The 115,343-nt window shown below is 35.4% G+C and carries 103 protein-coding genes (2 of these 103 running past the window's edge); 55 read left to right on the top strand and 48 right to left on the bottom strand.

All coding sequences use genetic code 11. From position 1 onward, the window contains the following. From CSC80_RS07890 to CSC80_RS07865, 6 genes are all read left to right on the top strand, one after another. Positions 1-2,375, top strand: the 3' portion of a protein-coding gene (locus tag CSC80_RS07890; protein WP_099190886.1) for a PAS domain S-box protein. 280 nt of this gene lie to the left of the window's left edge; 2,375 of the gene's 2,655 nt are visible here — the last part of the coding sequence; its start codon lies beyond the left edge, outside the window; the stop codon is at positions 2,373-2,375. Next, positions 2,372-2,782 (top strand): response regulator, encoded by a 411-nt coding sequence (locus tag CSC80_RS07885; protein WP_074670377.1) that lies wholly within the window; start codon positions 2,372-2,374, stop codon positions 2,780-2,782. The genes CSC80_RS07890 and CSC80_RS07885 overlap by 4 nt, the downstream gene beginning before the upstream one ends. 94 nt (positions 2,783-2,876) lie before the next feature. Next, positions 2,877-4,676 (top strand): PDZ domain-containing protein, encoded by a 1,800-nt coding sequence (locus tag CSC80_RS07880; RefSeq protein ID WP_099190884.1) that lies wholly within the window; start codon positions 2,877-2,879, stop codon positions 4,674-4,676. Then, positions 4,677-5,210, top strand: a complete 534-nt coding sequence (locus CSC80_RS07875; protein WP_099190882.1) for a GNAT family N-acetyltransferase — start codon at positions 4,677-4,679, stop codon at positions 5,208-5,210. It begins immediately after the preceding gene. A gap of 78 nt (positions 5,211-5,288) precedes the next feature. Further along, complete coding sequence (locus CSC80_RS07870) at positions 5,289-5,801, top strand: DUF2975 domain-containing protein (protein WP_099190880.1); 513 nt, start codon at positions 5,289-5,291, stop codon at positions 5,799-5,801. Between the two features lie 2 nt (positions 5,802-5,803). Next, the gene (locus CSC80_RS07865) at positions 5,804-6,010 is read left to right on the top strand and encodes a helix-turn-helix transcriptional regulator (protein WP_058104853.1); all 207 of its coding nucleotides are present in this window, start codon (positions 5,804-5,806) and stop codon (positions 6,008-6,010) included. Positions 6,011-6,064: 54 nt separating this feature from the next. Here CSC80_RS07865 and CSC80_RS07860 read toward each other — a convergent pair whose 3' ends face one another. The 7 genes from CSC80_RS07860 to CSC80_RS07830 form a co-directional block, all read right to left on the bottom strand. Continuing rightward, positions 6,065-6,343 carry a F0F1 ATP synthase subunit epsilon gene (locus CSC80_RS07860; RefSeq protein ID WP_099190878.1) on the bottom strand — a complete coding sequence of 93 codons (279 nt, stop codon included), beginning with the start codon at positions 6,341-6,343 and terminating at the stop codon, positions 6,065-6,067. Between the two features lie 64 nt (positions 6,344-6,407). Further along, positions 6,408-7,916, bottom strand: a complete 1,509-nt coding sequence (atpD, locus tag CSC80_RS07855) for a F0F1 ATP synthase subunit beta (protein ID WP_058104851.1) — start codon at positions 7,914-7,916, stop codon at positions 6,408-6,410. Between the two features lie 169 nt (positions 7,917-8,085). After that, positions 8,086-9,720 carry a G-D-S-L family lipolytic protein gene (locus CSC80_RS07850; RefSeq protein ID WP_099190876.1) on the bottom strand — a complete coding sequence of 545 codons (1,635 nt, stop codon included), beginning with the start codon at positions 9,718-9,720 and terminating at the stop codon, positions 8,086-8,088. A gap of 18 nt (positions 9,721-9,738) precedes the next feature. Then, the gene (locus CSC80_RS07845; RefSeq protein ID WP_074670387.1) at positions 9,739-12,528 is read right to left on the bottom strand and encodes a TonB-dependent receptor; all 2,790 of its coding nucleotides are present in this window, start codon (positions 12,526-12,528) and stop codon (positions 9,739-9,741) included. A gap of 256 nt (positions 12,529-12,784) precedes the next feature. After that, positions 12,785-14,629: a glutamine--fructose-6-phosphate transaminase (isomerizing) gene (glmS, locus tag CSC80_RS07840; RefSeq protein ID WP_074670389.1), complete on the bottom strand. Its 1,845-nt coding sequence runs from the start codon at positions 14,627-14,629 to the stop codon at positions 12,785-12,787. A 157-nt stretch (positions 14,630-14,786) separates the two neighbouring features. Further along, entirely contained in the window at positions 14,787-16,706 is a 1,920-nt protein-coding gene (locus CSC80_RS07835) for a DUF4270 domain-containing protein (RefSeq protein ID WP_099190874.1), read from the bottom strand. A gap of 5 nt (positions 16,707-16,711) precedes the next feature. Then, positions 16,712-17,521: a glycogen/starch synthase gene (locus CSC80_RS07830; RefSeq protein WP_058104846.1), complete on the bottom strand. Its 810-nt coding sequence runs from the start codon at positions 17,519-17,521 to the stop codon at positions 16,712-16,714. 102 nt (positions 17,522-17,623) lie between these two features. Between CSC80_RS07830 and panC the strand changes: the two genes are divergently transcribed. From panC to radA, 6 genes are all read left to right on the top strand, one after another. Then, positions 17,624-18,469, top strand: a complete 846-nt coding sequence (panC, locus tag CSC80_RS07825) for a pantoate--beta-alanine ligase (protein ID WP_099190872.1) — start codon at positions 17,624-17,626, stop codon at positions 18,467-18,469. 8 nt (positions 18,470-18,477) lie between these two features. Further along, positions 18,478-18,828, top strand: coding sequence for an aspartate 1-decarboxylase (gene panD / locus CSC80_RS07820; RefSeq protein WP_058104844.1), 351 nt, complete (start codon positions 18,478-18,480; stop codon positions 18,826-18,828). A 3-nt stretch (positions 18,829-18,831) separates the two neighbouring features. Next, positions 18,832-19,797 (top strand): lysylphosphatidylglycerol synthase transmembrane domain-containing protein, encoded by a 966-nt coding sequence (locus CSC80_RS07815; RefSeq protein ID WP_099190870.1) that lies wholly within the window; start codon positions 18,832-18,834, stop codon positions 19,795-19,797. A 29-nt stretch (positions 19,798-19,826) separates the two neighbouring features. Next, complete coding sequence (locus tag CSC80_RS07810) at positions 19,827-20,969, top strand: alpha/beta hydrolase-fold protein (RefSeq protein ID WP_099190868.1); 1,143 nt, start codon at positions 19,827-19,829, stop codon at positions 20,967-20,969. Positions 20,970-21,017: 48 nt separating this feature from the next. Further along, complete coding sequence (locus tag CSC80_RS19450) at positions 21,018-21,188, top strand: hypothetical protein (protein ID WP_157490896.1); 171 nt, start codon at positions 21,018-21,020, stop codon at positions 21,186-21,188. Between the two features lie 72 nt (positions 21,189-21,260). Further along, positions 21,261-22,622, top strand: a complete 1,362-nt coding sequence (radA, locus tag CSC80_RS07805; protein WP_099190866.1) for a DNA repair protein RadA — start codon at positions 21,261-21,263, stop codon at positions 22,620-22,622. Between the two features lie 105 nt (positions 22,623-22,727). Here the strand turns inward: radA and CSC80_RS07800 are convergent, their stop codons facing one another. Together CSC80_RS07800 and CSC80_RS07795 are read right to left on the bottom strand one after the other, a co-directional pair. Continuing rightward, a complete protein-coding gene (locus tag CSC80_RS07800) occupies positions 22,728-23,768 on the bottom strand; it encodes an aldo/keto reductase (RefSeq protein ID WP_099190864.1) in 1,041 nt (346 codons plus the stop codon). 70 nt (positions 23,769-23,838) lie between these two features. Further along, positions 23,839-24,603 carry an exodeoxyribonuclease III gene (locus tag CSC80_RS07795; RefSeq protein ID WP_099190862.1) on the bottom strand — a complete coding sequence of 255 codons (765 nt, stop codon included), beginning with the start codon at positions 24,601-24,603 and terminating at the stop codon, positions 23,839-23,841. A gap of 127 nt (positions 24,604-24,730) precedes the next feature. On the opposite strand from CSC80_RS07795, the gene CSC80_RS07790 reads away from it, so the two are divergent. Then, a complete protein-coding gene (locus CSC80_RS07790; protein WP_058104838.1) occupies positions 24,731-25,252 on the top strand; it encodes a DUF3575 domain-containing protein in 522 nt (173 codons plus the stop codon). Between the two features lie 27 nt (positions 25,253-25,279). Continuing rightward, a complete protein-coding gene (locus tag CSC80_RS07785) occupies positions 25,280-27,370 on the top strand; it encodes a TonB-dependent receptor (RefSeq protein WP_099190860.1) in 2,091 nt (696 codons plus the stop codon). 1 nt (position 27,371) lies between these two features. Here the strand turns inward: CSC80_RS07785 and CSC80_RS07780 are convergent, their stop codons facing one another. Both CSC80_RS07780 and CSC80_RS07775 read right to left on the bottom strand, forming a co-directional pair. Beyond that, entirely contained in the window at positions 27,372-28,916 is a 1,545-nt protein-coding gene (locus CSC80_RS07780) for a glycine--tRNA ligase (RefSeq protein ID WP_074670407.1), read from the bottom strand. A gap of 36 nt (positions 28,917-28,952) precedes the next feature. Then, positions 28,953-29,852: a hypothetical protein gene (locus CSC80_RS07775; RefSeq protein WP_058104835.1), complete on the bottom strand. Its 900-nt coding sequence runs from the start codon at positions 29,850-29,852 to the stop codon at positions 28,953-28,955. 40 nt (positions 29,853-29,892) lie between these two features. Between CSC80_RS07775 and CSC80_RS07770 the strand changes: the two genes are divergently transcribed. Together CSC80_RS07770 and CSC80_RS07765 are read left to right on the top strand one after the other, a co-directional pair. Continuing rightward, entirely contained in the window at positions 29,893-30,594 is a 702-nt protein-coding gene (locus CSC80_RS07770; RefSeq protein WP_099190858.1) for a ComF family protein, read from the top strand. Between the two features lie 51 nt (positions 30,595-30,645). Then, complete coding sequence (locus CSC80_RS07765; RefSeq protein ID WP_099190856.1) at positions 30,646-32,262, top strand: Ig-like domain-containing protein; 1,617 nt, start codon at positions 30,646-30,648, stop codon at positions 32,260-32,262. Here CSC80_RS07765 and CSC80_RS07760 read toward each other — a convergent pair. After that, on the bottom strand, positions 32,246-33,031 hold the full coding sequence (locus CSC80_RS07760) for an amidohydrolase (RefSeq protein WP_099190854.1): 786 nt from the start codon (positions 33,029-33,031) through the stop codon (positions 32,246-32,248). The genes CSC80_RS07765 and CSC80_RS07760 overlap by 17 nt on opposite strands. A 3-nt stretch (positions 33,032-33,034) precedes the next feature. Then, complete coding sequence (locus CSC80_RS07755) at positions 33,035-33,499, bottom strand: ankyrin repeat domain-containing protein (RefSeq protein ID WP_071340584.1); 465 nt, start codon at positions 33,497-33,499, stop codon at positions 33,035-33,037. 125 nt (positions 33,500-33,624) lie between these two features. Between CSC80_RS07755 and CSC80_RS07750 the strand changes: the two genes are divergently transcribed. The 3 genes from CSC80_RS07750 (at position 33,625) to CSC80_RS07740 (ending at position 36,804) form a co-directional block, all read left to right on the top strand. Beyond that, positions 33,625-35,820: a HAMP domain-containing sensor histidine kinase gene (locus CSC80_RS07750; RefSeq protein WP_099190852.1), complete on the top strand. Its 2,196-nt coding sequence runs from the start codon at positions 33,625-33,627 to the stop codon at positions 35,818-35,820. Positions 35,821-35,830: 10 nt separating this feature from the next. After that, positions 35,831-36,238 carry a response regulator gene (locus tag CSC80_RS07745; protein ID WP_071340586.1) on the top strand — a complete coding sequence of 136 codons (408 nt, stop codon included), beginning with the start codon at positions 35,831-35,833 and terminating at the stop codon, positions 36,236-36,238. A 158-nt stretch (positions 36,239-36,396) separates the two neighbouring features. Continuing rightward, a complete protein-coding gene (locus tag CSC80_RS07740; RefSeq protein WP_099190850.1) occupies positions 36,397-36,804 on the top strand; it encodes a response regulator in 408 nt (135 codons plus the stop codon). 2 nt (positions 36,805-36,806) lie between these two features. On the opposite strand, the gene CSC80_RS07735 is transcribed toward CSC80_RS07740, so the two are convergent. Together CSC80_RS07735 and CSC80_RS07730 are read right to left on the bottom strand one after the other, a co-directional pair. After that, positions 36,807-38,117, bottom strand: a complete 1,311-nt coding sequence (locus CSC80_RS07735; RefSeq protein ID WP_236973342.1) for a DUF5689 domain-containing protein — start codon at positions 38,115-38,117, stop codon at positions 36,807-36,809. Positions 38,118-38,187: 70 nt separating this feature from the next. After that, positions 38,188-40,929, bottom strand: a complete 2,742-nt coding sequence (locus CSC80_RS07730; protein WP_099190846.1) for a TonB-dependent receptor — start codon at positions 40,927-40,929, stop codon at positions 38,188-38,190. Positions 40,930-41,036: 107 nt separating this feature from the next. Between CSC80_RS07730 and CSC80_RS07725 the strand changes: the two genes are divergently transcribed. Beyond that, positions 41,037-42,080, top strand: a complete 1,044-nt coding sequence (locus tag CSC80_RS07725; RefSeq protein ID WP_099190844.1) for an endonuclease — start codon at positions 41,037-41,039, stop codon at positions 42,078-42,080. Positions 42,081-42,140: 60 nt separating this feature from the next. Here the strand turns inward: CSC80_RS07725 and CSC80_RS07720 are convergent, their stop codons facing one another. From CSC80_RS07720 to uvrC, 8 genes are all read right to left on the bottom strand, one after another. Then, the gene (locus tag CSC80_RS07720) at positions 42,141-42,581 is read right to left on the bottom strand and encodes a hypothetical protein (RefSeq protein ID WP_058104825.1); all 441 of its coding nucleotides are present in this window, start codon (positions 42,579-42,581) and stop codon (positions 42,141-42,143) included. A 92-nt stretch (positions 42,582-42,673) separates the two neighbouring features. Further along, entirely contained in the window at positions 42,674-45,355 is a 2,682-nt protein-coding gene (locus CSC80_RS07715; protein ID WP_074670437.1) for a TonB-dependent receptor, read from the bottom strand. A 171-nt stretch (positions 45,356-45,526) separates the two neighbouring features. After that, on the bottom strand, positions 45,527-47,164 hold the full coding sequence (pgi, locus tag CSC80_RS07710; protein ID WP_099190842.1) for a glucose-6-phosphate isomerase: 1,638 nt from the start codon (positions 47,162-47,164) through the stop codon (positions 45,527-45,529). After that, on the bottom strand, positions 47,151-48,446 hold the full coding sequence (locus CSC80_RS07705) for a peptidoglycan DD-metalloendopeptidase family protein (RefSeq protein ID WP_099190840.1): 1,296 nt from the start codon (positions 48,444-48,446) through the stop codon (positions 47,151-47,153). Before CSC80_RS07705 ends, pgi begins: the two co-directional genes overlap by 14 nt. Further along, complete coding sequence (locus CSC80_RS07700; RefSeq protein WP_099190838.1) at positions 48,446-49,417, bottom strand: tryptophan 2,3-dioxygenase family protein; 972 nt, start codon at positions 49,415-49,417, stop codon at positions 48,446-48,448. Before CSC80_RS07700 ends, CSC80_RS07705 begins: the two co-directional genes overlap by 1 nt. A 7-nt stretch (positions 49,418-49,424) precedes the next feature. After that, complete coding sequence (locus CSC80_RS07695) at positions 49,425-50,204, bottom strand: DUF3108 domain-containing protein (protein ID WP_058104820.1); 780 nt, start codon at positions 50,202-50,204, stop codon at positions 49,425-49,427. Positions 50,205-50,565: 361 nt separating this feature from the next. Beyond that, positions 50,566-52,833 carry a patatin-like phospholipase family protein gene (locus CSC80_RS07690; RefSeq protein WP_099190836.1) on the bottom strand — a complete coding sequence of 756 codons (2,268 nt, stop codon included), beginning with the start codon at positions 52,831-52,833 and terminating at the stop codon, positions 50,566-50,568. Position 52,834: 1 nt separating this feature from the next. After that, positions 52,835-54,628: an excinuclease ABC subunit UvrC gene (uvrC, locus tag CSC80_RS07685; protein WP_099190834.1), complete on the bottom strand. Its 1,794-nt coding sequence runs from the start codon at positions 54,626-54,628 to the stop codon at positions 52,835-52,837. Positions 54,629-55,119: 491 nt separating this feature from the next. Here uvrC and CSC80_RS07680 point away from each other — a divergent pair, with 491 nt between their 5' ends. Beyond that, a complete protein-coding gene (locus tag CSC80_RS07680; protein ID WP_099190833.1) occupies positions 55,120-55,689 on the top strand; it encodes a 5-formyltetrahydrofolate cyclo-ligase in 570 nt (189 codons plus the stop codon). Here the strand turns inward: CSC80_RS07680 and CSC80_RS07675 are convergent. Genes CSC80_RS07675 through ileS form a run of 4 tightly spaced genes read right to left on the bottom strand, consistent with a single transcriptional unit; the run spans position 55,668 to position 60,824 of the window. Next, positions 55,668-56,345 (bottom strand): lipoprotein signal peptidase, encoded by a 678-nt coding sequence (locus CSC80_RS07675; RefSeq protein WP_099190831.1) that lies wholly within the window; start codon positions 56,343-56,345, stop codon positions 55,668-55,670. The genes CSC80_RS07680 and CSC80_RS07675 overlap by 22 nt on opposite strands. 33 nt (positions 56,346-56,378) lie before the next feature. Beyond that, positions 56,379-56,999, bottom strand: coding sequence for a hypothetical protein (locus CSC80_RS07670; protein ID WP_143751729.1), 621 nt, complete (start codon positions 56,997-56,999; stop codon positions 56,379-56,381). Between the two features lie 39 nt (positions 57,000-57,038). Next, positions 57,039-57,422 (bottom strand): TraR/DksA C4-type zinc finger protein, encoded by a 384-nt coding sequence (locus tag CSC80_RS07665; RefSeq protein WP_058104814.1) that lies wholly within the window; start codon positions 57,420-57,422, stop codon positions 57,039-57,041. Positions 57,423-57,425: 3 nt separating this feature from the next. Then, the gene (ileS, locus tag CSC80_RS07660) at positions 57,426-60,824 is read right to left on the bottom strand and encodes an isoleucine--tRNA ligase (protein WP_099190827.1); all 3,399 of its coding nucleotides are present in this window, start codon (positions 60,822-60,824) and stop codon (positions 57,426-57,428) included. 188 nt (positions 60,825-61,012) lie between these two features. Between ileS and CSC80_RS07655 the strand changes: the two genes are divergently transcribed. Then, positions 61,013-61,417 carry a hypothetical protein gene (locus tag CSC80_RS07655; protein ID WP_099190825.1) on the top strand — a complete coding sequence of 135 codons (405 nt, stop codon included), beginning with the start codon at positions 61,013-61,015 and terminating at the stop codon, positions 61,415-61,417. Positions 61,418-61,472: 55 nt separating this feature from the next. Here CSC80_RS07655 and CSC80_RS07650 read toward each other — a convergent pair whose 3' ends face one another. From CSC80_RS07650 to CSC80_RS07635, 4 genes are all read right to left on the bottom strand, one after another. Then, complete coding sequence (locus CSC80_RS07650) at positions 61,473-63,884, bottom strand: TonB-dependent receptor (RefSeq protein WP_236973341.1); 2,412 nt, start codon at positions 63,882-63,884, stop codon at positions 61,473-61,475. Next, entirely contained in the window at positions 63,877-64,605 is a 729-nt protein-coding gene (gene recO / locus CSC80_RS07645; protein ID WP_099190821.1) for a DNA repair protein RecO, read from the bottom strand. Before recO ends, CSC80_RS07650 begins: the two co-directional genes overlap by 8 nt. Positions 64,606-64,724: 119 nt before the next feature. Then, entirely contained in the window at positions 64,725-66,068 is a 1,344-nt protein-coding gene (gene gdhA / locus CSC80_RS07640; RefSeq protein ID WP_091608353.1) for an NADP-specific glutamate dehydrogenase, read from the bottom strand. Positions 66,069-66,228: 160 nt separating this feature from the next. Then, on the bottom strand, positions 66,229-67,383 hold the full coding sequence (locus tag CSC80_RS07635; RefSeq protein WP_099190819.1) for a cystathionine gamma-synthase: 1,155 nt from the start codon (positions 67,381-67,383) through the stop codon (positions 66,229-66,231). Positions 67,384-67,467: 84 nt separating this feature from the next. Between CSC80_RS07635 and CSC80_RS07630 the strand changes: the two genes are divergently transcribed. Then, positions 67,468-68,205, top strand: coding sequence for a DUF3298 and DUF4163 domain-containing protein (locus tag CSC80_RS07630; RefSeq protein ID WP_099191458.1), 738 nt, complete (start codon positions 67,468-67,470; stop codon positions 68,203-68,205). Between the two features lie 2 nt (positions 68,206-68,207). Here the strand turns inward: CSC80_RS07630 and CSC80_RS07625 are convergent, their stop codons facing one another. Beyond that, positions 68,208-68,672: a DinB family protein gene (locus CSC80_RS07625; protein ID WP_236973340.1), complete on the bottom strand. Its 465-nt coding sequence runs from the start codon at positions 68,670-68,672 to the stop codon at positions 68,208-68,210. Positions 68,673-68,790: 118 nt separating this feature from the next. Between CSC80_RS07625 and CSC80_RS07620 the strand changes: the two genes are divergently transcribed. Together CSC80_RS07620 and CSC80_RS07615 are read left to right on the top strand one after the other, a co-directional pair. Next, positions 68,791-69,144, top strand: coding sequence for an ArsC/Spx/MgsR family protein (locus CSC80_RS07620; protein ID WP_099190817.1), 354 nt, complete (start codon positions 68,791-68,793; stop codon positions 69,142-69,144). After that, positions 69,141-70,046 carry a DMT family transporter gene (locus tag CSC80_RS07615; protein WP_074670470.1) on the top strand — a complete coding sequence of 302 codons (906 nt, stop codon included), beginning with the start codon at positions 69,141-69,143 and terminating at the stop codon, positions 70,044-70,046. Before CSC80_RS07620 ends, CSC80_RS07615 begins: the two co-directional genes overlap by 4 nt. Here the strand turns inward: CSC80_RS07615 and CSC80_RS07610 are convergent. Beyond that, on the bottom strand, positions 70,043-70,660 hold the full coding sequence (locus CSC80_RS07610) for a GntR family transcriptional regulator (RefSeq protein ID WP_099190815.1): 618 nt from the start codon (positions 70,658-70,660) through the stop codon (positions 70,043-70,045). The genes CSC80_RS07615 and CSC80_RS07610 overlap by 4 nt on opposite strands. 108 nt (positions 70,661-70,768) lie before the next feature. Next, on the bottom strand, positions 70,769-71,242 hold the full coding sequence (locus tag CSC80_RS07605) for an acyl-CoA thioesterase (RefSeq protein ID WP_099190813.1): 474 nt from the start codon (positions 71,240-71,242) through the stop codon (positions 70,769-70,771). 122 nt (positions 71,243-71,364) lie between these two features. On the opposite strand from CSC80_RS07605, the gene CSC80_RS07600 reads away from it, so the two are divergent. The 5 genes from CSC80_RS07600 (at position 71,365) to trxA (ending at position 75,121) form a co-directional block, all read left to right on the top strand. Further along, positions 71,365-72,339 (top strand): nitronate monooxygenase, encoded by a 975-nt coding sequence (locus CSC80_RS07600; RefSeq protein ID WP_071340610.1) that lies wholly within the window; start codon positions 71,365-71,367, stop codon positions 72,337-72,339. 9 nt (positions 72,340-72,348) lie between these two features. Continuing rightward, positions 72,349-73,311, top strand: a complete 963-nt coding sequence (locus CSC80_RS07595) for an alpha/beta fold hydrolase (RefSeq protein ID WP_099190811.1) — start codon at positions 72,349-72,351, stop codon at positions 73,309-73,311. A 170-nt stretch (positions 73,312-73,481) separates the two neighbouring features. After that, positions 73,482-73,961: a cytochrome c gene (locus CSC80_RS07590; protein ID WP_058104799.1), complete on the top strand. Its 480-nt coding sequence runs from the start codon at positions 73,482-73,484 to the stop codon at positions 73,959-73,961. 138 nt (positions 73,962-74,099) lie between these two features. Next, the gene (locus CSC80_RS07585) at positions 74,100-74,789 is read left to right on the top strand and encodes a DsbA family oxidoreductase (protein ID WP_099190809.1); all 690 of its coding nucleotides are present in this window, start codon (positions 74,100-74,102) and stop codon (positions 74,787-74,789) included. Between the two features lie 35 nt (positions 74,790-74,824). Beyond that, complete coding sequence (gene trxA / locus CSC80_RS07580) at positions 74,825-75,121, top strand: thioredoxin (RefSeq protein ID WP_074670481.1); 297 nt, start codon at positions 74,825-74,827, stop codon at positions 75,119-75,121. Here trxA and CSC80_RS07575 read toward each other — a convergent pair. Beyond that, a complete protein-coding gene (locus CSC80_RS07575; protein WP_099190807.1) occupies positions 75,118-76,221 on the bottom strand; it encodes a lactonase family protein in 1,104 nt (367 codons plus the stop codon). The genes trxA and CSC80_RS07575 overlap by 4 nt on opposite strands. 160 nt (positions 76,222-76,381) lie before the next feature. Between CSC80_RS07575 and CSC80_RS07570 the strand changes: the two genes are divergently transcribed. Continuing rightward, a complete protein-coding gene (locus CSC80_RS07570) occupies positions 76,382-76,633 on the top strand; it encodes a hypothetical protein (RefSeq protein ID WP_143751728.1) in 252 nt (83 codons plus the stop codon). Positions 76,634-76,656: 23 nt separating this feature from the next. On the opposite strand, the gene CSC80_RS07565 is transcribed toward CSC80_RS07570, so the two are convergent. Together CSC80_RS07565 and CSC80_RS07560 are read right to left on the bottom strand one after the other, a co-directional pair. After that, positions 76,657-78,288, bottom strand: a complete 1,632-nt coding sequence (locus CSC80_RS07565; RefSeq protein ID WP_232231345.1) for a SulP family inorganic anion transporter — start codon at positions 78,286-78,288, stop codon at positions 76,657-76,659. 82 nt (positions 78,289-78,370) lie between these two features. Beyond that, on the bottom strand, positions 78,371-79,345 hold the full coding sequence (locus CSC80_RS07560; protein ID WP_099190803.1) for a phytanoyl-CoA dioxygenase family protein: 975 nt from the start codon (positions 79,343-79,345) through the stop codon (positions 78,371-78,373). 144 nt (positions 79,346-79,489) lie between these two features. Here CSC80_RS07560 and CSC80_RS07555 point away from each other — a divergent pair, with 144 nt between their 5' ends. Then, entirely contained in the window at positions 79,490-80,338 is an 849-nt protein-coding gene (locus tag CSC80_RS07555; protein ID WP_099190801.1) for an AraC family transcriptional regulator, read from the top strand. Positions 80,339-80,420: 82 nt separating this feature from the next. Beyond that, positions 80,421-80,948 (top strand): YetF domain-containing protein, encoded by a 528-nt coding sequence (locus CSC80_RS07550; RefSeq protein WP_091609137.1) that lies wholly within the window; start codon positions 80,421-80,423, stop codon positions 80,946-80,948. A gap of 55 nt (positions 80,949-81,003) precedes the next feature. Here CSC80_RS07550 and CSC80_RS07545 read toward each other — a convergent pair whose 3' ends face one another. After that, positions 81,004-81,921, bottom strand: coding sequence for a nicotinic acid mononucleotide adenyltransferase (locus CSC80_RS07545; RefSeq protein ID WP_091608323.1), 918 nt, complete (start codon positions 81,919-81,921; stop codon positions 81,004-81,006). 110 nt (positions 81,922-82,031) lie between these two features. Between CSC80_RS07545 and CSC80_RS07540 the strand changes: the two genes are divergently transcribed. Continuing rightward, positions 82,032-83,033, top strand: coding sequence for an NAD(P)H-dependent glycerol-3-phosphate dehydrogenase (locus CSC80_RS07540; RefSeq protein ID WP_058104791.1), 1,002 nt, complete (start codon positions 82,032-82,034; stop codon positions 83,031-83,033). Here the strand turns inward: CSC80_RS07540 and CSC80_RS07535 are convergent. The 3 genes from CSC80_RS07535 to CSC80_RS07525 all read right to left on the bottom strand — a co-directional run bounded on the left by CSC80_RS07535 (position 83,030) and on the right by CSC80_RS07525 (position 86,831). Beyond that, positions 83,030-84,697: a glycerol-3-phosphate dehydrogenase/oxidase gene (locus CSC80_RS07535; RefSeq protein WP_058104790.1), complete on the bottom strand. Its 1,668-nt coding sequence runs from the start codon at positions 84,695-84,697 to the stop codon at positions 83,030-83,032. The two genes, CSC80_RS07540 and CSC80_RS07535, sit on opposite strands and share 4 nt — an antisense overlap. A gap of 138 nt (positions 84,698-84,835) precedes the next feature. Then, positions 84,836-86,326: a glycerol kinase GlpK gene (gene glpK, locus CSC80_RS07530; protein WP_099190799.1), complete on the bottom strand. Its 1,491-nt coding sequence runs from the start codon at positions 86,324-86,326 to the stop codon at positions 84,836-84,838. 148 nt (positions 86,327-86,474) lie between these two features. Continuing rightward, on the bottom strand, positions 86,475-86,831 hold the full coding sequence (locus tag CSC80_RS07525; protein ID WP_058104788.1) for a hypothetical protein: 357 nt from the start codon (positions 86,829-86,831) through the stop codon (positions 86,475-86,477). 78 nt (positions 86,832-86,909) lie between these two features. Between CSC80_RS07525 and CSC80_RS07520 the strand changes: the two genes are divergently transcribed. From CSC80_RS07520 to CSC80_RS07485, 8 genes are all read left to right on the top strand, one after another. After that, entirely contained in the window at positions 86,910-87,434 is a 525-nt protein-coding gene (locus CSC80_RS07520; protein ID WP_099190797.1) for a CvpA family protein, read from the top strand. A gap of 185 nt (positions 87,435-87,619) precedes the next feature. Beyond that, positions 87,620-88,099 (top strand): CAP domain-containing protein, encoded by a 480-nt coding sequence (locus CSC80_RS07515; RefSeq protein ID WP_071340623.1) that lies wholly within the window; start codon positions 87,620-87,622, stop codon positions 88,097-88,099. 267 nt (positions 88,100-88,366) lie between these two features. Next, positions 88,367-88,873 (top strand): CAP domain-containing protein, encoded by a 507-nt coding sequence (locus CSC80_RS07510; protein ID WP_099190795.1) that lies wholly within the window; start codon positions 88,367-88,369, stop codon positions 88,871-88,873. Positions 88,874-88,984: 111 nt separating this feature from the next. After that, positions 88,985-89,527 carry a 3-hydroxyanthranilate 3,4-dioxygenase gene (locus CSC80_RS07505; RefSeq protein WP_074670503.1) on the top strand — a complete coding sequence of 181 codons (543 nt, stop codon included), beginning with the start codon at positions 88,985-88,987 and terminating at the stop codon, positions 89,525-89,527. Further along, positions 89,524-89,895 carry a DUF1304 domain-containing protein gene (locus CSC80_RS07500; protein WP_071340626.1) on the top strand — a complete coding sequence of 124 codons (372 nt, stop codon included), beginning with the start codon at positions 89,524-89,526 and terminating at the stop codon, positions 89,893-89,895. The genes CSC80_RS07505 and CSC80_RS07500 overlap by 4 nt, the downstream gene beginning before the upstream one ends. 80 nt (positions 89,896-89,975) lie before the next feature. Then, complete coding sequence (locus CSC80_RS07495; protein WP_074670505.1) at positions 89,976-91,529, top strand: aldehyde dehydrogenase family protein; 1,554 nt, start codon at positions 89,976-89,978, stop codon at positions 91,527-91,529. Between the two features lie 579 nt (positions 91,530-92,108). Beyond that, positions 92,109-93,017 carry an OmpA family protein gene (locus CSC80_RS07490; RefSeq protein WP_058104781.1) on the top strand — a complete coding sequence of 303 codons (909 nt, stop codon included), beginning with the start codon at positions 92,109-92,111 and terminating at the stop codon, positions 93,015-93,017. A gap of 32 nt (positions 93,018-93,049) precedes the next feature. Next, entirely contained in the window at positions 93,050-93,691 is a 642-nt protein-coding gene (locus CSC80_RS07485; protein ID WP_058104780.1) for a hypothetical protein, read from the top strand. A 52-nt stretch (positions 93,692-93,743) separates the two neighbouring features. Here CSC80_RS07485 and CSC80_RS07480 read toward each other — a convergent pair whose 3' ends face one another. The 4 genes from CSC80_RS07480 to CSC80_RS07465 all read right to left on the bottom strand — a co-directional run bounded on the left by CSC80_RS07480 (position 93,744) and on the right by CSC80_RS07465 (position 97,810). After that, positions 93,744-94,742, bottom strand: coding sequence for an acyl-ACP desaturase (locus CSC80_RS07480; RefSeq protein WP_058104779.1), 999 nt, complete (start codon positions 94,740-94,742; stop codon positions 93,744-93,746). A 62-nt stretch (positions 94,743-94,804) separates the two neighbouring features. Next, positions 94,805-95,539 (bottom strand): metallophosphoesterase family protein, encoded by a 735-nt coding sequence (locus CSC80_RS07475; protein ID WP_099190793.1) that lies wholly within the window; start codon positions 95,537-95,539, stop codon positions 94,805-94,807. Next, positions 95,536-96,618: a DNA helicase PriA gene (locus tag CSC80_RS07470; RefSeq protein ID WP_099190791.1), complete on the bottom strand. Its 1,083-nt coding sequence runs from the start codon at positions 96,616-96,618 to the stop codon at positions 95,536-95,538. Before CSC80_RS07470 ends, CSC80_RS07475 begins: the two co-directional genes overlap by 4 nt. Positions 96,619-96,673: 55 nt before the next feature. Further along, positions 96,674-97,810 (bottom strand): SPFH domain-containing protein, encoded by a 1,137-nt coding sequence (locus CSC80_RS07465; protein WP_099190789.1) that lies wholly within the window; start codon positions 97,808-97,810, stop codon positions 96,674-96,676. A 185-nt stretch (positions 97,811-97,995) separates the two neighbouring features. Here CSC80_RS07465 and CSC80_RS07460 point away from each other — a divergent pair, with 185 nt between their 5' ends. Then, entirely contained in the window at positions 97,996-98,940 is a 945-nt protein-coding gene (locus CSC80_RS07460; RefSeq protein ID WP_074670517.1) for a carbohydrate kinase, read from the top strand. Between the two features lies 1 nt (position 98,941). Continuing rightward, complete coding sequence (locus CSC80_RS07455; protein ID WP_099190787.1) at positions 98,942-100,873, top strand: amylosucrase; 1,932 nt, start codon at positions 98,942-98,944, stop codon at positions 100,871-100,873. Here the strand turns inward: CSC80_RS07455 and CSC80_RS07450 are convergent. The 3 genes from CSC80_RS07450 to CSC80_RS07440 are packed head-to-tail and all read right to left on the bottom strand — an operon-like array spanning position 100,860 to position 103,668. Further along, positions 100,860-101,996, bottom strand: a complete 1,137-nt coding sequence (locus CSC80_RS07450) for an ATP-binding protein (RefSeq protein ID WP_058104773.1) — start codon at positions 101,994-101,996, stop codon at positions 100,860-100,862. The two genes, CSC80_RS07455 and CSC80_RS07450, sit on opposite strands and share 14 nt — an antisense overlap. A gap of 44 nt (positions 101,997-102,040) precedes the next feature. Then, the gene (locus CSC80_RS07445) at positions 102,041-102,793 is read right to left on the bottom strand and encodes an SDR family NAD(P)-dependent oxidoreductase (protein ID WP_099190785.1); all 753 of its coding nucleotides are present in this window, start codon (positions 102,791-102,793) and stop codon (positions 102,041-102,043) included. An 11-nt stretch (positions 102,794-102,804) separates the two neighbouring features. After that, a complete protein-coding gene (locus CSC80_RS07440; RefSeq protein ID WP_099190783.1) occupies positions 102,805-103,668 on the bottom strand; it encodes an aldo/keto reductase in 864 nt (287 codons plus the stop codon). Between the two features lie 171 nt (positions 103,669-103,839). Between CSC80_RS07440 and CSC80_RS07435 the strand changes: the two genes are divergently transcribed. The 11 genes from CSC80_RS07435 to CSC80_RS07385 all read left to right on the top strand — a co-directional run. Beyond that, positions 103,840-104,841, top strand: a complete 1,002-nt coding sequence (locus CSC80_RS07435) for a MoxR family ATPase (RefSeq protein ID WP_058104770.1) — start codon at positions 103,840-103,842, stop codon at positions 104,839-104,841. Between the two features lie 102 nt (positions 104,842-104,943). After that, positions 104,944-105,810, top strand: a complete 867-nt coding sequence (locus CSC80_RS07430) for a DUF58 domain-containing protein (protein WP_058104769.1) — start codon at positions 104,944-104,946, stop codon at positions 105,808-105,810. A gap of 5 nt (positions 105,811-105,815) precedes the next feature. Continuing rightward, the gene (locus CSC80_RS07425) at positions 105,816-107,477 is read left to right on the top strand and encodes a hypothetical protein (RefSeq protein ID WP_099190781.1); all 1,662 of its coding nucleotides are present in this window, start codon (positions 105,816-105,818) and stop codon (positions 107,475-107,477) included. Beyond that, entirely contained in the window at positions 107,478-108,476 is a 999-nt protein-coding gene (locus CSC80_RS07420; RefSeq protein ID WP_091608277.1) for a VWA domain-containing protein, read from the top strand. It begins immediately after the preceding gene. Between the two features lies 1 nt (position 108,477). Continuing rightward, positions 108,478-109,524: a VWA domain-containing protein gene (locus tag CSC80_RS07415; RefSeq protein ID WP_058104766.1), complete on the top strand. Its 1,047-nt coding sequence runs from the start codon at positions 108,478-108,480 to the stop codon at positions 109,522-109,524. Then, complete coding sequence (locus CSC80_RS07410) at positions 109,505-110,377, top strand: tetratricopeptide repeat protein (protein ID WP_099190779.1); 873 nt, start codon at positions 109,505-109,507, stop codon at positions 110,375-110,377. Before CSC80_RS07415 ends, CSC80_RS07410 begins: the two co-directional genes overlap by 20 nt. 59 nt (positions 110,378-110,436) lie before the next feature. After that, positions 110,437-112,161 carry a BatD family protein gene (locus CSC80_RS07405; protein WP_074670535.1) on the top strand — a complete coding sequence of 575 codons (1,725 nt, stop codon included), beginning with the start codon at positions 110,437-110,439 and terminating at the stop codon, positions 112,159-112,161. Positions 112,162-112,163: 2 nt separating this feature from the next. After that, positions 112,164-112,925, top strand: coding sequence for a tetratricopeptide repeat protein (locus CSC80_RS07400; protein ID WP_099190777.1), 762 nt, complete (start codon positions 112,164-112,166; stop codon positions 112,923-112,925). Between the two features lie 59 nt (positions 112,926-112,984). Beyond that, entirely contained in the window at positions 112,985-113,278 is a 294-nt protein-coding gene (locus tag CSC80_RS07395; protein WP_058104762.1) for a hypothetical protein, read from the top strand. A gap of 61 nt (positions 113,279-113,339) precedes the next feature. Next, a complete protein-coding gene (locus CSC80_RS07390; RefSeq protein ID WP_099190775.1) occupies positions 113,340-114,932 on the top strand; it encodes a SulP family inorganic anion transporter in 1,593 nt (530 codons plus the stop codon). Positions 114,933-115,066: 134 nt separating this feature from the next. Then, positions 115,067-115,343, top strand: the start of a protein-coding gene (locus CSC80_RS07385; protein ID WP_058104760.1) for a carbonic anhydrase family protein. It continues 353 nt past the right edge of the window; only the first 277 of its 630 coding nucleotides appear in the window; it begins with the start codon at positions 115,067-115,069; its stop codon lies off the right edge, out of view.

The following is a 115,343-nucleotide window of genomic DNA, read 5'->3' as shown; positions in this document are numbered from 1 at the left end:
ACAAACGATTTCAAGACAATAAACTTGTTACAGAAGACCCCAATGTAGGTTTTTATGCCGGTGCCTCATTAACCACAGCCGATGGACACCGACTTGGTACATTATGTGTTATCGATTATGAATCAAGGCAACTTAATGAAACTCAAATAGACGGACTACAAACATTGGCCAAACAAGTGGTTCATCTTTTAGAATTACGAAAAGCGAAAAAAATTGAACAAGACCAAAAAATTGAACTTGAGAAAAAGGGTCGACTTTTAGATAACATTGTTTCTGCCACCGGCATAGGGTTTTGGGAACGTAATTTCGCAAACGATACCTTTACTTTAAATCCACAAGGCATTGACATTTTAGGCATAGATCCCAATACAGTAAAAAATTTTACAACCGATGACTGGTTTAAACTAATTAACCCTGAGGATGTAGCTGAAGTTGAGAAAAAAATGCTTCAATGCTTACAATACCCATCTAAAGATTGTAGCGTACAATACAGATTCCTACAAAAAAATGGGGAATTTAAATGGATACTTGAAAAAGGTAAAGTATTAAAATGGAACAAAGCTAAAGAACCGTTAGTTATGTACGGTACTTTACAAGATATAACAGAGAAAAAAAGCTTTACAACCGAGCTTCGTAGGGTCAAGAACAACCAAGAGGCTATGATCAATAGCACTAGGGACCTTATGTGGTCTATAGATTTGGATTTTAAACTAATTACAGCCAATACCGCATTTCACGAACTGGTTAAAAAAATCCAAGGTGAACCTTTCAATGAAGGAGACTCTGTTTTTTCTACAAGCGTACCTAGTAGTATTACGGAAAAATGGAAATCTTATTATACCAAGGCAATTAAAACTGGTAGTTTTTCGGTCAAACAGAAAATACAAGACCCCAGTAAATTTTGGACGACATATGGATTAACCTCCTTTGATTTAATGTATAACAAAGAGGGGGAAAAAATAGGGGTTACCTGTTTCTCAAAAGACATTACCTCAGAAATCTTATCTCAGCAAGTTTTATTAAGTGCAAAAGAGGAGATGCAAAAAATAATGGACACTTCTTTAGATATCATATGCACCCTTGATGAGGAAGGATACTTTTTAAGTATTAACAGAGCTGTAGAAGATATATGGGGGTATGCACCAAAAGATATTATTGGTACTAGATATAATGAACTGATACACGAAGAAGATATAATTTCAACAGAAGAAAATGCCGAATTTGTTTTGTCCGGAAATAAAGTAGTCAATTTTGAAAATAGATACGTTCATAGAGATGGTCATGCCGTACCTATGCTTTGGTCCTCTAACTGGGATGAAAAAGATCGTGTATATTATTGCATAGCCAGAGATAATACCGAAAAGAAAAAAGCGGAACTTCAATTAGAAAATAGCGAACGTAGATTTAAGACTTTGGTACAAGAGAGTAGTGATATCATAACTATACTAGATGCCGAAGGTAATTTCAAATATGTAAGTCCAAGTTCTACCAGGGTTATCCAAATTAGTCCAGAAGAATTTGAAGGACAAAACGCTTTCGATTACATACATCCAGATGATTTAGAGCGTGTAAAAACACAGTTCAACAAAATAACCCAAAATGGTTCTATAAAGATAGAACCGTTTAGATTTAAAAATAAACTGGGTGAATGGCGATGGTTTGTTGCCAATGTATCCAACCAAATACACGAACCTTCAATTCAAGGGGTTATTATAACCTCTAGAGATATTAATGACACCAGAATTGCAAAAGAACAACTAGAGCAAAGTGAACGCAGATATAAAACCTTAGTGCAAGAAGGCAGCGATATGATCTGTATTATGGATGAAAATGCCAACTTCACATATGCAAGTCCTACTTCCACAAAAATCTTGAATATTACGCCAGAACAATTTATGGGTACTAATGCATTCGATTATGTGCACCCAGATGATTACAATATAGTGTTTAATGAGTTTATTAAAATTCTAAAAGTTAACCAGGTAGCCATTAAGCCATTTAGATTTAAACATGGGGACGGACACTGGATCTGGTTAGAAACTATTGTTACCAACAAAATAGACGAGCCATCATTAAAAGGAATTGTGGTAAATTCTAAAGATGTTACCACCAAGGTTCAACATCTAAATGCCATTGAGGAACAAAATGCCCAATTGAAAAAAATTGCATGGACCCAATCACATATCGTTAGAGCTCCAGTAGCAAGATTAATGGGCTTGGTAGACTTATTAAGAGACGATAAAGAAAAATTAAAGCTTGAAGAAAGAGAGCAAATTCTCAATTATATAATTACATCGGCAGATGAAATTGACAATGTTATTAAAGATATTGTAGACAATACCATTAATGCCATCGATTTAGACGAAAATAAATGAATTATAAACTTATAATAATTGAGGACGATCCCATTTTTACATTTTTACTGGAAAAAGGAATTGATCATGCCGAACTACAGGGTGAAATAATAAATTTCTCAAATGGAAAGCCTGCAATAGAACATCTCAGCAATTCCTATTCGAAATCCCATAATTACATTATTTTTCTTGATTTAAATATGCCGATAATGAACGGCTGGGAGTTTATGGATAAATTAGAATCTATTGCAACTACAGATAATTGTATGGTATTTGTGCTTACTTCTTCTGCATATAGAGATGATATTGAACGTTTAAAGAAAAAGTCATTGGTATCGGATTTTGTAACCAAACCAATTACAGAATTTCATTTAAAAGGTATTAAAGATAACATTATAGAAAAATTCGAAAAAAACGGAATTGTATAAGTCCCACCTACTTATCACCCCATATTTTCATTTTAGAATCCATTTTTCCAACATTCATTTACCAGCTTCATTATCTTAGCTAAAAATCTAAGATATGCGCTATCTCACCCTTTTACTTTTTTTAGGATTACATATTTCAAGTATTACCGCACAATCTAGTACCTATGTAATATCATTTGATAATGCGGTACATCACGAAGCCGATATTTCAGCAACCTTCAACGAAATAGTTGAAGACACTTTATCACTTAGGATGAGCCGCACATCACCAGGTAGGTATGCACTTCATGAATTCGCTAAAAACGTATATAACTTAAAGGCATTTGACAGTAAGGGCGATGCACTACCCATTTCAAAAAACAACCCATATGAATGGCTTGTTCCTAAACATGATGGCACTGTAAAAATCACCTATACACTTTATGCCAATAGAGCGGACGGAACGTATTCTCAAATTGATGATACACACGCCCATTTGAATATACCGGCAACCTTTATGTACGCCCCATCCCTAAGCACAAGAAAAATCACTGTAGATTTTAAAACCAGAGATGATTTAAATTGGAAGATAGCTACACAATTACCTTTAATAAAAAACAACACCTATAGCGCTCCAAATCTGCAATATTTTATGGATAGCCCAACCGAATTAAGCAATCACAAACTAAGGGAATTCAATGTAGACGGGCAAACCATAAAATTAGCGTTACATGATCCATGTACCGAAGAAGAAGCATCCACATATTTTGAGAAAGTAAAAAAAGTGGTTCTTGCCGAAAAAGAAATATTCGGAGAGCTACCCGCATTTGATTATGGTTCTTATACTTTTATTGCTTGCTATGTACCAAATGCTTCCGGTGATGGCATGGAGCATAGAAATTCTACAATTTTGACCAGCACCAGAACATTATCAAATGGTGGTATGGATAGAAATATAGGGACCGTTTCACATGAGTTTTTTCATAGCTGGAATGTGGAACGTATTAGACCAAAATCTTTGGAACCGTTTAATTTTGAAGAAGCAAACATGAGTGGTGAATTATGGTTTGCAGAGGGCTTTACAAGTTATTATACCAACCTTATTTTATGCAGGGCAGGTTTAATTACACCTGAAAAATATGTAGAAGGATTAACAGGTACTTTTAACTATGTATGGAATTCACCTGCAAGACAATTCTATAACCCTATAGAAATGAGTTACCAAGCTCCTTTTGTAGATGCGGCAACTTCCGTAGACCCAGTTAATAGAGAAAATACCTTTATTTCATATTACTCTTACGGCAGTGTTCTTGGGTTAGCTTTAGACTTACAACTGCGCACTGAAGGTCTTAATTTAGATGATTTTATGAAGCTGGCTTGGTCAACCTACGGTAAAACCGAAAAACCTTATACCATTGAAAATTTGAACGAACTATTGAACACGTACGCTGGTAAAACATTCGGTAATAACTTCTTTAATAGTTTTGTTTATAAAAGCGAAATGCCGCAGTATAACGAACTATTTAAAACAGTTGGCATAAGTATGTCTCAAAATGCAGAAATAGCCTATTTTGGTGCCGCTGTATCTATAACAGATGATATAAACGGTAAAATTGGAAGCAATACCAAAATTGGGAGTCCGGCTTACCTTGCCGGATTAGATAAAGACGATATCATTACTTCAATAAATGGAGAATCATTCCCTAATGGAATTCAATTTAATACGTTTATCAATGAAGGATTCAAACCAGAAGACACTCTTTCAATAACTTTTTTAAGAGATGGTATGGAAAGAAAAACTGAGGTCATTTTAACCTCTGAACCAAACTATGCCATCAACTTAGTGGAGAAAAATGACAAAGCTCCTTCTAAAAAAGTATTAAAAGCCCGCCAAGCTTGGCTAAAAGTTGAATAAATGAGCTTAATATATACCACCGCCACAACCAAAGAAGAATTAATACAAATTCTTTCTTTACAACAGATGAACTTAAAATCAGCTGTTTCCGATCTAGAAATGCAACAAGAAGGATTTGTAACCGTACATCACAATTTAGATGTGCTAACTAGAATGAACAACGCCTGCCCCCATATTATCGCAAAAGATGGTGATAAAGTAGTAGGTTACGCACTTTCAATGACTGATGATTTTAAAGATGAAATTTCAGTTTTAAGACCAATGTTTACTGAACTAGAAAATGTAAACATTCAAAATTTTATTACCATGGGGCAAATCTGTGTTGCCAAGACCCATAGAAAAATGGGTATTTTCCGTGAACTCTATAACGCCATGAAAAAAGCTTCTTACCCAAAATATGATGCCATAATTACCGAAGTTGATGCTACAAACAGCAGGTCATTAGGTGCACATTACAACGTTGGTTTTGAGAAAATTTGCACTTATCATTCTTTAGGTCAAGACTGGGAATTGATTTCTTTGAAGACATCATAATCCAATAAATTTTATTTTTATTATTGTTTTTCGATAATTTTTATATATTTGTTATCGTTAAACAATACTTTTATAAGTATGAAAATATTCGGTCCAAAATCACTTTCCACCTTCTTCTATTACATTTTTAGAAGTATTTCAATTGTACTCTTAGCTTTTCTAACCTATATGGAATTTGCTTTTATTACCGATAGATTTACAATTAAAGACGGTAGATTTGATATGAAAGTTCCCTTAATAGGAAGCTCTATACAAGGTGATTATCAGTTTAGCGACATCCTAACCATTTCCCTAACTTTAATTTTTGGTATTTTACTTCTTTACCTGCTTTCTAACATATTTAAAGCATTGGAAAAGAGGATCATATTTAACAAAGGCATTATTCAAAATCTAAAATTCTTAACCATTTTAAATTTAATAATTGGTCCTATTTTATACTTTCTTATTCAATTTCCAATAATGCATCATAATAACTTTGGCAATATCCACAATCTTATTCTCCTGATTATATTTGGAATGATTTCCCTGTTTTTAACCTATGTATTTCAGAAAGGGTATACCGTACAATCAGAAAACGACCTAACCATATAACTATGAGTATCGTCGTTAACTTAAATACCGTATTAACAGACCGTAATTTAAAAAGCAAAGAACTGGCTGAAATGATTGGTATTACCGAAGCTAACCTATCCATACTTAAATCAGGTAAAGCAAAAGCCATACGCTTTTCTACACTGGATGCTATTTGTAAGGCATTAGACTGCCAACCTGCCGATATTCTTGCTTACGAAAAGGAATAAAAAAAGGCTACACTTTTAAGTGTAGCCTTTATAATTTATAATAAAATGTACTAATTAATCCGCTAGTACAATTACTTTATTATTCTTAAGTTCAATAGTACCACTAGAAATTTCTAAGACCGTATTCCCGGCAGGATCTTTAGTGAACTTAGACGCATACTCTTTATCCAGAGTTATATTGCCCGCAACTTTCACCTTTCCCTCTTGTAATAAAGAAACAATTGGAGCGTGATCTTTTAACATCTGAAACTCACCATTTATACCAGGTACTGTAACTGATGTTACTTCGCCAGCAAATAAGGTTGCTTCTGGTGATACAATTTCTAAATACATATCTCTTTTACTTATGAGTTATGAGCTATGAGTTTCAATTCTGAACTCTAAACTCTGAACTTAATTACGCTTCGGTCAACATTTTTTCACCAGCCTCAATCGCTTCTTCGATAGTACCTTTAAGGTTAAAAGCTGATTCTGGCAAGTGATCTAATTCACCATCCATAATCATATTAAATCCTTTGATAGTCTCTTTGATATCAACTAAAACACCCGGTATACCTGTAAACTGCTCTGCTACGTGGAATGGTTGAGATAAGAAACGTTGTACACGTCTTGCTCTACCTACCGCAGACTTATCTTCTTCAGATAATTCTTCCATACCTAAAATGGCGATAATATCCTGTAGTTCTTTATAACGCTGTAAAAGCTCTTTTACTCTTTGCGCACATGCGTAATGCTCTTTCCCTAAAATTTCAGCTGTAAGAATTCTTGAAGTCGAATCTAAAGGATCTACCGCAGGGTAAATACCAAGCTCGGCAATTTTACGTGACAATACAGTTGTTGCATCTAAGTGAGCAAAAGTTGTTGCCGGTGCTGGATCCGTTAAATCATCCGCAGGTACGTAAACCGCTTGTACCGAAGTAATAGAACCTCTTTTAGTTGACGTAATACGCTCTTGCATAGCACCCATTTCCGTAGCCAACGTAGGTTGGTAACCTACCGCAGATGGCATACGACCTAATAACGCCGATACCTCAGAACCTGCTTGCGTAAAACGGAAAATGTTATCTACGAAGAAAAGTACATCTTTCCCTTGACCATCACCTGCTCCATCACGGAAATATTCAGCAATTGTCAACCCTGAAAGTGCAACTCTAGCACGTGCTCCAGGTGGCTCGTTCATTTGACCAAAAACGAATGTCGCTTTTGAACCTTTCATAGCTTCTTTATCAACTTTCGTCAAATCCCATCCACCATCTTCCATAGAGTGCATGAAATCATCACCATACTTAATAATACCAGATTCCAACATCTCACGAAGCAAATCATTTCCTTCACGAGTTCTTTCTCCTACTCCTGCGAATACCGAAAGACCACCATGACCTTTAGCAATGTTGTTGATCAATTCTTGGATCAATACCGTTTTACCTACTCCGGCACCGCCAAATAATCCAATTTTACCACCTTTTGCATAAGGTTCGATCAAATCGATAACCTTAATACCAGTGAACAAAACTTCCGTAGATGTAGAAAGATCTTCGAATTTTGGAGCTTCTCTATGTATTGGAAGTCCGGCTTCACCTGCTTTAGGCAAATTACCAAGACCATCGATAGCATCTCCGATTACATTGAACAAACGACCATATACGTCATCACCTACCGGCATTTGAATCGCACTACCTGTAGCCACTACTTCAACCCCTCTACTAAGACCATCGGTAGAATCCATAGAAATAGTTCTTACCGTATTCTCGCCAACATGAGATTGAACTTCCAAAACCAATTTTGATTTGTCCTTATTGACAATTTCCAAAGAATCATAGATTTTAGGAAGATCTGCACCTGATTGAAATTCTACATCAACTACGGGGCCAATGATTTGCGAAACTTTACCTGTAACTTTTGACATTACTTATATGTTTATATATTACGTTTAATAAAACCTGAAAAATATGCTCTCATTTTCAGGCTGCAAAGATATAGTTTTCAATTTTAAAGAAAAACTGTTTTTTTTCTTTTTTACAAAAGTAAAAAGGTGCCCTAAAAGCACCTTTCCTAAATTCATATTTTACACACAATTATTGTAGTGTTGCCGGGTAATTCGTAGGATAATCCCCTACGTTCAACAAATTACCGGATTCTTCAAAATTAGAACCATACGTTGCATCTATTGCCTTCATGAATTCATTAGCCAACAATGCATATCCTCTTGCAGTTGGATGTATACCATCTAAAGAGAATGCGCTACCAGTTACCAAATTTGAGGTTAATGTAAAATCACCACTTGTTATACCTCCATTCGCCAATTGGTTCAATAGTCCATTTGCATCAACCAGAGCTAAACCTGCTTGATTAGCCGTAGCTTCTATAATTTGATTGAAAGCCGCTGTAGCCACGGCAATTTCTTCTTGCTCACTAGGAATCAACACCCATTTATCTTCTAAAGGCAATGAAATACCTTCCACTGAAAACTGACCTGCCAATGTCTGTGGTAAACCTGCAGCCATAAGAGCAGCAACGGATTCTGTATTTATCGTTCCTATAATAGAAGAGCTTGGTAATACGAACAAATCATCTGCAGTTGCTTCTCTGGTTTGCCCATAAGTACTACCCAATAACCCCGCCACTAAAGGCGCAGCTTCTACCGGCAGTCCAAAAGATTGTACAAAAGCCGGAAATGTAGGACTTGCACTAAGTACACCAGCTATTTGAGCTGACAAATCGGTCAAAGTTTCATCTCTTATTACGACTTCACTTGCCGCGGTTGTGGAAAATTCTATGGAGCGCTCTGGCACACCCAAGAAAGCATACACTTGATTCAATTGCCCAAAAATGCCATTTAAAGTAGCAATTTGATCTCCAAAATCTGGATTGGTAGGATCTAATGGGTTATGTGGCACTGTTGTAAAATGAGGCACATCTGTAACATTAGGAATGTTGGCAACGACCCCTTGAGCACCACCTGCAGTTAACGTTGCGATCAAAGCTCCATAACTACCATCAAAACCTTGACCTGGCGCACCGGAAATAGGTGTAATAGGATCTGTTCCGTCACCTCCTGTAGTGGCATATCCTAATACATCATTATTACCTATCCATAAAGAGAAAAAACTAGGGGACTGACCAACTGCCATTTCTAAAACGCTAATATCTGGCGTGGCGCCGGTCATTCTTACAAAATAAGGATTAGCAAGACCTAATTGTACGTTAGCTATATTACCATATCCCGGTGCTAACAAATGAAAACTTTTTGCACCAGGCACCCCTAGGTTATTAAAAGGTCCTGTTGGGTTATTTAAAGCAATATCCGTGGTAACGGTTACATCCCCAATTAAAGATTCTAAAGAAACGGGACCCGCTCCACCAAATACTAGTCTAGGATCTTGTATTCTAGTACCCGCAAGTGCAAGACCACCAATATTATCATTGGTTAAAGGTTGACTAAAACTACCTCCACCTGCAAGGCTAAATTTTTGCGATAACAGATTGGGCATAGACAATGTCTGACTAGCTTGAAATAAAGCTCCATCTGTAAAACCTGCCGTTAAAGAGTTACCTAATGAAACATAATTAGAGAAATCTGCAGAACCAGCAGTTAACGCAGGCAATTCCTCTACAATGACCTCTGGTTCTAAATCAACATCTTCTGGGTCGTTACAAGCCGTAAAAGCCAAGACACCTAAAGAAATATATAAATATTTTAAGTTTTTCATTTCAACTTTTGATTTTAATTAGTTGTTAATTGTCCAAGAAACATAGTACATAGACCCAATAAGACCCGTACCGAACGCAGTGTTATATTCTTTACCCGTTAGGTTTGTACCCCCTAATTTGAAAGAAGATTTTATACTTGGAACTTCATAGTTAATTTGCGCATCAACTACATGAAATTCAGGGATTACACCATTTCCAAAAGTAGCTTCCCAGAAATAATCATCGCTAAACCTATAGGACACATTAAACCCGAAATTTTCAAAAAGTTCCTTATTACCAAAAGAAGCTTTGAACTTGTGCTCTGGAGTATTGAAGTTCAGCATTACATCTGGATTGGCTTCACGATCAAAATCCAGTTTTGTAAATGTATAACTACCACCTAAATCAAAATTACCCAACACCTTAACATCAAGACCAATAGATGCTCCATAAGAATTAACATTAGCATCAGTATTGGTGTATGTACTATATGCCTGGAAATCTCCATTAGCTATTGCCGCAACTGAAAGTCCGCCATCACCAACTTCTCCATAGTAAGGAGCAACAACTACCTCTTGAGAGATGAAATCTTGATAGCTGTTATAGTAGGTACTAAAATCAATAACTAATTTATCGACCTTACCTCTATACCCGATTTCAAAAGAAGTTACTTTTTCTGGCTTCACTAAATCTGGATTTGCAACTTCAAGAACCGAAGGGTCACCTGTCTCAGCCAAAGCCGTGGCAGAAGCTGCGGAGTAAGAATTATTATATGCAGCTGCACCAGTTTGTGTAACCGACGAAGGTTGACCTAACAACTGACCTGTTGCACTAACATCAAAATCTCTTGAATATTGCTCTAAATTATCAGGTGCAGAACCAACTAAAATTGCTCTACCGGCATCCAAACCAATAAACAGATCCTGAGTAGTAGGATTTCTAAATCCTGTTTGAGCAGACGCTCTTATATTATGATTTCTGTTCAATGTATAACCTGCAGACAATCTTGGAGAATAAAAACCATCAAAAAACTCAGATTTATCATACCTGATAGACCCCGTTAGTTTTAAACTTTTTTCTCCTGCCATAGGCAAAGTCTTTTGAACCTGTGAATAAATTCCGAATTCTGAATAATCAATAGGTCCGTCTTCCTCTGAATCTGTATAAATAGTACCTAAAGAATTTAAACTATATTCTCTAAAAGAACCACCAACTTGTATTTCCGCCCAATCAATTAAATGACTAAAGTTATAATTAGCGTCAGCATGGTAGTATTTAGATTGATCATAGAATTGTGACCCTACACTTAAATCCGGATCCTTTATTACCCTATTAAATGCAGCTTCGAACTCTGGCGTACCTGGCAATAGTCTACCAGATTCAGCTTGTGCCCTTGCAGCAGCATGTGCCTGCTGATCAGTAGCACCTGCCAATGTTGCCTGTACATATGCACCCGTATATTCACCAAACCATGTATTATCATCTTTCCATGCTCTGTTAATATTAATTCCGGTAAAAACCATATCATAAGAATCACCAGCTTTATCACCAACTACATAACCCCTTACAAAAAAGTTATCATTTTTGATTTCCAATTTATGTTGTTCTTGAAAGAAACCAGCAATATTATATCTATTAGTACCTTGATAAATAGTATTACCTGTACCCACTTTACCTACATAAGAAATTTCTAAACTATTATCTTCAATGGGTCTATAATACAAGCCCCAATCCGCTTTAATACTTTCTGCATTGTAATTGGTAAGATCACTTTCATTATACCCGGTTCTACTAACAATTTCAGAAGGCACCAAAGCATTTGCCCCAGAAGGCAAAACACCTAAGCCCTCAAGCGTAAGTGCAACCTCTTTAATATTGGTAGCAACCTCATCACCATAAACGTTAATACCGTCATAGTTTAGGTTATCACGCGTACCACCAACTGTGTTTCTATCATCTGTATTATTGGCAGCCCAGTCCGTACCTTTTAAGTAACCAAAATTAACCTTAGCCGCAAACTTATCGCTGAACTTATGTGCAGCCCTAATACCAAAATCAGTATAAGAATTATCTCCAGAAGCCTGTTGAGAAGTAATACCTTGTTTAATAGATACACTGATACCTTCATAGTCAAAAGGGCTTTTACTTCGCATAAACAAAATTCCATTAAATGCATTCGCCCCATATAGTGCAGATGATGCCCCAGGCAACAATTCAACACTTAACACATCTGGCTCTATAAGACCAACTAAATTACCAATAGGGAAATTCAATGCAGGTGTAGAGTTGTCCATACCATCTACAAGTTGCATAAAACGTGTATTGGCAAAAGATGCGAAACCCCTGGTGTTAACCGATTTAAATGTTAAACTGTTTGTGTTAACGTCTACACCTTTAAGATTTTCAAGACCACCATAAAAATCGGCAGCCGTGGTATTCTTTATTTCCGAAATACCAATTCTCTCAACGGTTACCGGAGATTCAAAAATACGCTCAGGAGTCCTTGAAGCAGATATGACTACCTCATCCAAAAAGGTTTGAGATTCATTTAAAACAACGGTAATAGTTTGGTTCGCACTAGTAATATCTTCTGTACTACTCGTATAACCAATACTTGATATTTCTATTTTGAAAGGTGGCACTTCTGATGTAGCCAAATTAAAATTACCATCAAAATCTGTTACAGTCCCAATGGTTTTGCCAACAATAACAATATTGGCCCCGGGGATAGGCACGTTGTCCTGGTCAACAACATTACCACTGATATTGGTTTGGGAATACGTAAAGGTTCCCATAATCATCAATGCTAAAAGTAGTATTGCTCTCATTCTTAATTATAGTTTAAAATTAGTTGTGGGTTAAGATACAGATTATTTTATACCAATAATAGTAATTTGAAAAAAATTATGCATGCATAGTATTATTTTAATAATTATATAGCTGTTTTACTAGTAAAAACGCAATTAACTTTTCTTTTGCAATCAACTAAAAATCAACTTAATCTACCAAATTTACTATTTGACTGAACAAAAAAAGGGGTGTGATCGCAATCACACCCCTTTTTTAAATTATTATAATTCTCTTTTATTCCACCGTTACAGATTTGGCAAGGTTTCTTGGTTGATCAACATTACAACCTCTCATTACTGCAATATGATACGAAAGCAATTGCAAAGGTATCGTAGTCAATAATGGTGTTAAGCTCTCTAAAGTTTCTGGCACTTCAATTACATGATCCGCCAACTCTTTTACCTGCTCGTCACCTTCAGTAACAATAGCTATTATTTTACCTTTTCTAGATTTTATTTCCTGGATATTACTAACCACCTTTTCATAGTGACCTTTTTTGGTCGCAATTACAAAAACTGGCATATGCTCATCTATTAAGGCTATTGGACCATGTTTCATTTCAGCTGCTGGATAACCCTCCGCATGAATGTAACTGATTTCCTTTAATTTTAACGCACCTTCTAAAGCCACTGGAAAGTTATATCCCCTTCCTAAATAAAGACAATTAGTTGAGTCTTTATAAACATCGGATATTATTTCGATCAATGTATTTGATTCCAAGGATTTTTCAACCTTTGTAGGAATTGTTTCCAACTCAGTTAAATATTCGTGGTATTTAGACTCCGAAAAAACGCCTTTAGCCTTTGCCAACTTTAGGGCCATGAGTGTCAATACCGTAATTTGAGTGGTAAAAGCCTTGGTAGAAGCAACTCCTATCTCTGGTCCGGCATGAGTATAAGCACCAGCATCTGTCTCTCTTGCGATAGAGGACCCTACTACATTACATACACCGAATACAAAAGCACCACGTTCCTTCGCCAATTTAATGGCCGCTAGGGTATCTGCAGTTTCTCCAGATTGTGAAATTGCAATTAGAACATCCTTATCGGTAATTACCGGATTTCTATACCTAAATTCTGAAGCATATTCCACTTCAACAGGAATTCTTGCTAAATCCTCAAATATATATTCCGCCACTAAACCAGCATGCCAAGAAGTACCACACGCAACTATTATAATTCTATTAGCATTTAAGAATTTTTCCATATTAAGATCAATTCCCGCCATTCTAATCAGACCTTGGTCTGCTAACAAACGCCCTCTGTATGTATCCTTTATAGCTCTTGGCTGCTCATAAATCTCTTTTAGCATAAAGTGATCATAACCACCTTTCTCTATTTCTTCGAGATTCATTTGAAGTTCTAAAATTCTAGGATAGGCAACGGCATCATCCTTAATTTTTCTAAGTTTTATTTCTTTCCCAAGTCTAATAATAGCCATTTCCTCATCTTCAAGATAAACAGCATTATTAGTAAATTCTATAAATGGTGAAGCATCTGAAGCAATAAAAAATTCATCTTCACCAATACCTATTGCTAATGGACTTCCCAATTTAGCTACAACTATTTCGTCTGGTTTTCTTTTATCAAATACAGCAATAGCATATGCTCCCACTACTTGATTAAGTGCTATTTGTACAGCTTTTCCTAATTTAACATCTTCGGTTTTTTTAACCTCCTCTATTAAATTAACAAGTACCTCAGTATCAGTATCCGATTGAAAGGTATACCCACGTTTGGTCAACTCTTGTTTAATAGCCTCATAATTTTCTATGATACCATTATGTATGATGACCAAATCTCCGGAATTGGAATAATGCGGGTGCGAATTTACATCATTAGGAACACCATGTGTTGCCCAACGTGTATGACCTATACCTATTTTTCCAGCTTGAGAAATTTCTTTTGCCTTATTCTTTAAATCTTCTACTTTACCTTTCGTTTTCGAAAGGTTAATTTGACTACCATCATATAATGCAATACCAGCACTATCATAGCCACGATATTCTAATCTCTGAAGTCCTTTTATTATTATAGGAAACGCTTCCCTATGTCCTATGTAACCAACAATTCCGCACATATTAATTTTAATTTGAGTATTTTGAGTTCAAATCCTAAGGCTACAAAATTAAATAATTGCGCCAATAGACTTAAACCATTTAGTGTAGACAACGTAAATTATGTATAAGTGGTATGTCAACATCCAAAATAATGACAAAAATAACTAGAACAACGTATTAATTTGCCTTGGTGTAAATGATTTCTAATTTTAAACGCTTATCAAAATTTGGATCGGTAGTCTCTAAATTACCGCCATACAAAATTGTACCCAAAGGTGTAACCGTAGAAGTAATAGGTAATTCTTCTTCACCATTGGCAACCTTTGCATCAGATATATTCCAATTCTGAATATTGGTTGACAGTGTTAAACCAAGTGTAGCATTTGTTGAATCTCTCACTACCATATCATTGATATGATCGGTAATTTTCACAGAATAAAGCACCCCTTTCCCGTTCGTTTTTTGAATTACTCCATCATAATTTGGGTAAAAACTAAATAAATTTGGAGTACCAGCTACAGCTAAAGCCTGATCACTTGACGTATCAATTAAGGGGAATTTATTTTCGGCATTGTAGAGATAAAGTCTTGGAGGCTCTAAAGTACTACCCACAGCATCTAATTGATCTCTATCAATATAAAAAACCAAATTTGCTTCATTTATCACCCAATTCTCACTTCTAATTTGCTCTAAAATATTTTCACCACCATCCTCTTCAAATAAATTAATTTCAGCATAAGTACCGGGACCTCCTTTTAAATATATTCTTGATGCATTTTCACCGGTATCTAAACTCTCTATTATTTGAGGACCATAATTTTCTGTAATTATGGTGTTTACCGCATTTCCAGAGATAACACCTGTTGATGTATTCTGTGTTAAAAATGAAAAAGTAAAATCTCTTTCTAAAATATTATTTGGGTTATCATCACTTGTATCATCAGTTGTACCATTGGTATCATAGTTTGTATAACTATACGTCATAGTAATATTTGAGCTTCTTAAATCGAACATAAAAAGAACATCATTACCATCACTATCTACAATTGAAAAATGAAGCCCACGAATAAATTCAGTAAAATTTGATTGACTGATCAATTCTGAACTACCCTCCTTATCCAAAATATTCTCCTGAAAAAAATCATTGTCCAATGCTACCCTTATTCCTGGTGGCAACTTTGTAAAAGTTTGTGACTCATCCACATCTTCAGTAGATTCATCATCTTCATTCCGAATTAAAATCTCCTCATCAATAATTTCTACATCCCCCTGGAATAAAGGATCGCCTGTAACAAAATCCGGTGAAAACACCTGATTTGAATAATACTGTTGCGCTTCCTGAAAACTGGCATTTGGATCTAAATCTCTTAAAAAAAAGGTTGAACGCTCTACCTTTAGATTAAATTTTGGCAATGGAGACTTTGCTACATCATCATAATTTACTCCGTTAATATAAATACTATCCAATTCTACCTTTTCCGCAAAATTGTCGGCAAATATAGTGGCGCCATCCGGATCATTAAGACCATCTCGATCAGCATCTACACTTGTGTCATCTAAGGGATCTGTATTCGATGCAGTTTCTATTATATTTGAAACCCCATCACCATCATTATCATTATCACTATTTTCTGGTTCGGCATCATACTCATCGGCAACACCATCTCCATCAGTATCCAATGAATTTGTTAAAAATGGTATATATAAATAAACTTCTTCAACGGTCTCATTTTCCTGAACCGTAGTTATAGCTTCATCTGTAGTACCTGCCCTATCCTCTTTATCTTGGGAAAAACTACCGAAGGAAGGATTCGCCGTGCTAAGAAATATTTGCGATGTTACAGAAGCTTCTGTTCTACCATAAACCGGATCGTTATACGTACCCAATTGATAAACTGCTAATTTATTGGTCTGTACCGCTTCTATATTTTTATTATAAGCAAAAACATCATAAACCTCTATACCCGTAGCAAATGGCTCATTACCAACTACTCCAGAGCCTATAGTAGTTAAATCTTGCTCGCAAGACACCAATAGACCCAATATCAAAAACAATCCCAAAAACTTAGGGAAAGCGGACTTAGCAATAAAATTCATTCAGATTATTTTAAAACTTCGGTGTTATAAAAATTTGCATAAGCCTCTTCAAATTCTTGAACAGGGACATATGGCAACACTGGTTTTTCTTGGTTGGTAATGTGGCTTTCCAATTCATCTGGAATATCTTCCGAAGCTAAAATAACAGCATCGGAGTAATCAACAGCCACCTTTAACAAATTATTATAGGTAGGTTCACCTAATGAAGCAATTTCCTCTTCAGGTATACCATCAAAAGAAATTCTTTTGATCATATCCTTATCCAAGGCACCTTCAAAAGTTTTACCGTATACCGACAATACAATTTTACTGTCAGCAAAAAGTGGCTCATCAGCATAATACTTTTTCAAGTACAACGGCAATAAACTCGCCATCCAACCGTGAACATGTATAATATCTGGTGACCAATTCAATTTTTTCACGGTTTCCATAACACCTTTTGCAAAAAATATTGCACGTTGGTCGTTATCCGGAAATAAGTTTCCTTGTTTATCCGTAAAGGTTGCTTTTCGCTTAAAGTACTCTTCGTTATCAATAAAGTAAACCTGAATTCTTTCTTTTGGAATAGATGCCACTTTAATGATCAATGGCATATCCATATCATTAATGACCAAATTCATTCCAGAAAGTCTAATTACTTCATGTAACTGATGTCTTCTTTCATTGATGTTTCCATATCTAGGCATGAATATTCTAATCTGGCCACCATTGCTGTTGACCATTCTAGGTGCTTCATAAGACATTAAGGAAACTTCGTTTTCGGGTAAGTAAGGAACTAATTCAGAAGATACAAACAATATCTTTTTACCATTCATAAAGGTTATATTTTATTTTTCACTGGAACGTAACCGCAAAATTACAAAAAATATAGAGATTAGCAGTAATTATAGTAAGTTTGCTCGCTAATGCAATTTTCAATGCAGGTAATAAAGACGAAAAAAGTACTTACGGAAAAACTTAATAAACTTGGCAGCAGCCTAAATTTAGGTCTTGTACCTACCATGGGAGCGCTACATCAAGGGCATGCATCTTTAATAAGGAAAGCTGTTGAAGAGAATGATAAAGTCGTAGTCAGTATTTTTGTAAATCCTACACAGTTCAACAATTTAGAAGATTTAAAAAAGTACCCTAAGACTTTAGATGCTGATTTACATTTAATTTCCAAAATATCTGAAGACATCATTGTATTTACGCCGGAAGTCTCTGAAATATATCCTAAAACCGTTGTTCCAAAAATTTACGATTTTGAGGGTTTGGACAAAGTCATGGAAGGGGAATTTAGAGATGATCATTTTAACGGTGTAGGCACCATTGTAGAAGAATTGCTTATTGTAGTACACCCTACTAGGGCGTACTTTGGAGAAAAGGATTTTCAACAACTACGTATTATACAGAAACTTACCGAAATAAGACAAATACCGGTTGAAATAATTGGTTGTGAAATTGTTAGAGAAGATCATGGGTTGGCCATGAGTTCTAGAAACGAAAGGTTAAGCAAAAAAACACGACTAAAAGCAGCATTCATTTACGAAACCTTAAAGGCTGCCAAAATCAAATTTGGCACGGATAATGCACTGAGTATTAAAGAATGGGTAGTTAATGAGTTTAAAAGAACGAATGATTTTGAACTTGAGTATTTTGATATAACCGATGTCGAAACCCTAACACCCATAATTGAAAAAACAAATAATTTAAAATACAGGGCCTTTATTGCCGTTTACGTAGAGAACGTAAGGTTAATAGATAACATAGCCCTAAATTAATTGAAGTTATGCAAGTAGAAGTAGTTAAATCTAAAATACACCGTGTAAAAGTTACCGGTGCCGATCTTAATTATGTTGGCAGTATTACAATTGATGAAGATTTAATGGATGCCGCTAATTTTATTCGTGGTGAAAAGGTTCAGATTGTCAATAACAATAATGGTGAAAGATTAGAGACCTACATTATTCCCGGTCCAAGAAAAAGCGGTGAGATAACCTTAAATGGTGCCGCCGCAAGAAAAGTCGCCGTTGGTGATGTTTTAATTTTAATTTCCTATACTTGGATGGATATTGAAGATGCAAAGAAATTTAACCCTTCTTTAGTTTTCCCTAATGAAGAAAACAACCTATTAACTTAGAAGTTGACCGACACTCTGAAAAAAAATCTTAAAATTATACTCCCAATTGCCATGGGAGTTTTTTTGGTTTGGTACTCTTATAATTCTACTACACCTGAGAATAGAAAGGAAATTCTATTTTATATTAAAGAAGCCAATCCGCTTTATGTATTCCTTTCGGTATTATTGGGCATTCTTGGTCATGTTTCCAGAGCTATCAGATGGAATTACCTTTTAGAACCTTTAGGGTATAAGCCCAAGCTTTTAAACAATATTCTAATAATTCTTACCTCTTATTTTGCCAACCTTGGTATACCCAGAACAGGAGAAATCTTAAGGGCAACCGCATTGACCACTTACGAAAATGTTCCATTTGAAAAAGGCTTTGGCACTATCGTTACAGAAAGGGTTATAGACGTAATAATGCTGCTTTTGGTAGTTACTATAGCATTTTTTCTACAAACAGATATCATTTTAGGACTTCTACAAGAACGCGGTTTTAACGCAACCACCCTAATACTTATGGCATTGCTAGGCGCAGCCCTGTTTTTGCTGTTTATATTTTTCATTAAAAAATCCAATAGTGCCATAGCTAATAAAATTAAAACCTTTGTAAAAGGATTACTTGATGGCGTGTTCAGCATTTTTAAAATGAAAAATAAATGGCTGTTCATTCTGCATACATTTTTTATTTGGGGCTGTTATATCGGCATGCTTTGGATTATTAAATTTACCGTACCAGAAACCATTTCCCTGTCACTAAGTCAACTATTGGTAGCCTTCGTTGCTGGAGCCTTTGCAATGGCAACAACAAACGGTGGTATAGGACTTTATCCAATAGCCGTAAGTAGCGCTTTGGCCATCTTTGGAATAAGTTCTGTATCTGGAGATGCCTTTGGTTGGATCATTTGGATCGCACAGACTTTAATGATAGTTGTTTTTGGTGCAATATCTTTTCTTCTATTACCGTTATTGAACAGAAGCAAGTAAGTTTACTTAGATCTAATCAATTACCCCTTATGCGTTATCTATACTTTTTTTTCGCACTATTATTTGGTTTCACCTCTTATGCACAAGTGACCCAAGAAATTTTTGAATCTTTTAAACTGCAAGAGCGAAGAGATGTACACTACTACTTTCCAGAAAATTTAGATGAAACCAAAAAATACCCTATAATCATTGTACTTGATGGCGAGTACCTTTTTGAACAAGTTGTAGCAACATCCAAATTTTACAGTAGATTTCATGGTATGCCGCAAAGTATTGTTGTAGGTATTGACCAAAGCAAAAACGATCTAAGATATGAAGATTGCGCTTTTGACCCTGAAAACGGACTACCATCCGAAAAAGGCAAAAGCTTCTACGAATTCATAGGCATGGAGCTAATACCCTATCTAGACCTTAACTATAGTACCGCTCCCTTTAAAATGATAGTAGGATATGATATCACCGCAAATTTTATGAATTATTGGTTATTTAAAGATAATTCTATTTTTGACGGTTATGTTAGTATTTCTCCAACACTAGCACCAGAAATGGAAAGCAGGCTACCTATGAGATTAGGTACTTTTGACAATCAGATTTTTTACCAATTGATCGTTGAAGGGGAAGAGAGTAATGACAGGCAAAGAATTTTGGGCATGAACAATGATATAAAAACCATTGACAAAGAGTCTCTACATTATTTCTTTGATGAATACACCAACGCAGATCATATATCTGTAGCTACCTACGGTATAGGGAAAGCATTTGACAATATTTTTGGCATGTTTAAACCCATAAGTCCAAAAGAATACAAAACACAAATTCTTACCAGTGAAGAGCCTGTTTACAATTATCTTGAAAACAAATACCAAGGTATAGTTGATATGTTTGGTTTTAGCAAACCTGTAGAATTAAATGACATCATGGCAATTTATGCCGCTTCTAGAAAAAAAGAAGATTTTGAATCGTTAAAACCATTATCTGATCTTTGTAAAAAAGAATACCCAGAGACTATGCTAGGTTTTTATTTTGAGGCTGAGTATTATGAACAACTGGGCGAACCCAAGAAAGCATTAAGAACATTTGAGAAATCTTTTCAAATGGAAGAAATAGATTTTTTAACTAAAGAAATGGCCCTTGAGAAAATGGATGCACTGAAAGCCGATTTTGGTTTTTAAACAGAATTAATAAACGGCTAGTCCCAAATTAGCCTAACCTACTTAATTATGATTAAAATTGACGCAATGTACTTCGTGTTCTCCGGAGTGCTCTTTACTTACTTTGGATTAAAAGGAGAATTTAATCTGGCGTATAACGGAATTGCCCTTTTCATGGCATGGGCATCATTTTTTCTAGCTTTTAGCGCTTTTAAAAAAGAAAGGTCGAGTAAAAATTGATTCTAAATTTGATTTAAGAATTTACTCATCTCAAACTTCTTGCTACCTTTAGCCACTTTTTAAATACTAAAGATGGCCAAAACAAAAACTGCCTTTTTTTGTCAAAATTGCGGCACCCAATATGCAAAATGGGTAGGGCAATGTTCTGCTTGCAAACAATGGAACACTGTTGTTGAAGAGGTTGTACAAAAAGAAGAAAAATCTAGTTGGAAAACCCCTTCACAAAGCTCAAAAAGAGTTTCAAAACCTCTTTTGGTCAATGAAATTAGTATTGAAAAAGAAGTTCGTTTAAATACTTTTGATCTTGAATTCAATAGAGTTCTTGGTGGCGGATTAGTACCTGGAGCATTGGTGCTCTTAGGTGGGGAACCTGGTGTAGGAAAGAGCACACTACTGCTTCAAATTGCCTTAAAACTACCGTATAAAACGTTATATGTTTCAGGCGAAGAAAGCCAAAAACAAATTAAAATGCGTGCTGACAGAATTCACCCGAACAGTGAAACCTGTTTTATACTTACAGAAACCAAAACTCAAAATATATTTAAGCAAATTGAAGCTACAGAACCAGATATTGTAGTCATTGATTCTATACAAACGCTGCACTCCGATTATATTGAATCTGCTGCTGGAAGCATTTCTCAAATTAGGGAATGCACTGCGGAACTTATAAAATTTGCCAAAGAGACCAATACACCTATCATTTTAATTGGGCATATTACAAAAGACGGTTCTATTGCCGGACCAAAGATTTTAGAGCATATGGTTGATACCGTTCTTCAATTTGAAGGCGACCGTAATTATGTTTACAGAATTCTAAGGTCACTAAAAAATAGATTTGGATCCACAGCCGAACTTGGTATTTACGAAATGCAAGGTAGTGGCCTAAGAGAAGTCAACAATCCGTCAGAGGTTTTAATATCCAAAAATGATGATGGTTTAAGTGGTACTGCCATTGCAGCTACCGTTGAAGGCATGCGGCCACTGCTTATAGAAATTCAAGCTTTGGTAAGTACCGCGGTTTATGGAACACCTCAACGTTCAACTACGGGCTATAATGTTAAAAGACTAAACATGCTCTTGGCCGTTTTAGAAAAACGTGCTGGCTTCAAACTAGGTGCAAAAGATGTTTTCTTAAATATTACCGGTGGCATATCCGTAGACGACCCTGCTATTGATTTGGCAGTTATCGCCGCAATTTTGTCGAGCAATGAAGACATACCTATTGACAAAGGCATTTGTTTTGCTGCAGAAGTTGGGCTTGCAGGTGAAATTAGACCTGTACAAAGAGTTGAACAACGAATTCTTGAAGCAGAAAAACTAGGCTATGAAACAATTATTATTTCAAAAAATAATAAAATAGGTCTTAAATCAACCAAAATAAGAATTCTATTGGCTTCTAAAATTGAAGAAGTTGCCGGTAATTTATTTGGTTAACGTTTATCTCTCATTATTCTAGCCAAGACCATTATTATTATCACAACGGCAACAATAACCACTATTTGCCCAAAGCCGACTTTAAAGAATATTATATTGTTCATATTATGGAGCCGGATTTGGAATTGAACCATGTATGGCTTCTATTTCTTTAAGCACATCATCAGAAAGAGTAACGTCTATACTGCCAATATTTTCTTCTAGCTGCCTTAAATTTGTTGCGCCTATAATTGTACTGGTAACAAATGGTCTTGTATTCACAAAGGCCAATGCCATTTGCGCTAAAGTTAAACCGTTGGCCTGAGCAAGTCCATAATATTTTTTGGTAGCCTCAACAGCCGTATCTCCAATATATCTATTGTACTGGGGAAACAGGCTTAATCTTGACCCTTCCGGCATTCTATCACCCAAATATTTACCACTCAGAGCACCGAAACCCATTGGCGAGTACGCCAATAGTCCAACTTGCTCTCTCATAGCTATTTCCGACATTCCCACTTCAAACAATCTGTTCAACAAACTATAAGGGTTTTGTACCGTTATAGTTCTTGGCAAAGTAACATGTACCTTACTTTCTTCTAAAAAACGCATGGTTCCCCATGGCGTTTCATTTGACAAACCTACGTGCTTGATTTTTCCCTCACGAATTAAATCGCGCATAGTCTCCAAAACCTGATGAATATTATCTTCCCAATGGTCAGAAATATCATGTTTGTACCCCCTTTGCCCAAAGTAATTGGTATTTCTATCGGGCCAATGTAATTGATATAGGTCAATATAATCTGTTTGCAATCTAGTTAAACTACCTTCAACAGCTTCAATTATGGCATCTCTGGTAAATCCTGTAGTACGAATGAACTTTGTCATTTCTGCTTTTCCGGCAATTTTAGACGCAAGTACAATGTCTTCTCTGTTACCATTTTTTTTGAACCAATTACCTATGACCCTCTCGGTATCGGCATATCTATCTTTATGTGCAGGTACGGGATACAACTCTGCAGTATCCAAAAAATTAATTCCCTTATCCAGTGCATAATTTATTTGCTCATGACCTTCTTCTTCGGTATTCTGGTTTCCCCAGGTCATTGTACCTAAACAAATTTTACTTACTTCAATTTCAGTGTGCGGTAATTTGGTATAGATCATCCAACTCTTTTAATTGCTTTCGAGAATTACAAAACTACTAAATATATTAAGGGTGAACGCATCTATATGATCAACTATCTAACTCAATTAAAATTGGACAGTGATCACTATGTTTGGCTTCTGATAATATAACGGACCTCAACAACCTTTCTTTCAATGTAGAAGCCACCATGGCATAGTCTAAACGCCAACCTTTATTGTTGTTTCTGGCATTTGCCCTATAACTCCACCATGTATAATTATCTGGCTCAGAATTAAACTCCCTGAAACTATCTACAAAACCACTGTCTATAAAATCCCCTATCCATTCTCTCTCAACTGGTAAAAAACCAGAAACATTTTTAAGTCCTACAGGGTTATGTATATCCCTAGCTTCATGACATATATTATAATCTCCCAATACAATAAGATTAGGATTGGTTTTTTTAAGTCCATCAACATATTGTCTAAAATCTGCCATATACATCAACTTGTGCTCCAATCTTTCAATGTTGGTACCAGAAGGTAAATACATGCTCATAATTGATACTTCACCAAAATCCGCTCTAATATTTCTACCCTCAAAATCCATATACTCTATACCGGTACCAAATACTACAGCATCTGGTTTAGTTTTCGAAAGAATTGCCACTCCGCTATACCCTTTTTTTTGTGCACTATACCAATAATTGTATTTATACCCCGCTTCTTCAAACAATGTAAGATCCAACTGCTCTTCATTTGCCTTTATTTCCTGCAGACAAACAACATCAGGCGAAACTGCAACCAACCAATCCAAAAAACCTTTTCTTATTGCCGCCCTAATACCATTTACATTGTAGGATATGATTTTCATGTATCTAAATTTTGACCTAAAAATAAAAAAGAGTTGTAGATTAAAGGTGTATACTTTCTTTTAAAATCATAATTTCACATTTTAAAAGTATCCTTACAAGTCTGTTTTATATTATAATCATCTATTCATGAACAAGTTCATTTTTACAACCCTTCTAATATTTGCAACTACATCTTCTTTTGCACAAGCATATTATAATGACGATAATAGCCATGAGGTTAAACTGAATATTGGTCAGTTTTTAATTACTACTACGGTCGAACTTGGCTATGAATATTATATTAATGAAGATACCAGTATAGGAGGAACAATATATTTTGATGGAAAATCAACTGATTACAATGGTAACTTTGGTATAGGACCCAACTTAAGAGCTTATTTTGGTTTTGAACCAAAAAGTGGCCTCTTTGCAGAGGTCTTTGGTTTATATTACACTGGAGATGACGATGTAGACACTCAAAATATAGGCACAAGAAATTATGACTATTCTACCATTGCACTTGGTCTGGGTGGTGGTTATAAATGGGCTACTAGAAGTCAAAAATTTACCATTGAATTAAACGGAGGTTTGGGCAGAAATATTAACCCAGAAGATTTTCAAGATGACTTTATGTTTAGAGCAGGATTATCTTTAGGTTTTAGGTTTTAATGGGTACTTTTGAGTTTTAATCTTTTTATGAAAAAAACTCTCTTTAGCCTACTATTTATTCTTATAACCCCCTCAGTTCTTTTAGCGCAGGTAACAACAGAAAATGATAGTATTACCCGTTTAAACGAAGTTATTGTAATTGACACCCTAACAGCTAAAAATGCTATTGGCATTGTGCCATCTCAAATTATAGGGGAAACTACATTTTCCAATTACAGCCCTGTTGACTTTATAAGTTCTTTAAATCAAGTGTCCGGCCTATATGCCCTCTCAGGCGCTTTAAACACCAATAGAATCACCATAAGGGGAGTTGGATCCAGAACCTTATACGGCACAGATAAATTAAGATTATACTACAACAATATCCCGATTACAAATGGTACGGGATCTTCTACAATAGAAGCTTTTGATTTAGAAAACCTGACCTCTGTTGAAGTTATTAAAGGACCTAAAGGAACGGGATTTGGAACCAACCTCGGTGGCGCAATAATATTGAACACTAAACAATTAAGTGACCAACCTACAAAGTTTACAAACAATACAACTATTGGTTCTTACGGACTTTTTAAAAACAGCTTAGGATTTACCCATGCAGAAGATAATTTCTATATGACATTTCAATACGGACATATGGAAGTTGATGGATATCGTGAAAATAACAGATTTGAACGTGACGGATATTTATTAAACACCATCTTTAAACTTTCTAAAAAGAGTGAACTGGGATTATTAGTTAACCATATAGATTATTCTGCCCAAATAGCAAGCTCTATAAGTCAAGAAGATTTTAACGAAGACCCTACCCAAGCTGCATTTACATGGAGAGCATCACAAGGTTATGAAGACAACAATTATAGTCTAATAGGGTTATCGCATACTTACTACGCTAGCCCTAACCTTAAGAATACAACCAGTTTATTTTACACTTACTTGGATCATTACGAACCTGCACCCTTCAATATTTTAGACGAATTCACCAACGGTTATGGTGTTAGGACATTATTTTCTGGGAACTTGGACATATCTAAAAACGCTCTGTTTTACACTTTAGGTGGTGAGCTTTACAAAGACGAATACAATTGGCAAACTTTTCAAAATCTATATCAAGAAAATGAAGGCAATGGAAGCCTTCAAGGAGATCAACAATCAAAAAATAAAGAATTCAGAAACCAAATAAACATTTTCGCAACTGCCTCTTATTCAATTACACCCAAACTTACCACACAGTTAGGGCTGAATATCAACAAAACCCAATATGATTTTAGGGACTTGTTCAATACAGGGGAGCTAAATACCAGTGCAAATAGAAACTTTAAAGCCCTGTTGCTACCAAGTATAGATGTTAACTACGCATTTACACCTACCTACCAATTATATGGTAACATTAGTCGCGGATTTTCCAATCCTAGTTTAGAAGAAACGTTAACACCTGATGGAATAATCAATCCGGACATTGTACAAGAAACCGGCACAAACTATGAATTAGGCATAGAACACAAGAGTGAAGATGACAGGAATAGATTTGAAATTGCCTTTTATTTAATGCCGATAAACAATTTATTAGTAGCCAAACGTGTAGGCGACAATCAATATATTGGTAGAAATGCCGGGAAAACCAAACATCAAGGAATTGATCTTGACTGGAGTTACAGATTTAATGTTACCAATAAAATTACCATATCGCCATTTATCAGCTACACTTACAGCAATCATAAATTCTTAGTCTTTATAGATGAAGAAGCAAATGAAGATTATTCAGACAATGCATTAACAGGTGTACCAAAAAACAAAATAAATTCAGGGATACAAACCAATTTTGGAAATGGACTATTCTTTAATATTACGCATCAATATGTAGATGAAATTCCTTTGACGGACGCAAATACCTTGTATAGCGATTCTTTTAACTTATTGAACCTAAAAGTAGGATACAAAAATCAAATATCAGAACAACTGAGAATAGGTTTAGATTTTGGCATCAATAATTTAACCGATACTAAATACGCACAATCAGTATTGATAAATGCTAATGGATTTGGAGGAAATGCCCCAAGGTATTTCTACCCTGGGAACAATATCAATTACTATGGCGGTTTAAAATTAAACTACACCTTATAGACTATTCCATCTTTTTTAACCAGGTTTTCATGTCTACAGCATCATGAATAATACCGTTCAATGAAGATATGGCAACACGCTCTTGTTCCATAGAATCTCTATGCCTAATGGTAACCGTTTGATCTTCTAAAGTTTGATGATCTACTGTTATACAAAATGGAGTACCATTTGCATCTTGTCTTCTATAACGTCTACCTACCGCGTCTTTTTCATCATAGGTTACATTAAAGTCCCATTTAAGGTCATCCACAATTTTTTGTGCTACTTCTGGCAAACCATCTTTTTTGACCAATGGTAAAATTGCAGCTTTAACAGGTGCCAAAACAGCAGGTAATTTAAGAACAGTTCTAGTAGTATTATTTTCTAATTCTTCTTCCTGTAATGAATTTGAAAATACAGCCAAGAACATTCTGTCAAGACCAATAGAAGTTTCTAACACATAAGGAACGTAATTTTTATTAACCTCATGATCAAAGTACTGCAATTTCTTGCCTGAGAATTTCTCATGACTGCCTAAATCAAAATCTGTTCTAGAGTGTATACCCTCAAGCTCTTTAAATCCGAAAGGAAAACGGAACTCTATATCTGAAGCTGCATCTGCATAATGAGCCAATTTCTCATGATCATGAAAACGGTAATTATCTTGCCCCATACCAAGAGATAAATGCCATTTCATTCTTTTTTCTTTCCAAGTTTCATACCATTCTTTCTGAGTGCCTGGCTGAATGAAAAATTGCATTTCCATCTGTTCAAATTCACGCATTCTAAAAATGAATTGTCTTGCGACTATTTCATTTCTAAACGCTTTACCGGTCTGAGCAATACCAAAAGGCAATTTCATACGACCCGATTTTTGAACATTCAAGAAATTAACAAAGATACCTTGGGCAGTTTCCGGTCTAAGAAATAGATCCATTGCACTTTCTGCATTGGCTCCTAACTTTGTGCCGAACATTAAATTGAATTGCTTTACATCTGTCCAGTTCTTTGACCCAGACATTGGACAAGCAATATCCAATTCTTCAATAAGAGCTTTAACATCGGCTAAATCTTCGTTCTGCAAAGACCTACCCAATCTACTTAGAATTGTTTTTCCTTGCTCTTGATAGTCAACAACGCGCTGATTAGTCTTTAAAAATTGATCTTTATCAAAAGATTCTCCAAAACGTTTTTCTGCTTTTTTGACTTCTTTTTCAATTTTGGCATCAATTTTAGCTACATAATCCTCAACTAAAACATCTGCTCTATATCTCTTTTTAGAATCTTTATTATCTATCAATGGATCATTAAAGGCATCTATATGTCCAGATGCTTTCCAAGTTAACGGATGCATAAAAATCGCAGCATCTAGCCCAACTATATTGTCATTGAGCTGTACCATGGCTTTCCACCAATAGTCACGTATATTTTTCTTAAGCTCTACACCGTTTTGACCATAATCGTAAACAGCGCTTAAACCATCATAAATTTCACTAGATTGGAATACATAACCATATTCCTTTGCGTGAGATATTACACGCTTAAAATCATCTTCTTGCTTTGCCATTCTGTAAAAATAGAATATTACCTAAAAAAAAAATAGTTATTTCAATTGAAATTCTGAAGAAGTGATCAATCGTTCATCCTCGAAGACATTTAAGGTATAATTACCCTCCATTAAAGAGCCTTCGGGTATGGTTATAGATTCACATAACGCCTGGTCTATACCTTGAAAAACAAACTCTACCCTCTTACTATATACATTACCGTTTACTGTAATTGTATTGGCATTGTCTTCTATGATCTGTTTATTAGGATCTAAAAATTGTAAATAGATAATTTTTTCATTTCCAGCTTCGCTTTCATCTGCCAATACAGTAACACAACCTCTTAATTTTTCTATGATCGAAGCCTTGTTTGTTTTAGTTGGCCTTGTACCTCTTATCAATCTAAAACCACTACCTTCAGCATTTGCCATTTTTAGGTAACTTTTGGTTTTTAATTTTTGATTCAGCTCCAATATCTTTCTTCTCTGCAAAGCTTCTGCCTCTGCCAATGAATTACTGTTCGCCCTTAAGTTTTCAATTTGCTTGCGAGACTCATCATATTTATCTGTAAGCAACATGTTATTGTAACGAAGAAAATTGTTCTTTAAAATTAAACTATCATTCTTAGATTCTAGTCTACGTAGCTCTGTTTTGAATTCTCTTAATCTTTGCACCGTAAAATTTAATCTTCCCACAGAATCCAAAAGTTCTTGAACCTTGAATTTAGAGTCTTGCAACTCTATTTCATTCATTTCGCTCTTTGCGGACAAACGATCCACATCTGCTTTCATAATGGTAAGATCTCTTACCAAAATTGCTTTTTCCTGCTCTAAAAAGTCTATTTGGGCGTTAGACTGGGCGTAACTATAGTAGAATGCAATTAACAATGCTATAATTACGGCAGCAAATGCAGCAAGCATTATTTTATAATTGAATTTGTTATCTTGAGTGTCCATTTAAAAAGTGGGCTGTAGGTTAAGTAATCTGTAAGGTTTGATGCAAAACAGAATTTCAAATATACTAAAGGATGTTACCAACATACTGTTACCCATATCATGTTTTGGATGTAATGCACGATTATATAGAGGAGAGGTTCTTCTCTGTACATCTTGCCGACATCAATTACCGCTTACCGAGTATACTTTTAACGAAGAAAATGCCGTTGACCGTATTTTTTATGGACGAATTAACATAAAAAAAGCAAATTCATTCTTATTCTTTACCGAAATTGGAATTGTTAAAAACCTAATACATCTATTGAAATACAAAAACCAAGAGGGTATTGGCAGATTTTTAGGTGATTGGCATGGCCAAATCTTAAAAGAACAAGGAGATTTATTACAAATAGATTATGTAATTCCGGTACCGTTGCACCGTAAAAAATTAAAAAAACGGGGTTATAATCAAGTAGCACTTTTTGCCAAACAAATTGCTACTCATATTGGCGCTGATTATACCGACGACATGCTGATAAAAACGGCAAATACTAAAACACAGACAAAGAAAAACAGATTAAGCAGATGGTATGACAACAGATCTTTATACGAGATAAAAAATCATGAGCTTTTAATCAATAAAAATATATTATTGGTTGACGATGTAATTACAACTGGCGCAACCATGGAAATTTGTGCCAATACGTTTAGAGATATAGAAGGAGTAAATATTTATGTCACAAGTATGGCAGTTGTTCCTTAGAACTAGTTTTCTATAAAATATGTTGTTTCTTTGCGGTCGATAAATACACTAATGAGCAGAAAAATTTTAGGTTTCATATTTGTTTTCATCATCATATTGGTGTCCTACCAATGTGCGCAACGCGGAAACCCTACCGGAGGACCAAAAGATATTACAGCCCCTGAACTTACTAGAGCAGAACCGCCTAACATGACCACCAATTTCAAGGGTCAAAAAATTAGACTTTATTTTAATGAATTGGTGAAGTTGAAAGATATTCAAAAACAACTTATTATATCGCCTCCGTTAAAAAACTCACCAGTACTCTCCCCTATAGGTAATGCGAATAAATATGTAGAAATTACCATAAAAGATACCCTTGCCCCAAATACCACCTATACGTTAAATTTTGGTCAAGGTATTGTGGACAATAACGAAGAAAACCCTAAATCTTTTTTTACCTATGTTTTCTCAACTGGTGACTACATTGATTCATTAGAGCTTAAAGGAGTAGTAAAAGACGCTTTCAACAAAAAACCTGATGACTTTATTAGCGTAATGCTATACAAAATTGACACTAGTTATACTGACTCTACCATTTATAAGAGACCTCCAAACTACATTACCAATACACTTGATAGCGCTATTATTTTTAAGCTCAATAATTTAAAGGAAGGAAAGTATGCCTTATTTGGAGTAAAAGATGCTGCCAACAACAATCTATTTGATCAAAAAACAGATAAAATAGCGTTTGTAAAGGATACGATCAATTTACCTACAGATTCTATTTATTTACTAACGTTATTTAAGGAAATACCTGATTATAGTGTTGCAGTACCTACAATGGAAGCAAGTAATAAAATTAGTTTCGGGTATTATGGTGAAGGCTCTGATATTAGCATTAACACTTTAACGGAAATACCAGATACCGTTAAGACCATAATAACCAAAGAAAGGGATAAAGACACTTTAAATTTTTGGTTTACTCCTTACGAGATGGACTCCCTAATTTTTACTTTAACAAATGAAAAATTAAAGGTTAGAGACACTTTTAAAGTAAAGAGTAGAAAAGTAGCATTCGATTCTTTGAAAATTTCCATGAGCCAGAATGGTAATATAGAATTTGACAAACCTATTAACCTTTTAAGCAATACGCCATTAATACGTTTTGATAGTACCAAAATAAAATTAATGGATAAAGACTCCATTGAAATTGGCGTTAATGTAAAACTGGACTCAATAAGAAATTTGTTGAACTTTGATTTTAAAATTGATCCAGATCAAAACTATAGAATGGAATTGATACCCGGGGCAGTTACAGATTTCTTTGAAACCACAAATGACTCTGTCGCATTTTCATTTAAAACAAAGAGTCTTGCCGATTATGGCAATCTAACCCTTAATTTAAACGGTAATTCAATTGTTTACCCCATAATTGTGCAGCTTACCAATGAAAAGGGCGAATTACAGCGAGAGATTTATGCTACAGAACCACAAGTTTATACTTTTGACAACTTAAACCCTGGCAAATATCAAGCCCGTGTTATTTTCGATTTAAACGGTAATGGCAAATGGGATACGGGAAATCTATTGAAAAAAATACAGCCAGAAAAAATTAGTTATTACCCTGCATTAATTGAGCTAAGGGCTAATTGGGAGAAAATTGAGACTTTTAATTTAATAGACTAAACTCATCTCTATCATCTAAAAACCTTAGCTTATTCTTGATCCTATCAACTTTGGATTTTTCAACTTTTACTATTTTGATTTCCTCTTCTTTAGTAAAAACTTGAAGTTCACCTAATGGATCATAAATACTAGAGTGACCAGGGTATTGGTGCCCCAAACTATCAGTACCAATACGGTTAACTCCTATACAATACACCATATTCTCTATAGCTCTTGCTTTTAATAGAGCATCCCAAGCTGCAATTCGTTTACCCGGCCAATTTGCCGTATACAATAGCATATCAAAGTTTTGGGTATTTCTGCTCCAAACAGGAAAACGAAGATCATAACATATTAATGGACAAATGGAAAAACCCTTATACTCAACAATCAACCTTTCGGTACCCGCTGAATATTTTTCATTTTCACCAGCCAATGTAAACGTGTGCCTTTTGTCATAAGACTCAAAATTACCCTCTGGTTTTACAAAGAAAAGCCTGTTGTAATAGCTGCCATCTTCCTCAAAAACAATACTTCCTACAATGGCGCTATTTTTAATTGATGCCATTTCTTGCATCCAACGCACTGTTATTGAACCTTCTTCTTTTCTAATATTACCCGGAGACATGGTAAAGCCCGTTGAAAACATTTCTGGGAGGACTATAAGATCTACTTGCTCGGTAATTTGTTCTAATTTATCACTGAACATTTGTCTATTTGCAGCAGGATTTTCCCAATGTAGCAATGATTGAATCAATGCGATTTTCAAACTATCTTTTTTATCCTCCATAAATTATTCCAGCATATCAACAAAGGCGGTCAATCCTTGTGTTTTAGCATGATCTAATGCAGTATTACCTCTATTGTCCTTAATTGTTTTATCAGCTCCATTGGCTATTAACAGTTTTGCAATCTCTAACCTATTAAATTGTGCAGCGTAAATAAGACATGTTGCGCCCATTGCATTGCGTCCATTCAATTCTGCTTTCTTTTCAATTAATAATTTTGCAATATCCGTAAAACCTTTAAAACAAACACCCATTAATGCCGTATTACCAGAAGCATCTACAGCATCTATTTTCGCTCCCTTTTCCAATAGCAACTTAGCTATCTCCATTTCATCATAATAGGTAGCCAAAATTAAAGGCGTAGAACCTCTTGTATCTTTACTATTTACTAGCACCGGGTTTTTATCCAACATTGACCTCACCTCATTAATACTTCCTTCCCTTATGGCCTTAAAAAAAAACTCGTTCATAACTTTTAATTTTTTTCAATTCATTAAAACAATAGTTCATCAAAATTTGATGTAATTTCTTACCGAACAACTATTTTTTCCTACTTTAATGGAAATACGTACCTTTAAATCTAAATTAACATCTTTTGAAAACATTAGCCGTTGACTTTCTTGTAAAAGAGTCCCCCAATGCAATTGCTATCGTGGATACTAAGTTAAACTATATTAGCTATTCTAACCAATGGCTAAGTGATTTTAGTTTACATGAATCCAAATTGACCAATAAACATATTTTTGAAGACACCCAAGAAACTCCCCAATCTTTTAAAGCAGCTCTTAAAAACGCTTTAAAGGGGGAAGAAAATATCAATGAAGAAGAGAGATTTGTTTTACCCAACGGTGAAATTAAATGGTTAAAATGGAAAATTCTGCCTATTGAGAATGATGTGGGCAAGATTGACTGTGTGGTTATATTTCTAGATGATATAACCATCTATAAGAAAGAAATAGAATTATTGCATAAAGCAGAAGAGGTTGCCCGTATTGGTTGTTGGGAGCTTGATCTTAAAACCAGTATGGTTTATTGGACCAAAACAACTAAAGATATTCATGAGGTTAGTGAAGATTTTGAACCTAACCTTGAAGACGGTATCAACTTTTACAAAAAAGGAATTCATAGAGAGAATATTACCAATTTAGTCAGCACCGCTATAGCCGAAGGCAAATCTTTTGATACAGAGCTGATAATTGTAACAGCTACCGGCAAAGAAGTTTGGGTCTGCGCAAAAGGTGAGGTGGAAATGCTAAATGGAAAGGCCGTAAAACTTGTAGGTACATTTCAAGATATTGATGAGCGTAAAAAAATACAGTTGGCACATGAAGAAATAACGGAAAGACTTAAAATAACAACGGAAACTGCCCAAATTGGTATTTGGGATTATGATTTAGTAAATAATGAGTTAACCTGGGACAAGGAGATGTACCGCATTTTTGATGTTAACGAAAATGAATTTTCTGGCGTATTTGAAGCTTGGTCCAATACTATTCACCAAAATGATAAGAAAAGAATATTAATAGCCACACAAAAGGCCGTAGAAGGTACTAAAGACTTTGATGAAGAATTTAGAATTAAGCTTAATGATGGCTCGTTACGATATATAAAAGGCTTATCTAAAACCATAAAAGACATTAATGGAAAGCCTATTAAAATGACTGGTGCAAATTGGGACATTTCAGAGCTAAGGAGTGCAGAATTGAAACTTGCTAGAAGTACAAAGTCATTTTCAGAAACCTTTGAACATTCTGCAATTGGTATGGCTTTGGTTAACCCAGATCTTAGATGGTTAAAAATAAATAAAAGTTTATCTTATAGCTTAGGATACTCTGAAAGTGAGCTTTTAAAAATGAAAGCCACAGATATGACGCACCCAGAAGATTTGACCGACAGTCAACAGTTTAAAACCAAGGTATTTAATGGATCTAATAAAAATCTACACCTACAAAAAAGATATTTTCACAAAAATGGAAATATAGTACACGCCATTATAGGCGTTACACCTGTTTTTGATTACGATGATAAACCAAGTCATGCCATAGTCCAATTTTTGGATATTACCAAAAGAATTGAATCACAAAAAAAACTTGAAGGTCTTGTAGAAGTTACTAAAAGTCAAAATGAAAGTCTTACCAATTTTGCCCATATCGTTTCACACAATTTAAGGTCACATTCAACAAATATGACCATGCTTACCAAGTTCTTAAATGAAGAAAAAGATGAAGACGAGCGTAAAAACTTGAATAGAATGATTACCAGCGCCACAGAAAGCCTATCTGAAACCATTGCTCATTTAAACGACGTGGTACAGGTGAAGACCGGGGCGCTTGAAAAATTACAAAGCATTAGTGTTCTCAATACCATTAACCAAATTACAAAAAGCATAAACGGTATACTTGAAGAACATAGTGCTATATTAAAAATAGATGTTTCAAAGACCCATTTTGTAAGTGCCGTACCTGCCTACCTAGAAAGTATATTTTTAAACGTTCTTACAAATGCCCTTAAATACAGGTCTGCGGAACGCACACCGGTTATTGAAATTAAATCAAGAACTAAAAAAGACAAAGTACTCATTACCTTTACCGATAACGGTCAAGGAATAGATTTAAATAGACATGGAGATAAAATTTTTGGTATGTACAAAACCTTTCATAAGCATAAAGATGCAAAAGGAATTGGTTTGTTCATTACCAAAAACCAAATTGAATCTATGAACGGTACTATAAATATTGAAAGTGTTGTAGACAAAGGTACAACCATGTTCATTGAACTGAACCAAGGATAATTAAGATATTATGAAAAAAGTTGAGTTATGCTGTATTATAGATGATGATCCTATATTTGTATATGGCACCAAAAGAATCATAAAAGAAGTAGATTTCGCAGAAAACGTTATAGTCTACTCCAACGGTCAAGACGCTCTTGATGGTTTAAAGAAAACATGTTTGGCAGACGAACCTTTGCCAGATGTAATCTTTTTAGATTTAAATATGCCTGTTTTGAATGGATGGGAATTTTTAGATGAGTTTAAACTCTGTAAAAGTAAAAAATCAAAGAAAATCTTGATTTACATCATTAGTTCTTCAGTAGACCCTAGAGATCTTGAAAGAGTAAAAGACTACGAACAAGTAGATACTTACATATTAAAACCAATTACGCCAGATGATCTTTCTAAAATTTTAGGTGCAACAGTGGAAAGCTAATTTGTACTAATTTATTTAAATTTAATTGTTAATAATTTGGGTGAACTTTCTTTTCTCCAAAGAAAATTCACCCAGTTATTTACATAACTTAGTCATTAACAATTATTTATATTTAAAACCTTAAATCTAATATTAGATTTTTTATTGAACCATTTTAAATGAGCGTATTTTCAAGTTGTTGTATTATTGATGACGACGAGTTTTTCTCCGTAAGCACAAAGACCACTTTAAAGCACTATGATTTCTGTGATAATATCTTATACTACTCAGAAGGTCAAGAAGCTATTGATGGTTTGGTTGGCTTATTAGTGGAAAATATAACTTTGCCCGATGTTATTTTTTTAGATTTAAACATGCCAAATAGAGATGGCTGGTCGTTTTTAGAAGAATTTGAGGCACTACCAATGGATAAAATCGGCCATATCAAAATATATATTACCAGCTCTTTTATTAGCCCAAGTTTTATGGAAAAGGCCAAGAAATATAAATTAGTAAAAGATTACCTAGTTAAGCCTTTAACAGAAGACGCTATTAAAAAAATCATAGCCTCTAATGAAGACGTTTAAATTTATCTTGCACCAGGTGTAAAATCCATTGGAGCATTTTGAGGTTCATTTATTGTGCCACTTAAACCGGTGTCATTATAAATTAACCACTCATTTGCATTAAAAACCGTATTACCCATTATAACTTCTTCTTTTCTTAGGGCTCTACCGTCTTCAAATTCATGATCGGTATTACTACCATCTTCACCTATAATACCAAATATATCTATTATACTTCCAAATGGATCCACAAGTACCATATTATCATCACCATTTGAATCTGCAGGAGAGTTGGTACCTACCGCAAGATCCGGAGCAAAACCGTAAACGTTTTCAAACTCGTCTGCGTTTGGCGAGATAACCAGAAAATTGTTGCCCTCTATAGTTAAACCTGACAAGTCTATTATTGAGCTTACCTCCAAACTATTGTTCGTGTACCGTTGTAAAGTCCAACCTTTTAATGATAAACTTTCACTAGAGGAATTATAGAGTTCAATAAAACGGGCTCCAGAATTATTATCAGGATCGGCAATTTCCGAAATGAGTAAAAATTCTGAAGTAAATTCATCAACAAAATCTTCACAACGGTCTTTGTCGAATTTTACATCATTTAAATTTCTAATTATAAGCTGAAACTCATTGTCATTATAAGTTAAAACCCCAGTTACCGATCCCATTCTATCCGAAAGTATTTCAGGTTGAAAATCTGCATAACCACTATTGTTCAAAGACAATTCATTATCATTGCAATCAATTAGGGTTCTTATGGTTTCCTCTTCTTCAATAGCGAATGGCTTCCCTAATTCATTTTCTTCAAATTCAACATCATCAATCATAATTAATGTATTGATCATCGTCATATTTAGATCTTGTATCGTTGTTTTTAAAGGCTGAATACCAAAATTATCATCACACGTAGTTAGAACGTGTTCAAAAACTTGATTTTTAGGTAATCTACCTACATTTCTATTCCCAAAAGAAGTAAATACACCACCTACTTTGTAAACACCATTAGATTCACCTAGATACAGGTTTTTTAATTTGATGACTATTTTTTGCCCTACATCAAAGAACAAATGTGAATCCCTTAATTCCAATTCAATTTGCAACCCTTCAGTAGGCTCGGCAGGTTTATCTTGAAAATGTATTACATTAAAGAAATTACCTTTTTTATCTGAAGAAACTACATAGCCATATATTGCCAAATCTTCATGAATTTGAACAGTTTCCCCGGCATAAAGACTTTTTAGATCGCTTATTTCAATAGTTTCAATTTCCGTATCCAAACAATGAGTATCAAGTATTTCAAAATTTCTATCTTTTACACAAGACATAATTACCAGCAAACAACTGCAACTTATTATTATAAAAAATCGGTGTTTAATAATCATCTATAACCCTTCATTAAAAACTAAAAGCAAAATTTAAAAAATAAGTTCTACCGAATCCGTACCAATATTTTGGCGCAAAAGACGGACTACCACTTAAATTATCTTGCTTTAACTGACCAAAATTTCCATTTCTACTTTGTTCATAACCACCAGTTCTAAAACTGGTGTCAAAAACATTGTTCACACTGGCAAAAACACTTACATATTTTCCATTTTTTAACCACGACTTGCCACCTACCAAGTTCAACAAATAAAAATCATCTAAAGATTTTTGTTTTAATAACTGTTGCACATTCTCGTCTGTTGCATCAGGAAACCTAACCTGTGTTTCTGGGTCTATTAGAAAACTTTGTGTTCTGGTAATCGTAGAAATATTTGCATAATTGTTAGCCAAGTAATTAGCGGTCATAGCCACCCACCAATATTTTGGATCTCTATACTCAATACCTGCAGCCATTGCTTTTTGTGGACCTTGAGCCAATTTATATCCTTTTATTTTTGACTGCCCCAGGAACTTTGTACCAGATATATCTATAAGGTCTTCCCTTGCCCCGGCCGTATCGAAATTTATAGTTACAAATGGGTCACTAGCATACAAATGCTTAGCGACAGATCCTACCAATGATAGTTTAACCGCACTTGATAATTGATATTCTAGACCTAATTCTACACCTAAATGTAATTTATCCAAATCTGTCAATACCTCTTGCACAAAATCTGATCCCAAGCCAGAATCAACAAAGAAAAAATTAACATCTGTAGTATTTTGAAAACGGGTATAAAAACCAGTTAACCTGCCAGTTAGTTTTGGTAAACGTAGAAAGTAGTTAGCATCTATACTTGTGATTTTTTCATTTTGAATATTAGGAACCGATTCATTACTTTCCCTAGGGTTTATAAAGACATTTTGAAGTACAGGTGCCTTATTTATATATGCTGCATTTGCCGCTACCCAGTGCCTACCGGTTATACTATAAGACGCACCACTTTTAAACGCCCAGTTGGAAAATCTGATTTTCTCACTGTTACCTAAAGAGTTATTAATAAAGCGTTCATTTTTAAACAGACCTTCTCGTTGATAGTCAACAATAGTATACCTGCCAGAGATAAACGACCTCAAACTTTTGAATTCAGTATTTAACTGTATAAACCCATCTATTTCATTTCCCTTTACATTATAGTTGTAGTTGAAAATATCTCCATTATTCTTATTTAATGCTGAAAACAAATCGTTTTTAGTCTCAGAGAATACGTCTATATCGTTATGATATTCCGCTCCAAGCAAATCAAAAATTTGAGCATAATTTCTTGAATTGAGCGATCTGTATGTCAAGCCCATATCTAACTTAAAATGAGCGTTCAACTCCACATTCGAAGTCATTCTAACTGTTAATTGATCATCTTTGGTTACATCATCATAAAGAACATATGCGGCCTCACCGTTCTGACCTATACTGGTATTTGCTGCATACAGCTTTTCCCAATCTAATTGTGGCTGACTTAAAAATCCGTTTTTAGCCTCTATTGCACTTTCAAAATTAGCTCCTATCGGCGAATTCAAATAAAAACTAGGCAAATACCGATAATATGTAGGATCTGGATTAGGAGCATTAAAGTACCCTAAACGGCTTTTTGTATACTGCCCAGTTTGATATGCTAATCCAGCATTTAAACGGAATTTTTCAGATTCGTGATGATAATTTAATAAGAACAACGGTTCCCTTATATGGCGTTCTCTTGAATTTCTAATTTTACCATTTTGATATCCCCAATATGGATTATATTTATTTCCTTTTAATTTAAATACTTCCTCTGTTATTGCAGAAGAACGCCCCCTTCTATTAGATGCAACAATTGCCGTAGCGGAAAATGAATTTTTATCGTTTAAAAAATATTCCATTGCTCCATAAAGGGAATAAGAATCATATAGAGTACCATTAATATACCCTTGCTGTGCCCATCTTCTTGAACCGGATATTATATATGCGAATTTCTCTTTCTCTACTCCAGAATTATAGGTAGCCATTAGTCTACCACTATAGGTTCTATTTGAAATAGAAGATGACAAACGAGTGCCTGCCCTTAATTTTGAAGGCCTTAAGTCTATATTGGTATTTCCCAATATTCCACCAAAGGTGACTTCTGAAGTTTTTAATCCATTAGAGTATTGTTGATTTCTAATTACATCGTTTAGCCCGCCCCAGTTATTCCATTGAGGTCTACCATCATACAATTTATTCATTGGCAGAGAATTAAGGTAAACCTCTCCATATTGAGAGTCATAACCCCTTACCCTAAAAAACGCCTGACCAAAGTCAAACGCCGCCCTATTAAGAAAAACATCTTTTGTGGATTGTAGAAGTGCAAGTGCATTAGAATTCACTTCTTCATCTAAAAGTTCGTCATCTGTAATTGTTATTAGGTTAATCGATTTTTCTAAAGTTATATCTCGAATTAAAAAAATATCACCTAAGTCAATATTTTCATCTTCTAAAATAACCGGAATACGCTTGATCGTATATTCTCCTGAAGAAATTTGCAGTATGTACTCTCCTTTGTTGGAAAATGACAGTGAGAATTTACCTGATGCATTGGTTACCATCATAGTATCTTCCCCTTCCAAAAACACAGATACATTGGCAAGCACCATCTTACTTTCATTATCTTTTACCACTCCTTGAACCGAAAAAGTGTTTTGAGCCCTAAGGCCGATAATTATAAAAAACAGTAATAAGAATAATGTATGCTTAACCATTAGACAGCTTAATGCCTTATTTATAAGTCATTAAGATACTATTTAAGAAATAATTAACGTGAAAAATCCGTATACTCGTTGATATTTAAGACCAAATACATTCAACAATGCGCTTTTTTCAGTCAATATTCTTTTTTCTAACCTTATTGTCATTTGCCCAAGAGCCAGATACATATCAAATAAGGACTATTGCATTTTATAATCTAGAAAATTTATTTGATACTAAAAATGATTCTTTAGTCTACGATGATGATAGAACCCCAGATGGCAAAGATCAGTGGACACCACTACGCTATACTCACAAGATAGAACACATGGCTAAGGTATTATCCGAAATAGGTTCAAAAGAAAACAAGACGGCGCCAGATATAATTGGAGTTTGCGAGGTAGAAAATTTAGGTGTTTTAAAAGATTTAGTTCATCACGAATTCTTATCGGCTTTTAACTACGGAATTGTACATTTTGATTCACCAGATGAACGTGGAATAGATGTAGCCTTACTTTATAAGAAAGATGCTTTTGTACCGGTCAATTTTAATAGTCATAGGTTATTGTTATTTAAACTAGATGGCAAACGAGATTATACAAGAGATCAATTAATTGTCGAAGGTCTTCTAGATAATGAGCAAATTTACTTTATGGTAAACCATTGGCCTTCTAGAAGTGGTGGCGAAGCCAGAAGTAGACCTTTTAGAGTGGAAGCGGCTAAATTGAACAAAAGAATTATTGATTCTGTCAGACGATTTAATATTCATGCAAAAATTATAAGCATGGGCGATTTTAACGATGACCCTATTGACCCAAGTTTTAAAAAAGTACTGAAAGTTGAAAAAAACTCCAAAAAGCTGGATTCCACAAGCCTTTATGGACCTATGGAAAAGCTTTATAGAAAAGGAAGGGGCTCGCTGGCTTATAGGGACAAATGGAATTTGTTCGATCAGTTTTATATGACCTCTAGTTTAATCAATAATAATCCAAATAAGGGTTACAGATATTGGAAAACCGGCATATTTACTCCGGCTTACTTACTAGACCCTAAAGGAAGGTACAAGGGATATCCATTACGAACGTATGCCGGTGGTAGTTATATTGGCGGGTACAGTGACCATTTTCCAGTTTATCTCCACCTCATTAAAAAAGTAAATCCATAAAAAAGAACCAAAATGAATCACATTTTGGTTCTTTAATCGTCAACGTATTACAGTCCAAATTTAATTAAACCATTGTCCCCAAGGAATTCTACTTAGTATAAATAACAACCCAATACCGTAGAAAATCGCAATACTTTTAAATTTCTTATTGCCTTCAACAAATTTCTTATGTCTAGACCAACCAACGGTAATTGATACTATTGCCAAAATATTGATAAAAGGATGCTCTACAGCTAACAAACGTGCGGCAGATGTTAAACCACCCATACCAAATTCTTGTATTGCACTTAATCCACTAGGTGAAACAAAATAGAGGATCAAACCTACCAATAACTGAATATGACATAGAATTAAGGCGAACAGACTTACTCTTAAGTCTTTACCCATATCAAATATTCTTTTTGATACAAGACCAGAGATTGCATTGACAACAGCCAATATTAATACGGCCAATGCTATATAAGCCAAGTAAGAATGAAGTATGTGAATAGTTTCGTACATAGTATATAATTTAAGTTTTAAATGTACTGAATTTTGAACAAAAAAAACCCTGACTGCACAGTCAGGGTTTAATAATTTATGCAATTGGATTTTTAGAAATCGTAACGTAATGTAACGTTCCAAGTTCTACCCCAACCAAAGTAACCTTGGTTAGATACCGCAATACCATCATACAATTCATCTCCTGCTTCTGCAAAGTTAGCAGTAGTTAAAGTAGACAAATATTCAGTGTCGAAAAGGTTATTAATGTTACCTCTTATTTTCAATTGCTTCAATTTATCAGCTCCTAAAGGAACCGTAAATGTAAGACCTGCATCTAATAAGTTGTAAGAAGGCAATTCTAAATTTTCCTTAACCGCACCAACATCAGAATAAAGATTATCATAATATCTCCAATCAGAATCAATAGCGAAGTTTTGGTTAATCTTATAAGCGAAACCTAAGCCACCTGTAAATTGTGCAGCACCACCAACTTTACCACCATCATAATCAATTGTTTCTTGACTAATTAAGTTACGATCTTCATCAGTTACCTGTGTAGTTGCATCACCTTGGTATATCCAATCACCAACTGAAAGGAAACCGTTTATTGCAAGCCCAGTTGCTGGCCTAACTTTAAAATCAAATTCAACACCTGAGTGTAATTGCTCAGTACCGAAGTTGGTTGTGAACGTAAGTACGTCATCAACTACATCTGAACTAGAAACAACTCTATCTTTCCAAGAAGTTCTGTATAAGTTAACGTTAGCAGAGAATATAGAGGTCTTGAAACCATAACCAGCTTCTAAACCTAAAATCTTTTCATTCTCAGTCAAAGGGTTAACTTGATTTGTAAAGTTCAAGTAAATATTATCGTGGTATGGTTGACGGTTATAGTAACCAGCGTTTACATAAAAGCTATGAGCATCAGATGCTTTGTAACTTAAACCAGCTTTTGCGTTGTATCCAAAATTATCAACTTTTTCAGAATCAACTCCATCAGTAATCCCAGCTGGCAATGGCTCACCTGTTGCTTGAGAAGATGTACCGTCAATTAAAGATTGATCAGCATACTGGAAATGATCAAATCTTTGGTGATACTGATTAGAAACAGAACCTTGGAAAAAAGCAGACATATTATCTGTTGCATATTCCAATTGAGTAAACAAACCACCGTAAGAAATACGCTCATCGTTACTGTAAGCTATTTTTTGATCTTCATCATAAGAGTCAAAAGCAGCTTCCCAACCAGAAGGTCTGTAACTTTCGGTTGCTGTTACAAATTTATAAGTTCCAAAACCACCATAAGTTTCATGGTTATTATTCTGATCTCTAAGACGAATTTGCTCTGTCCAAGAATTTAAACCATGAAAATCAGAAACTACTCTAAAATGTTTACCGTAGTATGTTCTTAAATCAAAACCTACGTTCCAAGATAAGTTATCGGTAAGTTTAGTTTCAAAATTTGAAATTAATCCATACCAGCTGTGCAAATTCATTGATGCTCTAGTAATATAATTGTCCTCTGGACCGAAATACTCACCTGCACCGTTAGTAACTTGTGCATTTTGCGCATAAATAGCATCATAGTCAATACGACCTTCGGCAGTTCTTATTCTATTACCACGGTCACCGGTTCCACCACCGTTACCCCATGAAGCGTAAGCAACTGTAGAAAGGTTAGACTTATCGCTAATTGTCCAGTCCCAGTTTAAGTTAGCAACTGGTTTATGGTAGAAGTTTCTTCTTTCAGTTTTGTATTCACCATTATATACACCCCAGTTATTGTTATAACGTACACCATATTCTAAATAATCAGAAATTGATTTTGTAAAGTTCTGATCATGAAATTGTGGAGCACCAGTAAGCAAAAAGTTGAAACCATGTTGATCGTTTGGTCTATAACCGGCAGAAATGAAATATGTTTGACCTTCACCAAAGTTACCTTCGTTATAACCATCGCCTTGCCAATGAGAAAGCATTACACTTAATCCCCAACCTTTTTCTGAAACACCTGTATTATATCCAGCTGTAGTTTTAATATAGTTATCGTTAGCAATGGTAGAGTATGCAAATCCACCTTGATTCATTTCAGTAGCTTTAGTTACAAAGTTAACCGTACCACCCACAGAAGATATAGCTAATTTTGAAGAACCTAAACCACGTTGAATTTGAACCCCACTAGAAATATCATTTAATCCAGACCAGTTAGACCAGTACATTTTACCGTCTTCCATTCCGTTGATAGGCTGCCCATTTAAAAGGAAAGCAGTATTATCTTGCTCGAAACCACGAACTCTAATGTTAGAATCACCATAACCACCAGCTTGTCCTGATACATAAACAGATGGAGTGTTAACCATTGTCATTGTAATATCTTGAGTACCGATTTTTTCCTGTATAGTTTTTACAGGAATAGATGATACAGCAATAGGCGTTTGTCTATCACTAGCAAGGTCAATAAGACCTCTACCAACTACAACAACACCCTCCAGCTCTTCAGCATTTGGTTCCAAAACAATTGAACCAATGTTACCTGTTGAAGTAAAGGCAACTTGTTTAGAATTAAAACCAATGTAAGAAACAACTAAGGTTCCAGACTCGGCACTTGCATTAATAGTAAAGTTTCCATCAAAATCAGTTGATGTCCCGTTAGTAGTACCTTTAACCATTACTGTAGCTCCTGGCAACGGAGTGTTTGTGTCGCCATCTAGTACAGTACCAGAAATAGATCCTTGTGAAAAAGCAGTTACGGTCATTAAAAATGCCGCTAATGCAAAATACATTTTTCTCATTTTTTCAAGTATTTGTTTAGTTTTTAACTTGCTGCAAAAGTCAAGTATTTTTAAAGTTCTAACGTTAAGACAACGTTAAATCAATACCTCAAAAATACCTAAAAACCACACACGATTTACTTGAAAATTAAATAGTTACCCTTTTTTTGAAAATCTTTATTGTATTCTAAATTATTTCTTAAAATATTGTAAAAGTCGCAATGTAGAACTGTCGTGATCAGAAATTTCAGAATTTTCAATATCCTTTAATATTGTACCAGCTAGCTGTTTACCTAGTTCTACACCCCATTGATCATAGCTGAAAATGTTCCAGATTATTCCTTGAACAAATATTTTATGCTCATACAAAGCTATTAAAGCTCCTAAAGATTTTGGCGTTAGCTTATCTATTAAAACAGTATTGGTAGGTTTATTGCCGGCAAAAACCTTGAACGGAGCAAGCTTGTCTATTTCAGATTCTGTCAGGTCTTTTTCTTTCAATTCCTTGACCACCTCATCCTTTGTCTTACCGTTCATTAATGCTTCTGTCTGGGCAAAATAATTTGCCATCAACTTATTATGGTGATCTTTATCCCCATGTAAAGAATACTTAAACCCAATAAAATCTGTTGGAATTAATTTTGTGCCCTGGTGAATCAATTGAAAGAACGCATGCTGAGAATTTGTACCCGGTTCTCCCCAAATAATCGTTCCGGTTTCATAATTAACCGCATTACCCGCCCTATCTACACTTTTACCATTGCTTTCCATGATTCCCTGTTGTAAATATGCCGAGAATCTACTTAAATATTGCGCATAAGGAATTATTGCCTCTGTTTCTGCTCCATAAAAATTATTATACCATACACTCAACAATGCCATGACAACGGGAATGTTTTCTGAAAAATCACTTTCCTTGAAATGAACATCCGTTTCATGGGCGCCTTCTAGCAAAGCATTAAAATTATCATAACCAACTGCCAATGCTATTGTTAAACCTACAGCACTCCACAGTGAAAATCTTCCACCTACCCAATCCCACATAGGGAATACATTGGCAGCATCTATACCAAACTCAGCAATTTTCTCGCTATTGGTAGAAACCGCCGCAAAATGTTTGGCAATATCTTCTTGAGTACCATGCTTTAAAAACCATTTTTTAATGGTCGTAGCATTGCTCAAGGTCTCTTGTGTGGTAAATGTTTTTGAAACCACTACAAATAAGGTAGTTTCCGAATCTAAGTTCTTTAAGATTTCATGAACATGATCACCATCTACATTACTTACGAAATGAACCGATAACTGATTCTTATAGAACTTCAACGCCTCTGTTACCATAGCAGGACCAAGATCAGAGCCTCCAATACCAATATTTACCACATCTGTAAAAGGTTTGCCGGTATAACCTTTTAACTCACCACTTATTACCGCATTGCTAAATTCTTTAATATGCTCTTTAACCTCATAAACTTCTGGCATTACATTAACACCATCCACTAACACCTCATCATCTTTTTTTGCTCTCAATGCGGTATGAAGCACAGCCCTACCTTCTGTCTCATTGATATGACCGCCAGTGTAATAATCATCTATAGCACCTTTTAAATTTACTTCATCTGCCAATTGCAGCAACAACTGCATAGTTTCATCGGTTATTCTATTCTTTGAATAATCGAACAAAAAATCGTTCCATTGAAGTGTAAACTTCTCTGCCCTATTTGCATCGGAAGAAAATAAAGCTCTTAAATGCGTGCCTTTGGTCTCCTCAAAGTGTGCAGTTAATTTTTTCCAGATATCTGTTTGTTGCGGATTTATTTTACTCAGTGCCATTTTCTTGATTAAGTGTTAGTAAGTCCTCTTCGTTTTCTAATAAAACTTTAGGATATATTATACAATCTAACTGTTCTTTTTTTGTTGATATATATGCAAAGTAATCTTCTTTTAACGAGTCGTGCAGCGGTTCTGCTTGCGGTAACTCTTCTTTTAACGGATCTACTTGCCTACCATTTTTCCAAAAACGATAACATACATGTGGACCACCAGTATTTCCTGTCATTCCAATCCAACCTATGACATCACCTTGGCGTACAAATTGTCCTTTTTTGACATTTTGTGCCTTCATATGTAAATACTGTGTTGAATAGGTACCGTTGTGCCTAATCTTTACATATTTACCATTACCGCCCCTTCTTGTAGACTCTACTACAGTACCATCTGCAGTGGCCATTATAGGGGTTCCTATCGGCGCCGCATAATCCGTTCCTTTATGTGGTCTTAATTTATAGCCATAATATTTGATTCTTCTCTTTAGATTATATCTAGAAGACAGACGACCATATTCTACGGGCATTCTTAAAAACGTTCTTCTAAGATTATTTGCATTTTCATCAAAATAATCCACTATACTTCTTAGTGAATCGTTTTCATAGGCAAAGGCGTAAATAGGCTTACCATTATGTTGAAAATATGCAGCCTCAATTGGCTCTGCACCCGCATACACCGTATCGTTTATATATTTCTCGTTATAAATGATTTTAAACTTATCATTCTTTTGTAATCTAGAGAAATCAATAGTCCATGCATATACATTTGCCAGGTTGTGGGTTACATTATAATCTACCCCTTGTTGCAATATTGCTTCGGATAAACTAGATTCAATTACCCCCGAAACTTCTCTTTGCACATACTTTACCTTATTCTTATTCTTATATACTTTAACGGTATCTCTCAAATCTACCACAGTATAATTAATTGGGTCATTTTCATAAATGAATACTTGAGCCTGTGCCAGGGTATCTTTGGACTGCAAAATAACATATGGTTTTCCCACGCGTATTTTACGCACGTCAAAACTATCTCTAAAGTTTTCTGAAATAGCTGCTACCTTAGGGTAATCAACTTTATGCTGCTGCATTAATTCACCAAAACTATCACCGTATTTAATGGTATCTAGTTTCACGTAAAATTCATCTAGATTAAAACCAAATCTTTCATTTAAGACCGGCTTTTCAACTTCACCTATTTCTTGTGCGATATCTTTTTTTTGCACTTCGGCATCTTTACATGATACCATTACGGTCAAAGCCAAGATTATACCCCAATATTTCTGCATTACTCTCCTCTTGATTTATCTGGATTTAACATATGGTCAACCCATTGTTTGCCCCAATTATTTAGTTCTTGCTCTGTATACAACTCTGGGAAAAAAACTATTTTTTGGAAACTTGGCGGTAAATATTCTTTCCAATTTGTACCTCCAGTTGCCTCAATATCTCCCGTTTCTTTTCTTAAGTACCTATGGGCAGAACCCATGTGCATTAACTGCCAATTAATGTTGGCATTCATATCAAGCATTTTCAACGCATCTATCAATGCTTGATACTCTCTTTGTTTTTTGGGTAAACTTAAGTATTTATGATATATTGTTGAATTCTCAACTTGTTTTGCAATTCTGATCAATCTAGGCGTGTAACGATATTCAAACTGCTTTAAAGTCAAGGTCTTTTCGCCTGTAGCCAAATCTGTTGCCCCTTTTTTCCAATAGATATGTTCATAAAGATCTTCTATAGAGACACCCGGGGATAATTGCTCCCTATCTGATACATGTACCAGGTTTTCCAAAGGAGTGGCATACAATTCTATCATTCTAAATTGAGCAGATTGAAACCCGCTCGCCGGTAAAAGTGCCATACGGTATTGCAAGAACTGCTCACGCTCCATACCTTTTATCATAACACTGAACGATGATATCAATACTTTGTAATAACTATTGACTCTTCTAACTTTTTCAATAAAAAAATCTAGATTTCCACTTTTATCATCTACTAGTTGTTTTTGTTCATGTAAGATCAATTTAAAATACAACTCGGTAATCTGATGGTACATGATAAATATTTCCTCATCGGGGAAATGAGTTCTAGGTACTTGAAGACTAAGCAACGTGTCTAAATGAATATAGTCCCAATACGTTAAATAACGCTGATGTAGCAAGCCATCTAAATACGAGCTAAGATCTTGCCCTGAATCCTTGTATTTTTCTTCTAATTTAGAGATTTGGGATTTAATCTTCTCTTTATCTTCCATCTATGGGTTAATCCATTATAATTTTAAACTGATGCTTAAGACCATTATACCCATCTAAATCTGCTTTAATAGCACCTACCGCTAAATCTGCTTTAATTCTAATTGGAATTCTATTATCATCATTTGACACCCATAACGACAAACTTTCCTGCTCCTTGAATACACGACCCGATTGAACCAAAGGCCTAAATTTTAAGCATTCTACTTTACCGTACTTAGTGTTGAGCACTTCTAAACCTAAATATTTTAGTTTAAAGTTGAAGATCCCATCATCATCATAAAGCATTTTAAGGGTAATAGCTTTTCCTATTTCAAGATCTTCCGTTTCGTAGTTGTTCCTCAAATAATAAAAAGCGGATATTAAATCCTGTATATTGTCCTCTAGTGTAAAATTAAGCTTTTTCTTGTTTTTCTTATCATTAAGTTCCGCTTTAGATGTATCATGATCAAAGTTTATTTCCACATCTTTGGTATAACCACCTTCGTCAATTTTACGCACAAACCTATACGGCTTACCATCTACCTTATCAAAATAGCTTTCATACGTATCATCTACCTTAAAGAACCAACTGGCAACACCCGTGGTTTCACCATGACCCACTACATGATAAACTGGCTTATTGTTTATAGTGGCAGAATTCACCTGCAAAGTAGCAAAGCTGGCATTTAAAAAACCATAATGCATTCTAAACTTTAACCATTCTCCAGTTTTAAATGCAGATTGAGAACTTTGAGCTTGCACACTAAAAGAGGAAATAATAAGAGCAAGTAAAATTAATCTTTTCATAGTTCGCAGTTTATTGTAAAAATAGCAATAGATAATTTCCCATTACTTTAGTTACAATATCTTAAACAAAATTTATTCCAAAGTATTGTTGTATAAAAAAAGCCCAGTTTAAAAACTGGGCTTTTCCTAAATAACCAACCAAACTTTAAATTATGAAAAACCACTACTTAAAGTTGTAAGGGAACCACCCCTTAGCTGATGTAAATTTAAGGCACTTTACCTTACCCAAAGTACGGTTTAACTTACTTTAACGATAAACTTAACAGTTATTCACACTTCCACTTAATAATTGGGAATCCGTTAAGAATTTTAGCTTAAAAAGGTCGAATTTCACTCAAAAAACAACAGCGTTTATTTCACTTTAGAACCAATACCCAATACTTACAAAAAAATGAGAACGATCATCTTCCGGTGTCCAAGAGTACATTAGATTTATTGGTCCTACAAAAGATTCCCAACCGTATCCCACACCATAACCGGAATATGTTGGCGCTTTAAACCAATCTCCCGTTCTAAAAAGATCATCGTCTACGTTTGCATAATTGGCGGTGAACAAGGCATGGTTTTTTGGTGCAAATTCATAATCAAGTCTAGCATATGCCTTCACAAAGCTGTTACCCACTAAACTTATGAAATCATACCCCACGAAAGGAACTAAATTGTTAATGAAATCCGTTCCGTAGCCTCCCAAAATAAAATCGAAAGAGGTAACGTTAGAGGTGCCCAGCTTAAAACCTCCCTCGGTCTCTACATTTAAAGATAAATTTCTCACCAAAGGTAATGCCATTCCCATTCTAGCTTTGGATATTGAAAAGTCTTTAAAATTATTATTATAATCAGAGGATAAAACATAATAGTGCATATCTCCATTAAAATACAAGCCTCTAGATGGGAAATACTTATCATCATAGGTATCTAATTTTAAAGCTCCAAACGCACTTATATAGTTACTTCTTTCAAAATAAGTTCTTCCATTACTAGCCGTATTACCCGGCAAGCTGTCATCGTCTACATCTCCAAATGTTCTAGTACTAAATTGCAAATGCTTAAACTCCCCACCAAGGGTAAAGGCAAACTCTTCTTTAACTACTGTTTGAACATACAATTGATTAGTAAAATCCGATACGTTCAAATTAATAGAATTCAATTGTGTACCATTACCTACTTCAAAATTACCTTGAATGAGATCAAAGTTGATTTCTTGCTCAAAATCATTGAACCTAGAATTTACACCAAAACTCCAATATGTACCTTTATCAACATAATACTCAAAGTTATACCTAATATTATCTCCCAAAATAAAATCAAATGACGCCACATCATCTTTTGACAATAGTCTCTTTTTGGTAAGATTGATTATAGCCCCACTTTTATACAGATCATCATAATGTGCACCTAATCTCAAAAAGGAAGTATTTCTGGTCTCATCTAATGGCAAGATCAAATCTTCTCCGCCATTTAAATTGTCCAATAATTTATACTTTATAGTTCTAAAATTGCCTGTGGCCGACAAGTTACTAATGCCTTGTTGTAGTTTTTTAAAATCTATGGGCTCATCTAAGTTAAATCTTAATTTTCCTTTTACATACCCCCTTGTATGATTTGTATTACCATCAATAAACAATCTGTTGACCGTAAGCTCTTCTGCCGCACCAACAACCGGAATGGTTCTTTTTTCTCCAACCCCCCTTGTTGCAAGTTTTTTTAAATCATCTATTTTCAAATTTGCGGCGTCTTCCCCTTTTTTAACTATTTCTGACAGCCTGTTAAAATCAATAACAGAGTAATCTTCTATTTGCGGCTTTATGTAAATATCCGTTTTAGCCGATTTAATTTTCATATCGGCCACGGTTCTGTAATTATTTATTTGAAGTAAAATTTCGGTAGCGGACAAAAGTGCATCTCTATCAGATAAGTCATGCTGAACATCAACACCAATAATTAACTCGGCACCCATAGCCCTTACCTCATCAATTGGATAATTATTGACAACACCGCCATCTATCAATACCTTGCCATCAATTGCCGTAGGTTCAAAAAGAGAAGGCAAGGTTCCACTAGCCAATATTGCTTCTGGCAGATAACCAGAATCTAAAACAACTTGTTTACCCGTTTCTATATCTGTTGCTATACACACAAAAGGTATAGGCAGTTTATTAAAATCCTCTATATCCTTAACATGGTATAAAAGCCTCACAAATTCATTATAGATATTTTGTCCTCCAGAAAACGCAGGTGGTACGGTAACTTTAAAATTTTTAAAGGGTAAGGTAAGCGCATATCTTTCAGAATCTTCTTTTTCATAAAAAGTTTTTGCGCTTCTTGGAAGGTTATCTTGAATTAAAGAGCCAACATTGGTAACAGTAAAGAGAGAATCTAGCTCTCTCGCCGAATATCCAGAAGCATATAAAGCCCCTACAATTGCTCCCATACTAGATCCGCCAATGTAATCTATTTCTATACCTGCCTCTTCTATAACCTTTAACGCTCCAATATGTGCCATACCTTTGGCACCACCACCACTTAGCACCAAACCTATTTTTTGATCCTTTTCTACATCTACATTTTGCGCCACCAGTGCCGTAACGCACAACATAGACAGCACAATAAGCGCAAATCTTGAAAACATTCTATTTTTGACGAAAAGACTCATAAATCTTCTTTGCTTTTGATGCACCAACTTCTTGACTTAAACTTTCAACAGATGCTTCTTTGATACGTTTTACCGATTTAAATTTTTTCAATAATTGTTGTGCTGTTTTTTCTCCTACACCATTTATACCCTCTAACTCAGAATTAATAGCTCCCTTACTCCTTTTGTTTCTATGAAATGTAATGCCGAACCTGTGTGCTTCATTCCTTAAATATTGAATGATTTTTAAACTTTCAGATTTTTTGTCCAAGTATAATGGTATGGGATCTTCTGGAAAATATATTTCCTCTAATCTTTTGGCGATACCAACGATTGCAATTTTACCTCGTAAACCTAAAAGATCAAGACTTTTTAGCGCTGACGACAACTGACCTTTACCACCATCAATGACAATTAGTTGCGGCAAAGGTTGCATTTCTTCCTGTAGTCTTTTGTATCTTCTAAATACCACCTCTTCCATGGAGGCAAAATCATCAGGACCGGTAACCGTCTTTATATTATAGTGTCTATATTCTTTTTTTGAAGGTTTGCCATCTTTAAACACAACACATGCCGCTACCGGGTTACTACCTTGAATATTACTATTATCAAAACATTCTATATGGCGCGGTTCTGCAGACAACCTTAAGTCTTTCTTCATTTGAGCCATAATCCTGTTCGTATGGCGATCCGGATCAATTATTTTAATTTGATTGAACTTTTCCTGCCTAAAGAACTTCGCATTACGTTCAGACAAATCAAGAATACGCTTTTTATCACCAAGTTTGGGAACGGTTACCTTAAGACCAGGAGGAACGGCAATTTTAAAAGGCACATATAACTCTTTTGACTCAGATTTAAATCGCTCCCTGATTTCAACAATTGCCAATTCTAACAAATCTTCATCTTGCTCCTCAAGCTTTTTCTTGATCTCCATGGTATGAGACCTAATTATAGAGCCATGCGACAATTGCAGAAAATTCACATAGGCATACGCATTATCAGATACTATACTGAAAACATCAACATTACTGATCTTAGGATTTACTATAGTAGATTTAGATTGATAATTTTCGAGAACATCTATTTTATCCTTTATTTTTTGCGCCTCTTCAAACTTCATTTCTTCGGCCAAGGCTTTCATCTGTCCTTTAAAATAGGATAACGACGACTTAAAATTTCCTTTTACAATTTCGCGAATATCTTCAATTTGTCTATCATATTCCGTAATTGTTTGGTAGCCCTCACATGGACCTTTACAATTTCCCAAATGATATTCTAAACATACCTTATACTTACCAGCATTTATTTTCTCTGCCGATAAATCATAATTACAAGTTCTTAAAGGATATACACTTTTAATTAAATCTAAAAGCACCCTTACCGTTTTCATACTGGTATACGGACCAAAATACTCAGACCCATCCTTAATGACCCTTCTAGTAGGAAAAAATCTTGGAAAACGTTCATTTTTAAGGCACAACCAAGGATAAGATTTATCATCTTTAAGTAATACGTTATACCTAGGTCTTAGTTCTTTAATTAAATTATTCTCTAACAAAAGTGCATCTGACTCCGTAGGCACCACTATGTGTTTAATTGCCTTTATTTTCTTTACCAGAACACGTGTTTTACCATACTCATGATTCTTATTAAAATAAGAAGAAACACGTTTTTTAAGGTTTTTGGCTTTACCTACATATAGTATACTTTCATTACTATCATAAAACTGATAAACTCCTGGACCAGTAGGCAATGCGCTTAATTGTATATTTAATGGAATATCTGTCATAATTCTACACCACTAATTTAGGCTATAATAGGCACTTTATATTATTGATAAACGTATAAATCTTATAAGCATAAAAACACATCTCTAAATAGGAATATGAAATTATTAAAACAATTTTTTAAGAATTAGAAAATCAAAACCACTCAAAATTATATTATTAATAATGCAAAAAAATTAACATTACTGCAACTACATGGTTTTCAGTTAATTAAAACCTAAAATGTTTATTTACATGCATCATAATGTTAATTTTATAATAAAAATGTGCATTTCAACGATAAAAATGTGCATTTCAAAGATATAGTATCGATTATTTTACCTATTTTTAACTCAACAACAACAATTATTGGCTCATTTACAAATCTAGGATTATGGATAGTTATATCATCACTTTAGGAACTTACCTTGTTTTAATGTTATTTTTTAAGGTATTTTTTGCCGTTGCAGGTAAAGAATAGATTGAAAAATCTATCGTTAAAAATCACTTCACTATGTTGAAGAAAGATTTACGCATAAAATATTCAAGACTTCGAAGTTCCCTAACTCCAACAGAAATATCTCAAAATAGCATTACCATTGCAAATTCAGTATTGAAATTGCCAATTTGGGATATGCAATACTTTCATATATTTTTGCCGATAGCACAAAAATCAGAAATAGACACTGAAGGTATTATCTCTATTCTTTTAGGTCTTGATAAAAACGTAATTGTCCCTAAAATAATTTCTTCTACAGAATTAGAACACTATTTGCTTACGGACAATACTAAATTCACCACCAACACACTCAATATACCTGAACCCATTGATGGTATAACCGTTGAACCAAAAAAAATTGACGTTGTTTTTATACCATTACTAGCCTTTGATAAAGGCGCAAATAGAATTGGATATGGTAAAGGTTACTACGACCGCTTTTTAAGCGAATGCAGAGAAGATGTAATTAAAATAGGGCTGTCTTTTTTTGAGGCCGAAATTGAAATTGATGACGTGGATACTACAGATATTCCTTTAGATTACTGCGTAACACCCTTAAAATCCTATTCATTTACCTCTTCTTGAGTCATATCCGAATTTTCTTCCGAGATGGACGACTCTACCTTTTCTTCTTTGTTGAAAGCTCTCTTATTAAAAACCAAAAGAATACCTACACCGGTACTTATTGCCGTATCGGCAATATTGAACACTGGTTCAAAAAATCTAAAATTTTGCCCTCCGACCATAGGCATCCAAGTGGGCCAGGTAGAATCTACCATTGGAAAGTAAAGCATGTCTACTACCTTACCGTAAAACAATTTACCGTAGGGTTCGTCCGAAAATAAGGTAGCCACTTCATTATAGCTTTCATTGAATATGGCTCCATAAAATACTGAATCTAAAATATTGCCCAATGCGCCGGCAAATATTAAGGAAACTGCCCATATCAATGTATTAGAAGCTTTTTTCTTGATGACATCGAACAACCAATATCCTATACCCAAAATAGCAAATAGCCTAAAAATGGTCAATACCAATTTTCCTATATTATCTGAAATAGGTAAAACATCGCTTAGCTTTGCGCCCCATGCAGCACCTTCATTTTCAATAAATAATATTTTAAACCAACTAAAGACCTCTACAGATTCTCCTAATACAAAATTGGTTTTGATATAAATTTTACTCCATTGATCAATTATCAATATCAATAGAATAAACAATACGGATTTTTTAATGTTCATGGGCTTTCATCAATGAGCGCAAAAATATAAATATTATTCGGTTTTACTTAAAAGTATATTACCGGTAATGGTTTCCAGCAAAAAAGAGGATGTACCAAAAGGAATAGGGTTCCTAGAAACGTCACCATATTTACTGGCCGTTGTAATATCCGCAGCTTTTGCAACAACACTAATATTACCACTCTGAGTTTTCACTTTAGTACTCCCTAATACATTATTTAAAAAGCATGCCCCATCTGATAAAGAAATATTAACTTCTTTATAAGTACCCTCCACAACTACCCTTGCATTTGTTCCAAAAACTTCCAATTTTTTCTGAATCGGCATTATAATTTTTATGGCTATCGATATTACTTTATGGGCACTTAATTTATCGTTCGGATTTTTAAAATTGGGAGTAAAACCCGTATCTATCAAAAGGGTATTGCCATTGGTAAACACTTCAATTCCTAAATCTTGGCTATACTCGCCTTCTATTTCGGTCTGTACGGTAATTTGGTTATCATTGCTTGTTTCTACTTCAACAATAAAGCAATTGGTAGCATCTACCTGAATTAGTTCTATGTGATCGTCCAATACATTTTTATACACTTTCTTTTGTGCATTAACCGCAAAAGAGCATAATAGTAGGCAACTAATTATAAAACCTTTCAAAACTACAGCTATTAAAAAACGCCCCTAAAGGCGTTTTAATTATGATTGCATATTTTTTGCTTCAATACTTAGAGTAGCATGGGGCACCAGTTTTAATCTTTCTTTATTGATTAATTTTCCAGTTACACGACAAATACCATAGGTTTTATTCTCTATTCGTAAAATTGCATTCTTAAGGTCACGAATAAATTTCTCTTGCCTAATAGCCAACTGGGTATTAGCTTCCTTGCTCATAGTCTCTGACCCTTCTTCAAAAGCCTTAAAGGTAGGTGAAGTATCATCTGTACCATTATTACCATCATTCATATAAGCACTTTTTAACAGCTCTAAATGACTTTTAGCTTTCTCTATTTTCTCTTCGATCAATTCTTTGAATTCTGCCAAATCCTTGTCAGAATATCTCACTTTTAAATCTTCTGCCATCTTTTAATGTTTTTCAATAAACAATTTAGTGTTCACCTCGTCAAAAGCAATTTCAACGCCTTTATCCAACTTTTCTTCAAAATTTAATTCGGCCGTCAAAGTTTCTGTTTTAATATACTCAATATTATCTTCTATAGCTACTTCAACAAAACCATCTTTCAATATTTTAACCGCAATTTTATCCGTTACTTCAAAACCTGAATCTTTTCTAATGTTCTGAATTCTATTTACAAGTTCTCTTGCAACACCTTCATTTCTTAATTTGTCATCAATAGTAACATCTAAAGCTACAGTTAATTTACCTGATGTTGCCACCATCCACCCTTCAATATCTTGAGAGGATATTTCTACATCTTGTAACTGTAAAGTAATACTTTTATTTTCTAATTGGATTGTTAATTCGCCATCTTGCTCAATTTTTTGGATATCATTCTGCTCAAAAGCATTGACAACTTGGGCAATTTGCTTCATTTCTTTACCAAATTTAGGACCTAAAGTCTTGAAATTAGGCTTAATACGTTTTACCAATATACCTGAAGCATCATCTAACAACTGAATTTCCTTAACGTTAACTTCAGATTTTATTAATTCTGAAACCGCCTCTATTTCTTCTCGATCTTTGGCATCAAGAACAGGAATCATGATTTTTTGTAATGGTTGGCGTACTTTAATTTTTTCTTTTTGACGAATTGATAATACCAGAGATGATATGATTTGTGCTTTATGCATTTTCACCTCTAGACCTTCATCAATTACAGATTCATCCGCTACTGGAAAATCTGCCAAGTGCACACTTTCAAAACCTTTTTTAACCGTAGCTTTATTCAAATCTAAATATAGCCTATCCATAAAAAACGGAGATATAGGCGCAGAAAGCTTTGCCACCACATCTAAACAGGTATATAGTGTTTGATAGGCCGCAATTTTATCTGCAGCATATTCGCCTTTCCAAAAACGTCTTCTACATAAACGCACGTACCAGTTACTTAAATTCTCCTGTACAAACTCTGAGATAGCCCTTGCCGCACGTGTAGGCTCATACTCCTCATAAGCACTATCTACCACTTTAATCAGTGAATTAAGTTCAGATAAAATCCAACGATCGATCTCTGTACGTTGGCCCAAAGGAATATCTTCCTCAGAGAATGTGAACTGGTCTAGATTTGCATATAGTGCAAAGAAAGAATATGTATTATATAAGGTACCAAAAAACTTACGTTTAACCTCTACAATACCTTCCTCGTCAAATTTTAGGTTATCCCATGGGTTTGCATTGCTTATCATGTACCATCTTGTAGCATCTGCACCATGCTCGTTCATGGTATCGAACGGATCCACGGCATTACCCAATCTTTTGGACATTTTTTTGCCTTCCTTATCTAAAACCAAGCCATTGGACACTACATTCTTATATGCAACCGAATCAAAGACCATTGTTGCAATAGCATGCAAGGTGTAGAACCAACCACGTGTTTGATCAACACCTTCTGCAATAAAATCTGCTGGGAACGTTTTTCCTTCGTCTATTAATTCTTTGTTTTCAAACGGATAATGCCATTGGGCATACGGCATAGACCCACTGTCAAACCAAACATCTATTAAATCACTTTCGCGTTTCATAGACTTACCAGAAGCCGAAACCAAAGTTATTTGATCTACAATGTTCTTATGCAAATCTATTTTATCATAGTTCTCATCGGACATATCGTCTACAACGAAATCTGCATAAATATCCTTTTCTAAAACTCCTGCTTCCAGAGCTTTATCCATTTCCGACTTCAATTCTGCTACAGAACCTATAATTATTTCTTCTTTGCCATCTTCAGTTCTCCAGATTGGTAATGGAATTCCCCAATACCTTGACCTTGACAGATTCCAGTCGTTCGCATTCGCCAACCAATTACCAAATCTACCTTCACCAGTTGCTTTTGGTTTCCAGTTGACCGTCTGGTTCAATTGAAACATTTGATCCTTAACATCAGTAACCTTAATGAACCAAGAATCTAATGGGTAATACAAAATAGGCTTATCCGTACGCCAACAGTTTGGGTAACTGTGCACATACTTCTCAACTTTAAATGCCTTGTTTTCTTCTTTTAATTTAATAGCGATCTCAACATCAACAGATCGCTCTGGTGCGGTACCATCTTCATAATATTCGTTTTTAACATACTTACCTCCCAATTCTTTAAGCTCTGGCCTAAATTTTCCCTGTAAGTCTACTAGAGGCACTAAATTACTGTTTTCATCCAATACCAACATTGGCGGAATTTCCGGCACTGCTTGTTTTGCTACAAAAGCATCATCTGCACCAAAAGTTGGAGCTGTATGCACTATACCTGTACCATCTTCTGTTGTAACAAAATCACCAGCAATTATCCTAAATGCATTTTCTGCATTTTCATAAGGCAACACATAATCTAACAGTTGCTCATACTTAATGTTCAATAAGTCTTTACCCTTAAATTCTTTTACGACATAAAAAGGAATTTTTTTATCACCAGACGCATATGACAACAAATCCGATTTCTCCGACACCTGATTGTATTTACCCGAAAATTGTTTCCCTACCAAATTCTTGGCAAGTATAACGTTCATAGGTTCAAACGTATATTGATTATACGTTTCTACTAACACGTAATCAATTTTTGGCCCTACAGTTAACGCAGTGTTAGACGGCAATGTCCAAGGTGTCGTCGTCCAAGCTAAAAAGTAGACAGTACCTTCGTTTTGTAAAAAATCCGGTAAGGTTTCTTCTACTGCTTTAAATTGTGCCGTAACCGTGGTATCCGTCACATCTTGATAGGTACCCGGCTGATTTAGTTCATGTGAACTTAATCCCGTACCGGCTTTTGGCGAGTACGGCTGAATGGTATATCCCTTGTATATTAAGCCTTTTGAATAAATCTGCTTTAACAACCACCAGACCGTCTCCATGTACTTAGACTTGTAGGTAATGTAAGGGTCTTCCATATCAACCCAATACCCAACTTGCTCCGTCATTGAGTTCCAAACATCAGTGTACCTCATCACTGCCTTTTTACAGGCAGCGTTATACTCCTCAACAGATATTTTTACCCCAATATCTTCTTTTGTAATCCCAAGTTCTTTTTCTACACCCAACTCAATCGGTAGACCGTGGGTATCCCAACCCGCTTTTCTTTTTACTTGATAACCTTTCATGGTCTTATACCTTGGAAAGATATCTTTTATGGTACGAGCCATGACATGATGTATACCCGGCATTCCGTTAGCCGACGGAGGACCTTCATAGAATACATAACTATCTTTACCCTCACGAGTTGATATACTTTTTTCAAAAATGGCATGTTCTGACCAATAGTCAAGTATTTCTTCTGCTACCTTTGGTAAATTTAATCCTTTATATTCTGCGAACTTCATACAAAATGCTTCTAGTACTGGGTTTTAAAGGCTGCAAAATTATAAAATTTTGATCAAAAAGGAGTGTATTGAACCTACTGAAATGCTTATAAACCACCGTTTAGAACATTTATTAACAAGTTGAACATCCAAAAGTTAAAATTATACGTATATTATTGCGAACAATTAACCATTAAACGTTTACACAAATGAAAAAAGTAATTTTAGGATCATTAGCAATTTTAGCACTTAGTATGTCTGTTTCTTGTAGAGATGCTGCGGACAAAGCCAAGTCTGCAACTGAAGAAGCTGGAGCTGCATTAGAGAATGCAGGAGAAGAGTTAAAAGATGCCGGTAAAGAATTGGAAGAAGCTGGTGAAGGCGCTATGGATGCTGCTAAAGAAGCAAGCGAGAATGCCATGGAAGCTGCCGAAGATGCTGCTGAATCAGTAAAAGAAGCAGGACAAGAAGGTATGGAAGCTGCTAAAAAAGCAGGACAAGACGGAGTTGATGCTGCAAAAAAAGCGGGTAACGATGTAAAAGATGCTGCTAACGAAGCTGCAGATAAAGCCGCTCAAAAAGCTGCAGAAGTTGAAAAGGCGGTTAAACACTAATCATATCCTTTTTATATAATTTTAAAAGACCCGTAATTTACGGGTCTTTTTTATGTCAAAAATAATATCCTAGACCCAAAATAACATTAATACCAGGAGCCACAATACCAGACGAATATGTTCTATAACGCTGGTCCGTAAAATTTTCCACATTAGTGGTTATCTTAATAGTACGGGAAACATCGTATTGCGAACGAAAATTCAATGTGTACCACGATGGTGAAAACGGATTACCATTTTCATCAATTGCATAGATATAATCTTTTTCTTGTTCTGACATTGCAAGATCGTCATATGCCACTTCTCCATTATAATTTACGAATAGATCTGTACGAATTCTTTGGTTTTTCCAAACAATATGAAAATCACCAAAAGTAGGTGCCGCATGTCTAGCCGCTGTTTCAGTACCATCATCTTCCTCTTCTACACCTTCGGTTAAGGTTAAATTAGATGATAATGACCATTGTTCTGACAAGTACGCTTCCAACCCAAATTCAAAACCATAAACGTAAGCTTTTGCCGCATTTTGTATAGCCTGCACATTACTGAGCTCACCACCATACATTATCTCAGAAATACCATTATAGCTAAAATCCCTTCTAACCAAAGCATCAACCAAATAGGTGTAGTAGGCAGCACCTTTAAGAATAATCTTATCATTGATATTACGCTGAACACCTATTTCGGCATTATACGCATATTCTGGCTCTAAATCTGGATTTGGCACAACCACCGAACCTGGTTCGGAATCAAATATTTTACCGACATCGTCAATATTGGGAGCCCTAAAACCTGTTGACCCATTTAAGGTAACCTGAAGGTTTGCCCTAGGAAACCAGCTAAAACCCAAACTACCCGTTAACGCCCCTGTACTTAAGTCAGCTTTTTCAAAAGGAAAGTTGTAAAACGTATCGTCAAAAACAGCATTAACCCAAACATGGCTATACCTTAAACCGGACATTAAGGTGAAATTCGGTTTTGCTTTATATTCGCCATTTACATACCCGGCCAAACTTTGCCAAGAAGAACCATCTGGATATCTAGATGCGGCATTTGTTTTTTCATTGGTACTGACATTAAGATCAAAACCATTGGATCTTACTTTGTTATAAATATATTCACTACCATAATAAAGTTTAAAATCACCAATTTTTTTATTCTCGAAATCTACGTTGAAATTATACGCATCTACTTGTTCTTTTGTAGTATTTCTTATATCGTCTTGAAAATCCCTATTAATTCTACTTTCCTCAAAAAATTGATAGGCCATACCAAGTTTTAAACCATCATACACTTTTCCGTTTCCTTTTTTTAGCAGCTGGGCATTACCCATAAACCACTTTTGAGGACCATAATACCATTCGGCCGAACGCAAGCCTAGACCATCACTTGTTGGCCTAATCAACCGGTCATACCTAGAATAGTTGGATGTTTCACTATAATATGCACCCAAATTCAAATCCCATTTAGAATTAGGCTTGAATAAGAATTTCTGCATCATATTAATTTGATCATAACCCGTAGTTACCTGTTTTTTAGGATTACGGTTTTCTACCAGCTCATCTACACCGTTTACCGTTTGTACATAGTTGTTTCGCAAATATGAATCAGGACCATGTGATCCCATTCTCAAATCTTGAAAATTGTTATATGTCATACTAGTGAACGATGCCCATTTATTCAGTCCTAAGTTGACATCTGCATGAAGCGTATTTTCATTATTGGCCGATGAAAATCTATAATTTGCTTTTCCGCTAACCAATAGACTGTCGCTTTCAGACAACATTGGTTTGTTCGTGTAAAAATTCATTACCCCTCCAATGGCATCACTTCCATAAATTACAGAGCCCGGTCCAAAAATGACTTCGGTATTCTTTATGGTATAAGGATCTATAGATATTACATTTTGCACGTTTCCTCCTCTAAAAATAGCATTGTTCATTCTAACACCATCAACAGACAATAACAATCTATTGGTAGCAAAACCCCTAATCATAGGGCTACCACCACCTAACTGACTTTTTTGCACAAACACCTTACCGCTGTTTTGAAGTAAGTCTGCAGAAGTTTGGGGCGTGGTAAATGTAATGGAACGTGCATCTAATGAAATAATTTTATTGGGAATATCTCTCTTTTGCTGCTCCCATTTAGAAACGGACATAACTACTTCATCTAATTCTTGGGCTTTCATAACCAAGTACACTCTATTCCCTTGTCGTTGAAGCTGTTGTTTTGTGGTATTGAACTCTTGATAACCAACATGCTTTAACGTAATACGTTCTTTATAACCGAATACTGAAGCATTGAATACCCCATCAAAATCGGTCAAGGCAATTTTTGATTTATCTTTATTAAATACGGCTACATTGGAAATTTGCTCTTCACTGTCTCCATCTAAAACAGTTATTTTTTGCGCATTACCAAAACAACTAAACAATAAAAGTGCAATAATTAGATACTTAGACATACGTATTAAATACTTCATTTAAAACGGCAAGCGACTTCGGTTTTCTAAATCCCTGTAAATGTAATTCAAAGTAAAGTATTAAGGATTTCAATAATTCCTGGCGATTGGTTTTGTTCATTTTTATGGTATGAATTGCATCAAAATTTGTGCCTAAGAAGGATTTGAAAAAATAAATATTTTCACCTTTTAGATTGGGGTTTAATGATTCTTTTTCGGCAAACTCACCCTCCAAAAGATCAAAATAAGGCTTATCTATCTGATATACATCTGGGTAAAATCCTAAAAACCTTGTTAGTGACAACATAAAATACAGATGAAAATTTGCAACATTCCTATGCATATCCAACCACTGTAGAGATGCCTCTAAAAACTCAAATAATTCTTCGTTTCTTTCTTCTTCCCGTATGCTGTTCCCCAGCAATTCCGCTAAAAACAAAGTCATTGCATTTTTTGCCATATCTGCATATAAGCTTTGGTAATGATAAAAAACCTTAGCCTCTTTGAGCATCTCTAAACTACCTTTGTTCTTGTGGTTGGCAACGATTTCCAGTTGGGTCAACGGCTGAAAATATGCTGTCTTTAATTTACCTTTTTTAGAAGATAGGACTCCTCTCAACAAATATGATTTAATTCCGTCCGATGCCGTAAAAGCTTTAACAATAAGGCTGGTGTCGCCATATTTTATCGCAGAAAATATTATAGCCTTGGTAGTTACCTGCATTTTAAAACATCTATTACAACAAAGATAGTTGTTTGGTATTTGGTAAATGAAATGCATAAAAAAATGCGAGAACCCAACTAAGTTCTCGCATTATAAAATTTATACTTTACGGTAGTAACCTAGATTACACCTTGAGCTAACATAGCATCGGCTACTTTTACGAAACCAGCAATATTGGCTCCTTTTACGTAGTTACAGAAACCATCTTCCTCTTTACCGAATTCAATACAAGAATCATGAATATCTTCCATAATATCCTTTAAACGCTCATCTACCTCTTCACGAGTCCAGCTTATTCTTAATGAATTCTGAGACATTTCTAAACCAGACGTTGCAACACCACCAGCGTTTGATGCTTTACCAGGTGCAAACAAAATTTTTGCATTGTTGAATTCATGAACCGCATCTGCATTACAAGGCATATTAGCACCTTCCGCAACACATATACAACCATTCTTTAATAGGTTTTTTGCATCTTGCTGGTCCAACTCGTTCTGAGTTGCACATGGCAAGGCAATATCACATTTGACGTTCCAAGGCGTTTCGCCGGCAAAAAATTCTGCAGAAGCATATTTATCTGCATATTCAGATATACGACCTCTTCTATTATTCTTTAGATCCATTACAAAAGCAAGCTTTTCGTCGTTAAGACCATCTTTATCATAGATATATCCGCTAGAATCTGAAAGGGTCACCACTTTTGCACCTAGAAGAATTGCTTTCTCCGCTGCATACTGAGCAACATTTCCTGAACCTGAAATTACCACAGTCTTACCATCAAAGCTTTCATTTTTGGTCTTCAACATACTTTGAGCAAAGTACACGGTACCATACCCTGTAGCTTCTGGTCTAATTTTAGAACCACCCCAAGAAAGACCTTTACCGGTTAAAACTCCAGTAAACTCATTACGTATCTTTTTGTACATACCAAAAAGGAAACCAATTTCACGTGCACCCACGCCTATATCACCGGCAGGTACATCTGTATTTGGACCAATATGACGATTTAATTCTAACATGAAAGCATGACAAAAACGCATTACTTCATCATCAGATTTCCCTTTCGGGTCAAAATCAGAACCACCTTTACCACCGCCCATTGGCAGGGTTGTAAGGCTATTTTTAAATACTTGCTCAAAAGCCAAGAATTTAAGGATACTAGCATTTACCGTTGGATGAAAACGTAAACCACCTTTGTATGGTCCAATAGCAGAATTCATTTGAATTCTATATCCACGGTTTACATGTATCTCACCATCATCATCTACCCATGCAACCCTAAACGAAACCAAACGCTCTGGTTCAACCATTCTTAAAAGAATGTTTTTACCATTATAAATTTCGTGCTTTGCAATATATGGTATTACTGTTTCTGCAACTTCTTGAACTGCTTGAATGAATTCTGGTTCGTGACCATTTCTGGCAATAACCTCATCCATAAATGCTTTAATTTTATTTTCCATAAAGCTATTTGAACTAATTTAAATTATTGATTTCAAAATATAACGGCAAAATTATGCTATTTGTGTAATTTGATTGCTTATTTTTTTAAAATTCGATAAAATTTGTTGTTTTAGCAACAAACTACCTCAACTTACTGCATTTAATTTAACATTTAGGCCATTATGCTATCGCTTGATCTAAATCTGCAATTAAATCATCAACATCTTCTATACCAACGCTTAATCTTATCAAAGCATCTACGATGCCGCTCTTTAGTCGTTCTTCTTTCGGAATACTTGCATGGGTCATACTCGCAGGGTGACCAACCAAACTTTCAACACCACCTAACGATTCGGCCAATGTGAATACCCGTAACCTTTCCACGATCTTTATTGCCTCTTCATAACTACCGCCTTTAGGCACAAAAGAAATCATTCCCCCAAAATCATTCATTTGTTCTTTTGCGATCTTATGATTGGGATGATGTTCAAAACCTGGCCAATATACTTTCTCAATTTTTGCATTATTGTACAAGAACTCGGCAATTGCTTTTCCATTTTCACAATGACGCTGCATACGCACATGCAAAGTCTTAATTCCCCTTAACACCAAAAAACTATCCATTGGTCCACAAACCGCTCCACTGGCATTTTGTATAAAGTACAATCTATCCGCTAATTCTTGGTCCTTAACCACCAACGCTCCTACAACCGTATCGCTATGTCCACCCAAATATTTGGTTGCCGAATGCATTACAATATCTGCCCCCAGTTCTAACGGTTTTTGCAAATACGGGGTCGCAAAGGTATTGTCTACCGCCAACAGAATATCCTTATCAATGGTTAAAGATGCTATAGCCTTAATATCGATAATATTCATCATTGGGTTTGTAGGCGTCTCTACCCAAATCAATTTTGTCTTCGAGTTAATTTTTTCTTGAACGGCATTTGCCCCCTGCATACCTACGAAATGAAAAACTATTCCGAATTTTTCAAATATCCGCTTAAAAATTCTATATGATCCTCCATAAAGGTCGTTTGTAGAAATTACTTCATCACCAGGTTGTAACAACTTTATAACTGCATCTATCGCTGCCAATCCGCTGCCAAATGCCATACCATGAGTACCCCCTTCAATACTTGCCAATGAATTTTCTAAAGCCGTTCTTGTAGGGTTTGCACTTCGTGAATACTCATACCCCTTATGCCCTCCAGGTGTAGTTTGCGCATAAGTTGAGGTTTGATATATTGGAGGCATTACCGCTCCATAACCTGCATCGGGTTTTTGACCACCATGTATGGTCTTGGTGTTAAATTTTAAGTCTTTGGAGGCCATAGTAAAGTATTTACCATACAAATGTATCGTTATCTTTTGGGGAATACAATGATGGTGTATTTTTACATGAAATCTAACTTTTACATGAAATCTACGCTTTCGTTCCTGCTTTTTGGTCTGCTACTTATTGCCTGTAACAATAAAAACCATCTACCCTTTGAACCCTATACCGTTTCTACCGATTCTTGCGAGAATTGCACTAAAGTCAAGATAGAAATACCACATGCGACAGCGAACACAAAACTTAGCAAAACTATTAATGCTGCTTTGGAAGGTGAAATTATAGCCCTATTAAATTTTGATGAAGAGAGCGATGCAACAAATTTAATTGAAGCAAAAAATGCTTTCTTGAAAGATTATGAGGAGTTAAGCAACAAGTTTTTGGAAGAATCAATTCCTTGGGAGGCAACAATTGAAGGTGCCATCTCTTTTGAGAATGACACGCTTATTACCATTAATCTTATTTCTTATATCTATACCGGTGGGGCACATGGCTATGGCACCAACAGATTTTTGAATTTCAACAAACTGGAAGGTGCGGAATTATATCAAGAAAATCTATTTCATGACTTAGATAAATTCACCCATTTTGCAGAATCGCTCTTTCGTAAACAAGAAAATATCCCAATGGAAGGTTCCATAAACAGTACGGGATTCATGTTCGAAACTGAACAATTTTACCTGCCTACGAATATAGGTTATACAGAAGACGGACTGTTATTGTTTTACGAACCTTACGAAATAGCTTCTTTTGCCGACGGACCAATAACCTTGTTGATTCCATTTAGCAAGGCAAATCTCTATTTAAAATACCCCAAGTAACCCTAGGCCAAATGTTTTAACAACAATGATATTTGCCCTATATGTAGCCCTTCATGAAATAAATTAAAAGCTATGGCATCATCAACATTTTTCAGTGTCACCCTTGCACTCGTGGTATACTCTTTAAAAGTTTTAAATAGCTCCGTATTATAATCTTCTATAAGCCATTCTGCCGTAGATATCAAGAAATCTGCAATCACCATCATCTCTTCATCAGAAGCTGTGCCATCGGGCACTGTACCTTTCATGAACTTATCCACTAAATTATCTGGCACGCGCATTTGAAGTCCACTGAACTTATAAATCAGAATCTGTTGAGTAATCACGGTATGGGCTATATTCCAATACACATTATTATTAAATCCTTTCGGAATTTTTAATAGTTTATCTTTTGATGTTTTTGTCAATATCGCATGTAAGTTTCTACGATTCTGCAACATTACCTGAAAAATATTCTCTGTCATCATTTCACATTTAATACCCAGTAAAAATAGCACAATTAATGTTATTTGGGTTTCTTTGTAGTACCAAAGCCTTTATTGAAAACAATATTAAATACTGCTTACCAGTAAGCCTCGCATTAAAATGAAAAAAATATATCACTTAAGCACTTGTTCTACGTGCCAACGCATTATTAAAGACTTACAACCCCTTAATGATTTTGAACTGCAGGATATAAAAACCCAGCCTATAACTAATGACCAATTAGAGCAAATGCACAGCTTATCAAACAGCTACGAAGCATTATTTAGCAAAAGAGCGGTATTATACCGTGAGAGAAATTTAAAAGAACAAGAGCTCTCAGAAGATGACTTTAAAAGTCTAATTCTAGAACAATATACTTTTCTAAAAAGACCTGTGATCATTGTAGACGACCAAATTTTTATTGGTAACAGTAAAAAAGTGGTTGAAGCCGCTAAAAAGGCAATACATTCGTGAACAAGCGATTACTAGCTATACTTGCAGCCATTGGTGCCACCACTATTTATGCATTGAACCATACGATTGCAAAGGGGGTAATGCCCCATTATGTACAACCTTTTGGTTTTATTATTTTAAGAGTTTTAGGTGCTGCCATTTTATTTTGGCTGATTTCTCCATTAGGACCAAAAGAACGTATTGATCCAAAAGATTATGTACGCATGCTCATCTGTGCACTTTTGGGCATGGCAATGAATATGTTAGTATTTTTTAAAGGATTATCACTTTCAACTCCCATTAATAGTTCAGTACTCATTACCACTTCACCAATTATAGTACTGATTTTATCAGCCATCATTTTAAAGGAAAAAATATCTGCCAGAAAAGTTATTGGCATTGTAATAGGATTGCTAGGTGCCTTAGGGCTAATCTTATTTGCTACAGAAGTTAGACAAGATGCACCTAATATTCCATTAGGCAATTTTTTGATTTTTCTGAACTCTATGTTTTATGGCTCTTATCTTGTATTGGTAAAAGTGCTTATTAGTAAATATCACCCATTTACCTTTATGAAGTGGCTCTTCTCATTAGGGGTACTAATATGTCTACCGTTCGGTTTTGAAGAATTTATGGATATTTCGTGGAGCACACTGCCTTTTGAAGCATATTTTGGTATTGGCTTCGTTATTTTAGGAACTACCTTTTGTACGTATCTATTTAACATATTTGCCCTAACGCAATTAAAGGCATCAACCTTAAGTGCCTTTGTATACGTACAACCTTTGGTGGGTATTGCTTATGCGGTACTTACTGGACAAGATACTATTACTACCGTAAAAATTGTTGCCGCATGTTTTGTACTGCTTGGAGTTTATCTATCCAGTAAAAAACCAAAAAAACAACAACTTCAAGAATATTAAAGGTGTGACCTCTTACTGTTTTCTAGATGAACGGCTATACTCCTTACCGCTTTTTCCTCATCTCGTTGATGCATGGCAGATACTATGTCCAAATGTTCTTGCATAATTGTTTTTAGAGGTCTATTTAACCCCACTAAATCCATAAAAGGTAAAATTTTTGCAGATTTAAACAATTCATACAATGTTCTATTTCCACAATTTCTGGCAATAAACTCATGAAAATATCTGTCAATTTTATAAAAGACATATGCATTTTGTGGTCCTTTTTCAAAGGGGACCAATAAATTTCTTAAATCGTCGATTTTTGATTGAGAAGCATTTTGAGTAAAAAGCTTAACGGTCATTGTTTCAATTGCCATTCGACAATCGAACATTTCCGCAATTTCCTGTTCAGACAATTCTCTTACAGTAAGACCATTATCTAAACTACCCACCAACAAACTTTCTTGTCGTAACTGCAACAATACTACCGGTATGGTATCGTCTTTAATATTTAATGTATGAGACAACCTATGCTCGGTTATTAATTGACCGGGAACCAATCTTTTGGTCACGATCAATTTTTTTACCCTCCCGTATGTTTCTTGAAATATTTCTTCTGGTAGGCTAACCATAAAGTAAATACATAATTATTGGTTCGTTAAAAACTACAGCTTTTTTGGGGGGAACTCAACTGTAATTGTTTCGGTCAACTAAAAATAAACTATTTAAGCTTGAAAATTCTATAAATTTTTAGGAATTTTCATGAACTTTCTAGAGTCTTCCTTTGTAAGCACTTTGAAATGCTCTCCTTTTTCTATTTCACTGAATTTATTTAATAAATCTTCTGTTAACCCAGTCAGTTTTCGGGTTTTCAAATCTATCCAAGCACCCATCATCTCACACCTTGCAATATTCTCTCCTTTATGATTATAGAAGTTATGATGAAATTCAAAGAACTTACCATCTTCGCTTAAACCCATAATTTCTAACGAGACCTTTATAGGCTTACCAGGAAATGCCTCTTTAAAATAATATACATGCTCATAAAAAACTACTGGTCCTATTTCATGAATTGCCATTGTCTTATGATCAAAGCCTTGTTCAATTAAAAAAGCCATACGGGTATGACTCATGAAATTAATATATGCCGAGTTTGCTAAATGCCTATTTGCATCTACATCACTCCATCTTATTTCAAAATCTTTAAAGTACATATTTATAATTTTTTGCTATGCATGCATAATACTTCATAAAAATAACATAGTTTTGAAACCTAAGAAACAAAGAACACCGTTTTTTATAGTTATTTTTAAATTACGTTCTAAAACACATCGATATGGCTGATAAACCTGGTTTTATAAAAGAATTGTCCCTTCCTGCTGTTGCAGCACCAATGTTTTTAATTTCTGGTCCACAACTGGTTATTGAATGTTGTAAAAATGGAATTGTTGGTACTTTCCCTGCCTTGAACCAAAGAACCAGTGAAGGCTTTGAAGAATGGTTAGTAGAAATTAAGTCTGCATTAAAAACCTATGAGGAAGAAACCGGAAAAAAAGCTGCTCCTTTTGGAGTTAACCTAATAGTACACCCAACAAACCCAAGATTAGAAGCTGACATTAAATTGTGCGTAAAACACAAAGTACCATTGATTATCACTTCTCTAGGTGCTGTTTCACAAGTTGTTGACGCCATTCATAGTTACGGCGGTTTAGTTTTTCATGATGTCATTAAAAAACGACATGCCCAGAAAGCTGCCGAAGCAGGTGTAGATGGGTTGATTCTTGTAGCTGCTGGTGCCGGTGGACATGCTGGTACGTTGAATCCAATGCCATTTGTTGCTGAAATAAAAAAATTCTTTAATAAAACCATTCTTCTTTCGGGCTGTATAAGTACTGGTAGAGACATAGCTTCTGCTTTACAAATGGGTGCGGACCTAGCCTATATGGGAACCCGTTTTATCAACACTACCGAAAGTAAAGCAACTCCAGAATATCGTAAAATGATTATTGATGCCGGTGCAAGCGATGTAGTCTACACTGCATCTATTTCTGGTGTACATGCCAATTTTTTAGCAGCGAGTTTAAAAGCTGCAGGTATTACCGAAGAAGACCTTAAAAAAGATGTAAAAATCGATTTTGGCAAAGAGCTAGATACCGAAGCGAAAGCATGGAAAACCATTTGGTCCGCAGGTCAAGGCTCTGCCCTTATAGAGGATTCTTCATCTGTTGCAGAATTGGTTAGCAACCTTAAAACTGAATTTAAAGATGCTATTGAAGAGCAGATAAAGGTTCTAGAAACATACCCAAAGTAAAACCTAAAAATGCCCTTAGTACACTCTTCATATAACCCGCCATTATTTTTTAAAAATGGGCATATTTCAACTATTTATGCAGGGTTAATTAGAAAAGTTAATGATTTAGAGCAAATACGAATTCGTATTGATTTGCCCGATACAGATTTTTTAGATTTAGATTGGAGCTATGCTTCAACACCTTCAAAAAAACTGGTCATTATTATTCATGGATTAGAAGGAAGCTCAGAAAGGGCCTATATAAAAGGTAGCGCAAAGATATTGTCTAAAGCTGGTTATGATGTTTGCGCTATAAACCTAAGAGGCTGTAGCGGTGCAACCAATAAACTCTACCGCTCATATCATTCTGGCGCTACAGATGATTTACGATCGGTGATAACACATATTACTCAATTAGATGAATACCACAGCATTTATCTACATGGTTTTAGCCTAGGCGGCAACCTTCTTCTTAAATATTTGGGGGAAAAAAGGGATGTCCCTAAGACCATAAAAGGTGCCGTTGCTATATCTGTACCCTGCCAATTGGCAGATTCCCTAGAGCAATTACTAAAGTTTAAAAATTCAATATACGCCAAAAGGTTTAAGGGAAACCTTATACAAAAACTGAAGCTAAAACAGCAATTGTTTCCTGATGATATTTCAGATACCGATATTGAAAATATAAAAACCCTTAAAGATTTTGATGATATCTACACCAGTAGAGCACATGGTTTTAAAGATGCCTTGGACTACTATACACAAAGTAGCAGCTTACAGTTTCTAAAATATATAAAAGTGCCTACACTAATCATCAATGCCTTAAACGATTCTTTTCTTGGTAAAGATTGTTATCCCATAAATATTGCTAAAAACAACAAGAATATATTTCTAGAAATGCCCAAATATGGTGGGCATGTGGGTTTTTATGGAAAAAACAACTTTACATACTCAGAAAAACGCACTTTAGAATTCTTGGATAGCATCACCTAATATTTTACTTGTACTCACAATAAATATCATAAGTCTATAATAAATTGTTATCCTGTTACATTTATTGATTAAAAACAAGCATACATCTACTCTAAAAAGGTACTGAGACACGTAAAAATTCATATATTAGTCGCTCAATTTACAGACAACACTTAAAATTTAGTAAACGTATGCGCAAATTATTCACTTTATTAGTTCTTGGCTCCATGATAATGAGTTGTGGTGAAAAGAAGGAAGAGAAAAAAGAAGGTTTTGAAATGAACAGGACCAAAAAAGAAACTAAAAAAGAAACAGCAACTGAAGGTGTGCCTGTTGATTTAGATAATAAAGGTGTTGGTCCTATAACCAGTGTTACTTTTGACGATGCTGTTAATGAAGATATGGCTGCTGCCGGTAAAGAAAAATTTCAAGCTATCTGTACTGCTTGCCATATGGCAGAACAACGTATGATTGGACCTGCGTTAAAAGGGGTTTACGAGCGTAGAAGTCCTGAGTGGGTTATGAACATGATCATCAATCCGGATAAAATGTTAAAAGAAGACCCTATTGCCAAAGCATTATTGAAAGAATACAATAATGCCATAATGCTAAATCAGAATTTAAACGAAGAAGAGGCTCGTAATATAGCAGAATACTTACGTACGTTATAAAAAATGCCAACCTTAATATACCGAAAGCCCTTTCAAAATTTTGAAAGGGCTTTCTTTTTTAAAATACATTAGAACATAATACATGTAGGTTTTGCCATCCATTTACGACCAATTAGATGTAGTAAAATTGAAAGACATATGAAAAACGATAAAATAAAAATAGATATAGTTTCTGATGTAGCCTGCCCTTGGTGTTATGTAGGTAAGAAGCGATTAGAAAGTGCAATTAAACAATGGGATGGTACCGAAATTGAAGTAGAATGGCATCCTTTTCAGTTAGATCCCAATATACCAAAAGAAGGTCTGGATAGAGATACCTATCTCACCAATAAATTTGGAAGTTTAGACGGACCCATGGAAATGACCAAACGCTTAGAAGAAAGTGGTAAAGCAGAAGGTATTAATTTTAACTTCGGAAAAGAGTGGTTAGCGGTTAACACCTTGCCATTACATCAGCTTTTACATGTAGCAGGAGAAGAAGGGTTTAAAGATGCTTTGAAAGAACGGTTGATGAGAGCTTACTTTGACGAAAACCTTCATTTGAACGATGTTGACGTTCTGAGCAATATTATGGCAGAATATGATTGGACTGCAGAAAAAACAAATCGTATTATAAATGATGACTCTATTGCTTATGCGGTAAAACAAGAAATAGCTCACTACCAACAACGTGGTGTAAACAGTGTTCCTTTTTTTATTATCAACGATAAATATGGCATTAGTGGAGCTCAACCCCCAGAAGCATTTTTAGAAGCCTTTAAACAAATTGCTCCTCTAAAAATCATAGCTAACGGTGATAGTTGCGACCCTAATACCGGAATTTGCTAATTTAAAACAGTATTTAATTATTAAAACTTAAAGATATGAAAGCATCATTTTCTGATATCATTGGTGGGGAAACTCCAGTATTAGTAGACTTTTTTGCAGACTGGTGCGGACCATGCAAAACTCTTGCCCCTATTCTTAAAGATGTGAAGGAAGATTTGGGTGACGATATTAAGGTCGTAAAGATCGATGTAGATAAAAATCAGACCTTAGCATCTAAATATCAAGTAAGAGGTGTGCCAACCATGATCCTATTTAAAAACGGCAAACAGGTATGGAGACAATCTGGAGTTATACCAAAGAATGATTTATTGCAAATAATAAAATCTAATTAAAAGAATTTTAAACATACGGGACTGGGCAAATCAACTTGGCTTACAAAAGTTAGGGTTCCATTTTTTTCATCTCTACTAAAAACAACAATATTGTTGCTTCGTTGATTTGCCACCAGTACATATTTATCAGAAGGATCTAAAACAAAATTTCTAGGCCAATCTCCTTTTACAGGTTCCCTACCTACTAACTTTAGTTTACCCGTAGTTTCATTTACTTGAAATATAACTACGGTGTTCTCACCTCTGTTTGTACCATACAGAAATTTACCATCGGGTGATAAATGAATATCCGCACAATAACTTTCCCCTTTAAAAGTAGCATCAACAGTATTATATGTGTCCAATTCAACGAATTGCCCTGAAACATCTTTAAAAACAGTTATCGTTGAATTCAACTCATTGATGACATAAAGAAAATTTCCATTTTTAGACGTTACAAAGTGCCTTGGACCAGCACCTTCGGCAACGACTAATTCTTCTTGCTCACTAGAATCAAACTTTTCTTCTGTTTCGCTATATATCCTGATCTTATCAAGACCCAAATCAGTCACGACCAACTTATCATTTAAGAACATTGCCATGTGAGCATGTGCCGTTTTGGTCGAGTCTAAAATTTTATGATCTATTATTTGAGGATCGTTCCTTAAATCACCATTTTCCAATGTATTATATACCGCCACATTGCCTCCTGTGTAATTTGCAACGGCAACTAACCTTCCAGTTGCATCTACACCAACATAACACGGGTTGGCACCATAAGTAGATTGCTCGCTAACCTTAATTAGTGTAGTATCTTTTACACTAAAGGTGGTAATTGAACCTTCATCTTTTTTATAATCGTCTACCTCGCTAACTGCGTATAAGGAATTTCTATCTGGTGAAAACGCTATATAAGAAGGATTCTTAATTTTCGCTGTTAATGATTTGTTCGTCAATTCACCTGTATCAGTATTTAAATTGAATGTATAAATACCTTCACTTCCATTATCTGTATATGTTCCCACAAAAAGAACTTCTTCATTTTCTGATTTTTCCATCTTACAACTGTTTACCACAATCAAACCTAATACGCCCAACAAAAATCCGATACTATATTTCATAAACTTTAATTAAATGGCCAAAAGGCAAGATACTGTATAAATTTTGCCAAAAATATAAAAGAATTGTAAAATCATTAAGATTTATTCAGCTATATGTAACAAAAATCGAATTTTATCTACATATAAGAAAGAGAAGACAATGGGGTACAGCGGACAACCTATGAAGGTAATAAAAGCAAATAGAGCATTACTTAAAAAAAGTAGAAGCTTTAGAGAATTGCGTAAAGATTATGTAAACCATGCCCAGGCAACAAAATTACATTTTAAAGAACTCACTGATATTGAGCGTAAAATTGTACGAAATAAAATTAGAGCGCAAGCAAAAAAAGATAGCATACAAGAAATAGGAATCTACCTCATTTCTTTTGCTATCGTTTTGGGTACTTTTTATGCCATATTCTATTATGGGTAGACCAGTAACTTAAATCACGATTTCTACAAACCCCATAATTTAAAAGGGTTTTGGGTTTCCGGATCCTTATCCTTTTTCTTAGCCAGAGGTTTATCAACCATTACTTTATACGTAGGATCTTCCATTACATTTACGTCTATAATATCATCTGCATTTGCTAATAAGCGAATACAGTCCTTACTCAAATGGCGCAATAAAACTTTCTTACCTACTTGGGCGTAGCGTTCTGTAATTTTGTTCAATGCCTCTATACCACTCATATCAGAAACACGGCTTTCCTTAAAATCTATAATAATATGGTCTGGATCACCTTGAACATCAAATTTTTCATTGAAAAGGGTTGTAGAACCAAAGAATAACGGGCCATAAATTTCATAATGTTTTACTCCGTTTTCATCTATGTGTTTTCTAGCTCTAATTCTTTTGGCACTTTCCCAAGCGAATACCAGTGCAGAAATAATAACACCTATTAATACCGCTAATGCTAAATTGTGCAAAAACACCGTAATCAAGGTAACCAATATCATTACAAAAATATCTGATTTAGGCATTCTTCTCAATGCTTTGAAACTTGCCCATTCAAACGTACCCACTGAAACCATTACCATAACCCCAACCAATGCAGCTATTGGAACAAGTTCTATTACCGGCGCGCCAAAAAGTATGATCAACAATATGGTCAACGAAGCAATTATACCAGACAACCTTGCCCTAGAACCTGCAGATAGGTTAACCAATGTTTGCGCTATCATTGGACAACCACCCATTCCACCAAAGAAACCGTTTAATATATTGGCACCACCTTGCGCAACACATTCTCTGTTACTATTACCTTTTGTACCTGTAATTTCATCTACCAAGTTTAAAGTTAGCAGCCCTTCGGTTAAACCAACTGCAGCCATTATTAACCCATAAGGCAAAATAATTTTGAAATCCTCAAACGTAAATGGAATTTGCGGTATGTGAAAAGTAGGTAATGTTCCACTAAGCGACTTTAGTTCTTCTCCTGGTAATGTATCTTGATTAATGATATCAACTACCTGCTTGGTATCAATATTGAAAAAATATACTATTAAAAACACAACAATAATTCCAATTAAAGATGCCGGTACCGCCTTTGTAAGCTTTGGAACAAAAACAATTATTGCAATTGTAAATAACACCAAACCTAACATGGTATACATTGCAGGTCCCGTAAGCCAAACCGCAGCATCGCCCACACCTACTTTAAATTGATCCATCTGGGCCATAAAAATAATGATGGCCAAACCATTAACAAACCCGAACATTACAGGCTGTGGCACTAGACGAATAAATTTACCGAGCTTTAAAAAGCCAATTATCATTTGAATAACACCTGCCAAAGCAACCGCCCCAAAAACATATTCTAGTCCGTGGGAATTCATTAAGGCCATAAGTACTACCACAGTTGCACCCGCGCCACCAGAAATTAGTCCGGGTCTTCCTCCAAAAATAGATGTGACCAAGCCCATAATAAATGCCCCGTACAAACCTACCAAGGGAGAAAATCCTGCAAGAATTGCAAACATCAATGACTCAGGAATCATTGTCATTGCAACCGTTAATCCTGCTAAGATTTCATTTTTATAGTCTACCTTCTGTTTAAAATCGAATATATTAAGGTACTTCTGCATGCTCTATCATTTAAAGGGCGCAAAAATAAGCCATATTTATCGGCCTCGCCACTAACAAGCTAATTATTACCAAATTATCTGTTTACCAGTCTTTTAATCCTAAAAGCTTCTCTCCCAATGGCGATAATTTTGCAGTTTCATATTTAGTCTGCTCCCATTTTCTTGGGTCGCCAGGAAATGCAAAGCCTTCTGGCGCTACCCTATTTTTCCAAGAGTTTATTCTCCAATTCTTAAGAGCCTGGTTTTCTGGCTCAGCGGGCATCATTGAAATGTACTGCGCTATTCTAACTTTATCTTTAGATTTATTGGGTCGTATACCATGAGGTTCTGTACTATTGAAAATCAAAAGATCGCCCGCTTTCATTTTTACTTTTACTATTTTATCTTCCAATCCTTTTAAACTGGGTTGAAATCGATCTCGGTCATTGGGCTGGGTCAGTTTCCATGAATCATAATTTCTATATAGCCAGGGTATACACTGAAAACCACCCATATTCTCATCTTCTTGATCTGCAAGGGCCAAAACACCCTGAACATTCTGGGGCTTTGTTTCTGGATCATAATCCCAATGAATAAATCCCTTTTTATCTACTCCTTCCGGCAATGGAAAATTCAAATTTGCACGATCAATGGTTACCCATAGTTTTTCTGTTCCCCAAACGTCTACAAAGGCATCATAGACCTTTTGTGTTTGCCTGTTGTTCCACAGATGTTGATGATTGTATACCTCAACCATACCTGTACCTGTTAGCTCTTTCATTTGCATTTCTGCCCTTGGAGCTTCATACCATGTAGATTTGTCATTGGGATCTTTTTCATCGAACTCCCAAAGAAAACCTGCAGTAGCCTTAGCCTGATCCAACGGAACTGCATTTTTAACTACCACATAGCCGTTCTCTTTCCAAAATTTCCAATCATCTTCACTGAGTACACGAAGCGGCTTTCCATTGGTACGATCATTTAGTTTCTGTTTACTACTAGTTGCCATAGACGGATTTCCTGGAATATCTACGTGAGCTTTGTTGCCCTGCTCTACATTATTTTTTGTCTGTTTCATCTTATAAAATTTAAGTCGTTATACCATAACAAAGCTATTGAGCCTTAGCAACTTAAACTACCGTAATATTGACCTAAATTTGAACAATATTGATTTTGATGGACTTGACACCTTGTATATTGCGCAATTTTGTTACATTTAATTATGAAAGTTGAATTAGAAACCATTGAACCCGCAACAAAAAGTCCGTTCCGTTTGTTGCACGACCCTAAACTGAGTCATCTCTTTTATTGGCACTTTCACCCTGAATATGAAATCGTTTATATTGAAGGGGCAAACGGTACAAGACATGTGGGCGATCATATTTCCGAGTATGAAGAAAACGATCTTGTTCTCATTGGTTCCAATATACCACATTTGAATTTTGACTATGGTGTAAAAACCACTTACAGAGAAGAGGTTTTACACATAAAACCCTCTTTTAAAAACACCTATGTAGACCCAATACCAGAATTACAAAGCCTGAATAGATTACTAGACTTATCAAGATATGGCATTGCCTTTCATGGAAATACAAAAAAAGAAGTAGGGGAAATGCTAAAAGAACTACACACCCTTAAACCATTTGAATATTTTATGGCCATTATTGCTATTCTTAAAAGACTTTCTCAAAGCAACGAGTTTCAACTACTACATAAGAAACCTTATAAAAATAGATACAGCAAAAAGGAACAAAGTAGAATTCGTGACATTTATGCATTGATCGATGAGCGCTACCAAGGAAAAATCTCTGTGGACGAGGTTGCCAAATTCTGCAACCTGACCAAACCGGCTTTTTGTCGTTACTTTAAAAAAGCCACAGGCAGTACATTTATTGAGTTTTTAAATCAATATCGAATTAGCCAATCTAAAAGAATGCTTTTAACAGGCAAAAACGTAAGTGAAACCTGTTTTGAATGTGGGTTTGAAAGCTTGTCCTATTTCAATAGAACTTTTAAGAAAGTAACAGGAGAAAATCCGTCGGCATTTAAAAAAAGATTGCAGACCCATTAAATGAAGTAGTATTCTATTGTATTGAGTATACTATAGGACCATTGAGTTGCTACCTTTAGGTGTAAACCCTAAAACCAACATAATGGAAATTTTTGACCCACTTTCAATAAAAACAGTAATTCAAATATGCGTTGCAGCACTGTTTGTTTACTTATACATGATGTTTATTACCCGAGTTACCGGTAAAAGAACATTTGCAAAAATGACCAGTTTTGATTTTGCTGTGACCATAGCTATGGGATCCATACTTGCAGATGCCGTAAACAAACCGGTAGACAATCTAATGCCAGCTTTAGTTTCCTTAGCCTTATTGGCTGGTCTACAAGCTTTGTTCGCTAAACTATTGTCATCTTCTGATGCTGCGCAACAATTTATAACAAACACTCCTATTTTGCTTATGGAAAATGGCACCATATTAAAAGACAACCTTAAAAAGGCATTGGTAAGTGAAGCTGATTTAATGGGTAAATTAAGAGAGGCCAATGTGCTACAATTATCTCAAGTAAAGGCTGTTGTTTTTGAAACTACCGGTGATATTTCTGTACTGCATTCCAACAACCCTATAACCATTGATTCCATCATTATGGGAGATGTTAAATCTCAAGCATAAAAAAAATGCCCTCTTCTAATTGAATTGGGCATTCTTAAGACAATCAACCTAAAAACTATTTTGCTTTCTTCCTTTCAACATTCATTGTTGGGTTAGAAGATTTACTTCTTTTTTTACTTTCATCGTATCCTTTACCGGACTTTAAGTATTCTATATACCCCCTGCCCCTAAACTCATAGGTTGTTCCACTATCTGGGTGATATAATTCTATAGTGCTGTCGTTTATGACATATAGTTCAAAGTAATCATCACCAAAAAAATCATAATCCAAGGTCAGCGTTTTTAAAGAGTTATCTCCTTGAACGTTATATACCTGATAATCTCCCTCAAAATCCCACTGCAGATAAGAAATACTTGTATTGGGCGTATCTAATGAAGATCTAAAGAAATTAGGTAGAAATTGCAGGTAATTTTCTTCATCAAAATCATTTAACGCGCCTGTTTCACTTGTATAAATTTTTTCCCACGCATCATACTCCTGCAAAAAGTAATTGATGTTATCGTAGAATACCATGTCATAATCAAAATTGTTGATCTGATATCCTTTTAAATAGTACGAAGTATCAGTACCGGCATCATACAGCTCAATGGTATTATTGTTAACGGCATACACTTCTAAAAACCAAGACCCATCAATATCATGGTCAATATCTACAGTACCTCTAAGGGTGCCATATGATCCTACGTCTATACCATAACCACCACCGGTCTTACCTATACCCACTATATTATTGTTAGCGTAAAAGACTCCTCTATCAAAAGAAACCGTAAATGCCCTTTGTAAAAAAGGAATTTCACCATTGCCACGTGTAGCATTGATATCTACATACCAAAGGTCATAGCTCTGTAATACTTGATCGGTATTAAAGGCAGATTCCTCAATGAAATCATCTTCAATAATTACCTCTGTATAACAAGAAACCAACATGGTGGCCAAAAGAAAATATCCTGTAAGTAGTTTTATCGTTTTCATATGATTTCATTTAATTGATTATTTACCTAGAAACAATCTCCATGCCAAATTTTACATAAGACTGATACTAAGCTTATACCAAACATGCAATTTATTGGTAAATTTGCAGTATGAACAATGATGTAAAGTTTGCGGTTTTAGGCGGTGGAAGTTGGGCTACGGCGATTGTTAAAATGTTGACCAACAACCAAGATAGGGTAGGTTGGTATATGAGAAATGATGAAGCTATTGAGCATATTAAATCTCAAAAACATAATCCTAACTACCTTACTTCTGTAGAGTTTAGACCAGAGCAATTAGTATTGACTAGCGATATAAATGAGATTGTAAACTATGCAGATGTTCTAATTTTTGCTATTCCTTCTGCTTTTTTGGTGGGTGAATTAGAAAAGCTGAACAGTTCATTACAGGAAAAAATCATTTTTTCGGCCATAAAAGGTATTGTTCCAGAATCTGGATTGATCGTTGGCGAACATTTTCATGAAGTTTTTGATATACCATTTGAAAACATTGGAGTAATTACAGGTCCTTGCCATGCCGAAGAAGTTGCTATGGAGCGACTTTCCTATTTGACCATTGCCTGTGCTGATACGGAAAAGGCAGAACTGGTTGCCAACAATTTAGCTTGCTCATACATAAAAACCAGTATCAGTAAAGATATTATTGGTACAGAATATGCCGCAATGCTAAAGAATATTTACGCCATTGCCGCGGGTATTGCCCATGGTCTGGGATATGGAGATAATTTTCAAAGTGTATTGATGAGCAATGCAATTCGTGAGATGAAGCGATACACTAAACGCATTCATAACCTAGATCGTAACATTAATAAATCTGCCTATTTAGGCGATTTATTAGTTACTGGGTACTCTATTTTTAGCCGAAACAGGATGTTCGGTAATATGATAGGTAAAGGGTACACCGTAAAAAGCGCACAGATGGAAATGAGTATGATCGCTGAAGGCTACTACGCAGCAAAAAGTGCTTTTAAGATTAAGGAGAATTTTACAAAAAAGGTAAAGACCCCTATCATAGATGCTGTTTATAAAGTTCTCTATGAAAATAAAAACCCTAAAAAGGTTTTTCTAGATTTAACAGAGAAGTTAGACTAACCTCGCTCCAAAGAGAAATCTGAATGCTCTTTTAATTCCTCTTCCAAAGTTGTTCTCCAACTTTCAACTATATCATTAGATACCCCAAATTTATTCTGGAATTCTTTTAAGATAGGTTCCATTAGGGTTCTAATGCTTTCAATATCAAAATACAATCTACCGGTTCTTCTTATGAAAAAGTCCATTGGGGTTTGTACCATTTCATAATCTATACCAAATGCTACTTCTGCTTTTGCCAACCTTACATAGGAATCAGCCTCTACAATGGTTGCATACAGTTCTAATATTTTCTCTGTCTGCTTACCGTAATTGGTTACCAAAAACCAGGCATCATGTTTTGAAAAGCCTTCATCTTTAATGTTATTGTAAACCTCGCTTATGTATTTTTTTACATGTTTGAATTTTTTGAAATCAACATTACCACACAGAAATATCTTCTCTGTATAACATTCTTTCAGTTCGGTATCGTATTCTTCTTCCATTTTCTTGGCAATGCGATCTACAACTCTTTCTGCCATTTTACGATAACCGGTCAACTTACCCCCCGCAATACTGATCAAGCCTGTATCTGAAACAAAAATTTCATCTTTTCTAGATAATTCTGATGCAGATTTTCCTTCTTCATGAATTAACGGTCGTAAACCTGCCCAAGAAGAAACGATATCATCTAATTCTAGATTTATATCCGGAAACATATTGTTAACGGCAGATATTAAATAAATAGCGTCTGCAATATCTGTTCTTACGCGGTCCTTATTATCATTATAGTTGGTATCTGTTGTACCTACATAAGTAACTTTACCTCTTGGTATTGCGAACATCATTCTACCATCAGGTATATCAAAATAAACCGATTGCTTCACCGGCAATTTTTCATATGGAAAAACCAAATGTACCCCTTTGGTCAAATGAAGCTGTTTTCCTTTTTTAGAATTATTAAGACTTCTTAGCTCATCTACCCACGGTCCGGCAGCGCTAATTACATACTTAGATTTAATGGTAAACTCCTTACCCGTAGTTTCATCTGTAACTTTTACCCCAGCAACCTTTTCATTGTCATAAAGAAAGTCGTTTACCTTAGCATAGTTCAAGGCCTGTGCACCAAAAAGTAAACTAGTTTTTATGTTTTCTATAGTCAAACGGGCATCATCTGTTCTATATTCCGCATAATAACCCGCCCCGTTCAGTATCTTTTTTGGCAATAATGGCTCTAATTTCATTGCTTCTTTTTTTTCGAGCATTTTTCGTTTATCGTCACCAGATACCTGTGCCAGTATATCATAAACCTTAAGCCCTATTGACGTTAACCATTTACCGTAAGACCCATTTTCAATTAAAGGTAACAACATCTTTTCGGGCAGTACTAAATGTGGAGCCAGTTTGTGCACAATAGCACGTTCTGAACCTACTTCTTTCACCAACCAAAAATCGAATTGTTTTAAGTAACGGAGTCCGCCATGTATTAATTTGGTGGATTTGCTACTTGTACCCGAAGCAAAATCTCCTTTCTCGAGCAGCACTACCTTTAATCCACGCGAGGCAGCATCTAACGCAATACCACCACCAGTGATACCACCACCGATAACTACCAAATCAAATTCCTCCGATTCTAGATTACCTATTGTTTTTTGGCGTTCTAAATTTGTGAATTTTATATTTTCCATTGGTAGTTTCTATTTAAATTAATATGCTTGTGCTTGTCCATATTGCAGACAAAAGCCAGTACAAAAAATCAAAGATAGCGTGACCCTTATGCTATTTTATGCTCTAAAGAATTAATTAATTGTAAATTCAATGTGTATTTACTCTTCGTCTTCCCAACCTTTTGAGCGTTCTACCGCTTTTTGCCATTTCTTATATAGGCGCTTTCTTTTTACACGGTCAAAAGTTGGGGTAAATATTTTGTTCATTGGTCTACTCTCATCAATATCTGACTGTTGCCAGAACCCGACCTCTATGCCCGCTAAAAATGCCGCACCCATTGCGGTAGATTCAATAATCTCTGGTCTATGTACCTCTGAATCCAAGATATCGGCTTGAAATTGCATTAAATGGTCGTTAGCACATGCACCGCCATCTACCCTTAAGTTCTTAAGTTGAATGCCAGAATCATCTTCCATAGCCTTTAAAATATCCTTTGTTTGATATGCAAGTGCCTCTAGTGTTGCTTTCGCCAAATGAGCTTTACCGGTATCACGCGTTAAACCGAATACTGCTCCCCTTGCATACATATCCCAATAGGGCGCCCCAAGACCTGCAAACGCCGGCACCACATAAACGGGGTTTTCACCTTCAATGGAGTTGGCCAGTTCTTCTGTTTCCTTAGCGTCATCTATCAACTCAAGACCATCTCGCAACCATTGTATTGCGGCACCTGCAATAAAAATACTTCCTTCTAAAGCATAGTGTACCTTACCATTTAAACCGTAAGCTATAGTGGTCAGTAATCCGTTTTTAGAAAACTGTGGCTTTTCTCCCGTATTCATTAGCATAAAACAACCAGTACCGTAGGTATTTTTAGCTGAACCTTTCTTAAAACAAGCCTGACCAAAAAGAGCTGCCTGTTGATCTCCTGCTATTCCTGCAATAGGTATTTTAACACCATCAATTTCATAATCGCCAAAATGAGCAGACGATGGTTTTACTTCTGGAAGCATGGTTTTGGGTATTTCTAACGCCTTTAGCATTTTGTCATCCCATTTTAAATTTACGATATCGTAAATCATAGTTCGTGATGCGTTGGTATAGTCCGTTACGTGATTATGTTCTTTGGTCATGTTCCAAACCAACCAGGTATCAATGGTGCCCATTAACAAATCTCCTGCCTGTGCTTTCTTCTTTGCTCCCTCAACATTATCCAAAATCCACTTTACCTTGGTGCCAGAGAAATAGGAATCTATGACCAGACCTGTGGTCTTCTTTACATGCTCCGTAAGACCGGATTTTTTAAGATGTTCGCAAATATCAGCTGTACGTTTATCTTGCCAAACAATGGCATTATAAATATGTTCTCCGGTATTTTTATCCCAAACCACAGTAGTTTCCCTTTGGTTGGTAATACCAATGCCCATAATTTCTGAAGGCTTTACTTCCTCTTTTTCAAGAAGCTCTTTTAAAACCATCATTTGAGAATCTAAAATCTCTTTTGGATCATGCTCTACCCAACCCGATTTTGGAAAAATTTGTTTGAATTCTTTTTGAACTATTCCTTGAATAGTTCCATCATGGTCTACCAACAAAGCTCTTGAGCTAGTGGTACCTTGATCTAATGATATTATAAATTGCCTTGACATGTGCTATAGTTATTTCTTTAAATATAGCAGATTTCATACCCAATTCAAACATCAAAAATCTAATGGACAAAGTATATTTCTATTCAAGATAATTTCTCTACCTATACATTTTAGGCAGCTTTTTTACAGAGCATTATTTGCGGTGTAATTACTTTATAAATTCTTTTTCCAGGAAGTAAGAGACAATTGCTTCTTTCATGAGCACCGTTTGCTCACCCGCTTTTAGAGAAGGTAGTTCTTCTAACACATTATAATGTGGCCAACCATCTTCATCAAAAAAGCTAAACTCATAAAAACCGTAAGGCTCCAACAATCTGCAAATTGCTATGTGCATAAGGTCTAGTTTATCATCTTTCTTATACTTTCTGTGATATTGGCCCAATTCTTGAACACCCACCAAGTAGATGATAGCATCCAATTCTAACGGATCTCCATCAGAAAACTTTTCAGATAGTTTCTCTACTAAATAATCCCAACGTTCTTTTAACTGTATATCCCTTGCCATATCAACCTGCTATCTACTATAATCTAGACCATGCAAAGGTACAAATCAAAGTTCTATATTTGTCAAAACACTATACGAATGGGACTTTTGGATATTTTACTTGGACTACCGCTCATTTGGGGTCTGTGGAAAGGATATAATAACGGACTATTCATGGAAATTGCTTCTATAGTAGCCTTGGTAGCCGGTATTTTTGGCGCTATTCACTTTTCATATATAACAGGCAACTATCTATCTAACCATTTAGATTGGAATGAACGTAATATGAGTATTATAGCATTTATAATTACGTTGATCCTTATCATTATAGTAGTGAACCTAGCCGGAAAATTATTGACCAAAGTCGTCAATTTTGCTATGTTAGGGTGGCTGAATAAAATTGCCGGTGGAATTTTTGGCACCTTAAAAGTCGCTATTCTATTAGGGGCCGCATTTATCTTTTTTGATCGTATGGATACCACCCTGAACCTACTTTCAGATGAAACCAAGAAAGAGTCTATACTTTACCAACCCATTAAAGATATAGGTGCGTTGATATTTGATACTGTTCTTAAGACAGAAGCAATGCCAGAAGAGTCTAGCGAAGAATCGATGACAATCTAAATTTGATCGTTCAATAATCTTACATATTGTGCACTTTGTCGAATAAGTAATATTGTTCCTCCCCTGTGTTTAATTTTTATATAATATTACGTTATCGATAACCCAAATCGAAAATAGAGAACTTAGAACATTCTCACCTTCTTACCTACTTCGCTACGCCGAGAGGCTAATTAAAAGACACTTATATGAAAATGAGATTGCTTAATGCGGTCACTGTCTTTTTATTACTTTTTCTTGGTTCTTGTACTAGCGAATCTCTTGAAGAAACGCCTGTATTGGAAGCTGAAAATGTTTTAACTATAGAGCAGGACCTACTGGATATTGTCAACACACATAGACTTAGTCTCAACACTAATACTTTGCAGTTTAGCGATGTAGCATATAAATATGCAAACCTGCATACAGATTACATGATTTCTAAAGGTAGCATTAGCCATGACAATTTTAGCTCTCGCGCTTCAAACATAGATTCTGAGATATCTGTTGAAATGGTGGCTGAGAATGTTGCCAAAGATTATGATACCGCACAAGAAGCTTTTGAAGGTTGGTATATAAGTAGTAGTCATAAAAAAACCATGGAAGGAGATTTTACCCATACCGCCATTAGTGTCAAAAAAGATGATTTCGGCAATTACTACTTTACACAACTTTTCTACAAGCAGTAAAACAACCTTATATTAAGATTTTGGTAAGAAAATAGCATTTTTGATTAACTCATATAGGTCAATGTGAATCATAACCTAGATAAAGTGAGAAAAATCATATTAAATGCCATTTTTTACGATGTAATTCAAAGTGCATTTTATCGATAAGCGCTGCTATATCAAATAGATGTAGCTTATCGAATATTTTACCCTATCCATAGATGTTCTTCTTTATAAGCTCGTCATCTAAACTACTTTTGACACTCATAAAACAAAATAGTTTCCCCTATGAAAACTTTATTTCCTTTTTTGGTAGTGTTGATCATTTCACTATCATCCTGTTCAAAATATGAGAATTTCGCAGGTTACGAGATTACATCTGAAGACTCCCTAGAGCAATATACTTTGGCATCTTCTAAAAATCACAGTACACTGGAAAGTGAACTTTTTGAAATGATAAATACATATAGAGCTAGTATAGGATTAAATGAAATGGAATTTGAAAGTACCACCTATTATTATGCAACGCTTCATACCGACTATATGATTTCTAAAGGAAATACTAGTCATGATAATTTTACGCAACGTGCAGAGAATATTTCAAAGAGAACCGGTGCAGTTTTTGTAGCAGAAAATGTTGCAAGAAACTATGACACTATTGAAGAAGCTTTTGAGGCATGGTTAGAAAGTCCGGGGCATAGAGTAAATATTGAAGGTGAATACAACTACTCAGCCATAAGCATTAACCAAAATAGCAATGGCGACCTATACTTTACACAGTTGTTCTTTAGATAAAATATCGTAAAATATAATTTTAAGAAGCCTTTGTTATACAAAGGCTTTTTTTATGCTTAACTTTTCAGTGAGAAACGATCGTTTAATTAACTTTCAATTAATTTCACTGAAATGAGTATACAAGCACCATTTAATCTCAACAAATGGATAGAAGATAACAGAGCATTACTAAAACCTCCTGTTGGAAATAAAAACTTATATAAAGATGCTGGCGACTATATTGTCATGATCGTAGCCGGACCAAATGCACGTAAAGATTACCATTACAACGAAACCGAAGAGCTGTTTTATCAATTAGAAGGAAATATAGAAGTTCACATTCAAGAAGACGGTAAAAAAAGGACCATGAAATTAGGTCCGGGAGATATGTATTTGCATCCTGCTAAAGTGCCACATTCTCCTGTTCGTAAAGAAGGATCTATTGGCTTGGTCATTGAAAGAAAACGAGCTAGCATGAATGTTGATGATGGTTTGCTTTGGTTTTGTGACAATTGTAATCATAAGCTCTATGAAGCCTATTTCACCCTTCATGACATAGAAAAAGATTTTTTAGCACACTTTAAACATTTTTACAGTTCAAAAGAATTGAGAACATGTGATAATTGCGGCACGGTAATGCCTGTTGACGAACGTTTTATTGCCAAGGAAGAATGATAGTATTAGCTAAAATAATTACAGCACTTGTAGCATTTATTCATGTTTACATCTTATGGATAGAAATGTTCGCATGGACCACTACCGGTAGAAAGGTGTTTAAAAATTTCCCGAAAGATTTGTTTATACCCACTAAACAAATGGCGGCAAACCAAGGACTTTACAATGGTTTTTTGGCAGCAGGGTTAATTTGGTCATTACTGATTTCTGATGGTAACTGGTCATGTAACGTAGCCCTTTTCTTTTTAGGCTGTGTTACTGTCGCCGGTATGTACGGTGCCGTTTCGGTAAGCAAAAAGATATTTATTGTACAGAGTGTACCTGCCTTGGCAGGTATTATTCTATGGTTGATCGTCAAATTTGCCTAGTTGTAATTAGTTCTTCCTAAAGACAAAATTCTTTGTATTTTTGTAATATATCTAACATTAATTGCATAAAAAGTTATAAAATGTCAAAAATAGCAGCAGATTTTGGAATACATGATGCCCTTAAGGCACTTGGAATTAAAGAGGTAAATGACGGTACATCAACCGGATCAGATCATTTCTCCTCAGGAGATATTATCTCATCTTACTCACCTGTAGACGGATCTTTAATTGCAAAGGTAAAAACGACCACAAAAGAAGATTATGAAAAAGTAATGTCTTCTGCTACCACTGCTTTTAAGCAATGGAGAACAAAACCCGCACCTCAACGTGGCGAAATTGTAAGACAATTTGGTGACAAACTTAGAGAGCTAAAAGAGCCCCTTGGAAAACTGGTTTCCTATGAAATGGGAAAAAGCTACCAAGAAGGTTTAGGAGAAGTGCAAGAAATGATAGATATCTGCGATTTTGCCGTTGGTCTTTCTCGACAATTGCACGGATTGACCATGCATTCTGAAAGACCTGGGCATAGAATGTACGAGCAATACCATTCACTTGGTGTAGTGGGTATTATTTCCGCCTTTAACTTTCCAGTTGCCGTATGGGCATGGAATACAGCGTTGGCATGGATCTGTGGTGATGTTTGTGTTTGGAAACCATCAGAAAAAACCCCTTTATGTGGTGTAGCCTGCCAAAACATTGCTGCTGAAGTTTTTAAGGCAAATAACCTACCCGAAGGAATTTCCTGCTTAATAAACGGCGATTATAAGATTGGTGAACTTATGACCCAAGATAATAGAATACCGTTGGTATCCGCTACAGGTTCAATTAGAATGGGTAAAATAGTCGCCCAAGCAGTTGCCGCCCGTCTTGGAAAATCTCTATTGGAGTTGGGCGGAAACAATGCTATTATTGTTACACCGGATGCCGATTTAAAAATGACCGTTATCGGTGCCGTTTTTGGTGCCGTAGGAACGGCTGGGCAACGTTGTACTTCAACCAGAAGATTGATCATTCATGAATCTATGTATGATAAAGTGAAAGAAGCCGTTGTTGCCGCTTACCAACAATTAAGAATAGGTAATCCATTAGATGAGAATAACCACGTAGGGCCATTGATTGATACTGATGCTGTTTCACATTATAAAAATGCTTTAAAAAAGGTAGTTGAAGAAGGTGGTAAATTAATTGTTGAGGGTGGTGTTTTAGATGGTGAAGGCTATGAAAGTGGTTGTTATGTTAAACCTGCCATTGCAGAGGCTAGTAATGATTTTGAAATTGTTCAGCACGAAACTTTCGCACCTGTTCTTTACCTTTTAAAATATTCCGGTGACGTTGAAAATGCCATCGCCATTCAAAACGGAGTTGTTCAAGGGCTGTCATCTGCAATTATGACCAATAATTTAAGAGAGGCAGAACGTTTTCTTTCTGCTTGGGGCAGTGATTGCGGTATAGCTAATGTAAACATTGGTACCTCTGGCGCAGAAATCGGCGGTGCCTTTGGTGGAGAAAAAGAAACTGGTGGTGGTCGTGAAAGTGGTTCAGATGCATGGAAAGTGTATATGAGAAGACAGACCAATACCATTAATTTTACTACCGAACTGCCATTGGCTCAGGGAATAAAATTCGACCTATAATCAAATCATATTTTCTTTTGCATGTTTATTACCTAAGCAGCTTTTCTATTTGGTGGTTCATGAGACCAACTTCCATCTAATAAAGTTTGAGTGCCCAGTACGATAAACATGCAAAGAAAATTAAAACACTTTTTTATTTTTTTCTTCATTTTCAATACAAATACAGCTGTTTCAAGCTAACAAATTGTATCCTTTAATGGTGTGAAATCTGTACAAATTCATGTAAAAATTGTATAGATGGAAACCTACTTTCTATACTATTGAACATAAAAAAATCCTGTCGACATATTGAAAACAGGATTTTTTAACCAACTAACTCAAAACTTTAAATTGTATGATCAATGCCCAAACTTTGTGGGGAGATGCATACCATTTAAATACTTACGCAAAATTGCAATTAATAGTTGTCGCATCATTAACTTTTTTTACAATCTCACCAACTGATCGTATACTTGGTACTATACGCTACATAACTGTTATTACTATAATGATTGACTGTAAGGCAATTAGGCTCAAATGATTTAACATTTTTAAGATTTTTTTAATAAATTGTGGGCTAAACACTAAACAGTATTAATAATGACAAAAACAATAACGTATTTATTAGGTATGTTGATTACCATTCTAATAGGTACTTATTTCTTTATCACTTGTTGTAGCGAATGTAATGCAACAAGTACGCATGAAGAACCCGCTAAAGAAAAAGTAATCGTAAAAGAACCCTCGGCAACATCTTACCCTTTTGCTATTGATGCAAACGGATTTGCCTATAATACCAATGACAACTACAATTTTAATGTCTCTTCCAATGCTATTTTAATGCCTTTAAGTGCCAACCTTACAAAAGGTATTAATGGTCTTAAGAGCTATTTAGAAGCAAATGATGGCAACGTAGTCAATGTCACCGGTTATTACACAAGTGAAGAAGAGAACAACTCAGCGTTTCCTAATTTAGGTTTAGCAAGAGCCAATGCCATAAAAAATGATTTAGCATCTAAAGGTATTTCTACTGCACAAATAAATACTTTGGGCAAACTAATGGATGACATGGTACCTAAAGAAAATACCTATTGGGGTGCGGCTTCTTTTGATATTGAAGAGCGATCTGTTAATGAAAAGGATGACCTTAATGCCCTTTATGAGAAAATTAAGGCCGACCCGTTAATACTTTACTTTAATACTGCAGAAGCTTCTATTTACCTAGATGCCGAGCAGCGCCAAAAGGTTGCAGATATTTCTAGATATATAGATAAAGTTGAAGATGCAACAGTAAGTGTTGTAGGCCATACCGATGCTACTGGACAAGCAAGTACTAACATGAGGCTAGGGCAAGACAGGGCAGAATTCGCCAAAAACTATCTAATGCAAAACGGTATAGCTGAAAGTAAAATCATTGCTACATCCAAAGGGCAGACCCAACCTATTGCAACAAATACTACCGAAGAAGGCAGAGAAAAAAATAGAAGAACAGTTATTACATTAAATTAAAACATACACTAATCCTATAAATAAGTAAAATCATGAATTTTGAAAATATGAGTATTTGGTGCTGGATAATTCCATTGTTAGTAGGTCTTATCTGCGGTATTTTAGGTTATCTACTCGGTAAAGGTTCTACCAAAGTAATTGACAACTCTGCTGAAATAAACAGTCTTAAAGCCAATAATACAAAGTTAAACGCCCAATTGGCAGAATTGAACAACTTAAAGGCTAGCAACACTAAATTAAAAGCCGATTTAGATGCCTGTAACCAAAAGGTAATTGCCGCTAGCAAAGCCGTACCGCCAACGACAAGCACAAATCTTGGTGCTTCTGCTACAGCAGCATCATTTGCCGCCGGTGCCGCTACAAGTAGCGCCTTAGCTTTTGATGGCGCCGCTGCAAAAGCTGCTTTTGGCAAAACCGTTAAACAAGACGATTTAAAACTTGTAGAAGGTATTGGTCCAAAAATTGAAGGTATGTTCAAAGACCATGGTATTAAAACCTGGAAAGCACTTTCTGAAGCCAGTCTTGAAGATTGTCAGAAAATATTGGATACAGGTGGAACACGGTATAAGATACACGACCCGGCATCTTGGCCAATGCAAGCTAAAATGTGTTATGAAGGTAAATGGACAGAACTTGTTAAATGGCAAGATGAGCATAAACACGGTAAACTATAAATCACCGTTTAGCAAAAAAAATCCCGATAATGAATTATCGGGATTTTTTATTTTATAATGCTCCATTAGCTTCTACCCACTTAAAGTGATATTGATCTTCTGGAAATTTCATTCTTTCCGCAATTCGCTCTAACCTTGCCGGCAATTTAATTAAATAATCACGAGCCTTTTCTGCTTCCTCATTTAAAGAACGTACAGAATCTAACTGCCAATAAGCATTTAATTTGCTTAATATATCTACATAATCCTGTGCTGTATATACACCTAAACGTTGTGCGCAATTTGAAAAATTCTCAAATGCCGATCCAATTGTGCCACCGGACTCCCTTAAAAAATGAGCAGGCATTACAATCTTCTTCTTCATCATATCTGCGAAGGCAATCATCATACCAGATGGATCTTCGCCAAAAATAGTCTTAACGAATTCTCTATATGCCAAGTGGTGTCTCATTTCATCACCTGCAATAATTGTACACATTTTACCTAACAGGGTATTTCCTTTCTTCTTAGCCATTTGCCCAACACGCTTGTGTGAAATATTGGTAGCCAATTCTTGAAAAGAGGTATATACAAAGTTCTTATAAGGGTCACGATCCGTACCAATATCAAAACCGTCTGAAATTAAATGTTGGGTGGTCAACTCTATTTCTCTCATATTTACCCTACCGGATAAATATAGATACTTGTTCAACACATCGCCATGTCTATTCTCTTCTGCTGTCCAAGCTCTTACCCATTTTGCCCAACCATTGGTCTTATGATCACCATGTTGGTCTATACCTACTACATCCATCAACCAAGATTCATAGGTTGGCAAAGCCTCTTCAGTTATCGTATCCGCTACCATGGTTACCCAAAAATCATAACCAAGTTCTTTAGACTCTTCTCTAATATCTTTTACTTCTTGTAAAAATGTATCTTTTTCAGAATTTGGTAAAAAATCCGTAGGTTGCCATATATCCTCTGGTTTAATAAGGAAAGAATCCATAAATCCTTCTACCTGAGGCTCTAAAGCCTGCATCACTTCTAATCTTATATTTTTAGTAGACATAGTTTATTTTTTTCAAAGATCGTCATTTAAACAATCCATTTTTAGTAAAGTTAACGGTTTTCTTAGTTTCTACCCTTTTCATTAGGGTAAAACGTATGTACGGGATCGCTTTGCCAGTATTCTTTTGAATCTGCATTGAAAATGGTCAAAGGTCCTTTGAAAGCTGCACCTGTGTCAATATTCCAAACATTGGCCGCTTTTTGCGGTGTAGTTTTACCAATTCTTGTTACTGGTGTATGACCAATATAGATCTCAGAATAGTTCTTTAGTCGTTTTGGGTAATGTATATGATCTTCTTCTAAATTTTTGTTCAGAGAAAGAGCTAGCTCCCATAAGGTACGGTCCCAGTAAAACGTTTTTTTAAAATATTCATGCTCAATTCCTTTTAAGTTAGTAAATCCTGCATGTAAAAACAACCTATTTTCGGTATCTAAGTGATAATTCTCTAGACTTTCATAAAAATTGAGATGAATCTCTTTATCCTCGCTAGAAATATTGGCGTAAGAATTGGAAGTAGCTTCACCACCATGCATAAACCAAGTTGGGTTGTCTGCTTTACCTGTCAACCATTCATAGCAAAGTTCATCATGATTGCCCCTTAGGTATATGCAATTGTATTTTTTCTTTAATTCTAGAAGGTAATCAATAGTTTCTACCGCTTCACTCCATCCATCTATATAATCCCCTAAAAATATTAAAGTATCGTGTTCTGTTACAGCTGCTTTACTAAGCACTTGTTTTAACGCTTGTAAGCCCGAATGAATGTCACCTACAACCAGTGTTCTATTTATATTCATTTAGCAAAAATCGCAATTATGGTGATTATGACAAGTATAAAAAGTACTAAAAAGAAGATTTTCCAGAATGAATATGGCCTATTTCCGCTAAGCACCCCGGTTTGTCCATTTATATAAAAGTTATATTCCTTTCCCTCATATCTGTAGGAGCTTATATAAACAGGAAGCAGAATATGTTTAAATTTCTCGTTAGATAATTTAATGTCGGCATTTGCCACTCGTTGGGTATCGCCACCAATGTCTCTTCTGATCCAGTTATAGGCTATATTTTTGGCTTCTTGAAAAGACTTATGATGACCTTCTTTCAATGAAACGGTATATTTCTCTGTTACAAACCCCGATAAATATTTGGAGTTGAATACCACCAAATCCTTTAGGTTCCAAAAAGCAACCTTTGACGGTATTTCTTTTCTCTTTTTTTCCGATGCACTGATCAAGATGTCATCAACGAACCCATCTACTTTACCAGAAGCATACGTCCATCTTGTTTTACGAACCCTTCTAGTTCTTTTGCCCTTATCACTATTATAGGTCTGATTTTCGTAATAATAATCTCCTCTTTGCCCTTGATAAGACGCAAAAAGATTGGCATCAAAAGTCCAGTAAGGAATATAAAGACCATGCAAACCTTCTGGGTCTAATGCTGCTTTTTTCAAATTATCCGGTGCAAACCAAATTTTGCCTACCCAAGATTTAAAAATAGATTGTGCCTTCTTTGCATCCAATTCAAACGGTACCAAGGCACCGGGCAAGATCCAACCTTCCTTTTCAACGTCTTCCCGTATTAAAGGTTCACTACAGTATACACAATTTAATGATTTATAGTTTTCCTCTACATGCTGGTTTGCCCCACAATTTTTACAATGCAATAACTCAATGGTGTCTGTATATGCATTTTCACCAACAATTTTTAAGTAGTGCTCTAGTTCTAGTTCTTCAAAACTGCTCTTAGATTGTTCAATAAATTCTTCATAACCACAATATTCGCAGGTAAGTTGATGGGAACCTGGCTTAAATTTAAGTTCTGCCCCACAATTGGCGCACGCTTTTTTATATTCCGATTGTTGAATATCGTCCATAGAGAGTATACCTTATCTAAAAAAGAAAGATTGTCCAGTAATATTTTTACATTTTTTAGACCGTTGGTAAAGGCGGTGGTGTATTTCCACCCAAGAAAGATTTTAACTCCTCAATTTCTTTAAGTGCCGCCCAATTTTCCATTCCTTGTTTCCAAATTAAGGAGTCTCTATTAATGGTTCTACTTGCAAAGAGCTCCTTTAATTTCTCAAAAGAAACAGGGCCCAACTGCTGACCGTTAACGGCATAGAAATAACTAACCTGTACTGGTATTGGTGGTGGCGCCTGTGGTTGTTGTACTGCTTGACCACCAATTGGCTGTGCTGCCGGTTGCCCCATAAGACCACCCATTTGCTGAGCCAGCACAAAACCCATGCCCATGCCCATGCCAGCACCTGCAGTACCGCCTTCGTTCTTTGCTGCCAGTTCCATAGCCTTGGCCGCTTTGAACTGTGCCAGTTTACCCATGTCCAATTTATCTAAACGGCTGTACTCAAAAATTTCCTTTTTAAGTTCTTCTGGCATAGACACATTCTCAATGTAGAATCGCTCTAATTCTATACCTACCCTATTGAACTCAGGTTGCATAACCTCTTGGCAAGTTTCAGAGAGTTCACTGGTATTGGCCGCATATAACTCTATAGGTAAATTGGCTTCGCCAACAGTATCTGTAAATCGGGTTACAATTAAACTTTTTAAATGTTCGTTTACTTCATAATTGGTAAAATTACCATCGGTACCCACTACATCTACTACAAACTTACCTGGATCATTTATTCTAAAACTATAAGTACCAAAAGCACGTATTTCTACCAGACCAAACCGGTCATCACTAAGCATGAACGGATTTTTAGTTCCCCATTTCTCATCTGTAAACAAACGGGTATTTACGAAATATACCTCTGCCTTGAACGGACTATCAAATCCGTATTTCCATCCTTTTAACGTTGTAAGAATAGGTAGGTTTTGGGTGTTTAGTGTGTAAGTACCAGGTTTAAAAACATCTGCCAACTGCCCTTCATTAATAAAAACTGCGGTTTGCCCTTCCCTTACGATCAGTTTTGCGTTATTCTTAATTTCGTTTTGATAACGCTCAAATCTATGTACAATGGTATCATTGCTAGTATCTAACCATTCTACTATGTCAATAAATTCATGACTTAGTTTTTTCTTAATTTCATCAAATATGCTCATAGTCGGTTTGTGTTTTAAAAATGTGCAATTCAAGATATGCAATTAGGCAACAGACCCAAAATACCTTGGGTAATAAATCATAAAAATAAACCGTACACAACCATAATTTAATATTTATTTAAGATTATTTAGGATGAAGCGACCATTTCTATTTAACTTAGACCTCCTAATTTTCTTTTTGTACTATGAAAAAGGTTTTTTGTATTGGAGAATTACTGATTGATTTTGTTGCCGAGAACCAAGGCAAAGATTTATCAAAAGCAAAAGAATTTTCCAAAAAAGCAGGTGGTGCACCTGCCAATGTAGCTTGTGCTATTAGTAAGCTTGGTGGTGATAGCTTCTTTGTTGGTGCAGTTGGCAATGATCCATTTGGGTCTTTTCTATTGCGTATTCTTGAAAATGAAAAAGTAGATATTTCGTTAGCACAGAAAAGCGATACCTTCACTACTCTAGCTTTTGTTTCTATTGCCGAAGATGGTGAAAGAGATTTTGTGTTTAGCCGTGGTGCAGATAAAGAGCTTACCTATGATTCTTCACTAAAATCAAATTTTGATAATAATATAATACACTTTGGTGCTGCAACAGCTTTATTGGGAGGTCCGTTAGAGGAAACTTATAGCAGATATCTTTTTGATGGTCTTACCAAAAATGCCATTATCAGTTTTGACCCTAACTATAGAGTTGACCTTTGGAAAAATAAAGAGGACGTATTTATTAGAAAATGCCATCCTTTTATTGAAAAATCTCATTTATGCAAATTTAGCCTTGAAGAAGCCCAACTTCTTTCAGGTAAAGAGGACCTTGAAGATGCTTGCCAAATTTTTCATGAAATGGGAACAAAAATTATAGTTGTTACCCTTGGTGGAGAAGGTACATTATTAAGTACCCAAAAATTCAAGAAGACCATACCTAGTATAAAAGTCTCCCCAAAAGACACTACAGGCGCAGGTGACGCTTTCATTGGCTGCTTTCTTCAACAAATTGCGCAGTACTCAAATTTTGAAGACTTACTTACAAACGAAAAACTATTGACCAACATGGTTGCCAGAGCTAATAAAGCCGGCGCCATCACTACAGAAAACTTTGGCGCAATAGAATCTTTACCTACTTTACAACAATTAGATTCTTAATATGAACCAGGCGGAATTATTAAGATTGTTGGCCTCTAGGGACCAAAAGAAAAGAAGTACCCAATCTTTGTTTGATCAGAGGTTAGCTACAAACATTTCTCTTATTAAAACCCAATTTTTTTCTTTATACCAAGAGAAAGAACACAAAGTATTTTTTAATACGCTGTTAAACACCTTAGAATCACTCTTTAAAAACCGACCAAAAGAGCTGCAAAATCAAGACATTGACCGTTTAAATTCTGGTAATTGGTACCAAAGCGAACAAATGGTGGGTATGCAAATGTATGTTGATAGGTTTAACAAAGACATTAACGGACTTAAAGATAAACTGCCTTATTTTGATGATCTAGGAATTAATTTTCTACATCTAATGCCTATTACCACCCGGCCAGATGGTGAAAATGACGGCGGTTATGCCGTAAACAGCTATCATGATATTGATAGTAAGTATGGTACCAAGGCAGATTTTTTGGATTTCACCAAAAAGGCACGTAAAAACAATATGTTCTTAATGCTTGATTTTGTTGTTAACCATACTTCAGATGAATATGAGTGGGCACAAAAAGCAAAAGAAGGCAATCTACATTATCAAAACTATTACTATACTTACCCTGACCGTCATATCCCTGACGAGTTTGAAAAAACCATGCCCGAAATTTTTCCGCAATCTGCACCTGGTAATTTTACCTACTGCCCTGAAATGGAAAAATGGGTAATGACCTGTTTCAATAGTTACCAATGGGATTTAAATTATAGAAACCCAGAAGTGTTCATTGAAATGTTCAGTAATTTAGTTGGACTTGCAAATTTGGGGGTAGATGTTATCCGTTTTGATGCTCTTGCCTTTCTATGGAAAAAACTAGGTACACTGTCACAAAATTTACCGGAAGCCCATACCCTAATTTCCCTTTTCAGAATGTGCTTACAAGTAGTGGCACCCGGTGTTATACTTTTAGCGGAAGCTATTGTAGCTCCTAGAAATATTATTAAGTATTTTGGGGAAGGAATATTAACCGGTAATGAGTGTGAAGTTGCCTACAACGCCTCTTTAATGGCGTTGCTTTGGAATTCAATAGCCACCAAAAAAGCCTCTTTATTGGTTAAAAGCGTTTCTGATATTCCTACAAAACCAGAGGATGCCACTTGGATCAATTACATACGCTGTCATGATGATATTGGTCTTGGCTATGATGATGATTTTGTAAGGGCTATGGGTTATGACCCTACGGCACACAAACAGTTTATTCTTAACTATTATTGTGGAAAGTTAGATTGGTCGCCAGCAAAAGGGCTCATGTTCATGTACAACCCTAAAAACGGAGATGGTAGAATAACCGGAAGTGCTGCATCTTTATTAGGTTTAGAAACCGCACTTGAGCAAAAGAATGATAAAATCATTGACTATGCCATCGCTAAAATTCTAATGATGCACGGCATAATTTTAACCTACGGTGGCATACCCATGATTTATGCTGGTGATGAAATCGCCACTTTAAATGATTATAGCTATGAGCAAAACCAAGAGCATATAAATGACAATAGGTGGGTTAACAGACCTATACAAAATTGGGATGTAGTTTCTAAAATTGAAAAAGATATAAAAAGTGCCCCCTCTATAGTTTATAACGGATTAAAAGATATGATCCGCATACGAAAAGAGCATAGCGTATTTGCCGACACTAACGACCTTAAAGTACATGGTTGCCCTAATGAACATATATTTGTTTTTGAACGTACCAATAAAAACGAAACTATTTGGGTACTGAGTAATTTTAACGAGGTCACCGAGATGATAAACGTAGGCTGGCTACTTTCTATAGGTATTCACACGGGCAAAAAATCTACTGATTTGCTTTCCGGAAAAACGTTAGAATTAATACGTAACGAATTACCTTTAAAACCCTACGAGCAACTGTGGATTAAGAATATTTAACTTTTCTTAATACACGAAGTGCTTCTTTGAGCGAAGCATTTATATTAGGATACTTAGGTTTTAGAATCTGTCTTGCTTTTTCCATGCGCTCCTTAGCTTCTTCAAATCCGTTTAAAAAACATATCAAATAAGAATCTGCCAAATATTTTAATTGCTTTATTTCTGCAATGGTCAGTTCTACATTTTTCTTTGCCTTAATCACCAAGGCATTGTTACTTTCATAGATTTTCTTCAATTCCTCTTTATCATGTACAGGTGGATCAAACAACAAATCGCTTTTAATTTGATAGGTACCATTTTCACTAAAATTAATGACAACCTTTTCTAACGGGTAATATTTTTGCTTTGCACCCAAGCCCAATTGCACAAACTCTATTGTGGAAAAAGAATCGTTATCATAGGTTATAGTTACCTCATCTAAATTTGAATAGAAGAGTTTTACTTGCTCGTTGATCAATTCTATATCAACACGATAATAATAGGTAACACCATTGACCACCTTCTTATTACCCGCCCAACAGACTACAAACTGTTCTTTAAAAACTTTATAATCACTTTCAAGATCTTTGTGACGGTGATTAATAAAATCAATTACACCGTCTAACGTAAGTTCAATATTATTCTTCGCGTGTTGCTCAATGGTGGCGACCGCTTCAGAATTAATATCTTTCAATTCAATATCAAACACTTTTGGCAAGCTTATACTGCCTTCCCTAAAGAAAACAGAACCTCCATAATACTTCCAAATGTTTTTTCTGAGCGAGCAGATTTTTCCAATAGATTTTATGGTAACCAAGCCCACAACTTTACCTTCGGGCAAATGTGGAAAAGGAATATTTTCATAAGAGATCAACGGTGGATTATCCAAATAAGCGTTCACTAAATTCTGAATCTTGCTGTCATCAAAAAAATCTACACCTACAATACTATTATCCTCATCTTCAACTCCAATAACAATAAATGAATTATTGGATGGGTTGCTATTGGCCAAAGCACAAACGTGCTTTAAGAATTTGCCTTTCCCCTCCTTTTCCCCAATTGCAATAAACCGCTTTTTATCGTAAAAACTGTTCTCATCATTATGTGCGAGCAAGTTTTTTACCAAAAGCCGTTTATTGATCATTTTGAGCTATTTTTCTTAAATGTAAACTTCTAAATATTAATGGTCTACGTTTTATCTACAATTGTTGAAGAAGCTTGGGCGGTGGGCATAACTACCAAATCTGCAATATTTACATGATATGGCCTGGTAACTACAAAATAAATAATATCGGCAATATCCTCTGGTTTTAAAGGTTGAAAACCCTTATAAACATTATCTGCCCTTTCTTCATCTCCCTTGAACCTTACATTACTGAACTCGGTTTCTACCAAACCAGGGTTAACGGCACCAACACGTACACCTGTACCGTTTAAATCTATCCGCATACCTTGGTTAATGGCATCAACGGCATGCTTACTGGCGCAATATACATTTCCTTTTGGGTACACTTCTTTACCTGCAGTTGAACCAATATTGATGATATGCCCAGATTTACGCGCGATCATTTGCGGCATCAATGCCTTTGAAACATATAGCAAACCCTTAACATTAATATCAAGCATAGCATCCCAATCATCTATACTACCATCTTGTATGGTATCTAAACCATGGGCATTACCGGCATTGTTGACCAGAATATCTATTTGAGAAAATTCACTAGGCAAAGATGCAATGGCCGCATGAACAGCTTCCTTACTTCTAATATCAAAATTCAACGTATGAATTTGTACTTCTTTTCCCAATTCTTTTTCAAGGGCATCTAAACGGTCTTGTCTTCTACCGCACAACACCAAGTTTATTCCTTTTAAGGCAAAATGAATTGCCGTTGATTTTCCTATGCCGCTTGTAGCGCCTGTAATAAATGCTGATTTTGTCATTTTCTTTTTAATTACGCAACTTCGTGCCCCTCATTAGCCTCAAGTAAAATAAACCAATCCTGTAACTCCATGTCAATTTCAACGGCATCCATGGCTAGTTTCAACCGTTGTGGTGTTGCGGTACCAACCACAGGATGTATAGTACTTGGGTGTTTTAAAATCCATGCCAAGAGCAACTGGTCTTCTGTAGCGCCATACTTTTTGGTCAGGTCTGCCAATACCGTTTTTATCCTAAGATTTGCCTTGGAATCTTCCCTAAAATAACTTCCCAATGGGCTCCAGCTCATGGCTAGTCTGTCAAAAGTTACGCAGTCATCCAATGTTCCATCATTCATTACCACATTGGACGAAAGTGAAAATTCTACTTGATTGGCTTCTACCTGAATCTCTTTCTCTATCAATTGTATTTGGGAAGGTGAGAAATTGGACACTCCAAATTGTTTGATCTTTCCTTCAATTTTTAGTTTATCTATTGCTTCGGCAATTTCTGAAGGATCCATTAAAGGGCTTGGCCTATGTAACAAGAGTAAATCCAAATAATCTGTCTGTAGCATTTTTAATGACCTTTCTACAGATGAAATAATGTAGCTGGCATTATAATCATAGTGCTTAACCCTATTACTTCTTTCTTTTACGTTGAATTGAATTCCGCATTTACTTATAAGCTGAACATCTTCTCTCTTGACACTACTCTTACTAAAAGCCTTACCAAAATCTTCCTCATTTGTATAATCTCCGTAAATATCGGCATGATCAAACGTAGTAATCTTATTTTCAACACAATGGTTCATTAAAGCTATCATTTCAGCAGTAGAAAGTTGTTTTCCCCATTTGCCCCAGGTCATAGTTCCTGCAATTATTCTTGAATATTTCAATATATTGTATTTTGTTTAATGAAATTAAAAAGAAATACCTTAAAACGTTCATAAAAATAAGGGCTTTTCCAATTTTTTAACCTATCATTAACAGCGACTGACTGAATTAATTTTCAATTTGCATAACTGTTAAAATTAGAAGCCTTAACAATCAATAATATAATATTTTAAATGGAAGAAAATACCTCAATTGACATTAGTGCAGTAAATGAGAAAATTGCTCAAGAAAGCGCTTTTATCGATTTATTGATGCTTGAAATGAATAAAGTGATCGTTGGCCAAAAATATATGGTTGAACGATTATTAATTGGACTTTTAGGACAGGGCCACATATTATTGGAAGGTGTTCCGGGGCTAGCAAAAACATTAGCGATCAACACTTTATCAAAAGCTGTAAAAGGTAGTTTTAGCAGAATTCAGTTTACACCCGATCTTTTACCCGCAGATGTTGTTGGTACCTTGATCTATAACATGAAACTGAATGATTTCTCAATAAAGAAAGGACCAATTTTCGCAAACTTTGTTCTTGCAGATGAAATTAACCGTGCTCCTGCCAAAGTACAGTCGGCACTGTTAGAAGCCATGCAAGAAAAGCAGGTGACCATTGGCGATGAAACCTTTGTACTTGACAAACCATTTTTAGTAATGGCAACACAAAACCCTGTAGAGCAAGAAGGTACATACCCATTACCAGAAGCACAAGTGGATCGTTTTATGTTGAAAACGGTTATTGACTATCCAAAAATAAACGAGGAGCAATTGATCATGCGCCAAAATTTAAAGGGCAGCTATGAAACGGTTAATCCTGTTGTTTCCATAGATCAAATACTTAGTGCACAAAAAGCCGTTCGTGAAGTGTATATGGACGAGAAAATAGAAAAGTACATACTTGATCTTGTTTTCGCTACCAGATATCCGGAAAAATACAATTTGGAAAGCTTAAAGCCTTTGATCAGTTTTGGTGCATCTCCTAGGGGTAGTATCAATTTAGGTACTGCTGCCAAATGTTATGCCTTTATAAAAAGAAGGGGCTATGTTGTGCCAGAAGATGTACGTGCCGTAGTACATGATGTATTAAGACATAGAATAGGTATTACCTATGAGGCCGAAGCGGAAAATATTACTTCTGTTGATATCATCAACAAAATTGTAAACGAGATAGAGGTTCCTTAAATACAGTACAACTTATTCAGCATGTGCTTTTTATGCATTGATTTATTTTTTGTGCTGAACCAATGATACTTAAAACGGAAACTGTAAACTGTTTACCTTACAATGGATACCAAAGAGCTACTCAAAAAAGTACGTAAAATAGAGATTAAGACAAGACGTCTTTCTGACCATATATTTGGTGGGGAATACCACTCTACCTTTAAGGGTCGCGGTATGACGTTTAGTGAAGTACGGCAGTATCAATTTGGAGATGATGTTAGAAATATAGATTGGAACGTAACCGCTCGTTATAACGAACCCTACATTAAGGTCTTTGAAGAAGAAAGAGAGCTGACCATGATGCTAATGGTAGACATTAGTGGTTCAGAATTATTTGGTACTACCAACCAGTTCAAAAATGAAATTGTTACGGAGATATCTGCCACTTTAGCTTTTAGCGCCTTACAAAACAACGATAAGGTAGGTGTAATATTATTCTCCGATCAAATAGAACTTTTTATTCCGCCCAAAAAAGGTAAAACGCATGTTCTGCGAATCATTAGGGAGTTATTGGAGTTTAAGCCTAAAAGTAATAAAACCAACATTGCCCAAGCGCTGAAATTTTTGAGCAGTGTTATGAAGAAAAAAGCCATTGTATTTGTGCTTTCTGATTTTATTGATGAAGGATATGAGAAAACTTTAAAGATTACAGGTAGCAAACATGATGTCACGGGTATCCGTATTTATGATGAGCGTGAAGAATCTATTCCCAACTTGGGCATGGTACAAATGGAAGATGCCGAAACGGGCAAATTGCAATTGGTAAATACCAAATCTAAAAAAGTACGCAATGCCTATGCTGAGTTTCACAGAGAGCGTGTTACGTATTTCAAGGAGTCTTTTACAAAATCAGGTTGCGGTGTTTTAGACTGTAGGGTAGATGAAAGTTATGTGAAAAAATTATTGGGCTATTTTAAAAGAAGAGGTTGATACGAATGAGTTATACTAATAGAACAAATAAAATAGGTGTATCGTATTTTTTACGTGTATTACCCGTATTCGTATTTCTATTATGCGGCTCTAAAATGAGCGCTCAAGAAAGTCCACGAATATCCACTGAGATAGATACAACTTTTATAAAAATAGGTGAACAGGTTCAATGGAAGGTTACCGTAGATATAGATTCTACAGACTTTGTAATTTTTCCTGAAGGGCAAACATTTTCGCCATTGGAAACCGTTGAAGCCTTTGCTACGGATACCACTAGAAATAAGGATCGGCTTACGCTCCAAAAAATATACGCATTAACCCAATTTGATTCCGGCGCCTATAAATTACCATCTCAACGTATTGACATCAACGGTACCGGTTTTATGACCGATTCTTCTTTGATCAATGTAGCTACGGTTCCTGTAGATACCCTGAATCAGAAAATGTATGACATAAAACCAATAATCAATGTAGAAAAAAGTAATTATACCTTTTGGAAATATCTACTTATCGGACTTTTGATCCTTTTGATTTTAGGAGGACTTTTCTACTGGTTCTTCTTACGCAAAAAACCATTGACCGAAGAAGAAAAAGTAGCACTGTTACCACCATACGACAGGGCATTACTTGAACTTAAGAAGTTAGAAAACTCCAAGTATTTAATTCAAGATGAATACAAGCAATATTATTCTGAATTAACCACCATTGTACGTTCATACTTAGAAGAAGATGCCCACGTAACTGCTTTAGAGAGTACCACCGGTCAACTGATCGAAAAGTTAGAACTACTAAAAGATGCTGGAGAATTAAAACTAGATGATGATACCATAAAACAGTTTCAACAAATTTTACAAACGGCAGATTTAGTAAAATTCGCAAAGAACAAACCTTCTACATCTGTTGCTGAACAAGATCGAAAACTGGTTGAGCAAATAGTAGAAAAAACACACGAGGCTTTACCTGAACCTACAGAAGAAGAATTGCTGGAGCAAGCTGAATACCAAGAAGAATTAGAGCGAAAGGCAAAAAAGAAAAAAATACAAATTGCCGTAATATCCGCAGTAGCCGTAATATTGATAGGTATTACCATTGCCGGTGTTAAATTTGGTTTCGGTTATTTAAAAGACACTGTTCTGGGCCACCCAACAAAAGAGCTTTTAGAAGGTGAATGGGTACAAAGTAGCTATGGTTTTCCGCCAATACAATTAGAATCCCCGCAAGTACTGGTACGCCAAAAGATAAAATTACCGGCAGAAGCAAAAGCTGCCATAGCGGATATTCAAGCTTTTGAATATAGAAGTCCAATTGCACTTTTTAACATTGGTACAACCAGCATCACTTTAGCACAACAAGATATAGAACCAGAATTTGATAAGACCATTGAACAAATACTATCAAATTTTGAAAGTCAGGGAGCTAAGAACATCATTACCAAACAAGAGGAATTTAGCACTATTAGCGGGGTAAAAGGTGTTAAGGTTTTTGGTAGTGGCAAGTTTCCTATGCCCGGATCGGAAGAATTAATTGATGGCGAATATGCAGTATTACTTTTTGGCGGAAAAGGCTTTCAACAATATGTAATACTCACCTGGCTAGAAGAAGACACATACGCACAAGAAATAGTAGACCGTATTTTAACATCGGTAGAAGTAAAAACAGAAGCATAAATGTTCGATAATATATCATTTGCAAATCCTGATTTCTTTTGGCTGTTCCTATTACTGCCATTGGCAATTGTGTGGTATATCTTTAAACAAAAAGAGCAAACTGCATCACTACGAATTTCTAGTGCCAAAGGTTTTAGCCACAACAGTATTTTACCAAAACTTAAACCAGCACTTTTCTTATTGAGATTACTGGCTTTGGGCGCCATTATAGTTGCGCTGGCAAGACCACAGACCGAGGATATTTCTACCAGAACAAAAACTACAAAGGGTATTGATATTGTTATGGCCATAGACGTATCTTCAAGTATGTTGGCACGTGATCTAAAACCCAATAGATTATCTGCATTAAAGAAAGTTGCCGCAGATTTTATAAAAGAGAGACCAAACGATCGTATTGGTCTTGTTGTATATGCCGGTGAAGGTTACACAAAAACACCTATTACCACAGACAAATCTATAGTGCTCAATGCGCTGTCTGAAATTACTTATGGACAATTGGACGACGGTACTGCCATTGGTATGGGCCTGGCAACCTCTGTAAACCGACTTAAAGAGAGTACGGCAAAAAGTAAAATTATCATTTTATTGACCGACGGTGTAAACAATTCTGGTTTTATAGAGCCGCAGACGGCTGCAGACCTAGCTATTGAATTTGGCATTAAAACGTATACCATTGGCTTAGGGACAAATGGAAATGCGCTTTCCCCTATTGCTTATAACGCAGATGGTTCTTTTAGATATGGCATGAGACAGGTAGAAATCGATGAAAATCTTCTAAAAGACATTGCAAGTGCTACGGGCGGTAGATATTTTAGAGCTACGGACAATGAGTCATTGGAAGAAATCTACGATGAGATCAATAAGTTAGAAAAAACCGAAGTAGAAGAATTTAAATATTATCGTTACGAAGAGAAATTTAGATTTTGGGCACTTTTGGCACTAGGGTTGCTTTTATTAGAATGGATATTAAGAAACACGGTATTTAGAAGCTTTGTATAATATGATACAGTACGACGAAAAAATATATTTCTATTTGCTTATTATCATTCCGGTGATAGTGGTACTGTTCCTTTTGTTACTGGTTTGGAAAAAGAGAACACAGAAAAAATTTGCCAATACCGATCTATTAAAAAGGCTAACGCCTAACCGTTCATACAATAAAGGTGGTATTAAACTTGTGGTATTTATATTGGCCTTGGCTTTATTGATCATTGGTTTGGTCAACCCTAAAATTGGCACAAAACTAGAAACCGTTAAACGTGAAGGTGTAGATATTGTTTTTGCCGTTGATGTCAGTAAAAGTATGCTGGCAGAAGACATTGCCCCCAATCGTTTAGAGAAGGCAAAACGTTTGGTCTCCGAAATTATCAACCAACTGGCAAGCGATAGAATAGGTATAATTGCCTATGCCGGTCAAGCCTACCCGCAATTACCTATTACTACTGATTATGGCGCTGCAAAGATGTTTTTGCAGAGTATGAATACAGATATGCTAACATCACAAGGTACGGCAATTGACCAAGCTATTGAATTGGCCACTACTTACTACGATGATGCCGAACAAACCAACCGGGTTCTATTTATAATTTCTGACGGTGAAGATCACTCAGAAGGATCAACTATAGACGCTGTTGAAGATGCTGCAGATGAAGGAATCATTATTTATACTATTGGTGTTGGTAAAGAAAAGGGAGCTCCTATACCCATTAAAAGAAACGGTATACTAGAAAGCCTGAAGAAAGATAGTCAAGGTGAAACCGTAATTACAAAATTAAACGAGAGTGTTCTAGTAGATATAGCAAGTGAAGGTGACGGACAATATATTGACGGGTCTAACACTGATGCTGCCGTAGAGTTCATAAAAGAAGAATTGTTGAAAATGGATAAAAAAGAATTTGAAGCCAAACAATTCGCAGAATATAAAGATCAGTTTCAATGGTTTATTGGTGGGGCACTATTGCTTCTCTTTTTAGATATTTTTATCTTGGACCGCAAGACAAGCTGGTTAAAGAAACTCAATTTGTTCAATGAGAAAAGAAATGAATAACAAAAGCACAATTTTAGTATTACTTCTTGTTTGCTTTTCATCTTTTGCTCAAGAGGTAGACGAAAAGGAAAAAGAAAAGGCTTTAAGGTTATCTACCAATTTAACTTGGGATGGTAACAAGGCTTTATCAGAAGACAATTTTATTGCCGCCGAAGTAGATTACAGAAAAGCGATTTCCAAAAGCCCGGATAACAGCGCCGCACCCTATAATTTAGGTAATGCTTATTATAATAATGAAACGTATAATGAAGCATTTAGCAGGTTTAAGGAAGCTGGTGAGACCTCGACCTCCAAAGATGACAAACACAAAGCCTACCATAATATGGGCAATGTTTTCATGAAACGTAAAGATTACGCCAAGGCTGTTGAAGCATATAAGGAAGCATTACGTAACGATCCAACCGATGAGGAAACCCGCTATAACCTAGCTTTGGCAAAAGAGCTTCTTAAAAAAGATCAAGACGAAAATAAACAGAACCAAGACGATAAGGACAAGGACAAAGAGGATCAAGACGAGAATAAAGATCAAGACAAGAAGGACGAAGGAGAAAACGAGGATAAGAAAGATCAAGGTGAAGACGGTGACAAGGGTGATGAAGGGGATCAAGATGAAGAGAAAAAAGACGATAATAGTGAAGGTGACGGGGACAATAAATCTGATCAACAAAAAAAGCCTGAACAAGGTGATGGAGAAAATGAACAGAACCAACAACAACCCAGACCTAACCAACTTTCCAAGCAACAAGTTGAGAACTTATTAAGGGCAATGCAAAATGCCGAGAAAAAGGTTCAAGATAAAATTGATGCCAAGAAAGTAAAAGGTGCTAAAATTAAAAACGAAAAGGATTGGTAGACTTTAAGTCCATAACTAAACTAGGGTTAGTATTAACCATTTTTCTATCATCTGTTTTGATGATGGCCCAAGGCAGTAATGACGTTACTTTTGAAATGAAGTTGAGCAAACCAAAGCTTGGCATCAATGAAAGGTTAAGGGTAGACTTTGTCATGAACCGTGATGGCGATAATTTTAGCCCTCCGGACTTTACTGGTTTCAAAGTTATCATGGGTCCGTCGCAATCTATAAGTTCATCTTGGATCAACGGGGTTAGAAGTTATTCCAAATCATATTCATATACCTTGGCACCTACCGCCAGGGGTAAGTTTACCATAAAACAAGCTACTATTGTTATTGGTGGTGAAACCTATAAATCACTAGCGCAAGATGTTGAAGTTACTGCCGCGGTAGACAAACCAAGCGATCAAATGACCGCTGATGATATAGCCGATGAAAATTTACATTTAGTTGCAGAAGTCTCTAAATCCAACCCATATTTAAACGAAGCTATTACGGTTATTTACAAGTTGTATGTGAGCCCTAATATTAGTGTATCCAACTATCAACCGTTGGACAACCCTACTTACAATAATTTTTGGAGCCAAGACATTAAAGTGAATGCCCTAAGTGCCCAAAATGGCACATATAAGGGAAAACCTTATCGCTATGTCATATTAAAACGTGTAGTATTATATCCCCAAAAATCCGGTAAACTAGATATAGAACCCTTATCCCTAGATGTTACCGTAGACGTACCCACAGGAAGAAGAGATTTTTTTGGTCAGCGTATGTACGCTCAAACAAATAAAACTGTATCTGCCGGTAATAGAACTATTAATGTGAAACCTTTACCATTAGATAATCAGCCCGCCAATTTTAACGGCGCCGTTGGCGATTTTGATTTTGCCGTAACTACTAGTAAAACAAGTTTAAATGCCTCTGAATCTTTGCAAGCTACCGTAGAAGTTAGTGGAAAAGGAAATCTTAAACTGTTTAAGCTTCCTGAACTTGAACTTCCAAGTGCCTTAGAAGTTTATGAGCCAGAATTTACGGAAGGGGTCAGAACTACATTGGCCGGCATGCAGGGTAAGGTAAGCAACCAATATACCATTGTACCATCATTTAGAGGAAAATACCCTATTCCATCTTTAAACTTTAGCTATTTTAATCCATCAACAGGTAAATATGCCACACTTACCTCAGATGAAATAGTAATCAATGTTTTAGAAGGACCTCTAAGCGCATCTTCCAATGCTTCCGCTTCTACCAATAATCAAAAACAATCGGTTGTTGCCAGTGGAAATCAATTCAATTTTATAAAGTTGAATCCTAATTTAACCGGAAAAGGTTATTCATATTTCTTTGGTTCCACCTCATTTTACCTTTGGTTGTTATGCCCATTATTATTAATCCCTATTGCAATAGTATTTAGAAAGAAGAGAGATGCAATGGCCGGCGATATTGTAGGTAATAAAATAAGAAAGGCTAACAAATTGGCACGTAAATATTTATCTGCGGCCAGAAAAGAATTGGGTAACAAAGACTCCTTTTATATTGCCTTAGAAAGAGCTCTTCATAATTACCTGAAAGCCAAGTTAAAAATTGAGACCTCAGAGTTCAGTAAAGATAAAATTACCGAATTACTCACTGAAAAAAATATAGACCCTACCACTGTTGATAGTTTTATAGCATTACTTAAAAACTGCGAAGCTGCTAGGTACAGTCCTTTTTCAAATGTACAGATGCAGGCAGATTATGATAAAGCGAGTGAAGTAATTTCTATAATGGATAAACAATTATAAACATGTTCAAAAAGCTAGTTACTCTTATTGGCCTATTTATGGTTCTACTGTGTACCGCTCAGAACGATCAATTGTTTGAGCAGGCTACCGATGCATATAATGCGGGAGATTATGGGAAAGCGGTAAGTTTTTATAACAATATCCTGAATAATGGTAAGCATTCATCTGCCCTGTATTATAACCTGGGCAATGCTTATTACAAACAAAATAAGATTGCAGAAAGTATCTATTTCTATGAAAAAGCCCTGCTACTATCGCCAAATGATCAAGAAATAAAAACCAATCTTAGCTATGCTCAAAATATGACCATAGACGCTATTGATACCATGCCCGAGACTGGTTTGGCTAGACTTTATAAAAACGTTACCGGTAAACTAACCTTTGACCAATGGGCATATTTGGGAATAACCTTCATGATCCTTTTTGTACTACTTTATATTTTATTCTATTATTCCAACTATTCAACTAGAAAAAGATTTACGTTTATTGGTAGTTTACTCGCACTGTTTTTCTGTATAATTTCGGTATTGTTTGCTTACGTGCAAAGAGCTGATTTTGACAAAGACCAACCAGCAATTGTTTTTGCAGAAGAGAGTACCGTTAAAGCGGAACCCAATACCACCAGCGCTGAAGTTTTTGTAATACATGCCGGTACAAAGGTGAATGTTCTAGACCAATTGGAAGACTGGAAAAAAATTAAACTAACGGACGGTAAAACGGGTTGGTTACCGCAAGATGATATAAGATTGTTAAAGGATTTTTAGTACCTTGTTAACAGTTTATACCCGTTTGGGTACTATCTTTACCTTTCTTATTTTAGTATATGCAATTAATCGCACGTTTAACTCTTTTAATATTTTGGCTTTTTGCAATTACTGCACCAAGCATTATTACCCTGTGCGATGTTGAAAACCCTATTGTTATTACCAATTTAAACGAAGAAGAGCAAGAATCGGGTAAAAAATCCTTAGGGGAAGAAAAATTTGTAAATGAAAATTTTATTGATTTTTCATTCATTTCAATTTATGAAAATTCCGTAATTGGAAACAACAATAAAATAGGATATCTAGATTTATATTTAGAAGTCTTTTCACCCCCGCCAGATTATATTAGTTAATTGTACCGTTTTCAATATTTTAACTAATCTGCCCTTAGTTTAGGGCAAAATTTTGTATTTCATGTTCAAACATATTAAAAGTGATATTCCAGCGAGTATCGTTGTATTTTTCGTTGCGCTACCTTTATGTTTAGGTATTGCATTAGCTAGTGGAGCTCCCTTGTTTTCAGGTTTAATTGCCGGTATAATTGGAGGTGTCGTAGTCGGCGGATTTAGTGGCTCTAAAATTGGTGTTAGTGGTCCAGCTGCCGGATTGGCGGCAATAGTACTTACTGCCATTGGCACTCTGGGCGGTTATCAAAATTTCTTGGTTGCCGTGGTTTTAGGTGGAATTATCCAAATTATTTTCGGTGTTTTAAAAGCAGGTGTTATTGGTTATTATTTTCCGTCTTCTGTTATTAAAGGTATGCTTACCGGTATAGGTATCATTATTATTTTAAAACAGATTCCTCACTTTTTTGGATATGACGCCGACCCAGAAGGTGATTGGGCATTTTTTCAAGTTGATGGAGAGAACACCTTTTCAGAAATTCTAAATACTATCAACAATATTAGTCCGGGTGCAACCCTTATTGCAATTATAGGACTATCTATTTTGTTACTATGGGATAAGGTGCTGTCTAAAAAAGGAAAAATCTTCCAATTGGTACAAGGTCCTTTGGTAGCGGTTGCCGTTGGTATTATATTTTATATCGTCACCCAAGATAGTGAAGTACTTGGTATATCTAAAGATCATTTGGTAAGTGTTCCTGTACCTGAAGATGCAGCATCATTTATTGGTCAGTTCAGTTTTCCAAACTTTAGTGCCATAACCAATCCGCAGGTATGGGTAACAGGATTTACCATTGCCTTAGTAGCAAGTTTAGAAACATTGCTGTGTGTTGAGGCTACGGATAAGTTAGATCCACATAAAAATGTTACCCCAACAAACAGAGAATTATTAGCACAAGGTACCGGTAACATCATATCTGGATTGATCGGTGGTTTGCCTATTACACAGGTAATTGTTCGTAGTTCCGCGAACATTCAATCTGGTGGTAGAACCAAATTATCGGCTATCATACATGGATTCTTGTTGTTGATTTCGGTGATTTTAATACCAACTTTGTTGAATATGATTCCGCTATCGGTTTTAGCTGCAATTTTATTTATTGTAGGTTTTAAACTAGCAAAACCATCGTTATTCATGAAAATGTACAAACTTGGCTGGAAACAATCTATTCCTTTTTTTGTAACCGTATTAGGTATCGTATTTACGGATTTACTGATAGGTATTAGTTTAGGCCTTGCTGTTGGTATTATCGTTATTCTTCTAAAAAATTACCAAAACTCTCATTTTTTGCATATTGAAGATAATAGTGATGGTAAAAACAAAATAAAAATGACTTTAGCAGAAGAAGTGACTTTTATTAACAAAGGAGCTATTTTAAAAGAACTTGACAGTTTACCAGAAGGCACCTACCTAGAATTGGATGTTATGAAAACTAGATATTTAGATTATGATATCATTGAAATTTTAGAGGATTTTAGCCTAAAGGCAAAGGAGAGAAATATTGATATTAAGTTAATTTCCAAAAGAGGTGTGGTTGAAAACCCTCCTAGCTATATTGAGTTTTTTAAGCAAAAACCAAAATCTAATTTAAGCTTAAGTTAAACAGTACCTTTAACACACAATAAAATAATGTCCATATGACTTACCCAAACTTTATAAACGCTTAAGTTTATAACGCTATTATAGCAGTAGTATTAGGAAGAAATTACTGGACAAATTAAAATATTAAAAACATTATGAAAGCACATACTAAAGAAACACAGGCTACAATGACTCCTGAAAAGTCATTAACTTTTTTAAAGGAAGGCAATGAAAGATTTCAAAACAACCTTAAAGCAAACAGAAATCTGTTAGAGCAGGTAAATGATACTAGTGAAGGACAATTTCCATTTGCAACCATATTAAGTTGTATTGACTCTAGAGTTTCTGCAGAACTGGTTTTCGACCAAGGACTTGGCGATATATTCAGTGTTAGAATTGCAGGTAATTTTGTAAACGAAGATATTCTTGGTA

This window comes from Maribacter sp. 6B07 (genome assembly GCF_002700155.1).
Classification (GTDB): Bacteria; Bacteroidota; Bacteroidia; order Flavobacteriales; family Flavobacteriaceae; genus Maribacter; species Maribacter dokdonensis.
This window is presented reverse-complemented; position numbering and strand designations above follow the sequence as displayed.

Bases quoted from the DNA above. Each gene is read 5' to 3' on its own strand.
- CSC80_RS07450 (WP_058104773.1), bottom strand. From the start codon at position 101,996: ATGATCAATAAACGGCTTTTGGTAAAAAACTTGCTCGCACATAATGAT.
- CSC80_RS07425 (WP_099190781.1), top strand. From the start codon at position 105,816: ATGAGTTATACTAATAGAACAAATAAAATAGGTGTATCGTATTTTTTA.
- CSC80_RS07470 (WP_099190791.1), bottom strand. From the start codon at position 96,618: ATGGACGATATTCAACAATCGGAATATAAAAAAGCGTGCGCCAATTGT.
- CSC80_RS07525 (WP_058104788.1), bottom strand. From the start codon at position 86,831: ATGGCAAGGGATATACAGTTAAAAGAACGTTGGGATTATTTAGTAGAG.
- CSC80_RS07795 (WP_099190862.1), bottom strand. From the start codon at position 24,603: ATGAAAATCATATCCTACAATGTAAATGGTATTAGGGCGGCAATAAGA.
- CSC80_RS07740 (WP_099190850.1), top strand. From the start codon at position 36,397: ATGAGCGTATTTTCAAGTTGTTGTATTATTGATGACGACGAGTTTTTC.
- CSC80_RS07675 (WP_099190831.1), bottom strand. From the start codon at position 56,345: ATGAACATTAAAAAATCCGTATTGTTTATTCTATTGATATTGATAATT.
- CSC80_RS07415 (WP_058104766.1), top strand. From the start codon at position 108,478: ATGATACAGTACGACGAAAAAATATATTTCTATTTGCTTATTATCATT.
- CSC80_RS07650 (WP_236973341.1), bottom strand. From the start codon at position 63,884: ATGTCTAAGTATCTAATTATTGCACTTTTATTGTTTAGTTGTTTTGGT.
- CSC80_RS07630 (WP_099191458.1), top strand. From the start codon at position 67,468: ATGAAATCTACGCTTTCGTTCCTGCTTTTTGGTCTGCTACTTATTGCC.
- CSC80_RS07665 (WP_058104814.1), bottom strand. From the start codon at position 57,422: ATGGCAGAAGATTTAAAAGTGAGATATTCTGACAAGGATTTGGCAGAA.
- CSC80_RS07560 (WP_099190803.1), bottom strand. From the start codon at position 79,345: ATGAAACAGACAAAAAATAATGTAGAGCAGGGCAACAAAGCTCACGTA.
- CSC80_RS07550 (WP_091609137.1), top strand. From the start codon at position 80,421: ATGGAAATTTTTGACCCACTTTCAATAAAAACAGTAATTCAAATATGC.
- CSC80_RS19450 (WP_157490896.1), top strand. From the start codon at position 21,018: ATGATTAAAATTGACGCAATGTACTTCGTGTTCTCCGGAGTGCTCTTT.
- CSC80_RS07595 (WP_099190811.1), top strand. From the start codon at position 72,349: ATGCCCTTAGTACACTCTTCATATAACCCGCCATTATTTTTTAAAAAT.
- recO (WP_099190821.1), bottom strand. From the start codon at position 64,605: ATGCAGGTAACTACCAAGGCTATAATATTTTCTGCGATAAAATATGGC.
- CSC80_RS07655 (WP_099190825.1), top strand. From the start codon at position 61,013: ATGAAAAAAGTAATTTTAGGATCATTAGCAATTTTAGCACTTAGTATG.
- CSC80_RS07575 (WP_099190807.1), bottom strand. From the start codon at position 76,221: ATGAAATATAGTATCGGATTTTTGTTGGGCGTATTAGGTTTGATTGTG.
- panC (WP_099190872.1), top strand. From the start codon at position 17,624: ATGCAGGTAATAAAGACGAAAAAAGTACTTACGGAAAAACTTAATAAA.
- CSC80_RS07830 (WP_058104846.1), bottom strand. From the start codon at position 17,521: ATGAATGGTAAAAAGATATTGTTTGTATCTTCTGAATTAGTTCCTTAC.
- CSC80_RS07770 (WP_099190858.1), top strand. From the start codon at position 29,893: ATGCAAAACAGAATTTCAAATATACTAAAGGATGTTACCAACATACTG.
- CSC80_RS07460 (WP_074670517.1), top strand. From the start codon at position 97,996: ATGAAAAAGGTTTTTTGTATTGGAGAATTACTGATTGATTTTGTTGCC.
- CSC80_RS07785 (WP_099190860.1), top strand. From the start codon at position 25,280: ATGAAAAAAACTCTCTTTAGCCTACTATTTATTCTTATAACCCCCTCA.
- CSC80_RS07715 (WP_074670437.1), bottom strand. From the start codon at position 45,355: ATGAGAAAAATGTATTTTGCATTAGCGGCATTTTTAATGACCGTAACT.
- CSC80_RS07500 (WP_071340626.1), top strand. From the start codon at position 89,524: ATGATAGTATTAGCTAAAATAATTACAGCACTTGTAGCATTTATTCAT.
- CSC80_RS07735 (WP_236973342.1), bottom strand. From the start codon at position 38,117: ATGTCTTGTGTAAAAGATAGAAATTTTGAAATACTTGATACTCATTGT.
- glmS (WP_074670389.1), bottom strand. From the start codon at position 14,629: ATGTGCGGAATTGTTGGTTACATAGGACATAGGGAAGCGTTTCCTATA.
- CSC80_RS07520 (WP_099190797.1), top strand. From the start codon at position 86,910: ATGGGACTTTTGGATATTTTACTTGGACTACCGCTCATTTGGGGTCTG.
- panD (WP_058104844.1), top strand. From the start codon at position 18,478: ATGCAAGTAGAAGTAGTTAAATCTAAAATACACCGTGTAAAAGTTACC.
- CSC80_RS07585 (WP_099190809.1), top strand. From the start codon at position 74,100: ATGAAAAACGATAAAATAAAAATAGATATAGTTTCTGATGTAGCCTGC.
- CSC80_RS07730 (WP_099190846.1), bottom strand. From the start codon at position 40,929: ATGGTTAAGCATACATTATTCTTATTACTGTTTTTTATAATTATCGGC.
- CSC80_RS07680 (WP_099190833.1), top strand. From the start codon at position 55,120: ATGTTGAAGAAAGATTTACGCATAAAATATTCAAGACTTCGAAGTTCC.
- CSC80_RS07565 (WP_232231345.1), bottom strand. From the start codon at position 78,288: ATGCAGAAGTACCTTAATATATTCGATTTTAAACAGAAGGTAGACTAT.
- CSC80_RS07695 (WP_058104820.1), bottom strand. From the start codon at position 50,204: ATGAAAAGATTAATTTTACTTGCTCTTATTATTTCCTCTTTTAGTGTG.
- CSC80_RS07390 (WP_099190775.1), top strand. From the start codon at position 113,340: ATGTTCAAACATATTAAAAGTGATATTCCAGCGAGTATCGTTGTATTT.
- CSC80_RS07835 (WP_099190874.1), bottom strand. From the start codon at position 16,706: ATGAATTTTATTGCTAAGTCCGCTTTCCCTAAGTTTTTGGGATTGTTT.
- CSC80_RS07405 (WP_074670535.1), top strand. From the start codon at position 110,437: ATGATGGCCCAAGGCAGTAATGACGTTACTTTTGAAATGAAGTTGAGC.
- CSC80_RS07635 (WP_099190819.1), bottom strand. From the start codon at position 67,383: ATGGCCTCCAAAGACTTAAAATTTAACACCAAGACCATACATGGTGGT.
- CSC80_RS07620 (WP_099190817.1), top strand. From the start codon at position 68,791: ATGAAAAAAATATATCACTTAAGCACTTGTTCTACGTGCCAACGCATT.
- CSC80_RS07760 (WP_099190854.1), bottom strand. From the start codon at position 33,031: ATGGAGGATAAAAAAGATAGTTTGAAAATCGCATTGATTCAATCATTG.
- CSC80_RS07480 (WP_058104779.1), bottom strand. From the start codon at position 94,742: ATGTCTACTAAAAATATAAGATTAGAAGTGATGCAGGCTTTAGAGCCT.
- CSC80_RS07410 (WP_099190779.1), top strand. From the start codon at position 109,505: ATGAGAAAAGAAATGAATAACAAAAGCACAATTTTAGTATTACTTCTT.
- CSC80_RS07465 (WP_099190789.1), bottom strand. From the start codon at position 97,810: ATGAGCATATTTGATGAAATTAAGAAAAAACTAAGTCATGAATTTATT.
- CSC80_RS07400 (WP_099190777.1), top strand. From the start codon at position 112,164: ATGTTCAAAAAGCTAGTTACTCTTATTGGCCTATTTATGGTTCTACTG.
- CSC80_RS07395 (WP_058104762.1), top strand. From the start codon at position 112,985: ATGCAATTAATCGCACGTTTAACTCTTTTAATATTTTGGCTTTTTGCA.
- CSC80_RS07455 (WP_099190787.1), top strand. From the start codon at position 98,942: ATGAACCAGGCGGAATTATTAAGATTGTTGGCCTCTAGGGACCAAAAG.
- CSC80_RS07865 (WP_058104853.1), top strand. From the start codon at position 5,804: ATGAGTATCGTCGTTAACTTAAATACCGTATTAACAGACCGTAATTTA.
- CSC80_RS07535 (WP_058104790.1), bottom strand. From the start codon at position 84,697: ATGGAAAATATAAAATTCACAAATTTAGAACGCCAAAAAACAATAGGT.
- CSC80_RS07745 (WP_071340586.1), top strand. From the start codon at position 35,831: ATGAAAAAAGTTGAGTTATGCTGTATTATAGATGATGATCCTATATTT.
- CSC80_RS07555 (WP_099190801.1), top strand. From the start codon at position 79,490: ATGAAAGTTGAATTAGAAACCATTGAACCCGCAACAAAAAGTCCGTTC.
- CSC80_RS07725 (WP_099190844.1), top strand. From the start codon at position 41,037: ATGCGCTTTTTTCAGTCAATATTCTTTTTTCTAACCTTATTGTCATTT.
- CSC80_RS07600 (WP_071340610.1), top strand. From the start codon at position 71,365: ATGGCTGATAAACCTGGTTTTATAAAAGAATTGTCCCTTCCTGCTGTT.
- CSC80_RS07545 (WP_091608323.1), bottom strand. From the start codon at position 81,921: ATGAAAACGATAAAACTACTTACAGGATATTTTCTTTTGGCCACCATG.
- CSC80_RS07755 (WP_071340584.1), bottom strand. From the start codon at position 33,499: ATGAACGAGTTTTTTTTTAAGGCCATAAGGGAAGGAAGTATTAATGAG.
- CSC80_RS07880 (WP_099190884.1), top strand. From the start codon at position 2,877: ATGCGCTATCTCACCCTTTTACTTTTTTTAGGATTACATATTTCAAGT.
- CSC80_RS07860 (WP_099190878.1), bottom strand. From the start codon at position 6,343: ATGTATTTAGAAATTGTATCACCAGAAGCAACCTTATTTGCTGGCGAA.
- uvrC (WP_099190834.1), bottom strand. From the start codon at position 54,628: ATGACAGATATTCCATTAAATATACAATTAAGCGCATTGCCTACTGGT.
- CSC80_RS07800 (WP_099190864.1), bottom strand. From the start codon at position 23,768: ATGATCTATACCAAATTACCGCACACTGAAATTGAAGTAAGTAAAATT.
- CSC80_RS07765 (WP_099190856.1), top strand. From the start codon at position 30,646: ATGAGCAGAAAAATTTTAGGTTTCATATTTGTTTTCATCATCATATTG.
- CSC80_RS07495 (WP_074670505.1), top strand. From the start codon at position 89,976: ATGTCAAAAATAGCAGCAGATTTTGGAATACATGATGCCCTTAAGGCA.
- CSC80_RS07490 (WP_058104781.1), top strand. From the start codon at position 92,109: ATGACAAAAACAATAACGTATTTATTAGGTATGTTGATTACCATTCTA.
- CSC80_RS07420 (WP_091608277.1), top strand. From the start codon at position 107,478: ATGTTCGATAATATATCATTTGCAAATCCTGATTTCTTTTGGCTGTTC.
- CSC80_RS07475 (WP_099190793.1), bottom strand. From the start codon at position 95,539: ATGAATATAAATAGAACACTGGTTGTAGGTGACATTCATTCGGGCTTA.
- CSC80_RS07445 (WP_099190785.1), bottom strand. From the start codon at position 102,793: ATGACAAAATCAGCATTTATTACAGGCGCTACAAGCGGCATAGGAAAA.
- CSC80_RS07720 (WP_058104825.1), bottom strand. From the start codon at position 42,581: ATGTACGAAACTATTCACATACTTCATTCTTACTTGGCTTATATAGCA.
- CSC80_RS07870 (WP_099190880.1), top strand. From the start codon at position 5,289: ATGAAAATATTCGGTCCAAAATCACTTTCCACCTTCTTCTATTACATT.
- CSC80_RS07605 (WP_099190813.1), bottom strand. From the start codon at position 71,242: ATGTACTTTAAAGATTTTGAAATAAGATGGAGTGATGTAGATGCAAAT.
- CSC80_RS07810 (WP_099190868.1), top strand. From the start codon at position 19,827: ATGCGTTATCTATACTTTTTTTTCGCACTATTATTTGGTTTCACCTCT.
- CSC80_RS07610 (WP_099190815.1), bottom strand. From the start codon at position 70,660: ATGGTTAGCCTACCAGAAGAAATATTTCAAGAAACATACGGGAGGGTA.
- CSC80_RS07705 (WP_099190840.1), bottom strand. From the start codon at position 48,446: ATGCAGAAATATTGGGGTATAATCTTGGCTTTGACCGTAATGGTATCA.
- CSC80_RS07625 (WP_236973340.1), bottom strand. From the start codon at position 68,672: ATGATGACAGAGAATATTTTTCAGGTAATGTTGCAGAATCGTAGAAAC.
- atpD (WP_058104851.1), bottom strand. From the start codon at position 7,916: ATGTCAAAAGTTACAGGTAAAGTTTCGCAAATCATTGGCCCCGTAGTT.
- CSC80_RS07485 (WP_058104780.1), top strand. From the start codon at position 93,050: ATGAATTTTGAAAATATGAGTATTTGGTGCTGGATAATTCCATTGTTA.
- CSC80_RS07845 (WP_074670387.1), bottom strand. From the start codon at position 12,528: ATGAGAGCAATACTACTTTTAGCATTGATGATTATGGGAACCTTTACG.
- CSC80_RS07690 (WP_099190836.1), bottom strand. From the start codon at position 52,833: ATGTTTTCAAGATTTGCGCTTATTGTGCTGTCTATGTTGTGCGTTACG.
- CSC80_RS07540 (WP_058104791.1), top strand. From the start codon at position 82,032: ATGAACAATGATGTAAAGTTTGCGGTTTTAGGCGGTGGAAGTTGGGCT.
- CSC80_RS07700 (WP_099190838.1), bottom strand. From the start codon at position 49,417: ATGGAAGATAAAGAGAAGATTAAATCCCAAATCTCTAAATTAGAAGAA.
- radA (WP_099190866.1), top strand. From the start codon at position 21,261: ATGGCCAAAACAAAAACTGCCTTTTTTTGTCAAAATTGCGGCACCCAA.
- CSC80_RS07435 (WP_058104770.1), top strand. From the start codon at position 103,840: ATGGAAGAAAATACCTCAATTGACATTAGTGCAGTAAATGAGAAAATT.
- CSC80_RS07790 (WP_058104838.1), top strand. From the start codon at position 24,731: ATGAACAAGTTCATTTTTACAACCCTTCTAATATTTGCAACTACATCT.
- glpK (WP_099190799.1), bottom strand. From the start codon at position 86,326: ATGTCAAGGCAATTTATAATATCATTAGATCAAGGTACCACTAGCTCA.
- CSC80_RS07875 (WP_099190882.1), top strand. From the start codon at position 4,677: ATGAGCTTAATATATACCACCGCCACAACCAAAGAAGAATTAATACAA.
- gdhA (WP_091608353.1), bottom strand. From the start codon at position 66,068: ATGGAAAATAAAATTAAAGCATTTATGGATGAGGTTATTGCCAGAAAT.
- pgi (WP_099190842.1), bottom strand. From the start codon at position 47,164: ATGGCACTGAGTAAAATAAATCCGCAACAAACAGATATCTGGAAAAAA.
- CSC80_RS07590 (WP_058104799.1), top strand. From the start codon at position 73,482: ATGCGCAAATTATTCACTTTATTAGTTCTTGGCTCCATGATAATGAGT.
- CSC80_RS07775 (WP_058104835.1), bottom strand. From the start codon at position 29,852: ATGGACACTCAAGATAACAAATTCAATTATAAAATAATGCTTGCTGCA.
- CSC80_RS07430 (WP_058104769.1), top strand. From the start codon at position 104,944: ATGGATACCAAAGAGCTACTCAAAAAAGTACGTAAAATAGAGATTAAG.
- ileS (WP_099190827.1), bottom strand. From the start codon at position 60,824: ATGAAGTTCGCAGAATATAAAGGATTAAATTTACCAAAGGTAGCAGAA.
- CSC80_RS07850 (WP_099190876.1), bottom strand. From the start codon at position 9,720: ATGAAAAACTTAAAATATTTATATATTTCTTTAGGTGTCTTGGCTTTT.
- CSC80_RS07515 (WP_071340623.1), top strand. From the start codon at position 87,620: ATGAAAATGAGATTGCTTAATGCGGTCACTGTCTTTTTATTACTTTTT.
- CSC80_RS07780 (WP_074670407.1), bottom strand. From the start codon at position 28,916: ATGGCAAAGCAAGAAGATGATTTTAAGCGTGTAATATCTCACGCAAAG.
- CSC80_RS07885 (WP_074670377.1), top strand. From the start codon at position 2,372: ATGAATTATAAACTTATAATAATTGAGGACGATCCCATTTTTACATTT.
- CSC80_RS07505 (WP_074670503.1), top strand. From the start codon at position 88,985: ATGAGTATACAAGCACCATTTAATCTCAACAAATGGATAGAAGATAAC.
- CSC80_RS07570 (WP_143751728.1), top strand. From the start codon at position 76,382: ATGAAGGTAATAAAAGCAAATAGAGCATTACTTAAAAAAAGTAGAAGC.
- trxA (WP_074670481.1), top strand. From the start codon at position 74,825: ATGAAAGCATCATTTTCTGATATCATTGGTGGGGAAACTCCAGTATTA.
- CSC80_RS07510 (WP_099190795.1), top strand. From the start codon at position 88,367: ATGAAAACTTTATTTCCTTTTTTGGTAGTGTTGATCATTTCACTATCA.